The organism is Holtiella tumoricola (assembly GCF_027857615.1).
Classification (GTDB): Bacteria; Bacillota; Clostridia; order Lachnospirales; family Cellulosilyticaceae; genus Holtiella; species Holtiella tumoricola.
The window spans coordinates 1-115343 of record NZ_JAQIFT010000068.1 but is presented as its reverse complement, the minus strand read 5'-3'; the positions used below and the strand labels follow the sequence as shown (position 1 = coordinate 115343).

The window sequence follows — 115343 nt, the reverse complement described above, 5'->3', positions numbered from 1 at the left end:
TGCCACCTTGAGCTTCCATAAGTTTATAAGTTCCATCCATTGTAACAGGAACAATAAGTGCTTTTGGTTTTGTTGCAAGTTTAAAACTTCCTGATTTGAATTCACCAAGTGGGCCGCCTTTACTACGTGTACCTTCAGGGAAGATAACAAGAGAATGGCCTTCTTTAATGAGTTTAACTCCTTCTACAATAGCAGAAGCAGCACCTTTTAGTGTAGAACGATCCATAAAGACACAGTGAATGAGACGCATCCAGTCACGTACAATATAAATTTTATCTGTTTCAACTTTGGCAATATAACCTTTTGGTTTGTCAATAAAACTCATAAAAAGAGCTGTATCAAAGTTGCTTTGGTGATTGCTAATAAAGACAACAGCTTGGTCTTTTGGAATATTATCAAGTCCATGAACTTGAACATTAGCGCCACTATTTTTTACTTGTGCCATTGCCCATTTCATTGTGATTTGGTTGATATAAGCTTCAGCATTCTCCGTATCTCCGCTTGCAACTAATTTTTTTGCTTTTCTAAGAGCAGGTAAAGTGAAGAGAAGGCTGATGGCAAAATAGCCATACCAATAAATTGTTCTAAACATATAAACCTCCGTTTGCATATGATGCATAGCATGTATAATTTTTAATTTTATTATACCATGAAATGAAAATAAGACAAATATAGGAAGTTTTAAAGGATAGAAAAATGATATTGACGTAAAGAAAATAGTTTTATAGAATATACATAGATTTAAAGTGCATAGATTTACGAGGTATATGAAGGGAGATAGAAACTTGGCAATTAATAAAGAGTTATTAAAAGGAACGACAACATTATTGATTTTACAATTATTGGATGAAGGAGATAAATATGGGTATCAAATGGTAAAGGAACTTGAAAACCGCTCTCAGTCTCTTTTTACTTTAAAAGAAGGGACTTTGTATCCTATTCTTCACAATTTAGAAGCTGAGAGGATGATTGAGGCTTATTGGGAGGAAACAGAAAAAAGTAGAAAACGTAAATACTATCGTATTACTAAAAATGGAAAGAAACTTTTAGTAGATAAGAAGACAGAATGGCTTGCCTATTCAAAAGGTGTTGCAGGTATTATAGGAGGAGGTGCATATGGTGAACTTGGCAGTTGCTAACTATCTAAAGAATGTTTTAAGTAAAGTAAAATGTAAAAAAATTCATAGTGCCCTTGAAGAAGAATTGATAGATCATATTGAATGTATCAAAGAATCCTACATAGAAGAAGGAATGGATGAAACACTTGCATACAAAAAAGCAGTAGAACAAATGGGGTGTGCCGCTGAAGTAGGCAAGGATTTAAATAAAGCACATGCATATCATATGGAATGGTCTGTACTTGCACTTCTTATTGGTATTGTCACAATAGGTGTTGGCGCTTTTGTATATTGGAACATACAGACAACACAAGGTGAGATAGCTTACTACTTTGGTAGGCAAGTTGTATTTATTGGATTGGGTATTTTAGGTTTTATAGGTGCATACTTCTTTGATTATAGATATTTAAAAAAGTGGTCAGTATGGATTTATGGCATAGCACTTTTGCTATTGGTTTATAATAAGTTCTTTGGAATAGATGTAAATGGTAGTAGAAGTTGGATTAGAATAGGGAGCCTTTCCATAGGTGTTTATACTATGGTTGTACCTACACTGATCGTTGGCTATATAGGACTTATAAAATGTTTTGCAAAAGAAAGGTCAAAAGATTATTTTGTATTAGGTATAGTAGGTATTCTTCCTATTATATTGATCATGGATGAACAGTTTAGATCAGCTTTTCTTTTAGGTATAATCTTTTTACTTATAGTAACAAGTCATATCTTAAGTAAAGATTTTGATGGGAATAGAAAGCAATTTCTAACAATTTTATATAGCCTAACAGGAGGCGTTGGTATATTCGGAGCTTTTTGGTACTTGCAAGCACCTTATAGAAAAGCGCGCATAGATGTATTTTTGAGTCCAGAACAAGATCCTGTAGGTATGGGTTACATTCCTATGCAACTTAAAAATGTAAGAGAACAGGCAAGTTTATTAGGAGATAGTGGATTCCAAGTTGTATCAGCTAATGTCCCAGATCCTTTTGGTGATTATATGCTTACTGTTATTATTGGGTGCTTTGGCTGGTTTATAGCAGCTATACTCATTATTATGGTTGCAATGATGATTATTCGTATGTACAAGGTAGCATGGAAAATACAAGATAGTTATGGCAAGTTACTTTGTATAGGGATAGTAAGCTTATTTACGATACAGTTCTTTTATAATATAGGGATGAACTTAGGATACTTACCACTTATTGGTATATCACTTCCATTTGTTTCCTATGGAGGAACAGGTATGGTTATGAACTTTGTTTTAATGGGATTATTCTTAAATATTTATAGAAAGAAGGATGTAGTATTATTAGATAACTCTGTAGTAGGGTAGTGTTATAGGGTGTAAATGAATGGAATAGGTATTTTAGAGGTTTTATTAAATAAACCAAGGTAGAGTAAGCTTTTGTACATGGATATATAAAGCTCCTTAGTAGGTAGATGTTACTAAGGAGCTTTTTTATATTCTACTAATTAATTATCTACAGATACCGTAATGAAAGTCAGAATTTCTATTGCATCCACAATTATTGCAACCACAGTGATTACAACCACAACCATTGCAGCCTGTATTGGCAGATTTAATGCAACCATTGTCTTCGAGTGCATCAAAGGCATCCTCTAATTCATCAACTTTAGTATTAATTTTGTTAATAAGTTTGGTTACGTCTTTAGCTAATGTTGCACAAGAAGGAGTAGTTGGTCGAGAAGGACAATGATGACAACAGTGATGACAGCAGTTATTACAGCAGTTACATGCCATAGTAAAACCTCCTTAAAAGATTATTATAATTCTATATTATGTTGAGCTGGGAAAAGTGTGACAAGGTTGAGAAATTACATGTACTTTATTTTATATTTGCTATTTTTGTTAACTACCCTCTATAATAAGTGATAAGAAAAGAAACAGGAGAGAAATAGGATGAATAGAACACTAAAAGCGATAAGAAAAGACGGAGTAGCAGTAGAGCTTACTTTGAAAACTTTAGTACTTGATGATATAGATAAAATTTTGGCTTTACAAAATGAGGTACTAGAGATGCTAGAAGATAAACACCTTTATGTTCCATCTGATAGAGAGGAAATAGAGCGTAATATGACAATGGGTGGCATACACTTAGGTTATATGACACCAGAAGATGAACTAGTAGCAGTAGCTATTTACCTTAAGAGAGGTTATGATTTGCATAACTATGGCTATGATTTAGGATTAGAAGGAGATGATTTATTGAAAGTTGGACAAGTAGATACAGTACTTGTTCAAGCAGATTATAGAGGGAATAAACTTCAATATATTATGTGTGAATTGCTAGAAGAAGTGGCGAAAGAGCAAGGTACACCTATTATATGTGCAACAGCATCACCTGACAATACGTTTAGTGTGAACAATTTCTTGAAACTAGGTTATGAAATTAAGGTTGATAAGCTTAAATATGGCGGGCTTAGAAGATACGTTCTTGTAAAACAATTATAATGATAAAAAAAGCATTTTATCTTGTAGGATAAGGTGCTTTTTCTTATTAAATGAAAAAAGGATGCATAAAATAGAACATGATAATCATTATTGGAGGTATCTGATGGAACCTAAATGGTTAATATGGGCTAGAGAAATACAATCTATTGCAAGAGCGGGACTTACCTATTCAAAAGATAAGTATGATTTGGATAGATTTAATCAGTTAGAAAAACTAGCTGCTGAAATTATAAGTGAGTATACCCAGATAGGTGTTAGAAAAGTAGAAGAATTACTCGCACAAGAAACAGGCTATTTAACGCCTAAAGTGGATGTACGAGGGGCCATCATCAAAGACAATCGGATTTTACTTGTTAAAGAAAGTCAGGATGGTTTATGGAGTATGCCTGGTGGATGGGCAGATGTTAATCTATCTGTATCTGAAAATATAATAAAAGAAGCAAAAGAGGAAGCAGGGGTTAGTATTATCCCGAAAAAAATCATTGCCATATTAGAGCGAAATCGCTATAATAAGCCTATTTCCATGCAAAGTATTTATACCATATTTGTATTGTGTGAATTTGTAAATGGTAAGTTTGAAAGAAATATTGAAACAGAAGAAAGTAGATTTTTTGAACAGAACCATTTGCCTGATTTATCTATAACCCGTAATACAAAAGAGCAGGTGGAAATGTGCTTTAAAGCTCATCTAAATTGTCATTTTGAAACTTTATTTGATTGAAGAAAGATAAAAGATTAAAAAATCAAGTCTTATGAAGAACTGATAAATTGGAGAAGAAGATGAATTAAATAAGTTTAGAATATAAGATACAGGGAAGATTAAAAATAATATATTTTAACGGACATCTAGGAGGAAACATGGAAAAAATATTGCAAGAAGCTATTTTACATGGACAAAAGTATACCCACAATGGGAATCCGGCGAGTTATATACCAGAATTACAAAAAGTTAATTCGTCAGATTTAGGCGTTTATATTAGAACATTAGATGGAAAGGAATATGGTGTAGGTTCCTACCAACAGAAATTTACTATTCAAAGTATATCAAAAGTGCTTGTCTTAACATTAGCCCTTATGGATAATGGATTTGATAAAGTATTTGGAAAAGTAGGGGTAGAGGCTACTGGTGATCCTTTTAACTCAATTGTGAGATTAGAACTTAAACATCTTCAAAAGCCTCTTAATCCTATGATTAATGCAGGGGCTATTGCCACAACTTCTCTTATATTAGGCAAGGGTGGAAATGAACAAATTGAAAGAATTTTAGATTTTGCAAAGCTTGTATCAGATAATCCGCATATTTCAATTAATGAAGATGTGTACCATTCAGAGGTTCAAACGGGAGATAGAAATCGCTCATTAGCTTATTTTATGAAGAGTACAGGTGTTATAGAAGAAGATGTAGAAAGTTTGATTCAAGTCTATTTCAAACAATGTTCAATAGAAATGAATTGCCAAGACCTTGCAAGAATAGGTGCATTATATAGTAATAATGGTATTTGCTTAAAAACAGGTAAAGAGATTATTCCTAAATCTATTTGTAGAACGGTTATGGCAATTATGACGACTTGTGGTCTTTACGATGCATCTGGTGAGTTTGCAGTCAATGTAGGTATTCCAGCCAAATCAGGTGTGGGCGGTGGTATTCTTGCAGCAGTGCCGAATAAAATAGGTATAGGTGTATATGGACCAGCTCTTGATGATAAAGGTAATTCCATAGGTGGGATAGAAATTTTATCCTATCTTTCAGATGTATTAGATTTAAGTATTTTTTAAGATTAAAGCCTAGCTAAAAGGGTATTTAGCTAGGCTTTAATCTTTATAATGGTCATGTCTTTGAATAAATCTAATCACAAGAAGAATAAGAAGTATAACAGCAATAATACCAATAATTTTAAGTGTAATTGTAAGAAGGCCGATGAGTATGAGGTCTTCAACAAGGGGCAGAAGCTCCATTATATAGATAACACCACCTTATAATGATGAATATTAAGAATAGACTTAAATGAAGTATAATGTTATTATAACAGAAAAGTTAATATAAGTCACAATTATCAAAATGAATTGAGGTGTTATAGAATGATTTTAGAGGACTTACAAAAGAAAATACCTCAGTATAACATAAAAGAAATTACTGAGGATATCATAGAAGATGTCTTTAAAGTGATGAGGAGCAATGGCTATTACTATTCAAAAATTCAACAACATGATGTCACTAGGGAAGAATGTATTACAGATATCAAAGCGGTACCACCTGGAATAGATTATTCTAAGAAAACTTATATAGCATTTTATGAAGAGAATAAATGTATAGCGTTGGTAGATTTTATTGAAGGCTATCCAAATAAGCAGACAGGATATTTAGGGCTACTTATGTTAGATGAAACATTACATAGGCATGGAATAGGTAAAAAAATCTTAGAGAATTTACTTAGTGTTATCAAAGTAGAAGGTTTTCAATATATGGAACTAGCTTGTTATGAGTGTAATGAGAGGGGTATTACATTCTGGAATAAGATGGGGTTTAAAGAAATAAGAAGATCAAATAGAGAAACGGATGGGAAAATCTATACGCTCATATCTATGCAGCGGGAAGTGTAAAGGGTGAAAATATGGGGAAAATTGTAGCAATTGGTGGCGGTGAACTGTCAAAAGGGGAGACCTATAAGATAGATCAATTTATCATTGAATTTGCAAACCAAGATAAGCCAAAAACTTTATTTGTGCCTACGGCAAGTTATGAACCTGAAGGATATTGTGAGCGTTTTAAAGAGCTCTATCAAAACCAATTAGGCGCAGTAGTAGAGGTGCTCTATCTTTTAGATAACCAATTATCAATTTATGAGATTGAAGAAAAAATTAAGTGGGCAGATATTATCTATGTAGGTGGAGGAGATACCAACCATATGTTGAAAGTATGGAAGGAAAAGCATGTAGATTATTTCCTTAAAGAAGCCTATAAAAGAGGCGTATTGCTTTGTGGATTAAGTGCGGGGTCTATTTGTTGGTTTAGTTATGGACAAAGTGAAGTAGAGTATGAAGACTCTGAAGATGGTTACAAATATATTGAACTTGAAGGACTTGGAATACTAAATGCTTTTCACTGTCCCCACTTTGAAGAAGGCAGACGGAGTGTGGAGTTTAGTAAGATGATAAAAGTAAGCAATAGAGTAGGAATTACTTTAGAAAATAATTGTGCAATAGTGATTGGAGATGGAAAGTATCGTATTATAACTTCTCAAGAAAATAAAAAGGCTTATAAAATTTATTTGCAAGATGGAGAATGCATACAAGAAGAGATACAACAGGTTGATCAATTTAAAAGTATAGAGGAACTTGGCATAACGGAAGGGGAGTTATGATGAAGAAATACATGCCATATTGGCCGATATTTGCACTTATTATCTTTTTGACAGGCGCTTCGATTTGGTATAGGCCATTAAGTTTACATCAAATATTGAGGATTTCAAAGAACGAGGCAATTACAGATTGTAAGTTAATTCTTACACAATGGGGGAAAAATAACGTAACCACCAAAGAGGGTAAACTTACATCGGAAGAAGCGAAGAAGCTAATGAGCGTGCTTGCAGAAAGCGAGTATGTACGATTTTATGGAAATGAAGCGTATACAACTTCAGAAGGTGAATATTATACTATTGATTTAGCTTATACATTAGGAGATGAAGAAGAAATTTATCGTATAAGTATCACAAAGCATGGAGTGTTGACAGATTACACAGATGGTAATAGAAAAGTTTATACCTTTGAGGAAGAGGAGGAAAAAACAAAAATTTTAAATCAAATACTGGATATAATTAATACGAAAGTTTAACTACTACATAGTTACTTAGAACAGAGATTGAAGTTTAAGGAGAAAGACTTGATGAGAATTTTAGAAAGCGAAAGATTATATTTAAGGCAAATGCAGCAAACAGATTTTACAGCATTATGTAAAATCTTGCAAGATAAAGAAGTTATGTATGCCTATGAGCATGCATTTGATGATGGGGAAGTGCAGGAGTGGTTAGATAGACAGATTAAGAGGTATAAGGATTATGGATTTGGGTTATGGGCGGTTGTATTAAAAGAAACAGATGAAATGATTGGTCAGTGTGGCCTTACTTTACAAATGTGTAATGAGAAAGAGGTGATGGAAATTGGATATCTTTTTCAAAAGGCATTTTGGCATCAAGTTTATGCAACAGAGGCGGCTAGAGCATGTAAGCAGTATGCATTTGAAAAGTTATGTGCTAATGAAGTATTCTCCATTATCCGTGATAATAATATAGCTTCACAAAATGTTGCTAAGCGTAATGGAATGAGCATATGTAACCAATTTACTAAGCATTATTATGGAATGGATATGCCACATCTTGTATTTTCGATTAAGCGTGAAAATAATTAGAATTGAAGGTGCTATGCTTAGGTTGAATAGGAGCATTTTGTAAGATGTTAGAAAAATGAAATTATAATCTATGCAGAAAATAGGAACATTTAAGTCTTGCAAACTAGAAGTGTAGCCTTTATGATTAAATGAGATTTGTATAGCCAATACTAACTTACAAGGAGGTGCACGAATGGCAAAGCAAAAATGGAAAGCAGGGAATATGGTTTATCCACTACCAGTTGTTATGATTAGTTGTGGAACAGAAGAAAAACCCAATATTGTAACGGTAGCATGGACAGGTACAATTTGTACTAATCCACCGATGACGTATATTTCACTTAGACCTTCACGCTATTCTTATGATCTCATTGCAGAGAGTGGTTATTTTGTCATTAATTTGACGACACGTGACTTAACTTATGCAACAGACTTTTGTGGTGTTAGGTCAGGACGTGATGTAGATAAGTTTAAAGAAATGAAACTTACCCCCAATTATGATAATGAGGGTAAAGTACCTATGGTTGAGGAAAGTCCAGTCAATATTGTGTGTAAAGTCCGTGAAATTAAACCTCTAGGTTCACATGACTTATTTATTGCAGATGTATTAGAAGTTTATGTGGATGATGCTTTTATGGATGAAAAAGGAAAGTTTCATTTAAATGATACAGATTTAGTTGCGTATTCTCATGGAACGTATTTAACTTTAGGTGATACATTGGGTACTTTTGGATATTCAGTTATGAAGTCTAAAAAAGCTAAGGAAGTATCAAAGTTAATTCCAAAGCAAGAGGATCAATTACAGCTTCGTACAAAGAGTAAATCACAAGGAATGGCTTCAAAAGAGAATAAGCCAAAGTCTTATAAAGATAAATTTCATAAAGACAAAACAAATAAACCAGTACGCAAAAAAGCACCTTCTAGGAAAAAATAATTCCTAGGAGGTGCTTTTTGATTCGAAGTCAATTTTAAGGTACGAATAGCCATCTATACTTAATATTGCTTTATAGGGAAATTGAGCTGTGCCCTCACCAATAAAGAAGATAGAATAGAGCCTTCCTGGTTTGAATTTTTGATTTCTTAAGATTGCCAAGGGGCCGGATGTTTCTGTATCTGACGTAAGCTCCTCTGGGCTTTGTTCTATATTTAAAGTATAGGCATTGGCTTCCCGTACAAGATATGAAGATGCCTGACCGTAGCGAATGCGACGAATAGGAAGAGGAGCTTCAGGTGTAGATAAACACAGCGTACCTTCATGCTGTGAAAAGTGTAAGAGACGTATTCCTAAATGAAGTCCTTCTAACTTTTTGTTGGGTTCTTCCAAACAAAAAATATGAAAATTCTCAGGTTCTTTGTATTTGTGCGCTAAAACACCTGTATAGATTTGATGGCGTTGTAAATTTATTTTTTTTTCATATAAAGGCTCAATCTGGTGATGATAAGTAATTTTAAGAATATGTTTACCAGAAGGAAGAGGATAGTATTTGGTGAAGTCTTCATAAAGTAAATAGCTATAGACTTGCTTATCATCTAAATAAAGGTCGAAGGCATCTTTAGTAGGCCTTGCATTGAATAAACGAAAATAGCAGACTGCGTTATTTTTAGAATTTGCCATATAAGTACCTCACGTAAAAAATCTTATTACTATGTATATGAAGGAGTAGATAAAAGCATAACTTGTAATGGGTAAAAGAAAGGAAGTGATTATGATAATAAATATAAAAGATTAAATTTTCTGTAATATATATAATATAATTTATAAAATTGAATATTATATGGCTGAATTATCTGTTTTTTGTGAATGGGATATGCTAAAATGAAGACAAATAAGACTGAATTTTAGGTGAATAGTATGAATAAGACTAAACTCGCAAACTTGTTGAAGGAAGAAGAAGGCTTTAAATTGGATTTTAAATATAAGCTATCCTTAGAAGTAGATTCAGATAAAAAGGAATTCGTAAAAGACGTTATTGCAATGGCGAATACAGAAGGTGGAAGAGGTTACATTATATTCGGAATAGAAGATAAGACGAAACGTATTGTTGGTCTTCAGGATTTACCTAAAGATATAGAGGAACGTATTCAACAAGTTATTACTTATAGAAGTGTACCACCTGTACCGGTAAAGTTTGAGACACTAGAGTATAAGCAAAAGGTAGTAGGTATTCTAACCATTTATAAGAGTAGGCAGGCACCACATCAAATGAGGCAAAATGGTGCTTTTTATTTAAGAAGAGGCTCAACAACGGATATTGCAACGAGACATGAGATTGCACAAATGTTTCAAGCACAAGGTATACTTAGTTTTGAACAGGTACCATGCCGTCAAGCTACATTAGAAGATTTAGATTTTAGCCAGATTGGTTATGCACTTAAAAACTTTGAAGATCACTCAATACAACAGGTTCATATGCTTAAAGCATTAGGGATTATAAGTAGTTTAGAAGATGAAAAACAACTATATCCTACATATGGAGGCTTACTTTTATTTGGAAAGATGCCACAAATCTTTATTCCACAGGCGTTGCTTGAAGTAAGTTGCAAGGAGGGGACAATAGGCATTACAGGGAATATATCAGATATGCTTAAGCTTTTTGAAGATAAAATACGCCCTTTATTACCAGTTCATTATCCTTTTGAAGCATTACGTGAAGTATTAGCAAATGCGATTATTCATAGAGATTATTGGAATGTCTATTTATATACAAGAGTAGAAATAGGAGAAGAACAAATTCATGTTGTAAATCCTAGGCAGTATCAATATGCTTTTGATGAAAATATGAAAGTACCTACAAATCCTTGGCTCTACTCTAGACTTTTACTCATGCAGCCTAAAGAAGCATTGCATGTAGGAATTGGATTAGGAAAGGTACAAGAGGCATTTTGTGGACAGCATGTGAAAAACTTTGAAATGAATTTAGAAGAAGGCCTATTCCAAGTACAATTACCAGGAACAGCCTATTACCAATAATTATATGTATTTATAGGGAGGATCCTCAATGGAGATTAAAGAAGTTAAGGGAATACTAGAAGCAAAGGTATGTGTAGGGGAAGAACAATTAAATTCAAATGTATATGCAGCTTGCGGTTGTGATTTAATGAGTGATGTTCTAGCTTTTGCCAAAGAAAAAGTACTACTTTTAACTGGGCTTATTAATCCACAAGTCATTCGTACAGCTGAAATGTTAGATATTAAAGCTATTGTATTTGTAAGAGGTAAATCTCCAACAGAAGATATGATAGAACTTGCAAAAGAAAAAAATATTGTGCTTTTATCTACTCATTATCCCCTTTATACGGCTTGTGGGAAGCTTTATGAAAAAGGACTAGGTGGTGGAGGCGAAGTATAGCATGAATCTATTCTATAAAGTTGACGGAGATGATTTTTTGCTAGCAGGTGAAGCTTCAGGGAAAGTCAAGAATATTCTTAAAAAGTTAGGCATAGATAGTACAAAAATTAGAAAAATTGCGGTTGCTATGTATGAAGCAGAAATGAACATGGTTATTCATGCTCATGGTGGTACTATACAGGTAGATGTTTTACCGGAAAAAATAGAAGTTATATTAGAAGATAAGGGACCAGGTATTCCAGATATAGATTTAGCAATGCAGGAAGGGTACTCAACTGCGACACATGAAATTCGAGAGTTAGGGTTTGGAGCAGGTATGGGGCTACCCAATATGAAAAAGTATAGTGATGAACTTAAAATTACATCGATTGTAGGAGAAGGAACAAAAGTACAGCTAACCGTATTTTTAAAATAGGAAGTAGGTGAAGCCTATTATGTACAGCCATTCTGTAACACTAGAGAGCGAGAAGTGTATAGGATGTACGGATTGTATTAAAAGATGTCCGACAGAAGCTATTCGAGTAAGAGATTCTAAAGCAAAGATTATTACTGAGAGATGCATTGACTGTGGAAACTGTATTGCAGTTTGTAGAAATGGTGCTAAGCGTGCTGTAATGGATAATTTTAATATGATCTATAGTTATTCTTATCGTGTTGCATTGCCTGCACCTAGTTTTTATGCACAATTTGCAAAAGGTGAAAGTGTAGAGGAGATTCTTGGAAGCTTGTATGCCATAGGATTTACTGATGTTTTCGAAGTCAGTGAAGCTGCAGAATATATTGCAGAGTACACAAATCAGTATATGAAAGAAGTTAAGGTATTTCCTGTTATTTCATCGGCTTGCCCTGTCATCGTACGCTTAATCCAGCGACGTTTTCCAGCTCTTATAGATCATATTTTGCCTATTATGTCTCCTATGGAACTTGCAGCTAGATATGTTAAGTCAGCCTATATGAGCCATGGTATTAAACAAGAAGAGGTAGGTGTTTTCTTTATATCACCATGTCCAGCTAAAGCTACGGATATCCATAAGCCAAAGGGACTTGAAAAGTCTTATGTAGATGGGGCATTTTCAATGCAAGAGATTTACCTAAAAGTAATTCATGAAATTAAAAATCACCCACACCCTATTAAGCGTAAACCAACCCCGGGGGGGATGAGTTGGGCAACTAGGAATGGAGGTATTAGTAATATAGGTATCGATAACCATATTGCAGTAGATGGTATTGAACGTGTTATTGATATTTTGGAAAAAGTAGAGGATGGTACATTATCAAAAATTCATTATATAGAAGCATTAGCTTGTACAGGTGGGTGCTTAGGTGGTGCACTTACTATAGAAAATCCTTTTGTGAGCCGTCATACACTCAAAAAATTAATAGAACATGAAGAACAAGAAGCAAAGAGAGAACAGGTTACTAAAGCCAACCATTTATTAGAAGCTCTTCCATATAAATATAATGTATCTATTGTACCTAAACCTGTTTTTTCGCTAGATGAAGATATTGGAACAGCTTTGGAAATGATGGAAGAAATAGAACAGCTATATAGTAAGTTGCCGCAAATAGACTGTGGTTCATGTGGTGCACCTACTTGTAGATGTTTTGCTGAGGACGTAGTCAAGGGGCATGCACATGTGGAGGATTGCATCTTTATGTTGAGAAAGCGTATTAAAGAGTTATCTGAAGCCATGTTTGAGCTCACACAAAAAATATTGCCAACAACAAAAGACTAGGGGGGATTTGATGACGGTCAAAGAGCTGGCAAATCAGTACAATTTAAATGTATTATGTGATGAAGGTATAGAGCAAAACATCAAAGGAGGTTATGTAGGTGACCTACTTAGCTTTGTGATGGCTCATGCCAAGGAAGAAATGATTTGGCTAACCATACAAGGACATATTAATACAGTAGCTGTAGCAAGTCTTATTGGTCTATCGGCCATTATTCTAACAGAAAAGAGCATGCCAACGGAAGAAATGTTAGAAAAAGCAAAAGAAAATGGTATCCCAGTACTAAATACACCGCTTACAAGCTTTCAATTAGCTTATAGGTTAGGTCAAGATGGTGTGTTAGGAGGGGTTGGATGATTGTCAGTTATGACTTTCATATTCATACAGTAGCATCGCCTTGTGGAGATGAGCTGATGACTCCTAATAATATTATTAATCTTTGTGAGCTTTTGGAGAAAAAGATTATTGCTATTACAGATCACAATACTTGCTGTAACTGTGCACCTATTATGGCGTTAGGAAAAGAAAAAGATATTTTAGTAATACCCGGAATGGAAATAGAGTGTATGGAGGAATTTCATCTCATTGCTCTATTTCCAAATCTTGAAAATGCTTATGAGGCTGAAAAACAAATACAAGCCTGCATGCCTAAAATCAGAAATAGAGCTTCTATTTTTGGAAATCAGTGGATTATGAATACAGAAGATGAAGTCATAGGTGAGATAGAACGTATGCTTTTAACAGCAACACAGCTATCCGTCTATGAGCTGGTGCCATTAGTCAAAGGATTGAGTGGATGTATTTATCCTGCACACATAGATCGTAATGCTTATAGTATCTTATCAAATTTGGGTGCTATTCCAGATGATTTATATTTTGACGCTTTTGAAGTTTCAAAGAATGCTAAAGATGAACTTTACAAAGGAATATATCCAGGTATGAGGTGTGTGAAGAGTTCGGATGCGCATTACTTAGAACAATTGTGTGAAGGAGAAAGTTTTTTAGAAGTGGAAAAAATAGATAAAAAAAGTGTGTTTGAATGGTTAGAACTTGTATAAAAATTGTATAAAATTAAATAAATAGTTGATAAAAATCATAATAAGTTGACAATACTACAAAATTGTGGTATTTTCATAAATATAATTAAAAAATTTCAGACTACTTGTGAACTTTTTAACGAAACCTTGAAATAATAAAACATCTATTGCTAAATGTAACAAAAGCGTAAGGAGGAAGAACGATGTCATGTGAGAAATGTAACAATCCACTTGCAACAGAAATGTATGCAGAATTAGGAGCTTTTATCGATGCACTACCAGAAAAACGAGGTGCATTAATTTCAGTGCTTCATAGAGCGCAAGCTATTTTTGGATATTTACCAAAAGAAGTACAAGAATACGTAGGTCAAAAACTTAATATACCAACTGCTCAAGTTTATGGTGTTGTAAGTTTCTATTCATTTTTTACAATGGAACCTAAAGGGAAATATCCTATTTCAGTATGTTTAGGAACAGCTTGTTATGTAAGGGGAGCAGATAGGGTTTTAGATGCTTTCAAAAATGAGTTAGGCATTGAAGTAGGTCAAACAACATCTGATGGTAAGTTTTCATTAGATGCATTAAGATGTGTTGGAGCGTGTGGACTTGCTCCTGTTGTAATGATTGGGGATAAAGTATACGGACGTATTAATACAGCTGAGCAAGTTAAAGAAATTATTGCAGAGTACCAAGAATAGATTTCTGATAAATAAGGAGGGTAAAAGCTATGACGAAAATCATGTCACTCGATCAACTTAAAACATTAAGAGATAATGTGAAAAATAAAGTAGATCTTCGTGTAAAAGGTGAAAATGTAGATAATATGGTAGTAGTTCGTGTAGCAATGGCAACCTGTGGGATAGCTTCTGGGGCAAGAGAAGTGATGAATTACTTTGCAGAGCTTGTAAGAGATGAAAAAGTAGATAATGTTGTCATTACACAAAGTGGCTGTATGGGATACTGTTATGCAGAACCTACTATTGAAGTCACATTACCAGGTAAAGAACCTGTTGTGTATGGAAACGTTGACAAAGCAAAAGCTAAGGAAATATTAGAAAAACATATTCTTGGTGGCGAAATGGTAGATGGCATTATACCAACTATCCATAAATCCCTTGATGAGTAATGGAAAGAAGGTGCTAAAATGTCTCAATATACAATGCATATTTTAGTTTGTGGAGGTACAGGGTGTATTTCATCTAGATCTCATGAAATCGTAGAAAATCTTAAGTTACATATCAAGGAAGCTGGGATGAGCGATACTGTTCAAGTTCTTACAACAGGATGTTTCGGTTTCTGTGAGAAAGGGCCAATCGTAAAAATTCTTCCAGACAATACGTTTTATGTTCAAGTAAAACCAGAAGATGCAAAAGAAATTGTTGCAGAGCATGTAGTTAAAGGGCGAAAAGTTGAAAGACTACTTTATGTAGATCCAGCGACAACAGATTGTGTATCAGACTCAAAACATATGGAATTCTATAAAAAACAAATGCGTGTAGCACTTCGTAACTGTGGATTTATTGATCCAGAAAATATTGATGAATACATAGCGAGAGATGGTTATGCAGCACTTGGTACAGTGCTTACAATGACACAACAAGAAGTGATTGATGAAGTGAAAAAAGCAGGACTTCGTGGACGTGGGGGTGGTGGTTTCCCTACAGGTCTAAAGTGGGAGTTTGCTTACAAAAATCAAAGTGATCAAAAATACGTTGTATGTAATGCAGATGAAGGGGATCCAGGTGCCTTTATGGATCGTTCAATTCTTGAAGGGGATCCAAACTCAATTGTAGAAGCGATGGCTATTTGTGGTTATGCAATTGGTGCAAATAAAGGGCTTGTATATATTCGTGCAGAGTATCCTTTAGCTGTTAAACGTCTTGAGATTGCTATTGATCAGGCACGTAATTATGGATTATTAGGTGAAAATATCTTAGGAACAGCGTTTAGTTTTGATATTGAAATTAAGTTTGGAGCGGGTGCTTTTGTATGTGGTGAAGAGACAGCACTTATTCACTCAATGGAAGGTATGCGTGGTGAACCTACAACAAAACCTCCATTTCCAGCTGAAAGTGGTTATTGGAATAAACCAACAAACGTAAATAACGTTGAAACCTTTGCGAACGTTCCAGTTATCTTCTTAAAAGGTGCAGATTGGTTCAGTAAGATTGGTACAGAAAAATCAAAAGGAACAAAAGTATTTGCTCTTGCAGGTAAAATCAATAATGTTGGTCTTATAGAAGTACCAATGGGGATTACATTAAGAGAGGTAATCTATGATATTGGTGGCGGTATTAAAGATGGTAAGAAATTTAAAGCCGTTCAAACTGGTGGTCCATCTGGTGGATGCTTAACAGAAAAAGATCTTGATACACCTATTGATTTTGATAACTTAATTGCAAAAGGTTCTATGATGGGTTCAGGTGGTATGATTGTTATGGATGAAACAGACTGTATGCCTGCTGTAGCAAAATTCTATCTTGAATTTACCGAAGAAGAATCTTGTGGTAAATGCACACCTTGCCGTGTGGGAACAAAGCGTCTTTGCGAAATCCTTACAAAGATTGTAGAGGGCAAAGGTACTATGGAAGATTTAGATACCTTAAAAGAACTTAGTGCAGCAATTAAAGATACAGCACTTTGTGGATTAGGTCAAACAGCACCTAATCCAGTATTATCTACATTAGAAGCGTTTGAAGATGAGTATCTTGCTCATGTTCGTGACCATAAATGTCCAGCAGGTAAATGCAGTGCCTTACTCGAATACAACATTACAGATAAATGTATTGGATGTACTGCATGTTCTAGAATTTGTCCAGTAAGCGCTATTTCAGGTAGTCCAAAACAAAAACATGAAATTGATCATGCTAAGTGTATTAAATGTGGTGCATGTATGACTAAATGTCGTTTTGGCGCTATTGTAAAAGAGTAGGGGGATATTGAAGATGTCAGAACTTAAAATTACGATAGATGGAAAAGAAATCGTTGTAAACCAAGGCGCAACAATCTTAGATGCAGCCAAACAAGTAGGGATAGATATTCCTACACTTTGCTACCTAAACCTTCATGGTACAGATATGGAAAATAAAACAGCTTCTTGTCGTGTATGTGTAGTGGAAGTAGAAGGACGAAAAAATTTAGCACCAGCTTGTGCCACACCTGTTACAAATGGAATGGTTGTAAGAACAAGTACACCACGTGTTATGCAATCACGTCGTATGGTACTTGAACTTTTACTTTCAGATCATCCAAAAGATTGCTTAAGTTGTGAAAAAGCAGGGCATTGTGGGCTTCAAGATATGGCTGTTAAGTTTGGAATAAGAGAAGCTAGATTTGATGTCAATTATGCACAATCTACTTATCCAAAGCAAGCAGGTGTATCCATTATCCGTGATATGGATAAATGTATCATGTGCCGTAGATGTGAAACGATGTGCTCTAAAGTTCAAACTGTAGGAGCACTTTCTGGTGTACATCGTGGATTTCCTTCATTCGTAGGAACTGCATTTGGTGCACCACTTGAAGAAACCGTTTGTACACAATGTGGTCAATGTGTAGCTGTTTGTCCAACAGGTGCATTAGTAGAAAATGAGCAAATTAATGAAGTTTTAGCACAGCTTGCAAATCCAAATAAAACAGTGATTGTTCAAGTAGCACCAGCAGTACGTGCAGCACTTGGTGAAGCGTTTGGTATGGAACCGGGTACTTTGGTGACAGGTAAAATGGCTGCAGCACTTAGAAGATTAGGTTTTAATTATGTATTTGATACAGACTTTGCTGCTGATGTCACCATTATGGAAGAAGGTTCAGAACTTATTGACCGTATTACAAAAGTAATGAGTGGAGACGAATCTGTGAAGTTACCACTTCTTACAAGTTGTTGTCCAGCATGGGTAAACTTCTATGAAACACAATTTGGTGATATGCTAGATTATCCTTCAACAGCAAAATCACCACAACAAATATTTGGTGCTATTGCAAAATCTTATTTTGCAGAAAAAATTGAAGTTCCACGTGAAAAAATGACGGTTGTATCTATTATGCCATGTCTTGCTAAAAAGTATGAAGCAGACAGGCCAGAATTTGAAAAGGATGTAGATATTGCACTTTCAACACGTGAGCTTGCTGCACTTATTAAACAGGCAAACATTGATTTTAATAGTTTACCAGAAGAAGATTTTGATAATCCATTAGGAGAATCTACTGGTGCAGCTGTTATCTTTGGAACAACAGGTGGTGTAATTGAAGCAGCAGTACGTACTGCTTATGAAAAAATTACAGGAGAAAACCTTGAAAAGGTGGAATTTGAATCATTAAGAGGTTTTGATGGAGTGAGAAAGGCAACAGTTAAAGTAGGGGATCTTGAACTTAATATTGGTATTGCACATGGACTTGGCAATGCCAGAAAGTTAATGGAAGAACTTAAGGCAGGAAATCCAAATAACTTCCATGCAATCGAAGTTATGGCATGCCCAGGTGGTTGCGTAGGCGGTGGTGGTCAACCCTATCATGGTGGCAATATCGAAGTCGTTCAAAAACGCCGTGATGCACTCTTTGCAGAAGATGCAGGTAAACCAGTACGTAAATCACATGAAAATCAAGCAGTACTTCAAATGTATGAAGATTATTTTGGACATCCAATGAGTCATAAAGCACATGAGTTATTGCATACACACTATGCAAAGAAAGATAGAATTTAATACCAATGACTAGGGGGCTATTATATAGCTCCCTTTTATTTTTAGAAGCGGTAAGATATATATTTTGATATTAAGGAATAGGTATATAATCAGATAGAATGAATGGTGACATTGGCGATATGCGAATGTGTTTTATGAAAGAGGAAGTTCACTTAGAAAGGGGATCAATTTTATGATTACAATTAAGCCCTTTAGGGCGTGGAGGCCAGATGAAAAACTTGTAAGTGAAGTAGCAGATTTACCTTATGATGTCGTAACGAATGAAGAGGTTAAGGAGAGACTGAAAAAGCATCCATACTCTTTTTTGAAAGTAGATAAACCAGAGGCATGGTGTGAAGAGAGGAATAAGGAAGATATTGCAGATGCAGCAGACTGTGCTTTGCAGGAGCTAATGGATAAGCATATCTTGATTCAAGAGGAATGTGAAAGTTTGTACATCTATGGATTAGAATCTCAGTGGGGAAAGCAATATGGTATTGTAGGATGTTTTTCGTGCCAAGAATATGTTGAGGGGAAAATAAAAAAGCATGAGAAGACTCGAGCAGATAAAGAAGCAGACAGAATAAGGCATGTGGCAAGTTGTATGGCACATACAGGACCTATTTTTCTTACTTGTAAGGAAGAAGAAGCACTTCAAGGTTGGATAAAGGCGTATTGTAAAACGCATCAAGTGCTTTATAAATTCGAAGATGAATATGGAATTAGACAAGTAGCTTATAATATTTCAGATAAGAAAGATATAGAGGTACTAAAGGGGCTATTTGCAAATCTAGAAGCACTTTATGTAGCAGATGGACACCATCGTTTACAAGCTGCTTCTACCTATGCCATATCACGCAGAAAAGAAGAGGAACAAAGTGGACGTAATGGTAATCAAGCACAAGAGGAATACGCCTATTTCTTAGGTGTTGTATTTCCAAAGTCTGAACTTAGTATTTTAGATTATAATCGCATTTTAAAAGATGAGAGTGGCTTGAATAAGGAAGAGCTTATAAAAAGGTTAGAGGTGAATTTTAAGATCACTAAAATAGATGAAGCCTATTTTAAACCAGAAACACCACATGTATTTGGGATGGGTTATAAAAAGTGTTGGTATGCTTTAAGTATAAGAGATGAGGTTCTAGCACATTATAAAAAGGATGTTGTAGGTGCATTAGACACTTCACTTTTGCAAAAGCTTGTTTTAGAACCTATTTTTCATATACAAGATCCAAGAATAGATAAGCGGATAGCGTTTGTTGGAGGCATTAAAGGTTTAGATGTATTAAATACGTTGACAGAGGAAGAATGGGATATTGCATTTACCTTATATCCTACGTCCATAGAGGAATTATTAGCTGTTGCAGATGCAAATGAACTTATGCCACCCAAGTCTACCTGGTTTGAACCTAAGCTTAGGAGTGGGCTTTTTGTACATTGTTTTTGACAAATAGGCTTATCCATTGACAAATTTATCCGAATTTCATATAATCATTATCATAATAAGCATATTAAAAGCTATACTAGGTATATAAATAGAATAAGTAACATGCGATGATAAGGAGTAGTAAATAGATAAGGGTTTTCAGAGAGGGAAACATTGCTGAGAGTTTCCTAATACCTGTTTGTTGAAGCAGCCTTTGAGCATACATCTTGAACCTGAGTAGGGATGTACGGGTGACTGCGTTAGAAGTTGTGAGTGATACCTATTTTTAGGTATAACTAGGGTGGTACCGCGAGCAACCTCGTCCCTATTTGGGAACGAGGTTTTTTTATTTGTCCAAAAAATGGGCCGAGGTGATTCGATGCATAAACTTAGTATAGTGAGTGAACAAAAACCATTAGATGCTCTTTATATTCCTACACCTTTAGTATGTGAGCCAATTATGCATATTTGGCTTATGAAAGAGGCGTATGAAGCGTTTTATAGATTAAGTCGTGATATGCAAGATAGTGGACTCTCACCAGTATTAGGGGCTAGAGGTTATCAGTGTTTTGCTTATCAGAAGAAACTTTATCAAAATGAAGTTCAACGTCTTATAAGGCTTGGGGAAAAGAGTATCAATGCTTATGAAAAAGCTAAAACGCATATTGCGCCACCTGGTTGTAGTGAACATCAGTTAGGACTTTCTATGGATTTTACTTTATATAAGCAAGAAATGCCTAATGATCCGTTAAAGTTTGAAGCAACAAATCAGTTTTTATGGCTTGACAAATATGCTAAGGAATATGGCTTTATATTGAGGTATCCAAAAGAAAAAGAAGAAGTTACAGGGATGTTATATAAACCTTGGCATTATAGGTATGTGGGCATTGGGCATGCTAAGAAAATGGAGAAACTTAATCTTTGTCTAGATGAATACTATGAAGCCTTTTATTCACATTAAAGATGAACAATATAAGGAGGAATACTCATGAAACAATTTAGTTTAAATGAATTAAGAGAAATGTACTTAAGCTTCTTCGAGTCAAAAGGACATTTACGTAAAAAAAGCTTTCCAGTTGTACCACAAAATGATAACAGTTTACTTTTAATCAATGCAGGTATGGCACCACTTAAACCTTACTTTACAGGTCAAGAAGTACCACCAAGCAAACGTATGACAACATGTCAAAAATGTATTCGTACTGGTGATATCGAAAACATTGGTAAAACAGCACGTCACTTAACATGTTTCGAAATGCTTGGGAACTTCTCATTTGGTGACTATTTCAAAGAAGAAGCCATTAGCTGGGCATGGGAGTTTGTAACAAAAGTACTTGAACTTCCAGAAGATCGTCTTTTTGTATCTGTATACGAAGAAGATCAACCAACAGCAAAAATATGGCATGATAAAATGGGCGTACCAGAAGATCATATCGTATTTATGGGTAAAGAAGATAACTTCTGGGAAGTAGGGGTAACAGGTCCATGTGGTCCATGTTCAGAAATCTATTTTGATAGAGGACCAGAATATGGTTGTGATTCTCCAACTTGTAGCGTAGGTTGTGACTGTGATCGTTATATGGAGTTCTGGAATTTAGTATTTACTCAATTTGATAGACAAGAAGATGGTACTTACTTACCACTTCCAAATCCAAATATTGATACAGGTATGGGACTTGAAAGACTTGCAGCAATGATGCAAGGTGTAAGTTCTGTATTCGATGTAGATACATTTAAAGCAATCCGTAATCATGTTTGTGCACTTGCAAATGTAAAATACGGTGAAAGTGATAAAACTGATATGTCTATCCGTGTTATCACAGATCATATCCGTTCAGCAACATTTATGGCATCTGATGGGGTACTTCCATCAAACGAAGGCCGTGGCTATGTTATGAGAAGATTGATTCGTCGTGCTGTAAGACATGGTAAACTTTTAGGCATAGAAGGGTTATTCTTAAAAGAACTTGTGAAAACAGTAGTCGATAATTCAAAACATGAATATACTGAGCTCGAAGATAAGTTTGATTACATTGTAAAACTTCTTACAGTAGAAGAAGAAAACTTTAATAAAACAATTGAACAAGGCCTTAGCATCTTAAATGGTTACATTGAAGAACTTGAAGCAAAAGGTGAAAAAGTACTTGGTGGCGAAGCAAGCTTTAAACTTTATGATACTTATGGTTTCCCTATTGACTTAACAAGTGAAATATTAGAAGAAAAAGGCTTAGGTATTGATGAAGAAGGTTTCAAAGCAGAAATGGAAGCGCAAAGAAAACGTGCACGTGAAGCACGTGGTGAGACAAATTATTCAGGCCGTGACAAAAATGTATACGATGAACTTCCAAACACACTTACAACAGAATTTGTAGGTTACAAAGAGCTTGAAGTTGAAAGTACAATCGATGCTTTAACAACAGATGAGGCAATCGTTAGCGAAGCTACAGAAGGTATGGCTGTAAATATTATATCTAAAGTAACACCATTCTACGCTGAAAGTGGCGGACAAATGGGTGATAGTGGTACAATTACAACAGCAAATGGTACAGTAGAAGTAACGAATACAACAAAAGTAGTAGGTGGTAAATTTGCTCACCATGGTAAAGTTGTAGCAGGTACTGTAAAGCAAGGTGAAACTGCAACATTTAAAGTAAATAGTACCCTACGTCTTGACTCAGCACGTAACCATAGTGCAACACACCTTCTTCAAAAAGCACTTCGTGAAGTAGTTGGTGGACACGTAGAGCAGGCTGGTTCTAATGTAACAAATGAACGCTTAAGATTCGACTACACACACTTTGAAGCCTTAACAGCTGAGCAAATTGAACGTGTAGAAGCAATTGTTAACGAAAAAGTTTTAGAAGCACTTGATATTACAACAATGGAAACTTCTATTGATGAAGCAAGGAAGCTTGGTGCAATGGCACTCTTTGGTGAAAAATACGGCGAAGTTGTACGTGTTGTAGATATGGGACGTTACTCAATCGAACTTTGTGGTGGTACTCACCTTGTAAATACAGCTCAAATTGGTACTTTTAAAATTGTTTCTGAAACAGGTGTAGCGTCAGGTGTTAGACGTATTGAGGCTGTTACAGGACGCGGTGCAATTCATTATTATCAAGCAATTGAAAAAGAATTGAATGAAGTTGCAAAACTTACAAAAACTAAAAAAGATGCTGTTGCTAAAAAAGTAGAACATATCTTAGCTGAAAGTAAAGAAATTCAAAGAGAAAACGAACGTATTAAAGCTGAAATGGCTAAAGCAGAAGCTGAAAACATTTTAGATGAAATAGGGGAAGTGGCAGGGTTTAAAGTATTAGTAGCTGAACTTCCTGCTATGGATATGAATGGCTTACGTAATATGGGTGACACTTTTAAAGATAAATTAGGTGAAGGTGTTGTTGTTCTTGCAAGTTGTATGGATGAAAAGGTTAGCTTAGTAGGTATGGCTACAAATGGAGCGGTAAATGCTGGTATCCATTGTGGAAATATTATCAAAACTTCAGTAGCAGTTGTAGGCGGTGGCGGTGGTGGCCGCCCTAATATGGCTCAAGCTGGTGGAAAAGATGTAACAAAGGTAAAAGAAGCACTTGAAACAGCAAAAGAAATCATAAATCAACAATTAAATAAGTAAAAGTTATCGACAACCTATTGACGTAATCCTAGAAGTCAATTATAATTTATGGTAGTGCTTTAATCTTTTCTCCGTACAAATGCATAAAGCACGATACTGCAGCCCGGAGGGAGGGAAAGAAATGTCAGAGGTTACTGTTCGCGAAAATGAATCTTTAGATAGCGCTCTTCGTCGTTTTAAAAGAAATTGTGCTAAAGCAGGTATCATGCAAGAAATTCGTAAAAGAGAACATTACGAAAAACCAAGTGTGAAACGTAAAAAGAAATCAGAAGCAGCACGCAAAAAAAATAGACAATACTAATAACTAGTGATGTCTGCCTGAGATCTCTTTAGAGGTCTAGGAGGCGACTAAGCTGTGCTATAATCAAGGGCTACCTTGAGCAAAGATATAAATCCTAGAAATGCTATGCATTTCTAGGATTTTTTGTTATTCTCATCTTTCTTTTTGATACAAGTTATACCTGTCCTTATTCGTGCATAAATATAATAATGATAAGGAGGGGAACACCATGAAAAAAGATATGAAAGATAAAAAGAAAGAGTGGGTACTAGGTGTAATGAGTAGCTTGGAGGTACCTCAAGAAACGGTATTAGATATTCCAATTATTTCATTCATTGGTAATCGTGAAATAGCAATAGAAAACTTTATTAGTATTGTCCAGTATGAAGAAGATATTATCAGACTGAACACAACGTGTGGAGAACTTGCTATTGAAGGGAAGAACTTAGAAGCAAAGAGTATGGATAGTGAACAAATACATATTAAAGGTAAAATCCAATCTGTGAGCTATGGACAGAAAGGGTGAGTGATTTGTTTTTAACGATATGGAATTATTTGAGAGGTTATGTTATAGTAGAAGTAAGTGGATATGCACTTGAAAAATTTATGAATTTAGCCCTAAAAGACAGTCAATATTTTTGGAATATTATACGTAAGAATAATAAAATGTATTTGTATACAACTACAAAAGGTTTTAAAAAGCTTAAACCTTATGCAAAAAAGTCAAAATGTCATATACGTATTGTAGAAAAAAGAGGATTACCATTCCTCCAATTTCGCTATCGCAAAAGATGGATGTTAGCATATGGGAGTTTAATCTTTATAGGTCTTATGTATCTATTATGTTCTTTTGTTTGGCTAGTTGAAGTTGATGGCTGCAAACGCCTTAATGAGACAGAAGTCATTGAAACATTAGAGCAGAATGGATATGAAGTAGGTAGGTTTAAAGGACGTCTTGATTTAAGAAAGGCTGAGCAAGTCTTAATTGATGCTTATCCAGAAATTATTTGGACAGGTGTGAAGTACGAAGGGACAAAGCTGGTTGTACAAATTAGTGAATCTGTACCAAAGCCAAAGTTAGTAGAAGAAACAGAACCATGTAATTTAGTTGCAAAAAGAGATGCACTGATTACTTATATCGCAACAGATAAAGGAATGCCACAAGTTAAAAAAGGAGATACTGTTAAAAAAGGAGACCTTTTAGTTTCCGGTAGTATTCCCTATAATGATGAATCTGGTGCATTCTATCTCGCACATTCAAAAGCGCAGATTTTGGCAAAGACAGGTTATGCACTTACAGCAAGTATGCCTCTTGAAAGTGTAAAAAAGGATTATACAGAACGCGTGAGTTCACGCTATAACTTAAGATTATTTAATTTCAAAATGCCTATTTGGAAAAGTCATTCAAAAGATGTCTATAATCATTTTGATGAAATTGTAACCGTTAAGCAATTTAAGTTAACAGATAAGTTTCCACTTCCATTTTATTATGAATGTACACAAAAGGTAGAGTATGTTCCAAAGCAACAAGTGGTAGAGGAAGAGACTGCAAAAGAAAAGTTATATGGTGCGCTTTATGACGCTCTTTTAGAAAAATTAGGTGAAGGATCCAATGTACTTTATCATGAGGTAAGCTATAAACAAGAAGAAGGAAAGCTTGTAGCAACTTTACAGGCAATAGTCGAAGAGGATGTAAGCGAGCATGTAGGCTTGTCTTTAGAAGAAATAATGCCCCAGAATAAAGTAGAAGGAGAAAATGAATAATGGGTTTAGATGAAAAGAAAATTCAAATACCAACATGTTATATAGCAGGGATCTTCGGTAAATTTGATGAGCATATTAAATTACTGGAAAAACTCTTTAATATTAAAGTTGTACTTAGAAATGAAGATATTAAAATTTCAGGTGAACCAGCTCAAATAGATCTAGCGGTAAAAACTTTCAAAGAGCTTTTGAGTATTGCTGAAAAAGGTGAAGTTATTGATACACAGATGGTAGAATATACCGTAGATCTCATCAAGAAAAATCAAGAAAAAGAATTCTCACTTGCAAGCCAAGATTTAATTACTATGACTCAAGCAGGTAAGCCAATTAAAGCAAAGACAATGGGACAAAAAAAATATATTGAAAATATTAGGAAAAATATGATTGTCTTTGGTGTGGGACCAGCAGGTACAGGGAAAACATACCTGGCTATGGCAATGGCTGTCAATGCATTCAGAAAAAATGAAGTCAGCAAGATTATTTTAACACGCCCTGCTATTGAAGCGGGAGAGAAGTTAGGATTTTTACCGGGCGATCTTCAAAGTAAAGTAGACCCATACCTACGTCCACTTTATGATGCACTCTTTGAGATTATGGGACCAGAACAATTTGAAAAAAATATGGAAAAAGGACTTATTGAAGTCGCACCACTTGCATATATGAGAGGGCGTACTTTGAATAATGCTTTTGTCGTATTAGATGAGGCACAAAATACAACACCACCTCAAATGAAAATGTTCTTAACAAGACTTGGTTTTAACTGTAAAGCAATCATTACAGGTGACTTAACACAAATTGACCTACAAGCAGATCAAAAGAGTGGCTTAAAAGAAGCAGGTAAAGTACTTGCTAATGTAGATGGCATTGCATTTAGTTATTTAGATCGTAATGATGTTGTGCGTCATCCATTAGTTCAAAAGATTGTAGATGCTTACGATGATTATGAAAAAAAAATACAAAAGCATTCAAAAAATGACCGCTAATTCTAGCGGCATTTTTTGAAAGATGGAGGTAGGGGATGAAAAAATTTCGGTGGGAAGTACTATACTGTATCATTGCAATTATACTAACCTGCTTAGTGGTTACTTCGGGCGATTGCTTTAGTAAAAAAATTAAAATAGAAGTAGGTCAAATAGCTCAACAGACAATTGAAGCACCTTTTCAAGTGGAAAATGAACTGGCTACAGAACGTAAAAGGATATTAGCTGAAAATACAACACCTGATGTCTATAAAATGGACGATAAAGTACTACAAAAGGGTATTGCTAATATTGAACTTCTTTTTAACTATGTTGAGGCATTAAAAACATCAGGAATACCAGAAGAGTTTGGGACCTCACCTGTACAAATTTTACAAAGTAAATCACCTATTCCTCTGTATGAAGATGAATATAAAAATTTACTAGGTACAAGTTTAAATGAGTTAGATAGTTTAGAACAAATTTGTATTAATTTATTAACTAATATTATGGATGCAGGCGTAAAGGAAAATGAAAATAAATCTTTAGATATACGGACTAAATTAGAACGTACAGATTTAAGCACACTCCAGCAAAAAATTGCCTACGAAATAATTTATACTCAAATTAAGGCAAATTTCGTAATAGATAAAGAGGCAACAGCACTAGCCAAAGAAGAAGCGAGAAACCATGTAGAGCCTATATATATTTTGCAAGGTGAACGTGTATTGGAGCAGGGAACACGGGTAACAGAAGAAGCCTATGCTATTTTAAATACAATCGGTTATTTAAGTACAGATGACTCTCAAAACTATAGCCAATTTATAGGCTTATTTGTACTTATATTTCTAATCTTGCTATTTTTATATCGTACAATTCGCATAGATAAGAGTATTATGGCTTTAACAAGAGGACAAGCCAGTTTGATCTTTATTTTATATGTGATTTCTTTAGGATTGATAAGAGTGATGATAACAGGAGATTATATTTATATACCCCTTGCTGTAGCACCATTACTCATATCGATCTTAATTAGTAAAGATATTGCTATTGTAATGCATCTTATTTTACTTGTTGTGGCAGGGGTTTCGCACAAAGCGGATTTAGTGTTTATGATCTATCATCTGCTTAGTGGATTGTTAAGTATTTCTATTATTACATCCATGCAAGAACGTAAGCAGACCATGCGCAATGCACTTTTTATTGGTGGGATCCAAGCGGCACTATTTGTAAGTCTCAACTTACTTGTTGGTATGAATATATCTAGTAAGCTACTATTTAAGGGGGCAGAAGCATTCTTGGTTGGACTTATAATTGTTATTTTAGTTGTGGGAAGTTTGCCACTATGGGAAGCTGCGTTTGGATTTATTACACCTATTCAACTTTTAGAGTTGACCAATCCAGATCAACCTGTTTTAAAACGTCTTTTAATAGAAGCGACAGGTACATATTATCATAGTTTACTTGTAGCTAATCTTGCTGAGACGGCAGCAGATGAGATTGGAGCCAATGCTTTAATGGCGAGGGTAGGTGGATACTATCATGATATAGGTAAACTAACGTGTAGTAATTATTTTAAAGAAAATCAAGTATTAGATAACCCACATGATTATCTTGATCCAAAGTCTAGTGCAGATATTATTTTATCACATGTAACATCAGGGCTTGAACTTGCAGAAGCCTATAAGCTTCCAAAGTGTGTAAAAGATATGATTGTGGAACATCATGGGACAAGCATGGCTGGATATTTTTACGTAAAAGCAAAAAATATAGAAGGTGATGAAGTAGATCCTATGGACTACTCTTATAAAGGTCCCAAACCACAAAGTCGTGAAGCAGCACTTATTATGCTAGCAGATGTGGTAGAAGCCACTGTACGCTCTATGCAAAACAAGATAGGAAAAGAGTTAAGCGTAGAAGATATCGTAAGAAAAATGGTAAGGCAAAAGTTTGATGAAGGCCAGTTAGATGAATGTCCTTTGTATATATCAGATCTTGAAAAAATTATTGAGTCCTTTACACGCATGCTAAAAGGGATGTATCATGAACGTATTGAATACCCAGATAGAAAGGTTAAATGACATGAATTTATACTTAGAAGATGACTATGATTTTTTTGAACAACAAGAGGGCTTATTAGAAACAGTAAAGGCTGTTATTAATCAATGCTTAGAAATTGAGAAGGTGCCTTATGAAGCAGAAATCAGTTTAACTGTTGTTGATAAAGAAGAAATACAAGAGATTAACCGTGAACATAGAGAGATAGATAAGCCGACAGATGTTTTATCTTTCCCACAAATTGACCCGATTTCAAATGGTGTCATTGATTGGAAGAATCTTGACGAAGCGTCAATCATGAATTATGATACTAAAGACATTCTACTTGGAGATATAGTATTATGCTATGAAGTAGCGAAAGAACAAGCTGAAGAATATGGACATACATTAAAAAGAGAAGTTTGCTTTTTAGTAGCACATAGTATGTTCCATTTATTGGGTTATGATCATATGAATGATAGTGATGAGAAACTTATGATTTCAAAGCAAGAAGAAGTTCTAACTGCTTTAAATATAGGAAGATAGGAGATGTCTTTATGGAAAAGTACAAAGAGTTAGTGGCAAAAGCGAGAGAAGCAATGGAATATGCCTATGTACCTTACTCAAAATTTAAGGTAGGTGCAGCCTTACTTACTGAAGACGATAAAATTTATACAGGATGTAATGTGGAAAATGCTTCTTTTGGAGCAACAAACTGTGCAGAGCGTACAGCTATTTTCAAAGCAGTTTCTGAAGGTGTAACACATTTTAAAGCAATTGCAATTGTAAGCAGTAGCACAGATTTTACGTATCCATGTGGAATTTGCCGCCAAGTTATTGGTGAATTTATGAAGCAAGGTGAAATTATCCTTGAAAATGCTGAAGGTGAAATAAAAGTTTATGCTTTTAATGATTTATTACCTCACCATTTTGGACAAGAAGAATTGAACAAATAAGGAGATTATTATGAAAGATACATTTAAATCAGGGTTCGTTTCAATTATTGGAAGAACCAATGTAGGGAAATCTACACTTATGAATCGTTTAATCGGAGAAAAGATTGCGATTATGTCTAACAAACCTCAAACAACACGTAATCGTATTAAAACTGTTTTAACAACAGATGATTTCCAAGCGATTTTTATCGATACACCAGGTATTCATACCCCTCAAAATAAATTAGGTGAAATGATGGTTAAAACTGCCAATACAACACTTAATGAAGTAGATATTATTTTCTATCTAATTGAGCCACATCCAGTAATTGGGAAAAATGATGCCATCATTCTTGAAAAGCTTAAAACAGTAAAAACACCAATTTTCCTTTGTATTAATAAAATTGATAGTGTATCTAAAGAAGAGGTAGCTGAAACAATCGATAAGTTTAAAAAAGAGGTAGAGTTTGCAGAGATTATTCCGATCTCAGCCTACGAAGGTAACAATGTTGATGCTCTTTTAAAATGTATTGAGAAATATTTACCAGAAGGACCACAGTTCTTCCCAGGTGATATGTTAACAGATCAACCAGAAAGACAAATTGTTGCAGAAATGATTCGTGAGAAAGCCCTTCATCTTTTAGATAAAGAAATTCCTCATGGTATTGCAGTTGAAATTGATACAATGAAAGCACGTCCAAAAGGTAATGTAGTGGACATAGAAGCAACGATTGTATGTGAACGCGATTCACATAAACGTATTATCATTGGTAAAAATGGTACAATGATTAAAGACATTGGTAGTAAATCACGTTATGATATGGAAAGACTTTTAGGCTCCAAAGTTTATCTAACACTTTGGGTGAAAGTTAAGAAAAACTGGAGAGATAGCCAATTTTTACTTAAAAACTTCGGATTTAATAACGACGAATATTAATAAGTCAAGGGTTTAAGAGGTGGAAGTTTTTTTGTAGTATTGTAAATCTAAACTTGTATATGCTAATAGTATTAAGCTTAAAGGGGGCATTCATATGTTAAATCATTTATGGAAATGTTTTGAGACTACAGGAGATATTGCAACCTATCTAGAGTTTAAGGAGTATGAAAAAACCAGATCAAGCTTATTAGAGAAGAGAGTGGATGAGACATAGAAAATTATGATAATTAAAGCAACAGGAATTATTCTTAAAGAGTATGTAGTTGGAGAGAGTGATAAATTTATCACTCTCTTTACAAAAGAATTAGGTAAGATTCAAGTAGGTGCACCACGAGCTAAAAAGTTTGATAAAGGTTTAGCTTCAGGAACAGAGATGTTTGTATATGGTGAATTTACAATGACATGTTATAAACATACCTATAAGCTTGTTGGTGTAGAGCCTATCTTCACTTTTCATCATTTAAGAGAAGATTTATTTACCTTAAGCTATGCTTCCTATATTGCTGAATTTATAAGTGAAGTAGCAGTGGAAGGTAGTGGTAATGAACACCTTTTGACGCTAATGCTATATACTTTACATAGTTTAGAGAAAATGGGAAGTGAGGCATGTGAGCGTATTAGACGAACGTTTGAAATGCGTGCCTTAGGTGTACTTGGATTTATGCCAGAACTTGACCATTGTGTGAATTGCACAACAGAAATTGTACAAGATCCTAACAAACGTTATACCTTTGTAATAAGAGAAGGTGGTATTGTTTGTGATAAGTGTAAAGGTGTAGGATTTGGTATAACCTTAAGTTATACGAGTTGGTATGTTTTGCATTATATACTAGGAAGTCCAATAAAGGTACTTTATCACTTTGAAATTAAACCTTACGTATTAAAAGAAATAGGTTTAGTCTGTGATGCACTGGTTGCTTATTACATAGAGAAACCTTTTAAAACCCTTGAGTTTATTAAGAGCTTAGAAAATTTATCTTAGATTTTCTAAGCTCTTTCTTCGCTTATAAAACAAACTATGCTATAATAAATAGGAATATTTTAGGGTATCCTTAAAACTAGGAGGTGTAGAATGAATAAAAAGATACTGTTATTCGACGGTTTAAGTATTGCTAATAGAGCCTTTTATGGTATACCACTACTAACTAATAAAGAAGGTCGCTATACCAATGCGGTTTATGGATTCTTAAATATAATGTTAAGCATTATTGAAAAGGAAAAACCAGATTTAGTAGGTGTTGCATTTGATGTCAGTGCGCCTACTTTTAGACATATTCAGTGTGAAGATTACAAAGGCACAAGAAAAGGTATGCCACAGGAGTTACGTGAGCAAATTCCACTACTCAAAACGGTGTTACGTGCTATGAATATTCATATGATGGAGAAGGAAGGGTTTGAAGCAGATGATCTACTTGGGACATTAGCTAAGAGTGGAGAACGAGATGGTTATCGCATGGTTGTTGTATCAGGAGACCGCGATTTGCTTCAAATTACAAGTGAGACGATTGAACTTAAAATTCCAAAGACTAAACAACAAGGAACTGAAATAGAAAGTTACTATGCCAAAGATGTAGAAGCTAAGTATGAAGTGACGCCATTAGAGTTTATTGATGTCAAAGGTCTTATGGGAGATGCTTCAGATAATATTAAAGGTGTACCTGGAGTAGGTGAAAAGACTGCTGTTAAGCTTATTAAAACTTATGGTTCTATTGAAAATCTATATGAGCATATTGATGAGATTACTCAAAAGAAATTAAAAGAGAATCTTGTAACTTATAAAGATCAAGCACTAGAAAGTAAAATGCTTGCAACCATTGTATGTGATGTACCACTTGAGTATACATGGGATGAGTTTAACTTAGATCTTACACTTACAGAAGAAGCAGAAGAACTTATGAAAAACTTAGAATTTAAGAAGATTATTGCAAGGCTTCCAAGAGCTTCAGCCAATAAGCCAGTAGAGCAAGTAGAAGTGCATACATTTAACGGCTTAGAAGAAGTAACAGGCGGACAAGTTTGTGCCATGACTTATGCCTATGAAGCAGATACATTAGAGCTTGGACTGGCTTTTAATAGTAAAGTAGGTCGTTTAAGCTTTAACTTAACAAATACAGAAGAGGTACAAACCTTACAAAACTTCTTTGGTAATGAAGAAGGGCTTAAGGTTATTCATGATAGCAAACAGCTTAGACATATTCTTTATCCTTATCACATAGAGATAAAAGGACAGGTATTTGATACATTTATTGCTGCGTATTTAATCGAGCCTACTAATGAAACTTATGAAATAAGTGAAATAGCAGATCGTTTCTTAGGGGTACAAAATGTAGAAAGTACGGAAGGGCTTCTAGGAAAAGGCAAGAGCATGAAGGCATGGCTTACCCTTGAAGATGAAGTACGTATAAAGTTTTTAACTGAACGTGCTCATGTTTTAGATGCAGCTTATGCTGTACTCAAAAAAGAAATTGAAGACAACCAGATGGAAGAACTGTTTTACAATATTGAAATGCCACTTGTAAAGGTGCTTTTCGATATGGAAGTAGAAGGCATTAAGGTTGACGTAGAAAAGCTTAAAGCCTATGGTAAAGAATTAGATGCGTTGATTGAAAATGTTGCAGAGAAAGTATATGCAGCAGCAGGAGAAGCATTTAATATTAATTCACCAAAGCAATTAGGTGTGATTCTATTTGAGAAAATGGATATTCCAGCTGTTAAAAAGACTAAGACAGGCTATTCAACAGCTGCAGAAGTCCTTGAAAAACTTAAAGATGGTTATCCAATCGTAGAAGATATTTTAGCGTATAGACAATATACTAAATTAAAATCTACTTATGTAGATGGATTACTTTCAGTTATGACGGATGAACATAAAATTCATTCTAGCTTTAATCAAACCATTACAGCGACAGGGCGTATTAGTTCAACAGAACCCAATCTACAAAATATTCCAATCAAACTTGAGATGGGTAAACGTATTCGTGAGTTATTCATACCATCATCCGAAGATTATATCTTCTTAGATGCCGATTACTCACAGATTGAGTTGCGTGTTCTTGCTTCATTAGCAGATGATCAAAAGTTAATCAATGCATTTAATCAAAATATTGATATTCATACATTAACTGCTTCAGAAGTATTCCATGTACCATTTGAAGAGGTTACACCGCTTGAAAGAAGTAATGCAAAGGCTGTTAACTTTGGGATTGTTTATGGTATTGGGGCATTTTCACTTTCAGAAGACTTAAAGATTACACAAAAAGAAGCAGCAGCTTACATTGAAGGGTATTTTGAAAAATATCCAAAAATTAAAGATTACCTAGATGGATGTGTGTCTTTTGCACGTGATCATGGTTATGTTCAAACCATCTTTAATCGTAAACGTGATATTCCAGAAATTAACGCAAAGAACTTTAATTTGAGGGAGTTTGGTAAGCGTAAAGCGATGAATACACCAATTCAAGGAACAGCAGCAGATATTATTAAACTTGCAATGGTTAATGTGCACCGTGCGCTACAAGAAGAAGGTTTACGTTCAAAAGTTATATTAACTGTACATGATGAACTTTTATTAGAAGTATATAAGCCAGAACAAGAACAAGTAGCCAAACTACTTAAAGAAAAAATGGAACAAGCAGTGGACTTAAAAGTTACGCTATCTGTAGATGTACACAGCGGCTCTAACTGGTTAGCTGCAAAATAGGAGAAAGTGATGCGAACAATAGGAATTGTAGGTGGAATTGGGGCAGGGAAAAGCACAGTTGTTTCTTTGCTAACAGAGTTGAAAAAGTGCTTCGTTATTGGAGCAGATGAGATGGGACATAGAATTCTTTTAAAGGGCGACTTAGCTTATGATAAAGTGATAGAAACCTTTGGAAGAGAAATCTTAGATGAAGAAGGCAACATTGTACGTAGAAAGTTAGGTGCAATTGTTTTTGGCGATCAAGAGAAGCTTAAAGCCCTTAATGCAATTACACATCCTATTATCTTTAATGAGATTAAAACATTGCTAGAACAATGTAAAGAACAGAAGAAGTGGGATATTGTCATTATTGATGCAGCACTTTTAATAGAAATTGGATTAATTGAACTTACCGATTACGTCATAGCTGTTTATGCAGATGAAAAAACACGTGTAGAAAGATTGATGAAACGTGATGAATTTACTAAAGAACAAGTGTTAGAACGGATTAATAAGCAAAAAAAATGGGAAGAATTAGAAAAAGTCGCTGACTTTGTCATTGATAACCGTTATACACGTCAACATACAAAAGAACAAATGGTCAAAATGCTAGAACAATTATAAAGGGGTATTGGCGTGAAGGTAAAAAGATATTTAAAGATATTAATATGTGGGTTATTAATGGTTTGTATATTATGTATAAGTCCTTTTGTGCTGTATCGTAGACCTTATAAAGAGGTTGTAGATACTTATAGTACACGATATGGTGTGGATCCACTCTTTGTTTATTCTGTCATGAAGGCAGAGAGTGGGTTTGAACCCAAAGCACTTTCAAGAAGTGGTGCAAAGGGACTTATGCAAATTATGAATAAGACAGGCAGTTGGGGCGCTACAGAGTGCGAGATCCCCTATTATTCTAATGATAAATTATTTGATCCAGAGATTAATATCCAAATCGGGTGTTGGTATTTGGCAAAGCTAATGAATCAATATGAGGGGGATCAAAACTTAGTATTAGCAGCTTACAATGCTGGTTCAGGCAATGTAGCAAAGTGGCGTGAAAATACCCTTTATAGCAAAGATGGTAGAGTACTACATACTATTCCCTTCAAGGAAACAGATCGCTATGTTAAAAAGGTAAGTTTTCATTATGCCATTTATAAGTTGCTTTACAATCACTAAGGAGGAAAAGAATGATTCATAAGTTCGGTAAAATACTTGCACTCATGATGTGTATCGTTTTACTAGTAGGTTGCGGTACGGTAACGGGTTCAAATGAGAGTGAGCAAGGAGAAAAGCCGCCTACAAAAGAAGAGGTAACAACTGACCAAAACACAGATGTTTCATCTGTTCTTACTATAGGAATGCAAAACCCTACTACACTCCATCCTATTTACAATATGGACAAAAGTGTACAACAAAATCTTTATCTTATGTTTGATACACTTGTAAATCTTAATGAAGATGGAAGTGTAAGCTCCAATTTAGCTCAAAATTATGTTTATAGTGAAGCAGAAAAATGCATGCGTATTGACTTAAGACAAGATGTGAAGTGGCATGATGGTACAAACTTAACAGCAGATGATGTGGCTTATACTTTAGAACTTATACAAAAGGCTAGTGAGTCACCTTATAAACTTACAACTAAAAATATAGCCAATATACAAGTTGTAGACCGGTATACTTTAAAGATTTATTATAGACAAGCATTTAGTGGTGTTTATCAAACCTTATTTTTCCCTGTTGTTCCAAAACATATTTATACAGGAACTGAGACAGAGCAAAAAGCTATTTTACCGGTAGGTTCTGGAGCTTTTAAATATGCTGAAAGTATTTCTCATAAGGAGGCAACTTTAGTTGCCAATGAATCTTACTTTATGGGTGCACCAAGCATCAAAGAAATTAAAGTTATGATTATTCCAGATGAAGAAAGTTTACTTTATGCATTTGAACAAGGCCTGATTGATGTGATTTATACAGATGTAATGGACTGGGGTAAATATGCTAAAGATAAGTCTGCTAATATTTACGAACTAGGTACTAATTGTTATGAATTTATGGGTATTAACCATAACAAACCTATTTTTCAAAATGCAAATATTCGCAATGCTCTTGTGTATGCTATTGATAGACAAAAGATGTCAGAAATTTATTATTTAGGACATTCTGTTATTACAGATACACTTATAGCACCTCATTCTTATTTATTTGATCCAACGCTACAAATTAAAGGATATGATGTTGAAAAAGCAAAATTACTTCTAGTAGGAGAAGGTTATACTTACGATGAAAAAACAAAGCTTTTTATGAAGAATAATATTCCATTAAGCTTTACATTACTTGTAAATGAAGAAAATAATGAACGTGTACGTGTAGCAGAAAGTATCAAAAAGATGTATCAAGAAGTAGGGATTGAGGTAACTATTGAGAAGACAGATGCAACTACTTTTAAAGAGCGTATCTATAATAAACAATTTGAAGCTTTCTTAGGTGGATGGAAGTTATCTTACGTCCCAGATGTAACGTTTGCACTTCATTCTAGTCAAATTACAGGTGGAGATAATTTTGTAAGTTATAATAATCCAACAATGGATCAATATATTCAAGCAGCCTTTAGTAGTCATCCTGATAAAATTGTAGAGGCATATAGTAAGTTACAACAATATATTGCGGAACAAAACCCTTATATCAGTTTATATTTTAAAAATGGGGCATTAATTACGAAGAAAAAGGTTGGAGGAAATATACAACCAAGTCCTATTAATATTTATTCAAATGTAGAAGAATGGCAAATTGTGGACTAGTTCTTAAGAACTAGTCTTTTTTTATTGTCTAGATGTCTCTTTAATTTTAGAAAAGGATATAGTACAATAAAACCTAAGATGAATACGAGGTGAATGATGGGATGATGTATAATGATGAAGTACTAGGTATAAGTAGCATTTTGTCAGAAAATAGAAGAACTAGACCTAATCAATTTTTAGGGGCCTCATTATGTCCTTTCTGTCTGGAAAATGCATCAGAGATAGAAATTGTAAGAAATGCAATAGTGACAGAAGAAGGGGATAAGATTCAAATAGTAAATAATAAATATCCAGCTTGTTCTGAAGAAGGGATAGTTTATGGAATACATGATGTGATTATCGAAACACAAGATCACCATAAAAAGCCCGAACACTTTACGAAAGTACATTGGAAAGTTTTATTGCAAGTGATAAGAGATAGGTGGATAACATTATCTAAAATGCCCAGAATTCACTTTGTCCAAGTTTTTAAAAATGAAGGTGAACGGGCTGGGGCAAGTATAGGGCATCCACATTCTCAGATTATTGCATTAGAAGAGGTGCCTTGTACAATAGAAGAACATTATAAAAAAATGGAAGCATACTTCAGACAAACGAATAAATGTAGAATATGTAAAGAAATAGAAGATAAAGATTTAAGTGTATTGGAACAAGATGGATGGCAACTATGTGTACCAGAAGGTGCTAGTGTACCATATGAAACGTGGATTATTCCTAAGAAGCATATTTCCAATATTGGACAAATGGATGAAGCAGATTTGGAAGCTTTGGCTTATATCACAGAGCAAGCCATAAAGATGAATAGGCAGATGTTAGGAGAAATAAGTTATAATATGTGTTTTATGAATGGTAGATATGAGCAGGATGAGCATTATCATTTCTTCATCAAGATTTTGCCAAGGACAGGTCAGTTTGCAGGATTTGAACTGGCAACTGGATGTACAATTAATGTGGTCAATCCCAAAACACAAAAAGATATAATGAAAAAGTATTTATTAGACTTAAAAGGGGGACTATAGGCAGAATGAGTGATTTAATATTTGGACTAGATATTGGTACGCGTACTGTAATAGGAACGCTAGGCTATATCAAAGAGAAGAAGTGGCATGTTAAGCATCATATATGTATGGAGCACGAAGAACGTGCCATGTTAGATGGGCAAGTGCATGATATTGAAAAGGTTGCCAATATTGTAAGGCGTATTAAAGAAAAATTAGAAGAAGAAGTTGGTTATGCATTAAAAGAAGTAAATATTGCAGCTGCTGGTCGTGTTCTCAATACGCAAATGACTTATGTAACTAAAAGCTTTGATGAAGTACATGAAATAGGGCCGTTAGATATGCAAAATCTCCAGGTAGAGGGGATTGATCTTGCTAAAGAAATGTTAGAACGTGAACGTAAAATAAAGGCGACGGAATATTTTTGTGTAGGCCATACGGTAATTAACTATTTTGTAGATGACTATGTCATATCCAATCCAGAGGGCCATAAAGGTGAAGTATTAAGTGCTAAAATTTTAGCAACATTTTTGCCTAAAAGTGTAGTAGATAGTTTATATGCAGTAACCAATAGAGTTGATTTACATGTTTCTCATTTGACTCTAGAGCCTATCGCAGCTATTAATGCGGTGATCCCTGAAAATTTACGTCTTCTTAACTTAGCACTTGTAGACATTGGTGCTGGGACTTCAGATATTGCTATTACAAGAGAAGGTAGTGTTGTAGCTTATGGCATGATTCCTATGGCGGGTGATGAAGTAACTGAGGCAATTGTACACAAGTATTTAGTAGATTTTAATACTGCAGAAAAAATGAAGCAGGCAATGAATTATCAGGAGATCATTACCTATGAAGATATTATTGGATTTACAAATGAGATCAGTAGTACTGAATTAAAAGCATGTATAGAACCTATTATGGGGCAACTAGCTAAGCAAATAGGTAAGAAGATTTTAGAACTTAATGGCAAGAAGTCAACGAATGCAGTGTTTTGTATAGGTGGTGGGAGCCAGATGCCAGGGCTTATTGAAAATCTTTCAAGTGAGCTCAAACTTCCAGAAGCACGTGTGGCAGTACGCCTTGCAGATCAAATTCCTGATGTTGTATATGAGTGTGAGATGACAAAAGGACCAGAAATGATTACCCCATTAGGGATTGCAATGACAGCAGCTAAGAGTATACAGCAACAATTTTTAAATGTGAACTTCAATGGTGAGAAAATTACACTAATGAATACAAAAAAAATGACTATCTTGGATGTACTCATGCATGCTGGTATTGCACATACTGAGATTTTTCCCACTAAAGGTAGAACTTTAATGTTTAAATGTAATGGAGAACGAATAAGGATAAAGGGTGGAAGTGGAGAAGCTGCTGTTATTTTCTTAAATGATCAAATAGCTAGCCTAGAAGATGCCATTAGTGAAGGTGATCGTATTCATATGATTTTTGCTAAGCCAGGAGTAGATGGCACAGGCTACGTGAAAGATTATATCCATTTACTTAAAGAGCCAATAACCCTTTATGTCAATGGAGAACCAATATATCTTCCTATGATACTCGTTAATGGAGATATGCGTTCACAAGAAGAAATCATTCAAGATGGAGATGAAATAGAAGTTAAAACGATTCATACCCTTTTAGAATTGTGTCAACTGTTACAGATGAAAATAGAAGAAAAATTGATAGTAGTAAATGGAAATGAAGTAAATGGTGAATACCTTTTACAACCCTTTGACCATATAGATATTTCAAATAAAGTAGAAGAACAAAAAAATAATCATATGGAATTACTTGAACAACTCTTACAACAGCAAAATGATTCAGCTATACGCTTATATGTTAATGGAGAACTTATAGAATTACCTTATAAAGAAGCAGGGTATGTATTTGTTAACATATTTGATTATATAGATTTTGACCTCAGTCAGCCTAAAGGTACGATTCAACTGATACTTAACGGTATGAAGGCTGCAGTGACCGACCCAATTAAAGAAAACGATAAAATAGAAATTTATTGGAAAAAATAAGGAGGCTCACAATGAAAGGGATTATTACAGTAGTAGGAAAAGATAAAGTAGGGATTATAGGCAAAGTTTGTACACTTTTGAGTGAAAAACAAGTGAATATCTTAGATATTTCACAAACTATTTTACATGGTTATTTTAATATGATGATGATTGTAGACCTTACAAATTGTACTGTTTCGTTTAATGAAGTTGTAGATGCGCTTACTGAACTTGGTAAAGCCATAGAAGTTGATATTCGTTTACAACATGAAGATATTTTTGACTCTATGCACCGTATTTAAGCTCAGGAAGGGGAAAAACAATGATTTCAAGATTAGAAGTATTAGAAACGAATAAGATGATTCAAGAGGCCAATTTAGACATTCGTACGATTACAATGGGGATTAGTCTTTTAGACTGTATCTCAGATGATATGGATAAACTTTGTGAAAATATTTATAACAAAATTACAACTTGTGCCAAAGATTTAGTAGAAACAGGCGAACAAATTTCTAAGAAATATGGTATTCCAATTGTTAATAAACGTATTTCAGTAACACCTATTGCTCTTATTGGTGGTGCAACAAAAGCAGATTCTTATGTACCTATTGCCAAAGCGTTAGATCGTGCAGCAAAAGCTGTTGGTGTAAACTTTATTGGTGGTTTTTCTGCACTTGTACAAAAGGGGATGTCACCATCAGATAAAGTACTTATTGAATCCATTCCAGAGGCTTTAAGTGTAACAGAACATGTGTGTGCATCTGTTAATGTAGGTTGTACGAAGTCAGGGATTAATATGGATGCAGTTAAACGTATGGGTGAGATTATTAAACTATCTGCAGAGTATACAGCAGAGAGAGAAAGTATTGGTTGTGCGAAGCTTGTAATCTTCTGTAATGCACCAGAAGATAATCCATTTATGGCAGGTGCATTTCACGGTGTTGGAGAACATGATACAGTTATCAATGTGGGCGTAAGTGGACCAGGTGTTGTAAAGAAAGCTTTAGAGCATGTAAGACAAGCAGATTTTGAAACAATGTGTGAAACGATTAAACGTACAGCGTTCAAAATTACACGTGCAGGCCAGATGGTAGCCAAAGAAGCTGCTGATACACTAGGTGTACCATTTGGTATTATCGACTTATCTTTAGCGCCTACACCAGCAATTGGAGATAGTATAGGTGAAATATTTGAAGAGATGGGACTTGAAATGGCAGGTGCTCCAGGAACAACAGCAGCCCTTGCCATTTTAAATGACTGTGTTAAAAAAGGTGGTGTTATGGCTTCTTCTTATGTAGGTGGGTTAAGTGGTGCTTTTATTCCTGTAAGTGAAGACCATGCCATGATTAAAGCAGCAGAAGTAGGTGCGTTAACACTTGAAAAATTAGAAGCAATGACATGTGTATGCTCGGTAGGACTTGATATGGTAGCTGTACCAGGAAGTACAAGTGCAGCTACATTGAGTGGTATTTTGGCAGATGAAATGGCTATTGGTATGATCAATGCTAAGACAACAGCTGTACGTATTATTCCTGTATGTGGTAAAGATGTAGGTGAAAATGTAGAATTCGGTGGACTATTAGGTCGTGCACCCATTATGCCAGTGAATCGCTATAGTTGTGAACGCTTTATTGCAAGAGGGGGTAGAGTGCCAGCACCTATCCATAGCTTTAAAAACTAAAGGAATTTATTGGGGGCAAAATATAAAATTTGCCCCCAATTTTATAGACTAACACCATTCTGATTTCTGCAATAATGAGAACAATAGGAACGTGATTTATCTATTTTCTTACATTTACTTAAAAAAGTAGTAAAAGAGAATGGATAAATTTAGAATAATTAAGTACAATAATAAATAAAGAAGACTAAGGAGGGTTTTAACATGACTAGAGTATTAGAAAACCTAAAGCCAGAAAAGGTAATGTATTATTTTGAAGAAATTAGCCGTATTCCACGAGGTTCTGGTAATGAAAAAGCAATTAGTGATTATATGGTGGCATTTGCAAAAAGCCTTAATTTAGATGTTAAGCAAGATGAAGCGAATAATATTTATATTAAGAAACCAGCAACAAAAGGTTATGAAAATGCACCAACTGTTATTTTACAAGGACATTTAGATATGGTATGTGAAAAAAACAAAGATACGAACCATGACTTTTTAACTGAAGGCATTAAACTTGTTGTAGATGGTGACTTTATTCGTGCAGATGGTACAACATTAGGAGCTGATAATGGTATTGCTATTGCTTATCAAATGGCAGTACTTGCAGATGATACAATCGAACATCCAGCTATTGAAGCACTTATGACAACAGCAGAAGAAACAGGTATGGATGGTGTTGCAAATCTTCATCCAGAATACTTAGAAGGTACAGTCTTATTAAACCTTGATACAGACATTGAAGGAGAATTTCTTGTAAGCTGTGCAGGGGGGGCAAAAGCACATGTAGATTTACCAGTATCTTATGAAGCTACACCAGCAGAGTCTGCACTTTTCAATGTAAATATTAAAGGGTTAACAGGTGGGCATTCAGGAGCAGATATTCACCAAGAACGTGCCAATGCAAACGTACTTGTAGGACGTGTATTAGACCGTGTGCGCCAAACAATGCCTATACGTCTTGCAACATTTGTGGGTGGTAGCAAGGATAATGTTATAACACGTGAAGCAGAAGCTTCTTTCTATGTACCAGTGGATAAAAAATCAGAAGTAGAAAGCATCCTTCAAACAATGGAGCAAGCTTTTAAGACAGAATATGAAAAGCAAGATCCAGAGCTTAAGATGTTTACTCATGTAGAAACTGAAGCAAAAGCATGTATTACAGAAGGACAAACTCAACAAATTATTGATTTATTAATGACACTTCCACATGGAATTATGGCTTATAGTATGCAGATTCCAGGACTTGTAGAAAGTTCATTAAATATTGGTGTAGTACAATTAGAACAAGATGCAATGCATATTGTATTAGCTGTAAGAAGTTCTGTACCAACTAAGAAAGAAAATATTATTCGTAAGATTGAACGTGTATCAGCAAACATTGGGGCAAAATGTACGGTAGCAGGCGATTACCCAGCATGGGTATATGCACCAAATTCTAGAATCCGTGAATTAGCAACACAAGTATTTGAACAAAAATATGATAAAAAACCTGAAATTAAAGCGATTCATGCAGGGCTTGAATGTGGTTTCTTACTTGAGAAGATGCCAGGTGTAGATATGATTGCTTTTGGACCAAATGCTTATGATATTCACTCACCAGAAGAACGTGCAAGTATTAGTTCTATGGAACGTGTTTTTGAGTTCCTTTTAGACCTTCTTAAAGAAATGAAAAATTACTAAGAAGGAGTAACCCGATGAAATTTGAAAAAAATAATAAGTATTTTACAATTAGTGTTTATATTGTTGTAAGTATACTTGTCACCATCTTAGGTGCTTTCTTGCTTATTAATTTCAAACTCATGGGGGGATATATAGCGACTTTTGTAAAGTGGTTGTTTGACTTATTTAAACCGCTTATATTTGGTATAATTATAGCCTATCTTTTAGATCCACTTACAGATTTCTTTGAAAGATGGATTAAAAGAATTTTTCACAAAGAGTCTGTGAATCGTAGTTGGCCAACGCTATTTACCTTACTTACTTTTATCCTTATTGTTTTACTATTTACTTTAGTCATTGTGATGAATGTAAGAAAGGTTATAGGGGGAGGGGCAATTCAGAATTTACAAGATAGTTTGACTGGATATGCACAGTATTTTACAAGTATGATTCAAAATATGGATTTTGCAACATCAAAGTTACCATTCTTACAAAATGGGGGAGACTTGATTGGACGTGTTTATGAAGGCATTAATAGTTTTGTAAATTGGCTTAGTAGCAAGGGGGTAGATACCCTTACAAATTTAGGGGGCAACTTGCTTAACCTTGGCCTTGGCTTTGTCATTGCCTTCTATACCCTTAAAGATAAAACTAAATTGCTTCGTATATATAATCGCTTTTTAAGTTTGATTGTGCCAGATAAAATGGAAAGTGAAGTAAGAGATATAGGACGTGATATAGACTATGTTTTTTCTGGATATATTAGAGGGCAATTAATTGATGCAGTTATTATGGCAACGTTGATTAGTGTGACATTAATGGTAATAGGCATAGATTTTGCGATTATCATCGGTGTTATCTCAGGAATATTTAATCTTATTCCATACTTTGGACCAGTTATAGGCTTTATTTTAGCAGGTCTTATTGGTTTTATAGGTCCACATCCTATTAGAGGTGTCTATGCGGTAATTGCAGTAATGATCTTGCAGCAAATAGATGGCTGGTTCATTGTGCCGAAGGTAATGGGTAAAACTGTCAAGCTTCATCCTATAGCAGTCCTTTTAGCAATTGTTATAGGGGGGAAACTTTTTGGTTTGGTTGGTATTCTATTAGGTGTCCCAACGGTGGCATTTATCAGGTTATTGATTATGCGATATATGGGGGATCTATTTAATGGAGAAGAGTGCTAAAAGATACTAAGCAAAAAAGGATCGATCACTTGTGAAAGTGTAATCGATCCTTTTTTGCTATTTTAAAGCTTACCTTTAGCATGAGTATCCTTAACATATAATAAAGCTTCTTTATTTGGTTTATTAGGTTTAACTAAGAAGTTTGCCCAACTTCTCTGGTGCTCAAATACCTCAATGTTTTCTTGCCACCATAGTAAGCGATTCATATAGTACTGTATTTTTTTAGTAACCTCATATTGATAGTTCTGATAGTTATTTTTGATGACAATAGCAGTGAGCTCATAAAAAACAAGACCTAAGGCATGGGTTTCTACATGGACAGTTGCACATCCTTGACCAACAGCATGGTAGAGTGCAATAAAGTAATCATTATCTATAGATTTTGCAACAGCATGACAATCTAAGATAGCTCTTTTAGCAACAGGCATTTTGACTTCACCTCTTGCCCATAAATCGGATAGCATAAAAGCCGCTTGTGATTCAGATTCGTTTGGATAGGCTGTCTTTATTTCATCTAGAGGGATTTGTAGACAGTCAAATATCCACATGATGAGCGTGGTATGTTTTTGGAGGCAGATAAGTTTTCGAAGTTCTTGTAAACAGTCACTATCTCGTGTAAAAAGTATTTTATTATGTTTTTTTATTTTTAAATCTACATCATTAAATATAATTATCACCTCATTCTTTAAATAGAGATATAAAATAACTCATTTGAAGAAGCTTCCTAGAATAAAGTTATTGAATAAAATAAAGTAGGGCCACCAGTTGGGTAGCCCTCTTATTATCTATAGATTAAGATTAAACAAGATTTACTTGATGGAATACTTTTTTACCTTTTTGAATCATTAAAGCACCATCGTTGAATAAATCAGTAGTTACTTTGAAGTCAATGGCTTCAACAGGTTTTCCTTCAATTTTAATACCGTTTTGTGTAAGGAGACGACGTGCTTCAGAACGTGTTGCAACAATTCCTGTATGGTCTACAAGAAGGCTAATGATATCTAGACCTTCAGCAAAAAGGTCAGCACTTAAATTTGTAGTTGGTAGGGAACCACTTGCTCCTTTACCAGCAAAAGCAGCTTGAGCAGCTTCTTGTGCTTTTGCAGCCTCTTCTTCACCATGAACAATTTTTGTAATTTCAAAAGCAAGTTTAGCTTTTGCTTTATTAATTTCGGCACCTTCTACGCTGCAAAGTGCATCGATTTCATCCATTGGAAGGAAGGTAAGAAGACATAGACATTTTCTAACGTCAGCATCAGCTACGTTTCTCCAATACTGGTAGAAGTCGTAAGGAGATGTTTTTTCAGCATCTAGCCATACAGCACCATTTTCTGTTTTACCCATTTTCTTACCTTCACTGTTTGTGAGAAGAGAGAAAGTCATACCAAATGCAGTATCGCCATGAAGACGTCTTACAAGTTCAACACCACCAAGGATATTTGACCATTGGTCGTTACCGCCAAGTTCTAATTTACAGTTATATTTTCTGTAAAGCTCTAGGAAGTCATAAGATTGCATAAGCATGTAGTTAAATTCTAAGAAAGAAAGACCTTTTTCAAGACGTTGTTTGAAACATTCAGCTGTAAGCATACGGTTTACAGAGAAATGTACACCAACTTCGCGAAGGAATTCGATATAGTTTAAATTAAGAAGCCAATCTCCATTGTCAACAATCATTGCTTGTTCATTATCAAAAGAAATAAAACGAGAAAGTTGTTTTTTAAAACAAGCTACGTTATGTTTAATAATTTCAGGAGTAAGCATTTTACGCATATCTGTCTTACCAGTTGGGTCACCAACCATACCTGTACCGCCACCTAAAAGGGCGATTGGACGATGTCCGGCTTGTTGCATGTGAGCCATAGCCATAACTGTTACGAAATGACCTACGTGTAAACTATCAGCAGTAGGGTCAAAACCAATATAGAAAGTTACCTTTTCTTTTTCTAACAGTTCTCTAATTTCTTTTTCATGTGTTGTTTGTTGGATAAATCCACGTTCCATTAAGGTATCAAATACGTTCATTCTTAAAATCCTCCTAATAAGTTGTCTAGAGTAATTAAAAAAGTTAATAAAAAAAGGGTGCCTCGCCTTATAAAAAGGACGAGATCACCCGTGGTACCACCTTTGTTCGCAAAATACATTGCCTCTAACATGATAACGGTATGTAACCGGCACATATGTGCAATTCAAAAGGTGTAATTCATAATAGATTCCTGCATACTTGCACCAACCGTATGCTCTCTGAAAAGGCAAGTCTATTACTACTCAATCTTTATCAACATTTTTAGACTATATAATTGGTTATTATTATAACATAGCGAAAGAAATTTGCAAGACTTGAATTTTATCTGTATAAAATTACCAGAATATGGTAGACTATATAATGATTTATATTTTCTAAACACACAAGTAGGGAGGGAGCTTATGTTTGAAATAGAGAAGGGTTTTCCCTTGTTGGGGTGTAAGCTAATTAGAGATCGGTGCAATTTTGGAATCTACGCAACAACTGCACGTTGTATGATCCTTAAAATTTATAGATTTGTTTACGAAGAAGTACCACTAGTAGAAGTAATTCTTGATCGTGAGACTTCTTGCATGGGGGATGTTTTTTGTATAAGTATCAAAGGTGTAGAAGAGGGATTTGCTTACACCTGGCAGACAGTTACAGAAAAAGGAGAGATGAGTATACCTCTTATTGATCCCTATGCTAGAAGTTTGTCAGCTTTTCCTAAAGGGAGTAATCATTATAAGAATATCGTTGTCAATGATAAAGTATATAAAGGAGAACGTCCTTTTATTCCATGGGAAGAAACAATCATTTATGAGATGCATGTAGGTGCTTTTACAAAAAGTCCTACAAGTCAAATTGAAAATAGGGAAAGAGGAACTTTTGAAGGCTTATTAAAAAAATTACCCTATTTAAAAGAGTTGGGTGTTACTAGTTTAGAATTAATGCCAATTTTTAAATGGAATAAGCATACACTTTCTAATAAACATCCTATTACTCAAGAAACTTTACAAGATGAATGGGGGTATAATAGTATTTCCTTTTTTGCCCTTCAAGAAGTCTATGCAATGGATAGAGGGGCCCTTGGAGAAGTTAAAGAATTTAGGAAATTTGTAGAGGCTATTCATCAAAATGGTATGGAAGTTATTTTAGATGTAGTATATAACCATACAGGTGAAGGGGGACAAGACGGGAAAGTCTTTAATTTTAAGGCATTAGCTCCAGAAGTATATTATAAATGGAATGGGAGCTATCATCGTAATGATGCTGGTACAGGTAATACACTCAATAATAAGCATATTGTGACAAAGCAACTTATTCTAGATAGTCTGCGCTATTGGGTTGTGTGTATGGGGATTGATGGCTTTAGATTTGATCTGGCATCTATTTTAATGCAAAATGAAGTTGGTAATTGGTATGCGGGTTCGATTATGGAGGATATTGCCAATGATCCTATCTTATCACATGTAAAGCTTATTGCTGAATGTTGGGATGCAAAAGGTGCCTATGATGTAGGGCGTATGCCATACCCTATAGCAGAATGGAGTGATTGTTATAGAGATACTATGCGTCGATTTGTAAGAGGCGACCAAGGTATGACTAATGCAGTTGCAAAGTGTTTAACAGGGAGTGAAATACAATTTCAAGATACTAGGAAAAATAAGACGCATACGATACAATTTATTACTGCACATGATGGCTTTACAATGTGGGATCTTGTTTCTTATCAATATAAACAAAATAGGTTAAACGGTGAAGGAAACAGAGATGGCAATAATAATAACTATAGCTACAATTGTGGAGAAGAGGGCGAAACACAGAATGAGAAAATTATCTCGATAAGAAAAAAACGTATAAAAAATTATTTTGCTTTATTGTTACTCTCACAAGGAATACCTATGCTTTTGATGGGAGATGAGTTGGGAAGATCGCAAAAAGGTAATAATAATGCTTTTTGTCAAGATAATGAAGTCACATGGGTAGATTGGAGCTTAACGGAGAAAAATAAAGAAATTCTAGAATTTGTAAAATCAATGATTAAATTTAGGAAAGAAAGTAATTGTTTTAAAGCAATAAATAAAGAACAACTAAAAATTACTTTTCATGGGGTCAATTATAACGAACCAGATTGGTCGTATTATTCTTGTAGCTTAGCTGAGCAAATAGAAGTAGGTTCAGAAAAACTGTATATTATGATGAATAATTATATTGAGCCTCTTGTATTTGATTTACCAAAACAAGAACAAGGTTGGCAACTGATTATTGATACATCACAATCCCAAAGTTTTATAGGATGTCACCTTAAAGTTCAAGAAACAAGATATTGTATGAATCCATTTACAATATGTGTTTTTAGATGTTGTACAAAATAGTAGGGTCGTCATTATAAAGTATTATAATGACGACCCTACTATTTTTATAATGAGCGTATTAAGCTACTAGATATGGTGAAAGTGCAGCAGGAATTTCTTTGCTTGAGCAAGAAGCACCAACGACGAAATTAACATCATATTTATCAGATAACTTATTAAGTTTTTCAATGAAACATGCTAATTCATCGATACCGAATTGGGTGATTTGAATAAGTTCATCAATAAAGACAAGTTCAATATCATGATTACTAGATAAGATACCACATAGAAAACCGAAGAAATCATGGGCATTAATAGGAAAAGACGTTGTTTCGATAAGACGAATGTGATGAGAAAGTGCGAAACGATGCTGGGTTGTACTATCAATATAAACAATATGACCATCTAATGATCGACATCTTTCGTTTGCTAAATCAATCATTTGTTTTGTTTTACCTTCACCTGTTTGACCTGTAATAATCTGTATCATGGTTATCACCCCTAATATGATTTATTAATATACATATTCAACATATTGCCTAAAATATCCTTTAAATTTAAAAAAAGTTTTATAAAAATTTCAATAAAAATTGGTATAAAAATAACTAGATAGATATTCTATCTAGTTATCTAAAAATTAACTATTCATACGACTATTAGATATTTTTCCAAACATAGTGAGTGCGTAAAGACCAGCAATACCCACTGCTGCATAAATCACACGACTAATCCATGATGCCATTCCGCCAAACAACATAGCAACTAAATCAAATTGGAAAAATCCAATAAGACCCCAGTTAATAGCACCGATAATAACTAAAGTAAGTGCAATATAATCTAAAGCTTTTGTATCCATGACTTCCACCTCTTTTAGAGAATTGATAAAATCTATGTTTAATAGTATAGATAAAAAATTTTTTTTTATACAAAATAAGCTAACATGGAATATATAACCAATTTGTATCTATATATATAATGTAAGGCTTGTTTGACAAACAAGGTGAGTCGTTTTACCATAAAAGGAAAAACGAAGGAGCTAGAATGTTATGGCTTATAGACGTTATGCAGATACATTAAAAGAAAAATATGGTGAAAAGGTATATAAAATACCTGTAAACTTACCTGTAACGTGTCCGAATCGTGATGGTAACTGTGGCACAGGAGGGTGTACATTTTGTAGTGAAGTAGGGATAGGTTATGAACTTCTTGATACAAAGATACACATACAGGACCAACTCAAGCAAAATATTGACTATATAGGGAAGCGTTATAAAGCACATAAGTTTATTGCTTATTTACAAAATTTTAGTAATACTTATATGCCTCTCGAGCAATTTAAAGGGGTACTCGACCAAATTAAATATGATGGGTTAGTTGGAATTAGTATTTCAACAAGACCAGATTGTATCCATGAAGATTACCTAGTGGCAATCAAAGAATGGCAAGATGAAACAGGCTATGATGTATGTATTGAATTAGGTTTGCAAACAATGAATTATCATACATTAAAGCAGATTAATAGAGGACATGGTTTAAGTGAGTACCTAGATGCTGTTTTACGTATTAAACGTTATGGATTTGAAATCTGTACCCATCTCATTTTAAACTTGCCGTGGGATAATATGGATGATGTTATTGAAAATGCAAAGCTTATGAGTGTTTTAGAGATAGATTATATTAAGTTACATGCTTTATACATTACCAAGAATACGAAGATGGGACGCCAGTATGAAGCAGGTGAATTTGAAATGATTTCAAAAGAAGAATATGAAGAGCGTGTTATAACTTTCTTACGTTATTTATCAGATAAGGTTGTAGTGCAACGTATTATTGGTAGAGCACCAGAAGAATATACTTTATTTGCTAACTGGAATACAAGTTGGTGGAAAATTCATGATGAAATTATCGCCAAGATGGGTGAGGAAGGCTTTGTGCAAGGAGACTTATGCCATTATCAAAATGGAAGGGCTTTGCAACGTTTTATGACTAAAGAAGAAGCATAGTATTTATGCTTCTTTATTTTTTTATAAATAGAGAGAGGGGAGATTATATGAATAAATTTGAACGGGTTATAGGGCAAATGACTTATGATATGGGGAGAAAAAGGCAAGTTTCTAAGAATAGACGTGAAAGATCTTATGGGACACCAGTGAGATCTGCTACAAAAGTTAATAGACCATCTATGATGAGATCGGCATCTAAGTCAACAACAAATACTAGACAAAGTAGAACGCAGTTTGCAGTGATAGAGGGAACAGAGAGCTTAAAGAAGTTTATAGGTATTTTATTGATTGCAGTAGGAATCCTATTAATCCTAACGAAATGTGCAGGAAGCTTTGGGGGGGGGAGTAAAAAGGCAGAAGTAGATAGTAAAACGCCAGCGACTATACAAGTAACATCAGCTTATACTGAACATATTCAAGATTTCGAAATAGGTGGAGACACGTTAAAGCGATTGATGGAACTTTCTATTCAATACAAAAAGGACTATGCCCATACACTTGCTGTATGGGCAGTAGAGTCTTATAAGGAGACACCTTTAGCTGAAATAGAACAATCTATCAAAGAAAAAGATACAACGAATTTCTTAGATGAATTTGGAATGTATGACAATGCTACAGATGTGTACAAGCAATTTATCTATGATATTAAATCTTTTCCAATTAGGGAGAAAAATGTGTATACCTATGAAAATGGATGGAAAGACTCTAGAACTTATAATGGAAATAGGTTACATTATGGTATTGATATTATGTCTAAAGCCAATGAATCTGGACAAATTAAAATAAGAAGTATGACGGATGGTACTGTTGAAAATATAGGATGGAATCAGACAGGAGGATACAGGGTAGGTATTCGGAGTGAAAGTGGTGCCTATTTTTACTATGCACATCTTCATTCCTATGCGAAGGATTTAAAGCAAGGTGACCGGGTACAAGCAGGAGAAGTAATTGGTCTTATGGGAGATAGTGGCTATGGTGAAGAAGGAACTACTGGCCAATTTCCAGTTCATCTTCATATAGGGATTGCAGTGAAGACACCTGATAATGTAGAATTTTGGATTAATCCTTATAGTATTTTGCAATATTTAGAACAAAAATCCTAGAGGGATGGATTGTGAGGGACATTGGAATAGATAAAGACTTATGTTATAATAGCTCAAGATACTTTTTAAGAAGGCGATCATATAAAGGAGTAAAAAAATGAAAATCTATGCAATCGGAGATTTGCATTTAGCATTGAGTACAGATAAGCCTATGGAAGTCTTTGGACCTAAATGGGAAAATCATGTGACTAGGTTAACGGCGTGCTGGAAACAGCTCATAACGGATAAAGACATTGTTATTCTTTGTGGAGATCTGTCTTGGGCTATGAAACTAAATGAGGCAAAGGTAGACCTGGATTTTATTGATCAGTTACCAGGCAAAAAGATATGTATCAAAGGTAATCATGATTATTGGTGGGAGAAAATAGGTGTTTTAAATACACTCTATGATTCCATCTATTTTATTCAAAATACCGCCTATAAAGTAGGTAGATATGCTATATGTGGTACAAGAGGATGGATGCACTTTGATGATGCTTCGCAGGAAGATAAAAAGATTTATTTAAGAGAGCAAGAACGCTTAAAACTTTCATTGCAAGATGGAATTAAAAAAGGTGCAGAAGAAATAATAGTGGCACTTCATTATCCTCCTACCAATGACAAAAGAGAAGATTCACCCTTTACTGCGCTTATTGAGCAGTATCCAGTGCGACAAGTAATGTATGGTCATCTTCATGATGAAACAGGATGGGAAAAAGCCTTAAAAGGAAGCTACAATGAACGAATGTACCACTTAGTTGCTGCAGATTACTTGGAGTTTTGCCCTAAATTAATATTAGAAATTACAGAATAAGATAAAGAGGACATAAAATGGAATTACCAGTTAAGTTTAAAGAAAAGATACAAGGACTTCTACAAGATGAGTTTGAAGCGTATTTAGACAGTTATAGCTTCCCAGAATATCAAGGCATTCGCATAAACACATTAAAGTTAGGGAAAGAAGCATGGGATAACATTTGTCCTTTTGAAGGGCTAGAAGCTGTATCTTGGTGTAAGGAAGGTTACTATTATCAAGAAGGGGATAGACCAGGGAAGCATCCATACTATCATGCAGGGCTTTATTATATGCAAGAACCAAGTGCGATGGCACCAGGTGCTTATATTCCAATTGAAGAAGGAGATAAAGTACTAGACCTTTGTGCTGCTCCTGGAGGTAAATCTACACAAGTAGGTGCTAGGTTAGGTCAAACAGGACTACTTGTAAGTAATGATATTAGTGCGACGCGTGCTATGGCTTTGATGAAAAATATTGAGAACTTTGGTATACGTAATAGCATGATTACAGCAGAAACCTCTGAACGTTTAGCAACCAAGTTCAAAGGTTATTTTAATAAAATTTTAATAGATGCGCCCTGTTCAGGTGAAGGAATGTTTAGAAAAAATGAAAATGCAGTAAAGAGTTGGGAGACTCATGGTATTGAACATTGTTGCACCCTTCAACGTATCATATTAGAAGATGCTTACACAATGCTTAAAACTGATGGGATGATGCTGTATTCAACCTGTACCTTTTCACCAGAAGAAAATGAAGGAATGATAGAAGCATTTTTAGAAAAACATCCTGATTGTCAGATTATACCTTTAACAGGTGTTGGTGGCATTAAACAAGGCAGACCAGAATGGAGTGATTCTAAAAAAGATACTCTAAGTGGAGCGTTAAGATTGTGGCCACATCATTTAAAGGGTGAAGGGCATTTTGTATGTCTTATTCAAAAATTAGGTGAGGCTTTTGACGAAACTAAGCGTCTATCTATTAAAAAGCGTATTAAAGATATTCCTATTTTAAAAGAGTTTATTGAAACAAATACACATCTAGATATTAATACACCGATTATTGAACTTAAAAATAAAATTTACTTACAAACAGAAGATGCACCGGATTTAGAAGGGCTTCGTGTGATACGCAGTGGGATGTATTTAGGTGAGGTTAAAAATAAACGTTTTGATCCTTCACAAGTATTAGCTTTAGCCTATCCAAAAGAAATGTTTAAAAATTATATCGACTTACAAATAGAAGATGCAAATGTGATAAAATACTTAAAAGGTGAGACTCTACTTATAGAAGCACCAAAAGGTTTTAATGTAATAGGTGTAATGGGACATCCTTTAGGATGGGTAAAAAGTCAAAATGGAACACTTAAAAACTTATATGCTACGAATTGGCGTATGATGTGATAGATGCTTTACATGAGACAAATATAATAAGAAATGATGGTAGATATAAAATGATAGAAAAGAAAATGCGACTTGATAAATATTTAGTGCATACAGGATATGGTTCTCGCTCAGAAGTCCAACAACTTATAAAAAAGAAAAAGGTCAAAGTGAATGGGGAAGTTGAAAAACGTCCAGAATGTAGTATTAGCCCTAGTGAAGCAGTTGTTACACTAGGTGAGGAAGTAGTAGACTATAAGCCTTTTTATTACTATATTTTAAATAAACCAGCAGGCTATATTACTGCAACCGAAGATCCAAGACAAGAAACGGTGATGGATCTTTTAGACCCTGTAACAAAAGGGAGAAGTTTAGCACCTGTTGGAAGGTTAGATAAAGATACAGAAGGGTTACTTCTCTTAACCAATGATGGAAAAATGGCACATAGTCTTTTATCACCTAAGAAGCATGTAGATAAATGTTACTATGCTGAGGTAAATGGTAAGGTAGTAGAAGCTGATATTGAAGCTTTTGAGTCAGGTGTAGAGATTGGTGAAGCAAAACCTTGTATGCCAGCAGGACTTGAAATTATAGAGGCAAATGAAGAAACCTCTAAGGTTTATATTACAATTAGAGAAGGTAAGTTCCATCAAGTGAAGCGTATGATGAAAGCTGTAGGTAAGGAAGTAACCTATTTAAAACGTGTAAGTATGGGGGATTTTAAATTACCAGAGGCATTAGCAATTGGTGAATATCGTCAATTAACAGATGAAGAACTTGGTCAGTTAACAATGAATAACTAGATAAAAAATATTAGCTTGAGGGGGAATGGTATGAAACGTACATTTGATGCAGTGATTTTTGATTTAGATGGAACATTAGTAGATTCTATGTGGGTATGGTCTAAAATTGATGAAGATTATTTAGGTCGTTATGGTATAGAAGTAGATGAGATGCTTGAATCAGAACTTGAAGGTATGAGTTTTACAGAGACGGCTGAATATGTTAAAAACCGTTTTCAGCTTGAAGATAGTGTAGAAAAGATTAAAGCAGATTGGAATCAGATGGCATCTGACTTCTATAGAGCACAAGTGCCACTAAAAAAACATGTGCGTGAGTTCTTGGAATATCTAGAATCACAAGATATTAAGATGGGCATTGCAACAAGTAATTCTCATGAATTAGTGGAGATTGTACTTGAGGCACATGGTATGCGTCAAAAGTTTGCAAGTATTCGTACCTCTTGTGAAGTAGAAAAAGGAAAACCTTATCCCTATGTATATCAGCAAGTTGCAAAGGATTTAGACGTTGAACCTACACGCTGTCTAGCTTTTGAAGACGTACCTAATGGCGTACTTGCGGCAAAAAGAGCAGGGATGACTATCTGTGCAATTCGTGACCGTCAAGTAGCGGAAATGGAAGAAGTTCTTAGGCAGGAAGCAGATTATTTTGTTGAAGACTACAAACAAATTATAGAGTATTATGAATCAGAACATAAAAAATCCTATGCATAAAATTTGCATGGGATTTTTTTATAAAACTATTGATTTAAATAAATATTGAAGTATAATATTTATAAAAATACAAATTATTAAATAAATATAAATTAGGAGTGATGATATGTTTGGATTAAAAGGTAAATCGTTTTTAACTTTACATGATTTTTCAAGTGAGCAAATAGGAGAGTTATTAGAACTAGCAGCAGTACTTAAAGCAAAGAAAAAGATGGGAATTAAAGGAGAGACTTTAAACGGAAAAAATGTAGCTCTTATTTTTGAAAAACCTTCCACACGTACACGTTGTGCTTTTACAATAGCATGTACGGATGAAGGTGCACACCCAGAGTATTTAGGTAAAAATGATATCCAACTAGGTTATAAAGAAAGTGTTAAAGACACAGCGCGTGTACTTGGCCGTATGTTTGATGCTATTGAATTCCGAGGTTTTTCTCAAAAAACAGTAGAAGAGTTAGCAGAGTATAGTGGTGTACCTGTTTACAATGGATTGACAGATATGTATCATCCTACACAGATTTTAGCAGACCTCCTTACTGTCAAGGAGCACTTAGGGAGCTTAAAAAGAAAGAAATTTATCTATATTGGAGATGGGCGTAATAACATGGCCAATAGTCTTATGATTGGGTGTTGTAAAATGGGTATGCATATGGTTATTATTGCACCAGAAAGTTTATGGCCTGAGTCAGGTCTAGTTACAACTTGTACAGCATATGCTAAGAAGAGTGGGGGGAGTTTAACTATAACAGAAGATCTTAATAGTGTAAAAGGGGCAGATGTACTTTATACAGATGTATGGTGCTCAATGGGTGAAGAAGAAAAAGCGTCAGAACGTATTAAAATGTTAAAGCCTTACCAAATTAATATGGATCTTATTACTAAGACTGAAAATGAAAATGTGATTTTTATGCACTGCTTGCCTGCAGTTAAAGAAAATGAAGTGACAGAGGAAGTATTTGAGTCTAAGTATTCTGTTGTATTTGATGAAGCTGAAAATCGTATGCATACTATAAAAGCTGTTATGGTAGCAACATTAAGCTAAAATGAAAAAATAATACAACTTGGCATCATTATTCTAAAAGTTTCAGAAAATTATTGACTAATTAATAGAAATTATCTATAATTTAACATTATACTACACTAAAGTGTAAAAGAATCTAAGAGGAGGATGTCAAGATGAGAGTATATAACTTTTCAGCAGGACCTGCTGTATTACCACTTGAAGTATTAGAAAAAGCACAAAGAGAACTTGTATGCTTTGAAGATGCAGGAATGAGTGTAATGGAGATGAGCCATAGGTCCAAAGCGTATATGAAGATTATTGAAGAAGCAGAGGCAAAGCTTCGTAGTCTGATGAATATACCGGATCATTATAAAGTGCTTTTTTTACAAGGTGGTGCTTCACTTCAATTTGCAATGGTACCTATGAATTTGATGGTGGGTTCAAAAAAAGCAGATTTTATTGATAGTGGTGTTTGGTCATCAAAAGCCATTAAAGAAGCTAAAAAATTTGGGAAGGTTAATGTGATTGCATCCTCCAAATCTGATACTTATAGCCATATACCAACTTATAAGAAGAGTCAATTTGACAAAGATGCTGACTATGTTTACATTTGTGAAAATAATACCATTTATGGTACGAAATTTAAAACATTACCTGAAACGGGTGATGTACCATTAGTAGCGGATCTATCTTCTTGCATCATGTCTGAAGTTATCGATGTCACAAAATATGGTGTAATCTTTGCAGGTGCTCAAAAGAATTTAGGGCCAGCAGGTGTTACAGTTGTCATTATACGTGAGGATTTGGTAGGAAAAGCAGATGAGATTATACCAACTATGTTGAACTACCAAACACATGTAGATAATGATTCTATGTTTAATACACCACCAACTTATGCTATTTATATGCTTAAACTTGTATTTGAATGGGTAGAAGCACAAGGAGGTGTTGCTGCTATTGAAGCACGTAACAAAGAAAAAGCAGCACTTCTTTACGACTTCTTAGACCAATCTGAACTTTTTAAAGGAACAGCAGCAATAGAAGATCGTTCCTTAATGAATGTACCATTTGTAACAGGAGATGAAGTACTTGACGCAGCCTTTGTTAAATCCGCTACAGCTTGTGGACTTGTCAACTTGAAGGGACATAGGAGTGTAGGTGGTATGCGTGCAAGCATTTATAATGCAATGCCTATAGAAGGTGTAAAAGCATTAGTCGACTTTATGAAAGCATTTGAGATTGAGCATAAGGAGGCGATGAAATGAATAAAATCTATACTTTAAATAAAATTTCTTCTAAGGGGATAAAGTTATTTGGAGAAAATTATCTTGTTCAAGATTCATTAGAAGAGGCAGATGCAATTTTAGTAAGAAGTGCCAAGATGCATGATATGGAACTACCAGTCCATGTTAAAGCTATTGCAAGAGCCGGTGCTGGTGTGAATAACATTCCCGTTGAAAGTTGTGCAGAAAAAGGAATCGTTGTCTTTAACACACCAGGTGCTAATGCAAATGCGGTTAAAGAAATTGTCATTGCAGGCCTTCTGCTTTCCTCTAGAAAAATAGTAGAAGGCATTAACTGGGCAGGGACATTAACAGAAAATGTAGCTAAGGAAGTAGAAGCAGGTAAAAGTGCTTTTATAGGACCAGAAATTCTAGGTAAAAAGTTAGGGGTTATAGGACTTGGTGCAATAGGTGTTATGGTTGCTAATGCAGCACAAGCGCTTGGGATGGATGTTATAGGTTATGATCCATATATATCTGTTGATGCAGCGTGGGGGATTTCACGTCATATTCATCATGCACTTTCACTTGAAGAAATTTTAACAGAGGCAGATTATATTACGATACATGTCCCCCTTACACCAACGACTAAGAATATGTTTAATGATGAAGCTTTTGCAAAAATGAAAAAAGGTGTGCGTATTCTTAATTTTTCACGTGATACTTTAGTAGATAACGAAGCCATACTAAGAGCAATTCAAGAGGGAATTGTTGAAAAATATGTAACAGATTTCCCGGTAGATGGACTTATTGGTCATCCTAATATTTTAATCATTCCACATTTAGGAGCCTCAACACCTGAATCAGAAGAAAACTGTGCAGTGATGGCTGTTAAACAGGTGAAAGATTACTTAGAAAATGGTAATATTGTAAACTCAGTAAATTTCCCGCAATGTGAGATGTCATGGAATGCTGCATTTAGACTAACAATTATACATAAAAATATACCTGCTATGATTGGAAAGATTACAAATATTATTGCAGAAGAAGGCATTAATATTTCAGATATGCTTAACAAGAGTAAAGGAGAATGGGCATACACAATGATTGATACGGATACAAAAGTAACCGATCAAAATGTTCAAAATATCTTAGATATTGATGACATTATTAATGTGAGAGTCCTTTCAAAATAGATAGGTGAAAAGAGGGACTGTTACAGGACAGTCTCTTTTTTTGTAGCTATATCATTATTTGGAATAATAAAAGAGATGAAATAGGAATGAGGTTCTGATATTATAGAGAGAATAGTTGAAAAAGTATAAACTAATTAGGGAGAAAGGGTGCTTAAGATGAAGGAGTTATCACTACATATTTTAGATATTGTACAAAATAGTATTAGGGCAGAGGCAAATTGGATTAAGGTTATTGTAGATGAAGATCCTGAGAGTAATTGGTTGACTATTTCGATTGAGGATAATGGTAAAGGGATACCAGAAGGTATTAAGGCTACTGTGACCAATCCATTTACGACAACAAGAACATTGAGGAAGGTAGGGCTAGGTCTTCCTTTATTTAGTCAATTATGTGTAGAGTGTGAAGGAGAGCTAAAGGTTACAAGTGAAGAAGGGAAGGGAACTTGTATTATTGGAAAACTACGCTACGATCATATTGATCGTTTACCTATAGGGGATGTGGCAAGTACAATGAAAACACTGATTCTGGCTAAATCAGATATTCACTATGTTTATGAGCATCATTATAGGAAGCAAATTTTTATATGTGATACTGAAGAAATTAAAGGAATGCTAGAGGGAGTGCCTATACAGGATTTAGAAATTCTAGAGTGGGTCGAGAACTTTATTAAAAATAATGTAGAGGCATTGTATGAATGTTGGAAGAATAATGTAAACATTGATAAATAATAAACTTATCCCAAATTGGTTGAGAAAACGGATTATTAAGTTTATAATTTTTATAGGATAGGTCAAAAATTGTCTTATTCTTATAGTTATTATACTCACATTTTACTAAAAGTAAGACAGAGAAAGGGAGGAGTACAATGAAGCACTTAAGTTTTAAAAAGGGTATACACCCTAAGTATCACAAAGAACTTACTAATGCCAAACCAATTGAGCTTTTATTGCCTAAGGAAGAATTAGTATATCCAATGCAACAACACATTGGTAGCCCATGTAAGCCACTTGTGAAAAAAGGAGATCGGGTGTTAGTTGGACAAAAAATTGGTGAGCCAACAGGTTTTGTGGGTGCCCCTATTCACAGTAGTGTATCAGGAACCGTTAAAGTGGTAGAAGAGAGAGTGAACCATCAAGGGCATCTTGTAATGTGCGTTGTTGTAACAAATGATTTTACATATGAAGAGATATTAGAGTTAAAAGATGGTGGAGTAGAGGACTATACAAAACTTACCAATGAAGAGATTGTAGCTATTATTAAAGAAGCTGGTTTAGTTGGGATGGGTGGTGCAACTTTCCCGACGTTCATTAAGTTATCACCACCAAAAGATAAGGTAATTAAACATATTATAGTAAACGGTGCTGAGTGTGAACCCTATCTCACTTCTGACCACAGGGTAATGTTAGAAGAAGGTGAGCGCATTATAGCAGGACTGAAAATTTTATTGCATATGTTCAAAGATGCAACAGCATTTGTTGGTATTGAAGACAATAAGATGGATGCAGTAGAAAATATGAGTAGGTTATGTGAAAAAGAATCAAAAATAGCAGTAAAAGTCCTTGAGACCAAATATCCTCAAGGTTCAGAAAAACATCTGATTTATGCGACAACAGGTTTAGAAGTACCTAGTGGGAAGTTGCCAGCAGATGTGGGAGCTATTGTTCTTAATGTAGATTCCATTGTAGCCATTTGGAGAGCTGTTACAAAGGGTAGACCGATTATGAGACGAATCGTTACTGTAACAGGAAATGGTGTTAAAAATCCAACAAACTTTAAAATAAGATTGGGTATGAGTTTTAGAGATGTACTAGAAGCAGCAGGGTGGGATGAACAAGCAACTGTGAAAGTCATTTCAGGAGGGCCAATGATGGGTGCAGCACTTAGTTCAGTAGATGTACCTATTGGTAAAGGAACTTCAGCTATTTTATGTTTAACGGAAGATGAAGTGGATACAACACCAACATCTAATTGTATACGCTGTGGCAAATGCATACAGGCATGTCCAATGCGTCTTGTACCTAATGCCTTACATCATTCCGCCTTACATCATGAGGATGATGAGTTTAAGGCGTATTATGGAATGGATTGTATAGAATGTGGTAGTTGTTCTTATGTGTGTCCTGCAAAAAGACAATTGGTACAATCAATACGTACAGCAAAAAATAGAGTGAGACAAAAATAGCCAGGGGGAGAAATAGACATGGATAAATTACTAAGTGTATCCTCATCACCACATCAACGCCAAGCCCATAGTGTTTCTAGTATTATGCGCGATGTTATTATTGCTTTAATACCGGCACTCTTGGTAGGTACATATTTATTTGGGATGAGAGCATTATTACTTACGGTTGTATCAGTTGCATCTTGTGTGGCATTTGAGGCTATATGGCAACACTTTACCCATCAACCATTAACCATTAAAGATTTAAGCGCAGTTGTAACAGGTATACTTATAGCTTTCAACTTACCAGCTACTGCACCTATTTATGTGCCTATTGTAGGTGCTTTTGTAGCAATTATTTTAGCTAAACAATGTTTTGGTGGTATTGGACAAAACTTCATTAACCCAGCATTAGCTGCACGTGCGTTCTTACTTGCAGCCTATCCACAAGCTATGACAAGTTTTGAAATACCAGAACATTTTATTGGAACTGTAGCGCCTGTATCCGATGTAGTAGGTGCGGCCACAGCAGTTGATGCCTTAGCAGGTGCAACACCTCTAGTAGCTTTGAAAACACAAAATGTATTAGCCATGCCAACTATGTTAGATGCTTTTGTGGGAAATATTGGAGGTTGTCTAGGTGAAGTATCAGCACTTGCTATTTTATTAGGAGGTCTATACCTCATTTATAAAAAAGTAATTACTTGGCATATTCCTGTATGCTATTTAGGTACAATGTTTGTAATGACATTGCTCTTTGGAGGAGTAGGGGTACAAGCAAGCTTTACTTCTTTATTTTTAGGGGGGGCAATGCTTGGTGCATTCTTTATGGCAACAGACTACACAACAAATCCTATGACATTAAAAGGTCAGATCATCTTTGCGGTATGTGCAGGTATTATTGCTTCTGTTATTAGACTCTTTGGTGGTTATCCAGAAGGTGTAAGCTACAGTATCTTAATTATGAATTTAGTTGTACCTATTATTGATAAATTTGTTAAGCCAGTACGCTTTGGAGGTGGTAAAGCATGAGAGAACCATTAAAACTTGGAGCAGTTTTGCTTATTATCACGACTATTTGTGGTGGTTTACTTGGATTTATTAATGCAAAAACATCACCTATTATTGCACAGGGTAAAGAAAAGTCACAGCAAGAAGCTGTACAACAACTTTTACCTAGTGCAAAAGAAATGGAAGAAGTAATAGTTACAGATACACCAAGCCTTGAAACGGTTTTTGTAACATATGACAATGGTACGTATACAGGTGCAGTAGCAAAAGTGTATCCTGATGGGTTTGGTGGAAGTATTGAACTTTTAGTAGGTATGCAAGCAGATGGAAATCTAGCAGGTATTCAAGTTCTAAGTCATGCTGAAACACCAGGTCTTGGCGCAAATATGACTCTTGATAGCTTTAAAGAGCAATTTCCAGGGCAAGTAACGCCTCTTGAAGTAAGTAAGACTTCTAGTGGTCAAGGAGAAATTATGGCAATTACAGGCGCAACGATTACAACACGTGCAGTTGTAGATGGCGTTAATGTGGCAACTGAATATATGAAAGCGCATCAAGCTAACTGGGAAAAGGGGGAATATTAAGATGAAAACGCTTATCGAACGCTTAAAAGCGGGGATTATTACAGATAATCCAGCATTTATGCAAGTATTAGGTATGTGTCCAACACTTGCTGTTACAACAAGTGCCAATAACGCTATAGGTATGGGACTTGCAACAACTGCTGTTTTACTTTGTTCTAATACAGTTATTTCTTTACTTAGAAAATGTATTCCTTCTAAGGTGCGTATACCAGCCTTTATTGTAATCATTGCAAGTTTTGTTACAATGATTGATTTACTTTTACAGGCTTATATTCCAGCATTACATGCACAACTTGGATTATTCCTTCCTCTAATCGTTGTAAACTGTTTAATTTTAGGAAGAGCAGAAGCTTATGCTTCTAAAAATAAAGTTCTACCTTCTCTTTGGGATGGCTTAGGTATGGGACTTGGATTTACCATTGCTCTTACGATGATTGGTGTTGTAAGAGAAATATTAGGAGCGGGAACGATCTTAGGGTTACAAGTCATGCCTGCAAGTTATGACCCAGCTATTATTATGATTTTGGCACCAGGTGCATTCTTTACTTTAGCGATTATTATGGCTATTTTAAATGCACTGAGAGCAAAGAAGAAGTAGGGGGCGGAATATGGAACTATTACTATTATTTTTAAGTGCTGCACTAGTAAATAACTTTGTACTTTCAAGATTCTTAGGGATTTGTCCTTTCTTGGGTGTATCTAAAAAAATTGAAACCGCATTAGGAATGGGAATGGCAGTAACCTTTGTTATGGGGCTTGCGTCATTAATTTCGTATGTTGTGTTTGAATTTATTCTTGTACCACTCAAGTTAGAGTATATGTATACAGTAGCATTTATTTTAGTTATTGCTTCACTTGTACAGTTTGTAGAGATGGTTATTCAAAAAACAAGCCCATCTTTATATTCAGCATTAGGGGTATACTTACCACTTATTACGACCAACTGTGCTGTACTTGGGGTAGCCATTATCAATATGCAAAAATCTTATTCACTTGTTCAGTCTGTTGTTAATGGTGTAGGTGGAGCTGCTGGTTTCACTATTAGTATTGTACTTCTTGCGGGAATTCGTGAACGTATTGAAAAAAACAATATATTACCTTGTTTAAAAGGTTTCCCTATTACACTTATTTCAGCAGGTTTTATGGCTATAGCATTTTTAGGTTTTCAAAACCTTATTAAATAGAAGGGGGAAACAAGATGAATATCATGGAAATAGTCAATCCTATTCTTGCAATAGGAAGTATGGGATTATTATTTGGTGTAGGACTTGGTATTGCTTCGAAGAAATTTGCAGTACCAGTAGATGAACGTGTAAGTGCAATACGTGATCAACTTCCAGGGGCTAACTGTGGTGGTTGTGGCTTTGCAGGTTGTGACGCTTTTTCTAAAGCAGTTGCAAATGGAGAAGCAAAAACAAATGGTTGCCCTGTAAGTAGTGATGAACAAAAAGCTGCTATTGCAGAAATTATGGGAGCTACAAATGAAGTTGGTGCAAAACAAGTTGCCATTGTAAGATGCCAAGGCACAATGGATAAAGCTAAGCTTAAATATAACTATGAAGGTATTGAAAGTTGTGAAGATGCACATTTAGTAGGCAATGGACCAAAAGGTTGTGCATATGGTTGTCTAGGATTTGGAAGTTGTGTAAAGGCATGTCCTTTTGATGCACTTACTATAGAAAATGGCTTAGCAACTGTGGATGAGGCAAAATGTAAAGCATGTAGTGCATGTGTTGCAGCTTGCCCAAGACATCTTATATACATAGGTCAGAGCGAAACAAAGTATCAAGTCAAATGTATGTCTCATGATAAAGGGAAGAATGTAAAGACTGTATGTGAGGTAGGTTGTATTGGTTGTGGACTTTGTCTTAAACAATGTGAAGTAGGCGCCATCAAACTTGAAAATGCACTTGCAACCATTGATGCAGACTTATGTATTGGATGTGGAAAATGTGTAAGTAAATGTCCAACACATGCATTAGTTGTTCATAATTTATAATGTTAAGTCAAAAGAGATTGTTTGTTTAAACAATCTCTTTTTTATTGTAGATAATCTTCTAGAATCTTATTTTTAGTACCTATGTATAAGAATTAAAATATGGTACAATAAAGAAGATTTTTGAATGAACAAAAGATAAAAGTGAGGGGGGCACTAAATGAAAACAAAAAGCTTTTGGGTTTTATTACTTTGTATGTTAGCAGGGTTAACAGTGGGGTATTTTATAGGAGATTTATGTGCAAGAGTTCCGTTTTTAGATTTCCTTAACTATAGTCAAGTATTTGGCTTAGAGCAACCTGTTAGTGTGGATTTTGGTATTTTAGCAGCAGTTATTAAAGTGCAAATTAAAATCAGCTTAGCAGGTGTGTTAGGAATGATTGGTGGTATAGTTATTTATAAAAAGATTTGATTAAGGAGAGTCATATGTGTAAATTGATTTTAGCTTCTTCATCGCCGAGAAGAAAGGAATTAATGGGACTTATTCCTGTTGATTTTAAAATAGAAACAAAAGAAGTAGAAGAAAGTATAGATGCCCGTTTAACACCTGAAGAAAATGTTAAGACTTTAGCGAGTAAAAAAGCATATGCAGTAGCCGAAAGTTTTAAAGAAGAATGGGTACTTGGATGTGATACAGTTGTTGTATATCAAAATAAGATATTAGGAAAACCTAAAGATGCCTCAAATGCTAAAGAGATGCTTGCTGCTCTTAGCGGTGACAAGCATGAGGTCTATACTGGAATAAGTCTTTATCACATCAACAAAAATATTCATATTCAGTGTGCAGTGTGTAGTAGTGTCTATATGCGAAATATCGAAGAAGCTGAAATGAATTGGTATATAGCAACAGGTGAACCACTTGACAAAGCGGGTGCATATGGTATACAAGGATATGCAAGTAACTTTATAGAAAAAATAGAAGGTGATTATTTTAATATAGTTGGCTTGCCTATATCTACAGTGTATAAAATATTAAGAAGTCAAGGTATTATTAACCTATAAAAAGTAAGGTCTTCTGAAATAAAATCTTAAAAATTAGTATAAATCTGAAAATAATCGGTAATCATTTAATAGGTTATAAAAGGAGTTACCATTATGAAGATTGAAGATTTTCCATTAGAAGAAAGACCATATGAAAAATTTTTGAAATATGGCGAGCAAAGCTTAAGTGATCTAGAACTTTTGACTATTCTTATACGTACAGGTACTCAAACAAAAAGCAGTATGGATATAGCTCGAGAGCTGTTAGTCGATGAAAAAGGACGTACTAACTTGCTTAGACTTTATGAAAATAATCTAGAACGTTTAATGTGTATTAAAGGTATAGGAAAAGTTAAAGCAATCCAGATTTTAACTTTATTAGAAATGAGTAAAAGACTATCACAAACAACGTATAGCCATAAAATGAAGTGGCAATCACCAAAAGATGTAGCCAATTATTTTATGGAAGACTTAAGGCATAAAAAGATAGAGCAATTTTTAGTTGTCTATTTAGATACCAAATGTAAGTGTTTGGGGTATGAAGCGATATCTAAAGGAAGTTTAAATGCTTCAATTGTTCATCCAAGAGAAGTATTTAAAGGTGCTATTTTAAAATCTGCATATAGTATCATAGCTTTGCATAACCATCCGAGTGGTGATCCAACACCAAGTAGAGAAGACATTCAAATTACAAATAAGTTAAAATCTTCTGGAGAAATGTTAGGAATAGGGTTGCTAGATCACATTATTATTGGAGATGGCTTATTTATTAGTTTTAAAGAGCAGGGCTATCTCTAAAATATTTATAAAGTAAATGCAGTTTTTATGTTGAAAAACAACGAAAAAGACTGTATCATGTTAACAGTGGGATTTTATGCAAATTCTATAGGATGATGAATAAATTAGATGAATTAATTGAATTCAAATAGGATCAGAAGATGAAATTGACATGGTAGGAGGAACTAATTATGTTCGGAAGAGATATGGGAATTGACTTAGGTACAGCAAATACACTTGTATTTGTAAAAGGTAAAGGTATCGTAGTCAACGAACCTTCAGTAGTAGCAATAAAAGAAAAAACAAACCAAATTTTAGCTGTAGGTGATGAAGCTAAAAAAATGATCGGTAGAACACCAGGTAACATTGTAGCAATTCGTCCACTTAGAGATGGGGTTATTGCAGACTTTGGAACAACAGAAGCAATGATTCGTTACTTTATTGGTAAAGCTTACAAGCAATCATTATTTTCACCAAAACCACGTGTGATTATCTGTGTACCATCAGGTGTTACATCAGTTGAAAAACGTGCAGTAGAGGAAGCAACAATTAAAGCAGGTGCAAAACAAGCACTTATTATGGAAGAACCAATGGCTGCTGCAATTGGGGCTAATCTTAGAGTAGGAGAGCCAACAGGTAATATGGTTGTAGACATCGGTGGTGGTACAACTGACGTTGCAGTTATTTCATTAGGTGGTATTGTAGCAAGTAAATCTCTTCGTATTGCAGGAGATGAATTTGATGAATATATTGTATCTTACATTAAAAAAGAATATAACCTTATGATAGGTGAACGTACAGCAGAACAAATTAAACTTACAATTGGTGCAGCTTATCCAACAGGTGAAAACAATACAATGGAAATTAGAGGTCGTGACCTTGTAACAGGACTTCCAAAAATCTTAACAATCACTTCTCAAGAGGTAACAGAGGCAATTAAAGAGCCTGTTAATGCCATTGTAGAAGCAATTAAGTTTACTTTAGAAAAAACACCACCAGAATTATCAGCAGATATTATGGAAAGTGGTATTATGCTTACAGGTGGTGGTGCACTTCTTACAGGTTTAGATACACTAATCAGTTTAGAAACAGGTATGCCTGTTAATATTGCGGAAAATCCATTAGACTGTGTAGCGCAAGGTACTGGCTTAGCGCTTGAAAATATTGAAAAGTGGGCAGGACTATTTGCCGACGATAAATAGACAAGGAGAGAGGGGCCTTGAAATTATCTCAAAAAGCTAAAAAGAAAATGATTATAGTGGGTATAAGTGTTGTAGCGGCTCTCTCTGTCACTGTAGTATTAGGTGTTAAATATAATATCTCTATATTGAGCAGTATAGCAGACGTTGTAACGTACCCATTTAAACAAGGTATTCATTTTATATCAAATCAAGTGAAAGAAGTTGGCGATTATTTTGTAAATGTTGAAAACCTTATTAAGGAAAATGAAGAACTTAAGTTGCAAAATGATCGTCTTGTTTACCAAAATACAATGCTTACTCAGTATAAAGGTGAAAATGAAAGTCTTAAAGAACTTCTTTCATTAAAGCAACGATATGAAGAATATCCAACACTTGGCGCAAATGTAATCGCCAAAGATACAAGTAATTGGTATAAGTCCTTTAATATTGATAAAGGGCTTATACAAAATATTAAAGAAGATGATGTACTTTTAGCAGATGGTGGACTAGTTGGGCATGTAACGAAAGTAAATCCACTTACTTCAGTTGCTCTTTCCATTATCGATGATAGAAGTTCCATTAGTGTAAAAGTCGTAAGAACAGGGGATACAGGCATACTAAGAGGTGATGTTGAACTTGGTAATGATGGCTTATGCAAGTTAGAAATAGATGTAGAATCTGAGGTTGTAAAAGGAGACCAAATTATAACGTCTCATCTAAGTGATATTTATCCACCAGGTATTCCTATTGGAACAGTGGAAGAAGTGACAACAGGTAAAAATGGATTGACCCAATATGCCTACATTAAACCTTTTGTAGACTTCAAGCATTTAGAAAGTGTACTCATTATTTCTACAGATGATGAAGAATAGAGGGTAGACAAATGCGAATAGTCGTAATTGGAATGTTACTCATTCTAACACATATTTTAGAAATGACACTTTTTGATACCATTCGTATTGGAGCAGTAGCACCTAACTTTATGGTTATGATTATTGTCTCCTTTGCACTTCTTAGAGGAAGTAAAGAAGGAGCTATTATTGGGGCAGGTGCTGGTCTCCTTTATGATGTAACATTTGGTATGTTTTTAGGTCAACAAGCCATTCCTTACTTTCTAGTAGGTTATATTTGTGGCAAGTTTAATAAGAATTTTTATCGAGAAAATTTTATTATGCCATTTTTTTGTACACTTTTTAGCAGCTTCTTTGTAAGCCTTGTATCAGTTCTCATCTATATCATGAGGGGAAAGGTCAATCTTTTCTTTTTCCTTAAGACACTTGCTATTCCAGAAGTGATTTATACCGTTACTTTATCTCTAGTCTTTTATCAACTGATTTATTTAATTAATGAAAAACTTGAAATAAGAGAAAAGAAAACAAGGAATATATTTTAATTAGGAGGGTGACATGAAGAAGAAAGTAAACAGTATCCTCCACATTTTTTCAGATAGACTTTTTTTATTGTTTGCAGGGATATGTGTATTATTCATTGTTATAACAGGAAAGTTTTATCAGCTTCAAATTATTGAACATGATAAATACGCCAATAACTTACGAGCGAGTGTAGAGCGTAGTATACAGGTTGAGGCACCAAGAGGGTTAATCTATGACCGCTATGGCAGACCACTAGCGGTAAATAAACCTAATAATGTGATCAGTATTGATCAACAGGTACAGATGAAAAAGTCAGAGCTCAATCGCATTCTTTTAGATGTTGTAAATTTGCTTGAGAAGAATGGAGACACTTACCTTGATGAAATTCCTATTACAAAAGATGCACCTTTTGAGTATACAGAAGGTAAAACAGGGATTAACCAATTCATGTATTCCATTCCTTATAATAACGAAGAACATAGACAACAGCTATTACAAATGTCAGCTGGTGAAGTCATTGAGTATTTACGAGGTAAATACGATATCGATGAAACTATGACAGATGAAGAAGCTAGAAAGGTTATTGCACTACGTACGGAGATTTATAAAGTTGCGTATAGTAAGTACAAAACAGTTAAAGTAGCAAAAGGCGTGTCAAATGAAACGATAGCTTACTTAGAAGAACATCATGATGATTTTCCTGGTGTGATTGTAGATGTAGAGGCAGTTCGTTATTATAATGAGCCTGAGATTTTAGGAAACTTAATTGGATATACACGTACAATTACTGAAGCTCAATATGAGGAAATGAAAGAACAAGGTTATGACAAAGATGATATTGTAGGTCATGAGGGCGTAGAAAAAACAATGGAAAGCGAACTACGTGGACAAAAAGGTCTAGAACGTGTAGAAGTAGATAACGTAGGAAGACGTGTCCATACCATTGAAAAAGAAGAAGCTATTCCAGGAAATGATGTTTTTCTTACTATTGACCTAGATTTACAACGTGTAGCTTATGAAAGTACTGAAAAGAACTTAAGTGAAGCAATTGTAGAAAAATTAAAAGGAACCAATCCAAAAGCTTTTTCTTTAACAAGCAAGGAAGTTATCATCTCTATGCTAAACAGTAGCCAACTTGATATGAGAAAACTGGAGAAAGCAGAAGAAGGTACTATTCAATATGAAATTTATCAAAAACTTATGGGTAAATATAACAACTTAGATGCTGTTGTAAAAGAAACCCTAACACCTTTACAGCTTCTTACTCAATTATTAGAAGAAAATACAGGAGAATTTACTGAAAAGGATATGTTACTTGTTTTTGATGAACAAGGTGCAATAGATTTATCCCAAGATGTTGTACAGGCATTTAAGACCAATAGAAATGGAACAACAGAGTATACGTTAATTGATCAGTTTGAAAAAGGGACACTTAAGCCAAATCAAATGTCTGTGACACCATCAAGTGCATCAACAGTTGTCATTGATGTAGCAACAGGAGAAGTATTAGCGTTAGTAGGTTATCCATCTTATAATAGTAATGAGATGACTACAAACTTTAATAGATACTATAATACGTTATTTGATAATCGTAGCATGTTATGGAATAGAGCATTAATGACTGCAAAAGCACCTGGGTCAACCTTTAAGATGATTAGTGCTATTGCTGGATTAGAAGAAGGTGTTATTACTCCAGATACATTGATTTATGACTCTGGGATATTTGAAAAGGCAGGTAATCCTGCACCACGTTGTTGGATTTATACAAACAATGGACATGGACATGGTAACGTAAACTTATCAAAAGCAATCGAAGTATCATGTAACTACTATTTCTATGAACTTGCATATCGATTAGGTTTAAAAGGTGGCGCACCATATGGAGGCATTGATATGCTGACTAAATATGTTGAAATGCTTGGTTTAGATCAAAAAACAGGTATTGAATTAGCAGAATCACCACCTAATATTTCTACGCCATATAATTTGGTTAAAAATCAAATTGCAGAGCAATTTTCAGCTATTCGTAAGTTAGATGAAGATAAACTTAAAAAGTATATTGAAGAAATTGTAGAGGTTATGGAAAAGGGAATCTACCCTATTGAAAGTTCTGCAGGAGAATCAGTTGATGAGCAGATTAGTTATTTAGCACAGTATGAACTAAAGCGTAATCTTGAGCCAGTATTCCAAGAAGCTTTTGATGATGACTTATCAAAAGTAATTGAAGGTGCTTATAAACAGATGCAACTTGCATTACAATCAGATTCAAAAATTTATTTAGAACAAATTCTTGAAGGTACAATGCATGATACTAAAGAACGCTCATTACGTAATAAGGCAAAATCCCAATTAAGTATTGCACTTAATAATATGATAGGTGAGCATTTAGATGAACAGATTAGTACTGTAATCAACGAAATTGATATTTATGAAATATTGGATGCTTATGAACATGCTTATAATACTTTATACAATAGACAAATCAAGCAAGCACCAGATTCAGAAGTTGTTACAGAGCTTAAGAAGCGGTTAGAAACCCTTGATGAAAGTCAAGAATTTTATAAACAAGATATGCTCAAAAAATTCAAGACAAGTTTAATCAATAATATTGCAAATGAAATACTATCCGGTTTAAGATTAGAGTGGACAGATGGTACGACAGTACGTACAGCTATTGGACAAGGAGATAATGCATTTACACCTATTCAAATGGGAAGATATATTGCTGCACTTGCTAATGGAGAGTATGTTTATAATTTACGTATTATTGATGGTATTAATCATACTAAAACGAATCAAGGCTATGTAGCAACTGAACCAAGTATCTATAATGAACTTAATATTAAAGAATCTACATTAAAAAGCGTTTATGAAGGAATGTATCAAGTAACACATGGTACATTAGGTTCCGCAAGAAATGTTTTTAAAACTTTTGAGGTTCCTGTAGCTGGTAAAACAGGTACAGCGCAAGAAAATAATGATGAGCACAGTTGGTTTGTGGGCTTTGCACCATATGAAAATCCTGAAATTGCAGTTGTTACAACGGTATATAATGCTTACGGCCAAGGTACTTATGGTCAAGAAATTACTAAAGACATTTTATCCGAGTACTTTAATTTAGGAAAAGAAGCACCTAAAACAACACTGGATAATATGTTTGTTGAATAGTGGGGGAGGCTGAATATGGATAATCTTGTTGTATTTAAAGGTTCTGTAGATGGAATAACAGTTGTTTTAGATGAAATTGCACCTTTTGAGGCAGTCATTAATAATTTTGTTGAAAAATTAGAAAGCTCGAAGAAGTTTTTTAGTGGTGCAAAAGTTAATATGCGTTTTAAAGGGCGTAAGCTTTCTAAAGAGCAGCAAGATGAATTGATGTGCCTCTTAGCACATCAAAATATCCTTAATGTTGCATTTATTCATGACTTTGAGCAAAATGCAAGTGCGAAATCTGATGATCAAGTGAAAGCAATATTAGAAGAAATGAAAAAACCCAATGTTTCACTTACCAAATATCACTATGGAATTGTTCGTTCAGGACAACACATCGATTTTAGGGGGAGTGTTGTTGTTATAGGAGATATTAATCCTGGTGGAGTCATTACAGCAGATGGCAATATTATTGTAATGGGTACATTAAATGGCAAAGTTCATGCAGGACTTGATGAACAGTTTAAAAATCCATTTATTTTAGCCACCAATATGCATCCTATGCAAATTGGTATCCGTAATGTTATTGCACAACCGCCAGAAGATGAAGTGGTAAGTCGTAATAAAATACACATGCCACAAATTGCATATGTGAATAATGATCAAATCTATGTTGAAGAAATAGATTTTAAAACACTCAATCATATGATAGAATAATTAGAACAAAAGATATAAGGGGGATAAGTATGAGTCAAGTAATTGTCGTTACATCAGGCAAAGGTGGTGTAGGAAAAACAACAACTTCAGCAAATATTGGTACTGCATTAAATTTATTAGGTAAAAAAGTCGTATTATTAGATGCAGATATCGGTCTTAGAAACTTAGATGTTGTTATGGGACTAGAAAATCGTATTGTATATGATTTAGTTGATGTTGTTGAAGGTAGATGCCGTATTAAACAAGCTTTAATTAAGGACAAGCGTTTTGAAGGGCTTTTCTTATTACCAGCAGCACAAACACGTGATAAAGATGCAGTAAGTCCTGAGCAAATGAAAAAGCTTTGTGATAGTTTAAAAGAAGACTTTGACTATGTTATTGTAGACTGTCCTGCAGGGATTGAACAAGGATTTAAGAATGCAGTTGCAGGTGCTGACCGTGCACTCGTTGTAACTACTCCAGAAGTATCAGCAGTACGTGATGCAGACCGTATTATTGGATTACTTGAAGCAAACGGTATCTCAAATACACAACTTATTATCAATCGTGTACGTATGAACATGGTTAAACGTGGTGATATGATGGCGATGGATGATGTAGTAGAAATTTTAGCGATTGATCTTCTTGGTGTTGTACCAGATGATGAACATATTGTTATTACAACAAATAAAGGTGAGCCTGCAGTAGCAGATAAAAGTGCACTAGCAGGGAAAGCTTTTAGAAACATTGCAGATCGTATTGAAGGAAATGAAGTACCTTTCTTAGATCTCGAAATGGGGAATGGCTTTATTGATAAAATAAAGAGAATGTTTGGTTTTAATAATTAATAGCTAAAGAGGGTGAGAGGGATGCTAGATTTTAGTCAATTGTTTGGTAGAAAAAATTCGTCAAGTAACGTAGCAAAAGATAGGTTAAAACTTGTTTTAATTCATGACCGTATGAACTGTTCTACAGAATTACTAGAAATGATGCGTTCTGACATTATAGAAGTCATTTCTAAATATGTAGATATCGATACAGACGATTTTAATATTGAAGTTTCTTCGATGGAATGTGATAAAAGTGGAAACAAAGCACCAGTTTTATCAGCTAACATTCCCATCAAAAATTTAAAAAAAGTAAGTAGAGGCTAATTACTTTTTAGAAGCAGGAAAGGGAAATTTAATATATGTTCAGTTTAAAGAAAGAACATCTAAAGAATATTGATTATTGGATGGTTTTATGTATGTGTGCTCTAATAGGTATAGGTATTCTTGCTATTAGTAGTGCTACAACTTATTCTGGTGATACAGAAGTATTAAAGATGCAACTCCTCTTTTTTGCAACAGGTATTGTACTTATGCTATTTGTAATGGCTATAGATTATCATTTTTTAGGTGAATGGTATATTCCTATATATATCGCCTTTAATCTATTGCTGATAGCTGTATTTTTTCTAGGGAAAAATGTAAATGGTGCAACAAGATGGATTCAGATTGGTCCGATGACTATCCAACCATCAGAGTTTGCTAAAATTGGAGTTATCCTATGTACAGCTAAATTACTAGATAAATATAATGATAAAATTAATTCTTTCAAATCTCTTATGATTGTAGGACTGTTTCATTTTATTCCTTTCATACTTGTAAATAGACAGCCGAATTTATCGACTAGCCTTGTCATTTTGGGCATATTAGTGATACAATTATTTGTAAGCAAATTGGATATGAAAGTTATGATTTCTACAGCAGCAATAGCAGTTGCTACTGCAGGTATTATACTAGTCTATATTATTACCAATCCTTATCAAAAGATTATTCCGGATTATCAACGTAATCGTATTGTTACTAAAGTACATGGTGGAGATAATTTAGATGAAAACTATCAGACCAATCAGTCAGTTCATGCGATTGGTTCAGGTGGTTTAGAAGGAAAGGGACTTTATCAAGGTGCCATTAGCCAATTAAACTATTTACCAGAATCACATAATGACTTTATTGTAGCCATTATTGCTGAAGAGTTTGGCTTTGTTGGGATTTTAATAGTACTAGGAATTATTCTTTTTATGATTGCAAGGGGGTTATGGATAGCCCATTCCGCCCCTGATGACTTTGGCCGGTTTATTATAGCTGGCTATATGGGTATGATAGCGATGCAAACCTTCGTAAATATGGGGGTTGTAACAAGTTTATTACCTAATACAGGCCTTCCGCTTCCGTTTATTAGTTATGGAGGAAGTTCATTATGGGCAAACATGATGGGATTAGGACTTGTATTAAATGTTGGGATGAGAAAAGAAAATACGATGTTTTAGGAGGTAAGTGATGAATATAGGACTTATAGCGCATGATGCTAAAAAGAAACTCATGGAAAATTTTACAATTGCCTATAGACACATACTAGCAAAACATACTTTGTATGCTACAGGTACAACTGGAAGACTAGTAGAGGAAGCAACAAATTTAAATATTTATAAATATTTAGCAGGACACTTAGGGGGGGCGCAACAACTTGGTGCACAAATTGCACATAACCAATTAGACATGGTTATTTTCCTAAGAGATCCTGTAACACAAAAACAGCATGAGCCAGATGTAGGCGCATTAGAAAGATTATGTGATATCCACAATATCCCTATTGCAACAAATCTTGCAACAGCTGAACTTTTAGTAAAAGCCTTAGAAAGAGGCGACTTAAGTTGGAGAGAAGTAATCCGTTAAAAAAAGACTTTCATAAGTCTTTTTTTTATGGATATTTATCCAAGACATTGAAAAGGCTAATATAAAAACACTCCCATTAAGGGTGAAGAATAAATTTGGAGGACTATAATGACCATTTTATCAGAGCAGATTTTAAAACAGGTAGATAAGCCAGCACGTTATATTGGTGGTGAAATGAATACTTATGAAAAGGATTTAAGCAGCATTGATGTGCGTTTTGCTTTTGCTTTCCCTGACGTTTATGAGGTAGCAATGAGCCATTTAGGTATGCAAATCCTTTATCACTTTTTAAATAGAAGAGAAGATACTTATTGTGAACGCGTATTTTCACCATGGATTGATATGGAGAAAATTATGCGTGAAAAGAATATACCACTTTTTTCATTAGAAACACATACACCACTTAAAGAATTTGATTTCTTAGGTTTTACACTTCAGTATGAAATGAGTTATACAAATATCCTAAATATGATGGATTTATCAGGTATTCCACTTCTCAGCAAAGACCGTACAGAAGAGGATCCGATTATTGTAGCTGGAGGACCTTGTGCCTATAACCCAGAACCTTTAGCACCATTTATTGATTTCTTCTATATTGGTGAAGGTGAATTTGCTTATGACGAAATTCTAGACTTATACAAGGCCTATAAAAAAGAAGGGCGTACAAGAGCTGAATTTTTAGAAGCACTTCTTGATATTGAAGGTATGTATGTACCAAGTTTCTATGAAGAGATTTATAAAGAAGATGGAACAATTTTAGAAAAGCGACCATTACATCCAAAAGCTAAAACAAAGATACGTAAAGTTATTATGACAGATATGGATGAAGTCTACTATCCAACAACACAAGTTATTCCTTGGATTCAAGCAGTACATGACCGTGTAACACTTGAAATGTTTAGAGGATGTTTAAGAGGATGTAGATTCTGTCAAGCAGGTATGATTTATCGTCCAGTACGTGAAAAATCAAAAGATGTACTTATTAATTATGCAGAAAAACTTTTAGCTTCTACAGGCTACGAAGAAATTAGTTTAGCTTCATTAAGCACAAGTGACTATAAAGATTTAGAGCCATTTGCTAATGAACTTCTGGAATTATGTGAAAAAGAGTGTGTAAATATCTCATTACCATCTCTTCGTATTGATGCATTCTCTGTTGACTTAATGCAAAAAGTACAAGAAGTACGTAAAAGTAGTTTAACTTTTGCTCCAGAAGCAGGTACACAACGTATGCGTGATGTGATTAATAAAAATATTACAGAAGAAGAAATCCTTAGAGGATGTAATCTTGCTTTCAATGGTGGGTGGAACCGTGTTAAACTTTACTTTATGCTAGGTTTACCGGGTGAAATGCAAGAGGACGTAGAAGGCATTGCAGCATTAGCTGAAAATATTGTACATGAATATTACCAAATTGATAAATCTAAACGTCAAGGTGGGGTACAACTTGTTGTAAGTACATCTTGTTTTGTTCCAAAAGCCTTTACGCCTTTCCAATGGGAACCACAAGATACATGTGAAAGTTTTATTGAAAAGCATATGATGTTAAAACATGCAATTAAAAGTAGACAAATTAAATATAATCACCATGATGCAAAAACAAGCGTATTAGAAGCTGTTATTGCAAGAGGGGATAGACGTGTTGCAAACTTAATTTTAGAAGCATATAAATTAGGTGCTACATTTGATAGTTGGAGCGAACACTTTGATGAAGAGAAATGGGCAAAAGCGAGTGAAATTTCAGGCGTAGACTATGCATTCTATGCAAATAGAAGACGTGACTATGATGAAGTTTTACCATGGGATCATATCGATATTGGCGTAACAAAGAACTTCTTAATTCGTGAAAGTAAAAAAGCACATGAAGCTGTTACAACCCCTCAATGCCGTGTGAAATGTTCTGGATGTGGAGCAAATACTTTCAATAAAGGAGTTTGTTATGAGAATTAGATGTAAATTTACAAAGTTAGGCTATGTAAAGTTTGTAGGTCATTTAGATACAGTAAGAATGTTCCAAAGGGCAATACGTGTTGCACGTATTCCAATTGCTTACTCTCAAGGTTTTAATCCTCATGCTAAAGTATACTTTGCTATGCCACTTTCAGTTGGTGTAGGAAGTACAGGAGAATATATTGATATTATTACTAAGGAAGATGTTGATGTTACAAAAGCTAAGGAGGTACTTAATACAATTTTACCAGAAGGTATTCGTGTCTTAGAAGCTACAGCTATTACAGAAGGTACGCCATCTTTAATGAGTTTAGTAACAACTGCAGATTATAAAGTTGTGTTTACACAAGGTGCATTAACAAGTGAAGATATGGCACATATTCAAGAAAGAATAAACGCAGAGTCTTTAGTTGTTCTTAAAAAGGGCAAAAAGAAAACTTCAGAAGTGGATATTAAGCCACTTGTTAAAGCTTTTGAAATTGTAGAACAAGAGGGTACAGTAGAAATCCATATGCAAGTAGCTGCAGGTAGTGCAAGTAACTTAAGCGTTGATTTACTACTAAAAGCTTTAATAGAGAAAGAACTTGAAACATTAGATTATAGTGTTGAAAGACTAGAACTTTATGCAGGAGAAGAAAACGCTATAGTGCCTCTTATTCAAGTAGGGGCTTCTCATGCTTAAGCAAGTTATTATTGATGAAGGCTGTGCATTAACAAGGATTGCCTTGTTAGAAGACGGAAAGCTTATTCATCTTTATATTCAAGATCATGTTGAAGAGACCTTGCAAAACTATGTTTTGCAAGGTCAAGTTCAACAAGTAGTAAAAAATCTTAAAGGTGCTTTTATAGACTTTGGAAAAGAAAAGAATGGTTTACTACATTTTAAAAATATACCAAGCGCTTATGAGAACAAAATACAACTAGGTATGCGTATCCCTGTACAAATTCAAAAAGAAAATACAGGTGAAAAAGGCAATCGTCTAACTAGTTTTGTAAATATTCCAGGTTATTACCTTGTTGCCTTACCTTATGAACCAGGTATACAAATTTCTAAGAAAATTAAAAGTAGCCAAAGAAGAGATGAGCTCAAAACATTACTTATGCCTTTTGTAAATGAGGCATTAGGCTTTATTGTACGTACTAATGGTAAAGAAGCAACAGATACGGAAATTTTCAATGAAGCAACCTATTTAGCTGAAAAAGTGAAGCAATTTCATGAAATGAAAGCTAATGTACAAAAAGGGACGATTCTTTTAAAAGCAGAACCCCTTTATTGGGAAGTGGTAAAAGAGCATATCAAAGAAGATGAAGAAATTATATTTTTATGTAATAATGAAGAAACAAGTCAGCAACTACAAGAAAAAGTAGAACTTTTCTTGCCACGTTTACAAGCCAAGTATAAGAATTATCCATGTTATGAAAATTTATTTAGATTAATGAGTATAGAAAAAGATTTTTTGGAAACACTCAAAAGGAAGGTTTGGTTAAAAAATGGTGGGAACATTGTCATAGACTATACGGAAGCGATGACCATTATTGATGTAAATAGTGCCAAAGCTATTCTTGGTAAGCAAATAGGTAAAACAATTAAAGAACTTAATAAGTTAGCGATAGAAGAAAGTATTTATCAAATTGTTAGACGTAATTTATCAGGAATTATTATTATTGACTTAGTCGACTTTATATCTAAGGAAGATAGGCAGAGTGTCTATGAATGGGCACGTCAGTTTATTGCAAGTATAGATGGTACAAGGTCAAAGGTTTTTCCACCAACTGAACTTGATCTTTTACAAATAACAAGAACGAAGAAGTACTTACCTATTTATCAAAGATTATTTGGAAAAGAAAATGAATATACTTGTCAGTTTACTGTACCTAGTATAAGCTATCTTGCTTTTAAAGTAGAAAATGAAATCAAACAAATAGTAGCAACAACAGATATGAAACAAGTATTTGTATACTGTGGAAAGACGTTTTATACGGAGTTAATAAAAAGTTCTATACCAGCAAAATTAGAAGAAATTTACGATATTAAACTTAATCTCTATGAAGATGAAAAGCAAAACCAAACAAGTTTTGACATAAGGTTCCATAAACAATAAATAGAGTTGACATGTGTTATGGAGTATGATATATTAATGAAGTGTTTTAGCCGCACGAAGAGGTTTTTAAACTATTTGATAGTACCGAATTCGGCGAGTTTACGGTTTAAGGAGGTGTACACATGTACGCAATTATCGAAACAGGTGGCAAACAATACAAAGTTGAAGTTGGCACAACACTTTACGTTGAAAAATTAAACGTAGCAGCTGGTGAAACAGTAAGCTTTGACAAAGTATTAGTTGTATCTAAAGATGACAAAATGGTAGTTGGTAGCCCAGTAGTAGCTGGCGCAACTGTAAAAGCTGATGTTGTTGAAGAAGGTAAAGGACCAAAAGTTATTATCTACAAATACAAATCAAAAAAATCTTACCATAAAAAACAAGGTCATCGTCAACCTTTCACAAAAGTGAAAATTACTGCTATTGAAGCATAATTATTATGATTCGAGTAGACCTTTATTATAACAAAGATGTTTTATATCGCTTCAAATTATCTGGACATGCTGGCTATGCTGACCATGGTGAAGATATTGTTTGCAGTGCTGTAAGTATTTTAGTTATTAATACCATTAATGCTCTAGAGGCGTTAACGGAAGAAGAATTTTCTCTTGATGAGATTAATTCTAAAAAAGGTGTTATTGATTGTACTTTTAACAAGCGCAAACAAGGAATGCCAAATCAAGAAGCAACGCTTCTTTTAGAAGCAATGCAGATAGGCCTTGAGTCTGTCAAACAAATGTACGGAGAATACATTGAAATAAAAAATAAATCATTCTAAAACTTAGGAGGTGGATTAAATGATGCGTTTAGACCTTCAGTTTTTTGCTCATAAAAAAGGGGTAGGATCTACAAAAAATGGTCGTGACTCTGAATCAAAACGCTTAGGCGCTAAAAGAGCAGATGGACAAATCGTAAAAGCTGGTAACATCTTATATCGTCAAAGAGGTACAAAAATTCATCCAGGTAACAATGTTGGCCGTGGTGGAGATGATACTTTATTTGCATTAGTAGATGGTAGAGTTAAATTCGAACGTAAAGGCAGAGACAAAAAACAAGTTTCTGTATATCCAGTAGCACAAGAAGCGTAATCGATATACTTGGAAGGTTTCAACATCTGTTGAAACCTTCTTTTTATTAATGAGACAAGTTGCGATAGAAAAAAACAAAATGACATACACTATAAGATGAAAGGAGTGAGAATATGTTCGTCGATAAAGTGAAGATTTTCGTTAAGTCTGGTAAAGGTGGCGATGGCCATGTTTCTTTTAGACGCGAGAAGTACGTACCAAATGGAGGTCCAGATGGTGGAGATGGAGGTCGTGGAGGACATATCATTTTCCAAGTTGACCCAGGAATGAATACCTTAATGAACTTTAGACATAAAAGACACTATAAGGCAGAAGATGGAGAAAACGGTAGTAAGAAAAAATGCCATGGTAAAGATGGATTAGACTTAACTATAAAAGTTCCACAGGGAACAATTATCCGTGAAGCGGAAACAGGCAAAGTAATTGCTGACCTTCATAAGCCAGATGACAAACAAGTAATCTTTAGAGGCGGTCATGGAGGTCGTGGTAATCAACATTTTGCTACACCTACAAGACAAGCTCCCAAATATGCAGAAAAAGGACGTCTAGCAAAAGAATATTGGGTTATTCTAGAACTTAAGATGATTGCAGACGTAGGATTAGTAGGTTATCCAAACGTTGGAAAATCAACTTTGCTTTCAATGGTAAGTAATGCACAACCTAAAATTGCTAACTACCACTTTACAACTTTATCTCCAAACCTAGGTGTTGTTTCTAACCAATACGGTAAACAATTTGTAATGGCAGATATTCCAGGACTTATTGAAGGGGCAGCAGAGGGCGTAGGACTTGGACATGATTTCTTAAGACATGTTGAGCGTACAAAAGTGCTTGTACATGTTGTAGATACAGCAGGTAGTGAAGGTAGAAATCCTGTAGAGGATATTTATGCAATTCAAAAAGAATTAGATCAATATAACCCAGAAATTTTAGAGACTAAACCTCAAATTATAGCAGCTAATAAAATGGATATTGAAGGTGCCAAAGAGAACTTAGAAGCACTTAAAAAAGCCTTTGAACCACAAGGAATCAAAGTTATTCCAATTTCGGCTGCTGCAAATGATAATTTACAGGTTTTACTTGAGGATATTTCAGCGCTTCTTGCAACAGTACCAGATGAGGTTATTGTTTTTGAACCAGAGTTTGAAGAAGAACAAAAAATTGACCATGAAGCTTATACGATTACAAATGATGAAGAAGGTTACTTCGTTGTTGAAGGTGTAGGCGTTGAGAAGATGATGGGTTATACTTCATTAGATACAGAAAAAGGTTTCGCATTCTTCCAGAAATATTTACGTGAACGTGGTATTATTGAAGCACTTGAAGATGCAGGTATTGCAGAAGGTGATACTGTACGTATTTATGATTTAGAATTTGAATACTATAAATAGAGGAGAATGTCTATGAACATTACAAGTAAACAACGTGCTTATTTAAAGTCTTTAGCACAAACAATTGATCCTATTTTCCAAATAGGTAAAAATGGATTAACACCTGAAGTAACAGAAGCAATTCTACTTGCACTTGATGCAAGAGAGATTGTTAAAATTAGTGTACTCAATAACTGTTTAGAAGACCCAAAAGAAATGTGTCAAGTTTTAAGTGAACGTACACATTCTATTCCAGTTCAAGTTATTGGTAAAAAAATTATACTTTATAAACCAGCTAAGAAAAATTCAAAAATTACATTACCATCTTAATGCATGCGCTACTTCGGTAGCGCTTCATTACAAATTGGACAATTTTTAAAGGAGATGTACACATGAAGATTGCTATTATGGGTGGAACTTTTGATCCTATACATATGGGACATTTAGTAACAGCAGAAGCTGTAAGACATGAATTTGATATTGATGAAGTACTTTTTGTACCCACAGGTAACCCACCTCATAAAGCGAGCATGGGAATTACATCAGCAGAGCATCGTTATTTGATGACGGTGTTAGCGACAGCAGCAAATGCTCACTTTAACGTTTCTAGAATAGAAATAGACAGAGAAGGTACTACTTATACTGTAGATACAATTAAAGAGCTTAGTAGGATGTATGGACCTGATACACAACTATACTTTATTACAGGTGCTGATGCTGTACATGAAATTTTGAATTGGAAAAACTCAGAAGAACTTTTACAACTTTGTACTTTTGTAGCAGTAACAAGACCTGGATATCAAAAGCAACAGCTCTTAAATCATATTGAAAATTTACGTGCACAGTTTCATTCAAGTATTAAATTTCTTGAAGTGCCAGCTCTTGCCATATCCTCATCAGATATTAGAAAACGTGTAAAGGAAGATTCACCTATTAAATATTTAGTGACAAGTGCTGTAGAAAATTATATTTCTAAGCATAACCTTTATAGACATCCAGTTTCTTTTAATCAGGAACTTGTGAGCAAAATGAGTCATTATGTAAAAGAACGTTTATCTCAGGGACGTTATGAACATACAAAAGGTGTAGTAGAAATGGCTATAGAACTTGCAAACTGCTATAATGTAGATACGGATAAAGTTTTTATTGCAGCACTTTTTCATGATTTAGCCAAAGAGATTCCTGTAGAGGAAAGCCTAAAATTATGTAAGGAATACGGTGTAGAAATCGATCAATTTGAAAGGGAACATCCTCATTTAATACATGGTAAGTTAGGCGCTTGCTTGTTAGAAAGGGATTGGGGTGTAACGGATTCTACTATTCTTAATAGTGTACGTTATCATACAGTAGGACGTACACATATGACAGATATTGAGAAGATTATCTATTTAGCTGATATGGTTGAAAGAGGAAGAAAGCCATATCCAGCATTAGAACAAATTAGACGCTTAGCCAAACATGACCTTAATAAGGCTATGTATACTGCATTAAGTAAATCGAAAGAATATGTTAAGTCGAGAGGACAGGAAATGCATCCAATTACAGATGTATTGTTAGAAGAATATAAGACTTACGATATATAGATGAAATTTTCGGATATTTTAGACAGGGATAATCACTAGGTAAGTATGCATACTATAATAGTATAAGGAAGCTTATTTTAGAGATAGAGAAAAGGCATAGACGAAAGGGGTTTTTTTATATTGAATAATGAATCCATTTTACTAGCACAAAAGGTAGCTAGCATTTTGAAAAAGAAGAAGTTTGAGAGTCTACAGGTGTTAGATGTGCATAATATTACATCACTAGCAGATATTTTTGTTATTGTGGTAGGGAATAATACAAAGCAGACGAAGGCTTTAGCCGATGATATTGAAGATGCTTTAAGTGAAGAAGATATTAAAGTTATACAAAAAGAAGGCTACCAAACTGCGAATTGGATTTTAATGGACTATGGACGTGTGATTATTCATGTACTCTATAAAGAAGATGCTGAGTTTTATGGATTAGATCGTCTTTGGCAAGATGGAACAACATTATTATTTTAAAAAAATAGAGGCATATAGCAAACTATAGGTTTGCTATATGCCTATTTTATGGTTTTAGAAAATTTAAGTTTCTTATGTTTAAATTTACGTTTGCGCTTACGTTTGATAAAGAGAGTTAATAAGATTAAAATAACGAGTAGGAGAATGAGCAAAATAAGGAAAGATGAAATAGGAAAAGTTAATGTAGGTTTTTCGGGTTGATTAGCCGTATAAGGAGAAGAAATATAATTGATGTTAGAGATTTTTAAATCACTTTTAGCTAATACCTTGTTATTGTGTAAATATTCAATTGAACCTACTATAGCATCTGAAGCGATGCCCATTTCTAAATACTCAGGAACATTTATATTTGTAACAATATCACGTGTCTTAATATTTTTACTTACAAGTACAGATTCATTACTAGAAGCTACAATATCACAAGTTGCAAATTCAATAAGTTTACCACTTTTAACAGAGTAAATAGGAAGCTTAGTAATGACTTCATTTTCTTTGAGAAGATCAAAAGTTTGATAAGCATTAAATCCATAATCGAGCAACTTCGTTGTATCTGTATACATACCAGATTTTGTATCACTTTTCATAATAACAGCAATCAGTTCAATATCTCCTTGTTTTGCCATTGTAACAAGGGTATGGCGTGCAATATCTGTATAACCTGTTTTACCCCCAATAACATCTGAGCGATAAAGCTTGCTGTCACTAAACTGATTCATTAATTTATGTTGTTGTGAAAGATAACGTATTTCATTTACCTTATTTGTAGGAGGTATCTGATAGGTTACATCTTTCATGATTTCTAAAAAGTACTCATTATGAAAGAGTTCTTTAGCAATAAGAGCCATATCATAAGCAGTTGTATAATGTTGCTCATCATCTAAACCATGAGGATTTTTGAAGCTTGTACCTTTTGCACCTAATGCTTCAGCTTTTTTTGTCATTGCAACAGCAAAGTTATCCATAGAACCACTCACTTTTTCAGCAAGGCCATTGGCAACCTCATTTGCGGACATAAGGAGCAAACAACGTAAAGCTTGGTCTACAGAAATTTGTTCACCTACACGCATTCCCATATGACTACTGCCACGTTCTATACCATAGATGGCATCTTCGGAAAAAGTAATCATATCTGTTGGTTTTAAATTTTCAATGACGAGTAAAGCTGTCATGAGTTTTGTAATACTTGCAGGAAAGTGACGATCTTGACTATTTTTTTCAAATAGGATTTCTCCCGTTTTTGCATCTATTAAAATAGCGGCTTCAGCACCAATGGTAGGTACAGATGTGCCAGGATCCCCTTCAGTTGCGTACAGTGGTAAACAACTGAACAATAATGATAAAATTAAAATTATATGAACTGATTGTTTCAATATACGTTTTTTCATAAGTAAAAAAATTCTCCTTTCAACAGTACTAGTATATTAAAAATAAAGCTTTTAGTAAAGGCAAACCTGTCTAAGATGTGCAAAATTTGTTAAAACTTTGTACTAGAGGTGATTATGTGATAAAATTATTAAGTAAGTATAAAATTATATTTGTGCTTATATTACTAAGTGTAACAGGTTTGCTTCTTATGAATCAACAAAGTAATCAAGAAACCATTCAGATTATAGATCAAGTAGATTCTGCTAGTGTTGTAAGTCAAGAAGAGTCTATAAAGGACGGAACACAGCTTGTGGATGAAGAAGTCAGTGTCCCTATTTATTTGTGTGGTGCTGTCATAAATCCTGGTGTCTATTATATAGAAAAAACTGCTATTTTAAAGGATGTTTTAGAAATAGCAGGAGGATTAATAGATGAAGCAGATTTAAATCAACTGAATTTAGCAGAACCCATTTATGCTCATCAAAAAATATATATACCTAAAATTGGAGAAGAAATTGACAAAATGCTAAGTTCATATGAAAATGAAGAAAGGACTCAAAAATCTTCTCTTATAAATATTAATAGAGCGAATGAGAGTGAACTTATAACGTTGCCTGGAATTGGAGAGGTAAAGGCTCAGCAAATTATTTTATATAGGGAGCAAAGTGGATTTTTTACATCGAAAGAATCGATAAAGAATGTACCTGGAATAGGCGATAAAGTTTATGAGGGGTTACAAGAATTAATTACAATAGAGTAGGAGGAAATAGGATGAATAGTAGAGTGTTAGTTGTCGATGATGAAAAACTTATCGTTAAAGGAATAAAGTTTAGCCTAGAGCAAGAAGGATGGGAAGTAGATGTGGCCTATGATGGTGAGGAAGCACTGAATTTAGTCAAAAATGGTCATTATGATGTGATGATTTTAGACGTTATGCTTCCTAAGTATGATGGTTTACAAGTATGTCAAATTGTACGTGAATTTTCTAATATTCCTATTGTGATGCTTACTGCTAAAGGTGAGGATATGGATAAGATTATGGGCCTTGAATATGGGGCAGATGACTATGTAACAAAACCATTTAATATCCTTGAGTTAAAAGCACGTATTAAAGCTATTTTGAGACGTGCTGTACAAGGTGAAAAAGAGCAAAATAAAAAGCTTTTAGAAGTAGGAAGCTTAAGACTAGAATTAAGTAGTAAGCGTGTTTTCTTAAATAATCATGAAATTAATTTAACTGCAAAAGAATTTGATATGCTTGAACTGTTTGCAACACATCCAGGTAAAGTATATAGTAGGGATCAACTGCTTGATACCATTTGGGGAAGAGATTATCCAGGTGATGTACGTACGGTAGATGTTCATGTAAGACGTTTACGTGAGAAGATTGAGCCAAATCCAGGACAACCTGAATATATTCATACTAAATGGGGGGTAGGTTATTATTTTAAAGATTAAGATGAAGTGGTTTCACAGCTTGAGATGGCGATTATTTGTCTTATTCTTCTTAGTTAGCTTTATACCATTTATGCTCTTTGCGCCTATTGTAATGGATCGTATTGAGACTTCATATATCGAACAAAGCAAAGCAGAATGGCTAAGACAGGCAAATCGTATTTCAACACAAATATCTGAGGGAAACTACTTAAAGGATTATACAAGTTATACCTATTTTGAGTCCTATATTAGAGGGCTTGGAAAAGAAAAAGGATTTAATGGCAATGGACGTATTGTTGTTGTAGATAAATTAGGCTATATTATTGCAGATTCTGCAGCAGCCGATAAAGGACATACCATTATGAGTAAGCAAGTCTTTGATGCCTTACGTAAAATAGATAGTGCAGAGCCTTATAGTCGTGAAGATCAAAAGGTTATGAGTGCAGCTGTTCCTATTACAGATAAGGATAATAAAGATGAAGTTTTAGGGGCAGTTATTGTAACAGCTAAAATAGATGATATTTATCGTTCACTGGATGAAATGCAAAATCAAGTGTACTTATTGTCGTTATTTACCAGTTTATTAATAGGTCTATTAAGCTTCTTTACATCTTCGTTTATATCAAGACCTTTGAAGGTTCTTATGAAATTTGTTCAAAAAATTACTAATGGGCAGCTTGATCAAAAGGTAGATGTGAAAGGAAAAGATGAGATTGCAGAACTAGGAAACGCCTTTAACCACATGGCAGAGCAACTTCAACGTGTGGAACATTCTAGACAAGAATTTGTATCGAATGTGTCCCATGAACTGAAAACACCACTGTCATCTATTAAGGTGCTTACAGAATCACTACTTTTTCAGGAGAATGTTCCTGTTGAAATGTATAAAGAGTTCTTTATGGATATCAACTCAGAAGTAGATCGCCTTAATAATATCATTAGTGATTTATTGACACTTGTAAGATTAGATCAAACAGAAGTACCTATGAATATTCAAACAACTAATTTGAATGATATGACACAGGCTATTTTAAAACGTTTGATTCCACTTGCTAAGAAAAAAGATATTAAGCTTATTTATCAAAGTCACAAAGAAATTTTTGTAGATATTGATGAAGTAAAATTAACACTGGCTATTTCTAATTTAATAGAGAATGCTATTAAATATACACCAGAGGGTGGAGAAGTACGTGTTGTTTTACAAAGTGACCTTCAAGATGCTCAGATTTCTGTAGAAGACACAGGGATTGGTATTGCAAAAGATGAACAGTCTAAAATATTTGAACGCTTTTATCGTACTGATAAGACTAGAAATCGTGAGACTGGTGGTACAGGATTAGGATTATCTATTACTTATCGTACTGTGATTATGCATAATGGTTCTATTCAGGTAGAAAGTGAAGAAGGTAAAGGTTCTATCTTCACCGTTCAAATTCCAATTAGGCATTTATAGGATGGAGGTAGACAAATGAAACAAACTATACGGTTATTAGGAATTAGTCTCTTAGCGTTATGCATGCTTGTTTTGACAGGATGTGAATTAAATATAAAGCAATCATCATCTTCTCAAAAAATAAAATTATACTTTTATGATGAGCATCAAAGTACGCTTATTATGGAAGAACGCGCTATTGACTTACCAAAAGATGCTTCTAAAGAAAAGACGATGCTTGCGGTATTAGATGCATTGGCTAAAGGACCACAGGTAAACAATCAAGGGACAAGACCTATTTTATTTAATATTGACCAAGCTATTTTAAAAGAACGCACCGCTTATATTAATTTTAGCACTGCCTATAATACTTTAGATGTGCCTACTCAAATTACACATCGTGCAATGCTTGTCTATACTTTAACAGAATTAGATTTTATTGATAAAGTGGAGTTTCAAGCCAATGATATACCACTTGTAAATAGTAATGGAGATAAGATGGATGCAGTGGAGCGTAAAGATATTTTAATTAATGTATTAAATCCTACACCACCAACAAGCAGCCAAATTGTAACACTTTATTTCCCAAGTAATACGGATGGGTTATTGCACAAAGAACAAAGAGAAATTAGAGTGAATAACAATACACCTCTTGAAGAGTATGTGATTGCAGAATTGATAAAAGGACCAATGACAGAAGGTTTGTCAAGTATATTACCAGCTGATACAAAGGTTAATGATATTAAAACACAAGATGGTGTATGCCAAATCGATTTATCTTATGATTTACAAATACCGCAGGTGGGGAATACAGTAAGAGAAGAGCTTATCATTTATTCGATGGTTGACTCTTTAACAGAAATTTCAAAAATACAAAAAGTAAATTTCTTAAAAGATGGAAAAAAACAAACAGAATTTAATATTCCTAATCAATCAGGTGGTGTATTTGAGAGAAATGAAGAACTTATTTTACAAACTCCATAGGCCTTTGGTTTGGGCTATTGGAGCATATTGTATAGGAGTAATAGGGGGAACGATGTGGACTAGAGGTTCATATCGTTCCTTTTTTGTTGTTATCTTGCTAGTAGTACTTGGGCTAGGCATTTTATACACATTCACAAAGACTGACAAGATGGGTATATTAGTGGGGCTGGTACTTATAGGACTTATTAGAGTCTTAAGCCATCCTGTATTAGTTGAAGAAGAAAAATTACAAGGTGTTCTTACTTTACAAGGTACAATTGAAAGTTTAGATGAGGGGCGTTTTAATTCTAGAATGGTAATAAAAGATGTCAGTTACGAACAAGAAGGAAAACAGATAGGACTAAAAAGTAAAGTGCAAGTCCTCTATGATCAAGTCTACCCCATAGTTTGTGGCAATCAAGTAGAGCTTATAGGTAAAGTAAAGCCATCTACAAAGCCTTATAATCCTTCAGATATGGATTATGGGATGTATTTAAAAGGACAAGGGATTGTCGCTCAAATCGAACTTATCCAATTAAAAGAAGTGATACCAAGGACAACGATCATTCATCAAGTACGTACGAGTTTAAAAGCACAAATAGAGGAGATTTTTAATCATAAGGACAAGGGATTAGTAGAAGCACTTCTATTAGGTAATCAGAAAAATATCGAAGAAGACGTTAAAACCCTTTATCAAACATTAGGTATTGCACATGTCTTAGCTTTATCTGGCCTTCATTTAACAGTTATTAGCATGGTCATATGGAAGCTATTAGGGCGGTTAGGGCTAGAATATAGTAAACGTAATCAATTCTCGGTGATAGGAATATGGTTGTATTGCATTATAACAGGAATGGGACTAAGCACTGTACGTGCTTCTATTATGCTTACAGCAATGCTCTTGGTACGCAGTATATGGGAAGAAGATGATTTATTAAGTAGTTTAGCACTGGCAGCCTTTATTATTTTAGGAATGAATCCTTTTGCATTATTTCAAATAGGTTTTCAACTTTCCTTTGGTGCGATAGTCGGTGTGGCCTACCAAGAGGTCATTTATAGCTATATAAAACATGTGCTGAAGTGGTCTAAGAAGCGATTACGAGCCTGCAGAGTGGTTTTGCCCTCTATTGTGCTAACCCTTATACTAAGCCCTATTTTAGCGTATCATTTTTACGAAGTTCCTGTATTAGGTGTCTTTCTTAATATTTTAGTTATTCCGCTATTTTCTTTAATGATCCCCATTTTATTTTTAATTATAGGAATAAGTTTTATAGTACCAGCTATTAGTCAGATAATGGGGATGGGAATAGTTGCTCTATTAGGATGTATAGAGTGCATGGGCAGTTATCTTACTCAGTTACCTTATGCAACCTATATAAGTGGACAACCTACACCGTGGTGTTTAGTTTTATATTATAGTAGCTTAGGCTTTTTGTGGATAGGAGTATACTTAGGCAAACAATTAGTAATTAAAAAGAGACAACTTGGAAACTATAAACCAGAAAAGTACTTTGTTATAGCAAGCGTATTCAGCTTAGTATTAATATGGGGAATTGCACAAATCCCTAGTCAACTTGAGCTGATGCATTTATATGTAGGCCAAGGTGATTGCTGTGTGATTACAACGCCCAAAGGTCAGACTATTTTAATAGATGCTGGAACAGAAAAAAGTGCGACAACACTCCAGCGTTATTTAAAGTATAAAGGAGCAAAAAGGATAGATTTAGCCATACTCTCACATCCTCATGAAGATCATATAGGGGGACTATTAGAATTAATAAAAGAAGGAGTATCTATTGGGCAAGTGGCATGGGCAGATACAAAGGCGGAAGACGAATATAGAACGAAGCTCATCAATCTTTGTGAGAAAAATGCTATTCCGCTTATTAACCTTTATAAAGGGGGAAAAATTCAAGTAGAAGGATTACAATTTGATATCTTATGGCCTGATCAAGGAAGATTAACTTCTGATCCGAACGAAAACTCTTTAGTCTGCCTGTTGACGTATAACAACGTAACAGAACTCTTTACAGGTGATATTGGTATACAAACAGAAATGCAGCTATTAAAAGAGCTTCCGGATGTGGATTTACTAAAAGTTGCCCATCATGGTTCAAAAAATAGTACTTCTTTAAAATTTATAGAGAAACTTAATCCAGAGTATGGTATGATAAGTTCTGGTATTAAGAACAGGTACGGGCATCCTCATATATTTACACTAGAACGATTAGAGGAGCAGGAGATTAAAATATGTACCACAAGTGATCAAGGTGCCATAAAAGTCGTAACAGATGGCTTAACGTATACAGTAGAAAACAATTTGCAGGAGGATAAATGACGTGGAGAAACAGGGGATTACGCTTATTTATGGAGAAGATGAATGGGTAAAAAACGAAGCCTTAAAAGCCATAAAAGCTAAGACAGTAGATGAGAGTGATTTAATGAATTATAGCTACTTTGAAGGCAAAGATATAGAAGTTGCAAATATTATTGATATTGGTGAAACTATGCCATTCTTTGCAGAGCAAAAATTAATTGTTGTTAAAAATAGTGGTTATTTTAAAGTAGGAAAAAAGGATGATACACAAAAATTACTGGATTGGCTGAAGGTTAAACCTGAATATTCTCTTATTGTCTTTGTAGAGCAAGATGTAGATAAACGTAATAGCCTTTATAAATATATACAAAAGGATTTTACAGCAATAGAAGGGAATACACCTAATGATGAGGCACTAGTTAAAATTATAGGGAATGCATGTAAAGAGCGTGGGCTTAATATTGACAGTGGGCTTATTAAATATTTAGCTATGAATTTACCTAAGCAGGTTAGTCACATTTTAGTGGAATTAGATAAACTTGCAAGCTATGTAGGTGATGGAAAGGTTACGAGAGAAGCAATAGATAATGTATGTATTTTTTCTCTAGAACAAAGAGTATTTGAGCTTTTAAAAGCAGTAAGCCAAAATCAGACACAAATGGCACTGGGGATTTATAATAAGCTTATTGAAAGTAAAGAATCACCAATAGGTGTACTTGTTTTAATAGGAAGACAATATCGTCAGCTTTTACAGGTAAAGTATCTTCAAAGGAATAATGCCAATCCAAAAAGTATTGCACAAACATTAGGAATTCCTTATTATGTTGCACAGGATTTATGTATGCAGGCACAGCGCTTTACCTTTAAAAATCTTCAAGATATTTTAGAACTATGCCTTGAGAGTGATGAAGCTATTAAAACAGGGAAGATGGAACAAGTGAAGTGTGTAGAATTTTTAATTATTAAGTGTATCACTTTAAACCATCAATAAGAGAATAAATAAAAAAAACTACTAGCCGTAGGCTAGTAGTTTTTGCGTATCAAGAATTACGCCATTTTGTTAACTAAACGAGCTAAAGTTGATTTTTTACGACCAGCTGTTTTTGCATGGTATAAACCTTTTGCAGCAGCTTTGTCGATAGCTTTTACAGCTACTTTTAAGTTAGCTTCAGCTAAAGTTTTGTCGTTAGCGTTTACTGCAGCTACAACTTTTTTCATGTAAGTTTTAACTGCTGAATTAAGTGCACGATTACGTGCTGTTTTAGTTGCGATTACTTTGATACGTTTTTTTGCTGATTTAATGTTTGCCATGGTATGGCACCTCCATTCATATTCTATGGACACGGTTTGGGGAATTATGAACGGTTAATCATATTACATTATATAGTATGTCCAAGGACAAGTCAATGTATAGTCTTTAAATTTATGGTAAAAATAGTTTTCAGTAACTATGGAAGGATGATAGGTAATGATAAAAACAGAAACCACATGGACACCACGTACCGACTTAGCCTTGGAAATTGGGGCAACTTTGCAAGCACAGAGTCAAACTCAAACAATAGAAGGTATCGATATTCAAACAGAAAAAAACCAAGAATATCCAATTACAACAACCTCTATTGAAATCATAAATGAACAAGGTGTTAAAGCAATGGGAAAACCTATAGGACATTATATCACAATAGAATCCCCTATGATGAAAGAGAATGATCCAGATGCGCATCGTGAAATTATTAATGTAGTATCTACACAACTTCAAAAATTATTACCTAAAAAAGAAAAATTAAATGTGTTGGTTGTAGGGCTTGGGAACCGCTATGCGACTCCTGACAGATTAGGCCCAGATGTATCTGGTAAAGTACTTGTAACAAGACACTTAAAAGAGCATGCACCAGATGCAATAGATGAATCAATTAATGTAGTAAGTAGTTTAACACCAGGAGTTATGGGACTTACAGGCATTGAGACAAGCGAAATTATACAAGGTGTTGTAGAAAATACAAAGCCAGATTGTATTATTGCTATAGATGCGCTTGCAGCAAGAAGTCCAGAGCGTATTAATGCAACCATTCAAATGAGTGATACAGGCATTTCTCCAGGAGCAGGTATTGGTAATAGACGTAAACAACTTAATGAAGAAACAATGGGATGTCCTGTTATTGCCATTGGTGTACCAACAGTGATTGATACAGCAACACTTGTTAATGATACATTTGAACATCTTATTGAATCTATGCTTGAGAATGCACCCAATCATGCTTTTTATCAAATGTTACAACAAGTAAGTGAAGAAGAAAAATACGTTATGATTAAGGAGATTTTAGAACCAAAGCTGGGAAATCTTTTTGTTACAGCAAAAGATATCGATGAGATTATGGTTTATTTAAGTGAAATTATTTTTAATAGTATCAACATTGCGGTACATCCAGGTATTGGATTAGATGACATTAATAAATACTCAAATTAGTCATAAACAAGGGGGGTATTTAATACAATAGTGAGAGACAGGCTGTAAAGGGGGAGAAGCATGCAAAAGTTAAAACCCTTAACCAAGCAAATGAAAATTTATTTGGTATTAGTAGGGATAGGACTTGTTGTGAGTTATAATATTTATCAGCATTTTAATAAAATGCCTGGTCATCAAACACCCTTTTTGATTACGTGTTTAACGATGCCCTTTGCATATAGTACAACTGAGGGAAGTGAATGGTATGAAAAGCCGAGTTTTCAGTTTGACTGGGAACCTTTAAGGTTACTTACTCAAACACTTCCCTATAGTGAATTTATAGATCATTTTACGGAAGTATCAGAGCTTACTGGATATTTTAAAATACCAGAAGAAGAGGAAATGATATCTTTAGAAAAAGATAATGTTTATCAGCCAAATTTACCAACACCTGTTAAGGCTGAAATTGATTTAAACAAATTAAATGATCCAAACTACTTACTCAGTAAAATTTATACAGGAGATCATGATGAATTAACTATTGATGCCAACATGTTATCAGAATGGGATTTTGAAGCACTTGCTAAAAAGGAATTTAGATTAGATGAGTCTATAGAAGGGCCAAAGGTACTTATTTTCCATACCCATGCGAAAGAGCGTTTCGCAGATGAAGATAAGAGTGATCCTGGTATTTTAGCAGTAGGTAGTGAAATAGAAAATATTTTAGAAAATAAATATGGTATTGAAACACTTCATGTGACAGACCATTTTTATATCAATGATACAAGTGAGGACACAAATGGGTGTTATGAAAGAATGGAGACAGTTATACAAGGCATTTTAGATGAAAACCCATCTATACAGGTATGTATTGACTTGCATCGTGATGGTGTGGCAGGTACAGGCAAAGTTGTAGGAGATCTCAATGGTGAAGAGGCTTGTAAAATTATGTTTGTTAATGGGCTTACAATGCTCAAGAACCAAGACGGTGAAAATATTCCTATGAAAACCCTTACTAATCCTAATCTTGAAGATAACTTAGCATTCTCTTTACAAGCGCAGATTGAAGGGATGAAATACTATCCAGAACTTATGCGGAAAGTCTATTTAAAGGCTTATCGTTACAGCTTACATATGAAACCTATGTCACTTCTTGTTGAAATTGGTTCACAAAATGATACCAGTGAAGAAGCGGTAAGAACAGCAGAACCTATTGCAACCATATTAGCAAAGGTACTTGAAAAAGATTGATAGACCTAAATAGGGTATGCTATAATAAAACGAATCAATACTAGAGAAAATAATAAGGAGGAGCAATATGTCTCTTTCAAGACAAGAAAAAATTAGAAATTTTTGTATTATAGCACATATTGACCATGGTAAGAGTACTCTTGCCGACAGAATTATACAAATGACAGGAACCCTTACAGAAAGGGAAATGCAAGCACAAGTTCTAGATAACATGGATCTTGAACGTGAACGTGGGATTACAATTAAGTCTCAAGCAGTAAGACTTGTTTATAAAGCTAACGATGGTGAAGAATATATCTTCAACCTTATAGATACTCCAGGACACGTTGACTTTAATTATGAAGTTTCAAGAAGTTTAGCAGCATGTGAAGGTGCAGTACTTATTGTGGATGCAGCCCAAGGGATAGAAGCTCAAACATTGGCTAATGTTTATTTAGCACTTGATCATAACCTTGAAATTATGCCTGTTATTAATAAAATTGATTTACCAAGTGCAGATCCAGACGCAGTTAAACACCAAATTGAAGATATTATTGGATTAGAAGCACACGATGCACCACTTATTTCAGCTAAAAATGGTATTAATATTGAAGATGTACTTGAACAAATCGTTGCCAAGGTACCACATCCAGTAGGTGATCCAGAAGCACCATTACAAGCACTTATCTTTGATTCATTATATGACCCATACAAAGGGGTTATTATCTTCTGTAGAGTTAAAGAAGGCACTGTGAAAAAAGGCATGAAAATTCGTATGATGGCAACAAAAGCGGAGTTTGATGTTGTAGAAGTAGGTACATTTGGAGCAGGTGTTTTCCGTCCTATGGATGATTTAAAACCAGGTGAAGTAGGATATATTACAGCAAGTATTAAAAATGTAACAGATACAAGCGTAGGAGATACAGTAACAGATGCGCTTCATCCAGCAACTGAAGCATTACCAGGATACAAAAAAGTTAATCCAATGGTATACTGTGGTCTTTATCCAGCAGATGGTGCAAAATACGGTGACCTTCGTGATAGTTTAGAAAAGCTTCAACTTAATGATGCAGCACTTGTATTTGAACCTGAAACTTCAATTGCTTTAGGATTTGGATTTAGATGTGGTTTCTTAGGATTACTCCATATGGAGATTATTCAAGAGCGTCTTGAACGTGAATATAACTTAGATCTTGTTACAACAGCGCCTAACGTTATTTATCACGTTTACAAAACAAATGGTGAAAAGCTTGAGCTTTCTAATCCATCTAACTTACCAGACCCATCTAACATTAAGCATATGGAAGAACCGATGGTAAAAGCACAAGTTATTGTACCTTCAGATTATGTAGGGGCTGTTATGGACCTTTGCCAAGAAAGACGTGGTATTTACCATGGTATGGAATATTTAGAAGCAACGCGCGCAGTACTCACTTATGAGCTCCCGCTTAATGAAATTATTTATGACTTCTTTGATGCACTTAAATCAAGAACACGCGGTTATGCATCATTTGATTATGAACTCTCAGGTTATACAGAATCTAAGCTTGTAAAACTTGATATTCTTGTAAATAAAGAAATGGTGGATGCCCTTTCTCTTATTGTGCATGAATCTAATGCCGTTGAAAAAGGGAGAAAGATTGTAGAAAAACTTAAAAAAGAAATTCCAAAACATTTATTTGAAATTCCTATCCAAGCTGCAATTGGAAATAAAGTTATTGCCAGAGAAACAATTAGTGCGATGCGTAAAGACGTACTTGCTAAATGTTATGGTGGAGATATTTCACGTAAACGTAAACTACTAGAGAAACAAAAAGAAGGTAAGAAACGTATGCGCCAAGTTGGTAACGTAGAAGTACCACAAGCAGCGTTCATGAGCGTTTTAAAATTAGACGAATAGAGGACGACTATGAAAATAGGATTGTATGTACACATACCTTTTTGCCATTCTAAATGCTATTACTGTGACTTTTTATCTTTCCCAAAACGTGAGAAAGAAGAAGAGTATATTACAGCGTTGATAGCAGAGATTGCAAATTACGGTAAAGATTTTGCGGGTGTACACACAATAAAAAGTCTATTTATAGGTGGAGGTACCCCAACGGTACTTTCACCTTTTTTATTAGACAAATTGTGTGAAGCCCTACGTAAGCATTTTATATTAGAAGAAGATGTTGAGTGGACAATAGAGGCTAATCCAGGAACTATATTAGAAGAGCATGCTCATGTATTTAAAAAGCATGGTGTGAATCGTGTAAGCTTAGGACTACAAGCTGCACAAAATAACTTATTAAAGAGTATAGGGCGTATTCATACTTATGAAGAGTGGGAGCAAAGTATTGAAAGGTTGAAAAAGGTAGGGATTACTAATCTGAATACAGATATTATGTTTAGCTTACCAGATCAAACATTAGAAAATTGGAAAGAAACCCTACAAAAAGTGGTTAATCTTGGATTACCACATTTATCAGCCTATTCACTTATCATAGAAGACGGAACTGTATTTGGTGATCGTTATGAACAAGGTACTTTAAAAGAAGTAGAAGAAGAATTAGACAGAAGCTTCTATGAATATGTAAAAGGTTATTTAAAAGAGAAGGGGTATCATCAATACGAACTTTCAAACTGGTCAAAAGCTGGTTATGAATGTGAGCATAATAAAGTTTATTGGAATTGTGAACCCTATTTAGGTATTGGACTAGGTGCCCATAGTTATATGATGCACGAGAGATTTAGTAATACAACAGACTTTAAAGATTATCTAGCTGCACAAGGTGACACAAATAAAATTATTGTTGCAAGAGAAAAGATTACAAAAAAAATGGCTATGGAAGAATTTATGTTTTTAGGATTAAGACTATGTGTAGGAATAAGTACACAAGAATTCCAGCAACGCTTTAAGTATTCAATTTTTGATATCTATGGGAAACAGCTGGATGAATGGATGAAGAAAGGACTATTGGTTCATAATAACGATAGACTTTATTTAACAGAACAAGGTAAAGATATATCCAATCAAATCTTCGCCTCATTCCTATTAGATGAAGAAGTAGAGTAGTGCATATTATATACAAAAAACGTTATCAAATTGTTCAAAATATGTTTAAAGAATCTTATTGACATATCACCTAAAGAGTGATATCTTAAATCTATAGTTAGCACTCAAGTTTAGTGAGTGCTAACAATGCAAAAGGAAGTGATATCATGGATATAAATGAAAGAAAGCGAAAGATTCTTGAAGCCATTGTTCATGATTATATACAAACAGGGGATCCAGTAGGTTCTAGAACCATATCTAAGAAATATGACTTAGGTGTAAGTTCTGCAACGATTCGTAATGATATGGCCGATCTTGAAGATTTAGGCTTAATCATGCAACCACATACTTCCGCTGGGCGTATACCTTCAGACAAGGGCTACAGACTTTATGTAGATAATTTAATGCAGTGTCCTGATATTGCACCTGATGTACAACAATTTATTGCAGAGGTGATCAATAATAAGTTTGACAAGATAGACAAATTATTAGAGGAAACTGCGAAGCTTATTTCGGCAGTTACACACTATGCAACTATTGCTTCCCCACCAACGATTAACCAAACAAAGATTAAACATCTGCAGTTGGTACCCGTAGATGACAGAAGTGTTGCACTCGTTGTTGTAACCGACACAAACATTGTTAGACATTATGTTATTCGTACTAAGAAGTTAATAGATTATTCACTTTGCGGTATCTTAACAAATATTATTAATGAGAGCTTAATTGGTACTTCACTAGATGAACTAAGTGTTGATAAACTACGCATCCTAGAAGAGCGTATGTTTGGCTATAAAGATATCTCAGTTGATTTAATGAATGCCATTATTGATACATTAGAAATGGAAGATGTACCAAACATTTTTACAAGAGGTATGACGAATATTTTAAGCTTCCAAGAGTTTAATGACATTGAAAAGGCTAAAAAACTTCTAGAAGTGCTTGAACAAAAACCATATCTTGTAAAGATGTTAAAAGCTAAACCAACAAAAGAAGTCAGTATTAGTATTGGTGAGGAAAATGGCCTAGAACCTATGAGTGAATGTAGTGTTATTACAACAAGCTATGATATAGGTGAGTATAACTTAGGAACAATAGGTATTATTGGTCCAAAGCGTATGAACTATGGGCAGGTTGTATCATTACTTGATCATATTTCTTACCATATTCAAAATATGCTCATTGAAGCAAAAGAGTAGAGAGAGAAAGGATGCTGATTCATGGAAGATAAAGAAATGCAAACATCCACTATGCAAGATGAAACAGTAGAAACAACAAACGAAGAAAATGTAGTTGAAGAAACTACTGGCACTTGTGAAGGGGAAGTTGTAGAAGAAACAGAAGAAAAACCAAAAGCGGATGAAAACTTAGAAAGACTCCAAAGACTAATGGCAGAGTTTGATAACTACCGCAAACGTACAGAAAAAGAAAAACAAAATATTTATGACTTAGCAGTAAGCTCTACACTTACAGAACTTTTAGGTACAGTTGATAATTTAGAACGTGCGCTTAAACAAGAAAGTGAAGATAAATCTTTCTATGAGGGCGTATCTATGATTTATAAACAACTTATAAGTTCACTTGAAAAGTTACATGTAACACCAATTGAAGCAGCAGGTGAAACATTTAATCCAGATTATCATAATGCAGTTTTACACATAGAAGATGATAGTTTAGGTGAAAATATCGTTGCTGAAGAACTTCAAAAAGGTTATTTATATAAAGAAAAAGTTATTCGCTACAGTATGGTAAAAGTAGCTAATTAATCGTAAATAGAAATTAGGAGGAAAGTAAAATGGGTAAAATTATTGGTATTGACTTAGGAACAACAAACTCTTGTGTGGCAGTAATGGAAGGTGGAAAACCAGTTGTTATTGTAAATGCAGACGGAAATAGAACAACACCTTCAGTTGTAGGTTTCACAAAAACAGGTGAAAGACTTGTAGGGGATGTAGCAAAACGTCAAGCAATTACAAATCATGATCGTACAGTAGCATCTATTAAACGCCATATGGGTACTAACCATAGAGTAACAATCGATGGTAAAGATTACTCACCACAAGAAATTTCAGCAATTACACTTCAAAAACTTAAATCAGATGCAGAAAGCTATTTAGGTGAAGCAGTAACAGAAGCTGTTATTACAGTTCCTGCATACTTCTCAGATAGCCAAAGACAAGCAACAAAAGATGCTGGTCGTATTGCAGGTCTTGATGTAAAACGTATCATCAATGAACCAACAGCAGCAGCTTTAGCATATGGTCTTGAAAATGAACAAGAACAAAAAATTATGGTATATGACCTTGGTGGTGGTACATTCGACGTATCTATCATCGAAATCGGTGACGGTGTTATCGAAGTATTAGCAACAAGTGGAGATAACCACTTAGGTGGAGATGACTTCGACCAACGTATTATCAACTACTTAGTAGAAGAATTCAAAAAACAAGAAGGCGAAGACTTATCAGCTGATAAAATGGCTATGCAACGTTTAAAAGAAGCAGCTGAAACAGCTAAAAAAGAACTTTCTTCAAAATCAACAGCGAATATCTTAATTCCATTCATCTGTGCAGCAGGTAAAAACTTAGATGTAACACTTACACGTGCTAAATTTGATGAACTTACAAGTGATCTTGTAGAACGTACAATGGGACCAGTAAGAACAGCACTTAACGATGCAGGTCTTAATGCATCTGAACTTGATAAAGTATTATTAGTAGGTGGTTCAACACGTATTCCAGCTGTTCAAGAAGCTGTTAAACGTATTACAGGAAAAGAACCATTCAAAGGTATTAACCCAGATGAATGTGTTGCAGTTGGAGCAGGTATTCAAGGTGGTAAACTTTCAGGTGAAGCAGGGGTAGGCGATATCCTTCTTCTTGACGTAACACCACTTTCATTAGGTATTGAAACATTAGGTGGGGTAGCGACAGTTCTTATTCCAAGAAATACAACAATCCCAACAAAGAAAAGCCAAGTATTCTCAACAGCAGCAGATAACCAACCAGCAGTTGATATCCATGTTGTTCAAGGTGAAAGACCAATGGCTAACCAAAACAAAACTTTAGGTAACTTCAAATTAGATGGTATTATGCCAGCTCCACGTGGTATTCCACAAATCGAAGTTGGATTTGATATCGATGCTAATGGTATTGTTAAAGTTTCTGCTAAAGACCTTGGTACTGGTAAAGAACAACACATCACAATCACTGCAAGTACAAACTTAAGTGATGATGAAATCAACAAAGCAGTTGCTGAAGCTGAACAATATGCAGCTGAAGATAAAAAACGTAAAGAAGCAATCGATGTGAAAAACGAAGCAGATAGCATGGTATTCCAAACAGAAAAAATGATGAAAGACATGGAAGATAAATTAGAAGCAGCAGATAAAGCAGATGTTGAGGCTAAACTTAATGCATTAAAAGAAATCAACAACCGTGTAAATATCGAAACAATCACAGATGCTGAAGTAAATGAACTTAAAGAAGCTAAAGAAGCTTTAACACAAGCGTTCTACGCAATTTCTGAGAAAATGTACGCACAAGCAGCACCACAAGGTGAACCAGGAATGGATGGAGCAGGTGCTACAAACAATGCAAACGATGATGTAATCGATGCAGACTTCAAAGAAGAATAATAAAAAGTGAACAACCAAGTAGAACGGTCAAAGAGATTTCTCTTTGACTGTTTCTACGTTATGCTTGTATAGAGGCACAACAGTCAGTATAATGGAATATGTTAATGAGATGGGATGGTGATAACCGTGGCAAAAAGAGATTATTATGAAGTGCTTGGTGTACAAAAAGGTGCATCGGACGCAGAAATTAAAAAAGCCTATAGAAAATTAGCAAAGCAATATCATCCGGATACAAATGAAGGAGATAAAGAAGCTGAGGCTAAATTTAAAGAAGCAAGTGAAGCTTATGAAATATTAAGTGACCAAGAAAAAAGAAGTGCCTATGATAGATTTGGACATAGTGCATTTGAACAAGGTGGTGCTGGTGGAGCAGGTGGCTTTGGCGGCGGTTTCGACTTTGATATGGATGATATCTTTGGCAGTGTATTTGGTGATATGTTTGGTGGAGGCGGTAGACGTCGTCCTCGTGGTCCAAGACCAGGTAACGATATCAAACAAACCATTCAAGTTGATTTTGCAGAAGCTGCTTTTGGCGTAGAAAAAGAAATTAAAATTCAAACATCAGAAACTTGTGAAACATGTCATGGGACAAAAGCTAAACCAGGAACAAGTGCTACAACATGTACAAAATGTAATGGTACAGGTCAAGTGCGTGTAACACAACGTACGATTTTAGGTGCGATGCAAAGTGTTCAAACATGTGATGCCTGTCATGGAGAAGGAAAAGTTGTAAGTGACCCTTGCCCAAATTGTCATGGACAGGGTAAAGTAAGAGTAAGTAAAAATATTACAGTAAGCATTCCAGCAGGTATTGACCATGGTCAAACTTTACGTATTCAAGGTAAAGGTGAAGCAGGAGATGTGGGTGCACCAAACGGTGACTTACTTTTAACTGTATATATTAAATCACATGAGCTTTTTGAACGTCGTGGAATGGATGTTTATATGCGTATGCCAATCAGCTTTGCTCAAGCTGCATTAGGGGCAGAACTTTCTATCCCAACATTAGATGGAAACGTGAAGTTTAATATTAGTGAAGGTACACAAACAGGTACAACATTTAGATTACAAGGTAAAGGTATTCCAAGCTTACGTAATAAGAAACAACGTGGTGACCAATATGTTGAAGTCTATGTAGAAGTACCTAAAAATCTTACAACTAAACAAAAAGAGTTATTGAAAGAATTTGCAGATGGTACTGTTGACCATCAGCCTGAACAAATGAATTTTAAGAAAAAACTAGAGAAGTTCTTTGGTAAAAACTAAAGAAGAACAAGTAGGAGGATTACCCAGTGGATTATATTCAAATAGCTATTGAAACAACAAGAGAAGCAGTAGAGGCCATCAGTTATTTTTTAGTAGAGGAAATGTCAGGTGGAGTGGAGATTTGTGATCCACAAGATGTATTAACACAAGATCGTAGCCAAGTACTTTTTGATTTAATTGATGACAGCCTTATCAGTGAGGATATGGACACTGTGGTAGTGAAAGCTTATTTTTCAACTGAAATTAATATAGAAGAAAAAGTAGAAGCGATTAAAGGACATTTAAAACATATTAGTGAGTTTTTAAATGTCGGAACAGGTAAAATGACGTTATTAGATATCCCAGAAGAAAAATGGGCAAATGAATGGAAAAAATACTATAAACCAGTTAAACTGGGTGATCATATTGTTATTAAACCAAAATGGGAAGCATACGATGCACAAGCACAAGATTTAGTAATCGAAATGGATCCAGGTATGGCATTTGGAACAGGAACACATGAAACAACAGCTATGTGTGCAGAGCTTGTGGAAAAATATATGCAACCAAATCAAACAATCGTTGATATTGGAACAGGTAGTGGGATTTTAGGCATCATTGCAGCGAAAATGGGTGCAGAACGTGTTATTGGTGTAGACATCGACCCAGTAGCTGTAAAAGTTGCAAAAGAAAACGTGGAATATAACCACGTAGAAGATAAAATGGAAGTACATGCAGGTAATTTAATAGATGTTGTTAAGCAAAAAGGTAATATTGTTGTATCAAATATTATTGCAGATGTAATTATTATGCTTGCAGAAGAAGTAAATGAAGTAATGGAAGATGATGGACTTTGGATTGCTTCTGGAATCATTGAAATGAGAAAAGAAGATGTTATTGCTGCAATTGAGAAGAACCATTTTGAGATTGTCGAAATCAAACAACAAAGAGAATGGTTAGCGATTGTAAGTAAAAGGAGCAAGTAAAATGCCAAAGTTCTTTGTAAAACCTGCAAATATATTCGAAAAAGAAATTATTATTGATGACGAAAATGTTAATCATATGAAAAATGTGCTCAGATTACAAATGGGCGATGAAATTATAATAAATGATAGACAAGGTCATGACTATAAGTGTATAATAAGTGCAATAGAAAGTAGTAAAATTATAGCTTGTATCAATAGTGTAGTGGATTCATCTAGTGAACCTTCTACTGAAGTCACTCTTTTTCAATCTCTTATTAAAGGGGAAAAGATGGAATGGGTGATTCAAAAGGCTGTTGAAATAGGAGTGACTAGGATTGTACCTCTTTGTACAACACGATGTGTCGTAAAATTAGATAGTCCTAAAAAAATGGCCTCTAAGATTGAAAGATGGAATAAGATAGCAGAATCAGCAGCTAAACAAAGTGGTAGGGGAATTGTACCAGAAGTCATTGCCCCTATGAACTTTAAAGAAGCACTTGCATTTGCTGCTAATAATAAATTATTTACCATCATTCCTTATGAAAAGGAGCATGAAAAGGGTATCAGACAAGTTTTACAAAATACATCATCTACGAGTTTTGGGCTTTATATTGGTCCAGAAGGTGGATTTACAGAAGAGGAAGTTGAAGAAGCAATTCGTAATCATGTTCACTCAGTTAGCTTAGGTAATCGTATTTTACGTAGTGAAACGGCAAGTTTAGTAACACTTACCAATATAATGTACGAAATGGGAGAGATGGGATAATGAGTGAACTCACGTTTTTGGTAGTAGATGATGCTGTATTTATGCGCACAGTACTAAAAAAGATGTTAGTTGAGGCATCTTATACGGTTGTAGGAGAAGCGGGAAATGGTTTAGAGGCCATTGAACTAGCTAAAAAACTTCAACCAGACATGATGACTTTAGATATTACGATGCCTGAGATGGATGGGCTTCAAGCAATTGAAGCTATATTACAAGTAAGTCCAAATACTAAGATTATTATGTGCTCTGCCATGGGACAACAGTCTAGAGTAGTTGAAGCCATTAAAAGAGGTGCTAAGGACTTTATTGTGAAGCCTTTTGAAAAAGCACGAGTTCTTCAAGCGATTGAAAATGTAAAAAATCTTTAAATGGGGGAATACTTCCCCCATTTTTTATGGAATAAAAATGATTTTAACGGAATAAGAGGGAAAAAGGATGAAAGAAGTATACTTAGATAATGCAGCAACAACTAAGCCGTTAGACTTAACCATAGAAGCTGTGTCTACTGTTATGCGTGATTATTATGGAAATCCATCTTCTTTGCATAAAAAGGGCATTGAAGCGGAAAATAAGATAAAAGAATGTACAACTTATTTTGCAAATGTATTAGGTTGTACAGAAGATGAAATATACTATACGTCTGGTGGTACAGAAAGTAATAATTTAGCCATATTAGGAACAGCTTGGGCTTATCATAAAGTAGGTAAAAGAATTCTAACAACAGCAATCGAACATCCTTCTGTTGGAGATGTTTTTAAACATTTAGAAACACAAGGATTTGAAGTATTAGTAATTCCAGTAGATGAAAAAGGCTACATTGGTGAGAAGTTTTTAGAAGAAGCAATTAATGAAGACACGACTTTAGTAAGCATTATGCATGTGAACAATGAGATTGGTACGATACAAGATATTGAACGTATTGGAAAGCTCATTAAAACAAAAAATCCAAAGACATTCTTTCATGTAGATGCTGTACAATCATTTACCAAAGTTCCAATTTCTGTACGCAAAGCTCAAATTGATTTACTTTCTATAAGTGGTCATAAGTTTTATGGCCCTAGAGGTGTAGGCCTTTTCTATAAAAGTAAGAAGGTACGTGTACTCAATCAATTACATGGAGGTGGCCAACAAAAGAACTTACGTTCAGGAACTGAAAATGTTCCAGCTATTTATGGGATGTATGTGGCCGCACGCTATGCAATGGAAAATCAACAAACCCTTCTTGCAAGTTATTTAGAGGCAAAAACTTATTTAGCAGAACATATTCTAGGTGAAATCGAAGAAACTTATTTAAATGGAGATACAATTGATAAAAGTGCACCACATATCTTAAATATTGGTTTTAAGGATGTACGTGCAGAAGTGCTTTTACATGCACTTGAGCAACATCAAATCTATGTATCATCAGGTTCAGCATGTGCTTCAAATAAAGTAGCTAAAAGCGGTACGCTAGCAGCTTTAGGTCTTAAGGATCAAGCATTAGATAGTGCCATTCGTTTTTCCTTTAGTAAGGATATTACAAAAGAAGACCTAGATTATTGTATAGATATACTTAAGAAACAAGTAGCTTTACTTAGAAAATTTACTTTAGGAGGAAAGAAAAGATGACAAATGTTTTCTTAGTCAAATACGGAGAACTTGCCATTAAAGGTAAGAACCGATTTATTTTTGAAAATAGATTAGTAGCAACAATTAGAAAAAATCTTAAACCGATTGGGAAATTTGAGGTTAGAAAAGAACAAGGGCGTATTACAGTAGAACCTGCGGATAATAGTATTGAACCAGAAGTAATTATGGAAAGATTAAGCCGTATCTTTGGTATTATTGGTATTTCATATGGGATTAAAATGAATGAACGTTCTATGGAAGCTATTCAAACTTTAGCAGTAGCGCATATGAAAAAAGAGTTTGAAACAAAAGAACGTTTAACTTTTAAAGTAAATACAAAACGAGCAGATAAACGTTTCCCAGTATCATCTATGGAGGTAAATGCTGAACTTGGTGGCTATTTATTAGATACATTTCCTGAGCAATTAACCGTAGATGTACACAATCCAGATGTACTTTTAAATGTTGAAATTAGAAATGAAACTTATGTTTATGCGGGAACTTACAAAGGTGCAGGTGGTATGCCTTATGGTACAAATGGTCGTGCCACACTTCTTCTTTCAGGTGGTATCGATAGTCCGGTAGCAGGTTGGATGATTGCAAAACGTGGTGTAGAAATTGATGCAGTTTACTTCCATAGCCCACCATACACAAGTGAACGTGCAACACAAAAAGTTATTGACTTAGCAAAAAAAGTAGCGCTTTATACTGGTCAAATGAAAGTACATGTTGTACCGTTTACAGATATCCAAATGGCAATCTATGAAAAATGTCCACATGAACAACTTACAATTATTATGCGTCGTATTATGATGGAAATTGCACAACGCATTGGACGTGAAGGTGGCAGTCAAGCGCTTATTACAGGTGAAAGTATTGGGCAAGTAGCAAGTCAAACAATGCATAGTTTGGTTGTAACAGATGATTCTAGTAGTATGCCAGTATTTAGACCACTTATTGGTTTTGACAAAGAAGAGATTGTTCAAATTGCTAAAAGGATTGATACTTATGAAACTTCTATTTTACCATATGAAGACTGTTGTACAATCTTTGTACCAAAGCATCCTGAGACAAAACCAAAACTTGAGATTATTCAACACTCAGAACTTCAGCTTGCAGATTGTATCGAAGAAATGATTCAAAAAGCAATTGACGATACAGAAGTTGTTACTGTATAAGCAGGTTTCTAAAGATTTTGAGCAAAAAATTAAAAGTCTACTTGAAAAAGTAGACTTTTAATGTATAGTTATCTTTTTTAGATTAAACCACAAATTCTTTTAGGTGCATCATAAGCACACTCGCTGTTTGATCGCTATAAATATCAAGCTTAAGAGGTTTGCTTAAGTCAAGACTGAAAATACCCATTATAGATTTTGCATCAATGACGTACCTACCAGAGGTTAAATCAAAGTCCCCATCATATTTACTGATTAGATTAACAAATTGTTTTACTTTTTCTATTGAGTTTAAACTAATGGTTACAGATGTCATGCTTATTCCTCCTTACAATGTTAATTGTATCATATATGGAATATGGTAGAGTGTCAATATGTAATGAGTGAATCGTAGAATAAGTTTTAAGAGGAGAAAAAAATGAATCAAAATACTGAAAATAAATATATAGCGACGTATACATTAGGGTGACATAAAGTGAAAGTACATATGATGTCGTCTATTCATTGGTATATAATGGATAGACGACTTTTTATTTTATAGTATTTCTCTAGGAAGATCCTTATTTTCTACTAAAGTATAGTAAGTAGCAGTAGAAGCACCACAGCGTACAATAATGCCACGTTCAATAAATTCATTGATAAGCTTTCCAATGGTTACACGACCAAGTGGAACAGCTTCCTCGACATCTTTTCTTGTTACTTGAATTTTTGTCTTTAACAGTTCTAATAGTGTATCTTCATATTTTCTATAGAGTAAATGTTCTCTGGTAGGAATTTGTGTATGTTCTTTGTAAGCAAATTTGTAGGTAATGCCATTAGAAAGTTTTAGAGACATTACTTTTTTATCTTGTACGTGGATTTCTTCCACGATCTTACTAATAAATTCTTTTAACACTTCTATATCAATAAGGTTTAATATTTCACGATAATCAATGCCTATAGTATTTTGTATCTTATCCATAAGGATAAAGTACTGAATATCATCTAACCAGGATAGATCTGCAAGATTATCTTTTGCCTGAGGGATATTAAGAGCTGCTAATTTGGCATTGACTTGTTCAAGATGTTGTTTTAAATCTCTTTGTTTAAAGATAAAGTCTTTTTGGCTCATGCTATCCTCAGAGAAGAGGTATAAGGATTCTAAACGTTCTAATGCTTTCTCATATTTTTTCTTTTCTTTTTCCAGTGATTCCATTTCATCTGTTTGGATAACTTTTGATTCTGTAGCAGTGTCACTATTTAGTTCTAGCTCATCATGTAAACCAGTAGCCATACGTTTAAAGGTGCTTTCAAGTGCAAAGTGATCAATTCCTATAACATCCACAAATGCTTTACCTCTTAAGAGTGTTTTTTCAATGCTCTTTAGAGATAGATTGTTTAAAGTAGAGTGATTAAGTCTAATAAAATTAGCAATGAAGTTAAGGATAAAAGGTAAGAGTGTTACATCACTTATAATATTTTGGCAGCCATTATTATTTTTATAGCATACATATCGGCTAGGTCTATAGCCGTCTTTTTTTCGAGGGCTATCTAATCCAGCCCAAAAGCGAGTGCCACATTTACTACAGTAAACAAGACTAGAGAAGATGTGGGTATGTATGTTTTCTCTTTGATATTGGCTATTCCCATTATAATTATCTTCTAAGATACGTTGAACCTGTTTGAAGGTAGGTTTATCAATAATGCCCTCATGGTTATCTTCAATGATAATCCATTCATCTTCTTTTTTGAGTCTACGTTTTTGATCTTTCATATTATAGCGATAGGTTCCAATGTAAAAAGGATTACGCAAAATATCATTAACCGTTTTTGCTACCCATGTTCCATTACGCTTAGTAGGAATATGATTGGTATTCAGATGCTGAGCAATTTTAGTAGTAGAACGTAGCTTAAGATAGAGGTCATAAATTAATCGCACTGTAGAAGCTTCATTTTCATCTATTACAGGGAATTTAATCTCATCTGACCATTTGTAGCCTAAAGGTACAGTGGCACCATTCCAGAGGCCTTTTTCTGCACGTGAAAGCATAATAGAAGTTACACGTTCAGCAGTAAGCTTTCTTTCAAGCTCTGCAAAGACCAAAATGATTTTAAGCATGGCTTCGCCCATAGCAGAAGAAGTGTCAAATTGCTCATTTTTACTAATAAATGTTACATTGTACTTTTTAAGTTCTTCGTACATGCTAGAGAAATCTAAAAGATTACGAGATACCCTATCTATTTTCCATACAATAAGATGTGTGAACTCACCAGATCTAATTCTAGACATCATAGCTTGATAGGAAGGTCTATCTGTGTTTTTAGCAGAGTACCCAGCATCTTCAAAGATTTGATAGTTGTCATTACCAAGAACGTACTTGCTGTAGTTAATTAATTCTTGGCGCTGAAATGGCAAAGAATCCTTATCTATTTGAAAGTGTGTAGATACACGGATGTATAATGCAGCTTTCATGTTATAACTCCTTTCTAAAATAAAAGAGCCCTATAGGCTCTATCTATACATTAAATATTTTTTGTAAGTTTGAATCATCTTCTAATTCGGTGTGTTGCATATCAATACCTATTATGTAGTTATGCTTTGGACAATCCTCAACAATATGTTTAACTTCATGCACAAAGGTTCTGACCTGTGTTTCGTAATTGATATTCCCATTTAGTATAATATAATAATTTGAATTTTTGCTTAGGAAAACAAACCCATATACACTGGGAGGGAGTACAAAGGCGACCTGTGTTTGTATATTGTAAGCATTCATTACTTCATAAAAAGATATGGTTTCATCTAATAATGAGCGTATCAGTGGCTCATCTAGTAATTGTATTTTATCCATTATTAGCAACTCCTTGCTTATTCTTTTGTACGATTTCGTTTAGTTCGTTTTATCTTCTATAATATCAATAAATTTAATTATTTTCTCTATATCTGAATCTGATAGTGACTTAACACGCTTAAATAGAGTTCTTAGGTTTTTACACTCACCAAGCCTATATGCAAATTGTAGAAGTTCAATATTTTCTATCTGATATCCTGATGGGGGAGTACCTATATACTCTCCATCTCTACCAAGTAAATAATCTATTGATACATTAAAATAATCAGCAATTTTTTGCTTAACATCATCACCAGGTATTCGACTATTTGATTCATACATAGATAAAGTTGAATTACCTATGTTTAATATCTTGGATAGTTCAGACTGAGACAATCCATGATAAAGTCTTAATTCTTTTACTCTAGTGCCTAAAGTCTTACATTGCATGACTATTCAACCCCGGTTTGTTTATCTTCTTCATCTTCAATAGCTTTGATAATTTTAATAATTTTATTGATATCAGAGTCTGAAAGATTTTTAGATTGTTTGAATAGTAATTGCATGCTTTCACGTTCCATAAGTTCTTTTGTAAAATCAGCTAATACTTTATCGTCAGATACAGAATTCAGGATTCTATCAGCATTACGAACATCAGATAAACCTAATAAATAATCAACGCTGCAATTAAAAAACTCACTCATTTTAATCAGCATTGTCTTATTTGGCTCAAGAGCACCACGCTCATACTTAGAGATTGCAGATTTTTGTATGTTTAAAAAATTACCTAGTTCTTCTTGAGATAACCCTTTTTCATTTCTTAGTTCTTTTATCCTAATCATCGGAATTCACCTCTTTCATCTCTATTTTATAGTATCTATTTTAGAAACTATAGTGTAGTTTCCAAAATAGAAATATTTTATTATAAGTTTCTTGACAGGACACATGATGTGATGTAGAATGAAAGTGTCTTAAATGGACACTAGGAGGTGGGAAATGTTTAAGAACTTAAAAAAAACGAGAATTTCTAATGGAATATCGTGCGAAAAAATGGCACAAATTCTTGGGTTAAGTACTAAGTCAGCCTATAGTAAAAAAGAAAATGGGTTTGTAAAGTTTACACTGTTGGAAGCAAAAGAAATTGCTAACTATTTCAATGATACAATTGAACATCTTTTTTTTGAATAAAGGTGTCCAAAATGGAATAAAGAGGTGGAGTAATGAAAAATAAACAAGTAGATTTTGTAAAACGTGAGGCTAGGCGTCAAGAATTAGCTAAAATGGGTATCTACACAGAAGAGCAAGCAAGACAAGCTGTTAAAGAAGCCAGAGAAAGAGGACTCTTTAGAATAGGCTTCTTAACCACACCTCTTAGTGAGGATGTAGATGTAGAAGTACCTAATGATTAGTACATATTTAAACGTATATCAAAAGAAGTTAGGACTAGTATAACTGGAAGTAACTGATAAAAGAAGAGCTGATAGAGTCACATTTTTATTTAGAATGTGACTGGATCAATTACATATAAGGAGGCAAGTAGATGAACAAGGAGTATGGCAATATTTTTAGGCTGGCACGTAAAGAGACTGGGTTAACACAGGAAGTCGCAACAGGGTTATTACTCATTAAGGACAGAACAACACTTGGGAGATATGAAAATGACCAAGTAGTACCAAATGATGATATGGTGTTCCAAATGATGCACGTCTATGGGGCAAAGTGGCTAGGTTATGAATACTTAAGAACTTATACAAAGATAGGTAAAGCAATCTTGCCACCAATCTATAGGCGTAAGGTAGGGCATTTAACTTTGATGTTCAAGAAGGAGTGTGATGATCTAGAAGATATACAACGTGATTTAGTACGTATGGCATATGATGATGAAATCACAGAAGATGAGGAAGAAGATTGGAGGAGTTCAACGAAGGAAATAGAAGAAGTTGTAGGAGCAGGTATGTCCTTGTTACTCACAGAAATAAAAAAGCCCTCACAAGATTGCAGTCTTGTAAGAGCAAATGCTTAGTAAAACTAAATTGGTGACACCAGTATAGCACGTTTTTATATTGGTGTCAAAGGGAGTGAATTAAATAATGACAGTCAGAGAAAAAAGAGCACTTAAAAATAACCTCAACAGATGGTTTGACCAAGCAATGAAAGGGGCTTTAGACGTTTCGGTAGTAGTTGTACTTGGTACAGGCTTTATGATAGGACTTTGGTGCTGTATTTAATAAATATTAAAAGGAGGCTTTGATATGAGGGGGTATATACAATGTCTAAAATGAAGAATTACATACTTGCAAAAGTATCGAATGTAATCCCTTATTACCCAGGCTTAAATGAAATTACAGGTTCTGTAACGGCTAGCATTTTGATGATGCAGCTAGAATATTGGTTTGCAAAGCAAGAAGGTGGGATGTTCTTCAAATTTACAGAGCCTTGTGAACATGACTTATACCGTGAAGGTGATAGTTGGTTAGAAGAACTTAACTTTGGTAAGGAAGAATTTAAAGGTGCATTCAATAGGATTGGCAAGTGCTATAAGAGCAAGAGCCAATTTGTAAATCAAAAGGATGGCAACTTATTTGAAGGTAAATTATATGCATCTTACTATGATCGTCAGAAGCGACTTACATATTATTTTAGAAATAATGACTTTGTAGACAAAATATTAGAAGAGTGGATTTCTAATAAAGAGAGTATTCCCATTTCTAAGAAACGTGAAAAAGCTATTTCTAAGAAACAGGAAATTCCGATTTCTAGCAAACAGGAAAATACAATCTGTGTAGAGGGTAAAAACCAACCTCTGGAAACAGGAAATTCTGATTTACAGAAACAAGAAAACCCGATTTCCACAGATGGGAATTTCCCGTTTCCTCATATATCAGTAGATTACTACAGTAGATTACAACAGAAGACTACAACAAATAAAAATAAACCTGCACAGGTGCAGGAATACATTTTAAATCTTTTTGGTACATATGCAGGACAAGATGTAGAACTTCTTGAAACATTAATTGCTTTTAACGATATGCGTAATGAATTAAAGAATGGGAAGATGACACAAAGAGCAGCTGAGCTCATGTTAAAAGAATTAGATAAGTTAGGTACAGATAGAGTTACTAAGATAGCCATTCTAAATCGTAGCATTCAAAACAACTGGAAAGGAATATTTGAACTTCCACAAGGTTACGCATTACCAGCAATGCAATCCATTCAACTAGATGATGGCACTGTTGTAGAAACTGGACAAGTTGAAAGCAAAAGTGCTTTTGACAAATTACGAGAAAAGTATGGAGAGTAGGTGCAACAATGACAGTTGGAACATTTGAGAGATTAATCAATATACTTGAAAAAGCTTTTATGAACTTTAAGTTTAACATCGAGGACGAAGATCTTGTAGAGGTTTGGTTCAATGAGTTAGCTTACATGGATGATGCTAAAGCAGTTCTTGCAGTAAAAAAAGTGATTGGTACATGTGACTTTGTAACCATAAAGAATATTAAACAAGCTTATGCAGAACTAGACATGCCAGTTCAAATTGACAATGAAGAAGGCTGGGGGCTAGTAGAAAAAGCGATAAGGCTCTATGGGTACATGCGTTCAGATGAAGCAATGAACAGTTTGCCAGTACAAGTACAAAAAGCTATTACATACATGGGAGGGTTCCAATCCATATGTGAGGCAGAGAAAAAAGAAGTCATACGAGGACAGTTTAACAAGGCAATGGCATCTGTGAATATACGTACAAGGTCAGAAGCTACTCTTGGGAATACATTATTTGAACAGATATCATTGTACCAAAACAAGGTAGAACTAGAATCTAAGAATATATTGCAGCTTGAAGAAAATAGACAGATGGCAGAATTAAATGATGAAAAGATTGCTAACAACAAAGAGCATATAGCAAATCTTAGAGATATATTTGCAAAGAGCATAAGCAATAAGACTAGCAGCGTAGGTGTAGGCGCATGAATATGAAATTGGGATGCAGAGAAGAAATAAACAAAGCGTGGTTTTATTACCTCATGGATGGCACTAAGCTAACCAAAGAAGAATGGACAAGCATTGTTAAAAGGCATATCAAAGAGCATGGGAACGAACAGGCTCTAAATAAGATTATGAACACCATCAAGTTATGGAATAAAAAAGATTCCATTGAGGATGTAGCATTGCATGTTTATGCTGCTAAATATTGTGCAGATGTACAGCAAGTAGCAAAGAGAGAACGAGTAAAACCTAAGTTTAAACATGAACTTACAAGAAAAGAAAGTGGGCAATTGATGCTGGGAGGTATCAGCTAATGGGTAAAATCAGAGAGTTTGAACAACTAGATTATGAGACAGGTGAAGTGATTAAGAGATATAGAACTGTCAAAGAGGCATTAGAAGAGCACGGAATAGATAGGGCAAAAATGAGA

At 34.5% G+C, this 115343-nt stretch carries 123 protein-coding genes and 2 other annotated features (1 of these 125 running past the window's edge); of the genes, 108 read left to right on the top strand and 15 right to left on the bottom strand.

The genetic code is table 11. The features are described 5' to 3' along the window. On the bottom strand, positions 1–592 hold the 5' portion of the coding sequence (locus PBV87_RS19840; protein WP_053985378.1) for a lysophospholipid acyltransferase family protein. 152 nt of this gene lie to the left of the window's left edge; the window shows 592 of its 744 coding nt (coding positions 1–592); the start codon lies at positions 590–592; its stop codon lies off the left edge, out of view. 193 nt (positions 593–785) lie between these two features. On the opposite strand from PBV87_RS19840, the gene PBV87_RS19835 reads away from it, so the two are divergent. Next, positions 786–1139, top strand: coding sequence for a PadR family transcriptional regulator (locus PBV87_RS19835; RefSeq protein WP_053985377.1), 354 nt, complete (start codon positions 786–788; stop codon positions 1137–1139). Next, positions 1120–2448 (top strand): FtsW/RodA/SpoVE family cell cycle protein, encoded by a 1329-nt coding sequence (locus PBV87_RS19830; RefSeq protein ID WP_271013468.1) that lies wholly within the window; start codon positions 1120–1122, stop codon positions 2446–2448. Before PBV87_RS19835 ends, PBV87_RS19830 begins: the two co-directional genes overlap by 20 nt. A 144-nt stretch (positions 2449–2592) precedes the next feature. Here the strand turns inward: PBV87_RS19830 and PBV87_RS19825 are convergent, their stop codons facing one another. Further along, positions 2593–2877, bottom strand: coding sequence for a hypothetical protein (locus tag PBV87_RS19825; RefSeq protein ID WP_271013467.1), 285 nt, complete (start codon positions 2875–2877; stop codon positions 2593–2595). Positions 2878–3036: 159 nt separating this feature from the next. Here PBV87_RS19825 and PBV87_RS19820 point away from each other — a divergent pair, with 159 nt between their 5' ends. The 3 genes from PBV87_RS19820 to glsA all read left to right on the top strand — a co-directional run bounded on the left by PBV87_RS19820 (position 3037) and on the right by glsA (position 5364). Beyond that, the gene (locus PBV87_RS19820; RefSeq protein ID WP_053985374.1) at positions 3037–3588 is read left to right on the top strand and encodes a GNAT family N-acetyltransferase; all 552 of its coding nucleotides are present in this window, start codon (positions 3037–3039) and stop codon (positions 3586–3588) included. Positions 3589–3691: 103 nt separating this feature from the next. Then, positions 3692–4309: an NUDIX hydrolase N-terminal domain-containing protein gene (locus tag PBV87_RS19815; RefSeq protein ID WP_271013466.1), complete on the top strand. Its 618-nt coding sequence runs from the start codon at positions 3692–3694 to the stop codon at positions 4307–4309. A gap of 137 nt (positions 4310–4446) precedes the next feature. Next, entirely contained in the window at positions 4447–5364 is a 918-nt protein-coding gene (glsA, locus tag PBV87_RS19810) for a glutaminase A (protein ID WP_271013465.1), read from the top strand. Positions 5365–5400: 36 nt separating this feature from the next. Here glsA and PBV87_RS19805 read toward each other — a convergent pair whose 3' ends face one another. Beyond that, complete coding sequence (locus PBV87_RS19805; protein ID WP_154668843.1) at positions 5401–5544, bottom strand: hypothetical protein; 144 nt, start codon at positions 5542–5544, stop codon at positions 5401–5403. 123 nt (positions 5545–5667) lie between these two features. On the opposite strand from PBV87_RS19805, the gene PBV87_RS19800 reads away from it, so the two are divergent. The 5 genes from PBV87_RS19800 to PBV87_RS19780 all read left to right on the top strand — a co-directional run bounded on the left by PBV87_RS19800 (position 5668) and on the right by PBV87_RS19780 (position 8906). Beyond that, positions 5668–6189, top strand: coding sequence for a GNAT family N-acetyltransferase (locus tag PBV87_RS19800; RefSeq protein WP_053985371.1), 522 nt, complete (start codon positions 5668–5670; stop codon positions 6187–6189). 11 nt (positions 6190–6200) lie between these two features. Beyond that, the gene (locus PBV87_RS19795; RefSeq protein ID WP_053985370.1) at positions 6201–6950 is read left to right on the top strand and encodes a Type 1 glutamine amidotransferase-like domain-containing protein; all 750 of its coding nucleotides are present in this window, start codon (positions 6201–6203) and stop codon (positions 6948–6950) included. Further along, positions 6950–7420 carry a hypothetical protein gene (locus PBV87_RS19790; protein WP_053985369.1) on the top strand — a complete coding sequence of 157 codons (471 nt, stop codon included), beginning with the start codon at positions 6950–6952 and terminating at the stop codon, positions 7418–7420. Before PBV87_RS19795 ends, PBV87_RS19790 begins: the two co-directional genes overlap by 1 nt. Before the next feature lie 51 nt (positions 7421–7471). Next, positions 7472–7993, top strand: a complete 522-nt coding sequence (locus PBV87_RS19785; protein WP_271013464.1) for a GNAT family N-acetyltransferase — start codon at positions 7472–7474, stop codon at positions 7991–7993. A 172-nt stretch (positions 7994–8165) separates the two neighbouring features. Further along, a complete protein-coding gene (locus tag PBV87_RS19780) occupies positions 8166–8906 on the top strand; it encodes a flavin reductase family protein (protein ID WP_082238830.1) in 741 nt (246 codons plus the stop codon). A 3-nt stretch (positions 8907–8909) separates the two neighbouring features. Here the strand turns inward: PBV87_RS19780 and PBV87_RS19775 are convergent, their stop codons facing one another. Continuing rightward, positions 8910–9587 carry a DUF4397 domain-containing protein gene (locus PBV87_RS19775; RefSeq protein ID WP_053985367.1) on the bottom strand — a complete coding sequence of 226 codons (678 nt, stop codon included), beginning with the start codon at positions 9585–9587 and terminating at the stop codon, positions 8910–8912. A 237-nt stretch (positions 9588–9824) separates the two neighbouring features. On the opposite strand from PBV87_RS19775, the gene PBV87_RS19770 reads away from it, so the two are divergent. The 33 genes from PBV87_RS19770 to PBV87_RS19610 all read left to right on the top strand — a co-directional run bounded on the left by PBV87_RS19770 (position 9825) and on the right by PBV87_RS19610 (position 44746). Next, the gene (locus tag PBV87_RS19770; protein ID WP_271013463.1) at positions 9825–10943 is read left to right on the top strand and encodes an AlbA family DNA-binding domain-containing protein; all 1119 of its coding nucleotides are present in this window, start codon (positions 9825–9827) and stop codon (positions 10941–10943) included. Between the two features lie 28 nt (positions 10944–10971). After that, on the top strand, positions 10972–11322 hold the full coding sequence (locus PBV87_RS19765) for a DRTGG domain-containing protein (protein WP_053985365.1): 351 nt from the start codon (positions 10972–10974) through the stop codon (positions 11320–11322). A gap of 1 nt (position 11323) precedes the next feature. After that, complete coding sequence (locus PBV87_RS19760) at positions 11324–11737, top strand: ATP-binding protein (RefSeq protein WP_053985364.1); 414 nt, start codon at positions 11324–11326, stop codon at positions 11735–11737. A gap of 19 nt (positions 11738–11756) precedes the next feature. Then, a complete protein-coding gene (locus PBV87_RS19755; RefSeq protein ID WP_271013462.1) occupies positions 11757–13058 on the top strand; it encodes a [Fe-Fe] hydrogenase large subunit C-terminal domain-containing protein in 1302 nt (433 codons plus the stop codon). Positions 13059–13068: 10 nt separating this feature from the next. Further along, positions 13069–13413 carry a DRTGG domain-containing protein gene (locus PBV87_RS19750; protein ID WP_053985362.1) on the top strand — a complete coding sequence of 115 codons (345 nt, stop codon included), beginning with the start codon at positions 13069–13071 and terminating at the stop codon, positions 13411–13413. Beyond that, on the top strand, positions 13410–14114 hold the full coding sequence (locus PBV87_RS19745) for a PHP domain-containing protein (protein ID WP_271013461.1): 705 nt from the start codon (positions 13410–13412) through the stop codon (positions 14112–14114). The genes PBV87_RS19750 and PBV87_RS19745 overlap by 4 nt, the downstream gene beginning before the upstream one ends. A 182-nt stretch (positions 14115–14296) precedes the next feature. Continuing rightward, positions 14297–14791 carry an NADH-quinone oxidoreductase subunit NuoE family protein gene (locus PBV87_RS19740; protein WP_053985360.1) on the top strand — a complete coding sequence of 165 codons (495 nt, stop codon included), beginning with the start codon at positions 14297–14299 and terminating at the stop codon, positions 14789–14791. Positions 14792–14820: 29 nt separating this feature from the next. Next, a complete protein-coding gene (locus PBV87_RS19735) occupies positions 14821–15219 on the top strand; it encodes a (2Fe-2S) ferredoxin domain-containing protein (RefSeq protein WP_271013460.1) in 399 nt (132 codons plus the stop codon). 18 nt (positions 15220–15237) lie between these two features. Continuing rightward, positions 15238–17025 (top strand): NADH-quinone oxidoreductase subunit NuoF, encoded by a 1788-nt coding sequence (nuoF, locus tag PBV87_RS19730; protein WP_053985358.1) that lies wholly within the window; start codon positions 15238–15240, stop codon positions 17023–17025. Between the two features lie 13 nt (positions 17026–17038). Beyond that, entirely contained in the window at positions 17039–18793 is a 1755-nt protein-coding gene (locus tag PBV87_RS19725) for an NADH-dependent [FeFe] hydrogenase, group A6 (protein ID WP_271013459.1), read from the top strand. Positions 18794–18965: 172 nt separating this feature from the next. After that, positions 18966–20219, top strand: coding sequence for a DUF1015 domain-containing protein (locus tag PBV87_RS19720; protein ID WP_053985356.1), 1254 nt, complete (start codon positions 18966–18968; stop codon positions 20217–20219). 98 nt (positions 20220–20317) lie between these two features. Further along, positions 20318–20528 (top strand) — a binding site (T-box leader). 49 nt (positions 20529–20577) lie between these two features. Continuing rightward, a complete protein-coding gene (locus tag PBV87_RS19715; RefSeq protein ID WP_271013458.1) occupies positions 20578–21159 on the top strand; it encodes a M15 family metallopeptidase in 582 nt (193 codons plus the stop codon). Positions 21160–21186: 27 nt separating this feature from the next. Next, a complete protein-coding gene (alaS, locus tag PBV87_RS19710) occupies positions 21187–23832 on the top strand; it encodes an alanine--tRNA ligase (protein WP_271013457.1) in 2646 nt (881 codons plus the stop codon). 121 nt (positions 23833–23953) lie between these two features. Then, positions 23954–24133, top strand: coding sequence for a 30S ribosomal protein S21 (rpsU, locus tag PBV87_RS19705; protein ID WP_053985353.1), 180 nt, complete (start codon positions 23954–23956; stop codon positions 24131–24133). 208 nt (positions 24134–24341) lie between these two features. Then, on the top strand, positions 24342–24638 hold the full coding sequence (gene yqfC, locus PBV87_RS19700) for a sporulation protein YqfC (protein WP_053985352.1): 297 nt from the start codon (positions 24342–24344) through the stop codon (positions 24636–24638). A gap of 29 nt (positions 24639–24667) precedes the next feature. After that, entirely contained in the window at positions 24668–25876 is a 1209-nt protein-coding gene (gene yqfD, locus PBV87_RS19695; protein WP_271013456.1) for a sporulation protein YqfD, read from the top strand. Continuing rightward, positions 25876–26859, top strand: a complete 984-nt coding sequence (locus PBV87_RS19690; RefSeq protein WP_053985350.1) for a PhoH family protein — start codon at positions 25876–25878, stop codon at positions 26857–26859. The genes yqfD and PBV87_RS19690 overlap by 1 nt, the downstream gene beginning before the upstream one ends. Positions 26860–26894: 35 nt before the next feature. Beyond that, positions 26895–28916 (top strand): HD family phosphohydrolase, encoded by a 2022-nt coding sequence (locus tag PBV87_RS19685; protein WP_271013455.1) that lies wholly within the window; start codon positions 26895–26897, stop codon positions 28914–28916. Further along, positions 28879–29418, top strand: a complete 540-nt coding sequence (gene ybeY / locus PBV87_RS19680) for an rRNA maturation RNase YbeY (protein ID WP_271013454.1) — start codon at positions 28879–28881, stop codon at positions 29416–29418. The genes PBV87_RS19685 and ybeY overlap by 38 nt, the downstream gene beginning before the upstream one ends. Positions 29419–29429: 11 nt before the next feature. Continuing rightward, the gene (locus PBV87_RS19675; RefSeq protein WP_271013453.1) at positions 29430–29828 is read left to right on the top strand and encodes a cytidine deaminase; all 399 of its coding nucleotides are present in this window, start codon (positions 29430–29432) and stop codon (positions 29826–29828) included. A 10-nt stretch (positions 29829–29838) separates the two neighbouring features. After that, positions 29839–30744, top strand: coding sequence for a GTPase Era (gene era, locus PBV87_RS19670; protein ID WP_271013452.1), 906 nt, complete (start codon positions 29839–29841; stop codon positions 30742–30744). A 94-nt stretch (positions 30745–30838) separates the two neighbouring features. Next, positions 30839–30958: a YqzL family protein gene (locus PBV87_RS19665; protein ID WP_082238827.1), complete on the top strand. Its 120-nt coding sequence runs from the start codon at positions 30839–30841 to the stop codon at positions 30956–30958. Between the two features lie 6 nt (positions 30959–30964). After that, on the top strand, positions 30965–31726 hold the full coding sequence (recO, locus tag PBV87_RS19660; protein ID WP_053985346.1) for a DNA repair protein RecO: 762 nt from the start codon (positions 30965–30967) through the stop codon (positions 31724–31726). A gap of 90 nt (positions 31727–31816) precedes the next feature. Continuing rightward, a complete protein-coding gene (polA, locus tag PBV87_RS19655; RefSeq protein ID WP_271013451.1) occupies positions 31817–34444 on the top strand; it encodes a DNA polymerase I in 2628 nt (875 codons plus the stop codon). Between the two features lie 9 nt (positions 34445–34453). Continuing rightward, positions 34454–35047 carry a dephospho-CoA kinase gene (coaE, locus tag PBV87_RS19650; RefSeq protein ID WP_053985344.1) on the top strand — a complete coding sequence of 198 codons (594 nt, stop codon included), beginning with the start codon at positions 34454–34456 and terminating at the stop codon, positions 35045–35047. A gap of 12 nt (positions 35048–35059) precedes the next feature. Continuing rightward, positions 35060–35605, top strand: a complete 546-nt coding sequence (locus PBV87_RS19645; RefSeq protein ID WP_242847685.1) for a lytic transglycosylase domain-containing protein — start codon at positions 35060–35062, stop codon at positions 35603–35605. Between the two features lie 11 nt (positions 35606–35616). Then, positions 35617–37227: a peptide ABC transporter substrate-binding protein gene (locus tag PBV87_RS19640; protein WP_053985343.1), complete on the top strand. Its 1611-nt coding sequence runs from the start codon at positions 35617–35619 to the stop codon at positions 37225–37227. A gap of 101 nt (positions 37228–37328) precedes the next feature. Beyond that, entirely contained in the window at positions 37329–38246 is a 918-nt protein-coding gene (locus PBV87_RS19635) for a galactose-1-phosphate uridylyltransferase (protein WP_271013450.1), read from the top strand. A 5-nt stretch (positions 38247–38251) separates the two neighbouring features. Beyond that, positions 38252–40255, top strand: coding sequence for a cell division protein FtsA (locus PBV87_RS19630; protein WP_271013449.1), 2004 nt, complete (start codon positions 38252–38254; stop codon positions 40253–40255). Positions 40256–40266: 11 nt separating this feature from the next. Next, a complete protein-coding gene (locus PBV87_RS19625; protein WP_053985340.1) occupies positions 40267–40536 on the top strand; it encodes an ACT domain-containing protein in 270 nt (89 codons plus the stop codon). Positions 40537–40556: 20 nt separating this feature from the next. After that, positions 40557–41915 carry a PFL family protein gene (locus PBV87_RS19620; RefSeq protein ID WP_271013448.1) on the top strand — a complete coding sequence of 453 codons (1359 nt, stop codon included), beginning with the start codon at positions 40557–40559 and terminating at the stop codon, positions 41913–41915. A 201-nt stretch (positions 41916–42116) separates the two neighbouring features. Further along, positions 42117–43577 carry an aminoacyl-histidine dipeptidase gene (locus tag PBV87_RS19615; protein ID WP_271013447.1) on the top strand — a complete coding sequence of 487 codons (1461 nt, stop codon included), beginning with the start codon at positions 42117–42119 and terminating at the stop codon, positions 43575–43577. Positions 43578–43591: 14 nt separating this feature from the next. Then, entirely contained in the window at positions 43592–44746 is a 1155-nt protein-coding gene (locus PBV87_RS19610; protein ID WP_271013446.1) for an AI-2E family transporter, read from the top strand. 62 nt (positions 44747–44808) lie between these two features. Here PBV87_RS19610 and PBV87_RS19605 read toward each other — a convergent pair whose 3' ends face one another. Next, positions 44809–45423, bottom strand: coding sequence for a putative immunity protein (locus PBV87_RS19605; RefSeq protein WP_330373807.1), 615 nt, complete (start codon positions 45421–45423; stop codon positions 44809–44811). A gap of 121 nt (positions 45424–45544) precedes the next feature. Further along, positions 45545–46771: a tyrosine--tRNA ligase gene (gene tyrS / locus PBV87_RS19600; RefSeq protein ID WP_271013445.1), complete on the bottom strand. Its 1227-nt coding sequence runs from the start codon at positions 46769–46771 to the stop codon at positions 45545–45547. 71 nt (positions 46772–46842) lie between these two features. Beyond that, positions 46843–47037 (bottom strand) — a binding site (T-box leader). A 136-nt stretch (positions 47038–47173) separates the two neighbouring features. On the opposite strand from tyrS, the gene PBV87_RS19595 reads away from it, so the two are divergent. Beyond that, a complete protein-coding gene (locus PBV87_RS19595; protein WP_053985335.1) occupies positions 47174–49129 on the top strand; it encodes a glycogen debranching protein in 1956 nt (651 codons plus the stop codon). A gap of 58 nt (positions 49130–49187) precedes the next feature. Here the strand turns inward: PBV87_RS19595 and PBV87_RS19590 are convergent, their stop codons facing one another. Both PBV87_RS19590 and PBV87_RS19585 read right to left on the bottom strand, forming a co-directional pair. After that, positions 49188–49598 (bottom strand): hypothetical protein, encoded by a 411-nt coding sequence (locus tag PBV87_RS19590; protein ID WP_053985334.1) that lies wholly within the window; start codon positions 49596–49598, stop codon positions 49188–49190. 147 nt (positions 49599–49745) lie between these two features. Beyond that, positions 49746–49964 (bottom strand): DUF378 domain-containing protein, encoded by a 219-nt coding sequence (locus PBV87_RS19585; protein WP_053985333.1) that lies wholly within the window; start codon positions 49962–49964, stop codon positions 49746–49748. A gap of 190 nt (positions 49965–50154) precedes the next feature. Here PBV87_RS19585 and mnmL point away from each other — a divergent pair, with 190 nt between their 5' ends. The 38 genes from mnmL (at position 50155) to rsfS (ending at position 84493) form a co-directional block, all read left to right on the top strand. Then, entirely contained in the window at positions 50155–51111 is a 957-nt protein-coding gene (gene mnmL / locus PBV87_RS19580) for a tRNA modification radical SAM protein MnmL/YtqA (protein ID WP_271013444.1), read from the top strand. A 47-nt stretch (positions 51112–51158) separates the two neighbouring features. Further along, positions 51159–52214 carry a M23 family metallopeptidase gene (locus PBV87_RS19575; RefSeq protein ID WP_271013443.1) on the top strand — a complete coding sequence of 352 codons (1056 nt, stop codon included), beginning with the start codon at positions 51159–51161 and terminating at the stop codon, positions 52212–52214. 97 nt (positions 52215–52311) lie between these two features. Beyond that, complete coding sequence (locus tag PBV87_RS19570; protein WP_271013442.1) at positions 52312–53007, top strand: metallophosphoesterase; 696 nt, start codon at positions 52312–52314, stop codon at positions 53005–53007. 17 nt (positions 53008–53024) lie between these two features. Beyond that, entirely contained in the window at positions 53025–54389 is a 1365-nt protein-coding gene (locus tag PBV87_RS19565) for an RsmF rRNA methyltransferase first C-terminal domain-containing protein (RefSeq protein WP_271013441.1), read from the top strand. 50 nt (positions 54390–54439) lie between these two features. After that, positions 54440–55171, top strand: coding sequence for a pseudouridine synthase (locus PBV87_RS19560; protein WP_053986349.1), 732 nt, complete (start codon positions 54440–54442; stop codon positions 55169–55171). 30 nt (positions 55172–55201) lie between these two features. Then, the gene (locus PBV87_RS19555; RefSeq protein WP_053985328.1) at positions 55202–55882 is read left to right on the top strand and encodes an HAD family hydrolase; all 681 of its coding nucleotides are present in this window, start codon (positions 55202–55204) and stop codon (positions 55880–55882) included. 106 nt (positions 55883–55988) lie between these two features. Next, complete coding sequence (gene argF / locus PBV87_RS19550) at positions 55989–56924, top strand: ornithine carbamoyltransferase (RefSeq protein WP_053985327.1); 936 nt, start codon at positions 55989–55991, stop codon at positions 56922–56924. A gap of 134 nt (positions 56925–57058) precedes the next feature. Further along, positions 57059–58150 carry a 3-phosphoserine/phosphohydroxythreonine transaminase gene (gene serC, locus PBV87_RS19545; RefSeq protein ID WP_053985326.1) on the top strand — a complete coding sequence of 364 codons (1092 nt, stop codon included), beginning with the start codon at positions 57059–57061 and terminating at the stop codon, positions 58148–58150. After that, positions 58147–59304 carry a phosphoglycerate dehydrogenase gene (locus PBV87_RS19540; protein WP_271013440.1) on the top strand — a complete coding sequence of 386 codons (1158 nt, stop codon included), beginning with the start codon at positions 58147–58149 and terminating at the stop codon, positions 59302–59304. The genes serC and PBV87_RS19540 overlap by 4 nt, the downstream gene beginning before the upstream one ends. Before the next feature lie 156 nt (positions 59305–59460). Further along, positions 59461–60033 carry an ATP-binding protein gene (locus PBV87_RS19535; protein ID WP_271013439.1) on the top strand — a complete coding sequence of 191 codons (573 nt, stop codon included), beginning with the start codon at positions 59461–59463 and terminating at the stop codon, positions 60031–60033. A 137-nt stretch (positions 60034–60170) separates the two neighbouring features. Next, positions 60171–61487: an electron transport complex subunit RsxC gene (rsxC, locus tag PBV87_RS19530; RefSeq protein ID WP_271013438.1), complete on the top strand. Its 1317-nt coding sequence runs from the start codon at positions 60171–60173 to the stop codon at positions 61485–61487. An 18-nt stretch (positions 61488–61505) separates the two neighbouring features. Continuing rightward, a complete protein-coding gene (locus tag PBV87_RS19525) occupies positions 61506–62498 on the top strand; it encodes an RnfABCDGE type electron transport complex subunit D (protein ID WP_271013437.1) in 993 nt (330 codons plus the stop codon). Then, positions 62495–63061: an RnfABCDGE type electron transport complex subunit G gene (locus PBV87_RS19520; protein ID WP_053985321.1), complete on the top strand. Its 567-nt coding sequence runs from the start codon at positions 62495–62497 to the stop codon at positions 63059–63061. The genes PBV87_RS19525 and PBV87_RS19520 overlap by 4 nt, the downstream gene beginning before the upstream one ends. Before the next feature lies 1 nt (position 63062). Then, positions 63063–63659, top strand: coding sequence for an electron transport complex subunit RsxE (gene rsxE, locus PBV87_RS19515; RefSeq protein ID WP_053985320.1), 597 nt, complete (start codon positions 63063–63065; stop codon positions 63657–63659). A gap of 10 nt (positions 63660–63669) precedes the next feature. Then, complete coding sequence (rsxA, locus tag PBV87_RS19510; RefSeq protein WP_053985319.1) at positions 63670–64245, top strand: electron transport complex subunit RsxA; 576 nt, start codon at positions 63670–63672, stop codon at positions 64243–64245. 14 nt (positions 64246–64259) lie between these two features. After that, on the top strand, positions 64260–65060 hold the full coding sequence (locus PBV87_RS19505) for an RnfABCDGE type electron transport complex subunit B (protein WP_082238825.1): 801 nt from the start codon (positions 64260–64262) through the stop codon (positions 65058–65060). 157 nt (positions 65061–65217) lie between these two features. Beyond that, the gene (locus tag PBV87_RS19500) at positions 65218–65469 is read left to right on the top strand and encodes a DUF4321 domain-containing protein (RefSeq protein ID WP_053985318.1); all 252 of its coding nucleotides are present in this window, start codon (positions 65218–65220) and stop codon (positions 65467–65469) included. Positions 65470–65483: 14 nt separating this feature from the next. After that, positions 65484–66059, top strand: coding sequence for a Maf family protein (locus tag PBV87_RS19495; RefSeq protein WP_271013436.1), 576 nt, complete (start codon positions 65484–65486; stop codon positions 66057–66059). Between the two features lie 93 nt (positions 66060–66152). Further along, a complete protein-coding gene (radC, locus tag PBV87_RS19490) occupies positions 66153–66836 on the top strand; it encodes a RadC family protein (protein WP_271013435.1) in 684 nt (227 codons plus the stop codon). Between the two features lie 170 nt (positions 66837–67006). Further along, on the top strand, positions 67007–68017 hold the full coding sequence (locus tag PBV87_RS19485; RefSeq protein ID WP_053985315.1) for a rod shape-determining protein: 1011 nt from the start codon (positions 67007–67009) through the stop codon (positions 68015–68017). Positions 68018–68034: 17 nt separating this feature from the next. Then, positions 68035–68868: a rod shape-determining protein MreC gene (gene mreC, locus PBV87_RS19480; RefSeq protein ID WP_053985314.1), complete on the top strand. Its 834-nt coding sequence runs from the start codon at positions 68035–68037 to the stop codon at positions 68866–68868. 11 nt (positions 68869–68879) lie between these two features. Beyond that, positions 68880–69389: a rod shape-determining protein MreD gene (gene mreD, locus PBV87_RS19475; protein WP_053985313.1), complete on the top strand. Its 510-nt coding sequence runs from the start codon at positions 68880–68882 to the stop codon at positions 69387–69389. Between the two features lie 13 nt (positions 69390–69402). After that, the gene (locus PBV87_RS19470; protein ID WP_271013434.1) at positions 69403–72537 is read left to right on the top strand and encodes a penicillin-binding transpeptidase domain-containing protein; all 3135 of its coding nucleotides are present in this window, start codon (positions 69403–69405) and stop codon (positions 72535–72537) included. 15 nt (positions 72538–72552) lie between these two features. Continuing rightward, positions 72553–73236 carry a septum site-determining protein MinC gene (locus PBV87_RS19465; protein ID WP_053985311.1) on the top strand — a complete coding sequence of 228 codons (684 nt, stop codon included), beginning with the start codon at positions 72553–72555 and terminating at the stop codon, positions 73234–73236. A gap of 29 nt (positions 73237–73265) precedes the next feature. Beyond that, positions 73266–74063, top strand: a complete 798-nt coding sequence (minD, locus tag PBV87_RS19460; RefSeq protein ID WP_053985310.1) for a septum site-determining protein MinD — start codon at positions 73266–73268, stop codon at positions 74061–74063. A gap of 21 nt (positions 74064–74084) precedes the next feature. Continuing rightward, on the top strand, positions 74085–74369 hold the full coding sequence (gene minE, locus PBV87_RS19455) for a cell division topological specificity factor MinE (protein WP_053985309.1): 285 nt from the start codon (positions 74085–74087) through the stop codon (positions 74367–74369). A 35-nt stretch (positions 74370–74404) separates the two neighbouring features. Next, complete coding sequence (rodA, locus tag PBV87_RS19450) at positions 74405–75529, top strand: rod shape-determining protein RodA (RefSeq protein ID WP_053985308.1); 1125 nt, start codon at positions 74405–74407, stop codon at positions 75527–75529. 10 nt (positions 75530–75539) lie between these two features. Next, positions 75540–75935, top strand: a complete 396-nt coding sequence (gene mgsA / locus PBV87_RS19445; RefSeq protein WP_053985307.1) for a methylglyoxal synthase — start codon at positions 75540–75542, stop codon at positions 75933–75935. A 108-nt stretch (positions 75936–76043) separates the two neighbouring features. After that, complete coding sequence (locus PBV87_RS19440) at positions 76044–77885, top strand: TIGR03960 family B12-binding radical SAM protein (RefSeq protein WP_271013433.1); 1842 nt, start codon at positions 76044–76046, stop codon at positions 77883–77885. Next, positions 77875–78567, top strand: coding sequence for a TIGR03936 family radical SAM-associated protein (locus tag PBV87_RS19435; protein ID WP_053985305.1), 693 nt, complete (start codon positions 77875–77877; stop codon positions 78565–78567). Before PBV87_RS19440 ends, PBV87_RS19435 begins: the two co-directional genes overlap by 11 nt. Continuing rightward, positions 78560–79987 (top strand): ribonuclease E/G, encoded by a 1428-nt coding sequence (locus PBV87_RS19430; RefSeq protein WP_271013432.1) that lies wholly within the window; start codon positions 78560–78562, stop codon positions 79985–79987. Before PBV87_RS19435 ends, PBV87_RS19430 begins: the two co-directional genes overlap by 8 nt. A gap of 122 nt (positions 79988–80109) precedes the next feature. Next, a complete protein-coding gene (gene rplU / locus PBV87_RS19425) occupies positions 80110–80421 on the top strand; it encodes a 50S ribosomal protein L21 (RefSeq protein WP_053985303.1) in 312 nt (103 codons plus the stop codon). Between the two features lie 5 nt (positions 80422–80426). After that, complete coding sequence (locus PBV87_RS19420) at positions 80427–80765, top strand: ribosomal-processing cysteine protease Prp (RefSeq protein WP_053985302.1); 339 nt, start codon at positions 80427–80429, stop codon at positions 80763–80765. Between the two features lie 19 nt (positions 80766–80784). Next, a complete protein-coding gene (gene rpmA, locus PBV87_RS19415; RefSeq protein ID WP_053985301.1) occupies positions 80785–81075 on the top strand; it encodes a 50S ribosomal protein L27 in 291 nt (96 codons plus the stop codon). 113 nt (positions 81076–81188) lie between these two features. Beyond that, on the top strand, positions 81189–82466 hold the full coding sequence (obgE, locus tag PBV87_RS19410; RefSeq protein WP_271013431.1) for a GTPase ObgE: 1278 nt from the start codon (positions 81189–81191) through the stop codon (positions 82464–82466). An 18-nt stretch (positions 82467–82484) separates the two neighbouring features. After that, positions 82485–82775 carry a ribosome assembly RNA-binding protein YhbY gene (yhbY, locus tag PBV87_RS19405; RefSeq protein ID WP_082238931.1) on the top strand — a complete coding sequence of 97 codons (291 nt, stop codon included), beginning with the start codon at positions 82485–82487 and terminating at the stop codon, positions 82773–82775. 62 nt (positions 82776–82837) lie between these two features. Further along, on the top strand, positions 82838–84028 hold the full coding sequence (gene nadD / locus PBV87_RS22960; RefSeq protein WP_330680481.1) for a nicotinate-nucleotide adenylyltransferase: 1191 nt from the start codon (positions 82838–82840) through the stop codon (positions 84026–84028). A 120-nt stretch (positions 84029–84148) separates the two neighbouring features. Next, positions 84149–84493, top strand: coding sequence for a ribosome silencing factor (gene rsfS, locus PBV87_RS19390; RefSeq protein ID WP_271013430.1), 345 nt, complete (start codon positions 84149–84151; stop codon positions 84491–84493). A gap of 41 nt (positions 84494–84534) precedes the next feature. Here the strand turns inward: rsfS and PBV87_RS19385 are convergent, their stop codons facing one another. Continuing rightward, on the bottom strand, positions 84535–85878 hold the full coding sequence (locus PBV87_RS19385) for a D-alanyl-D-alanine carboxypeptidase family protein (RefSeq protein ID WP_271013429.1): 1344 nt from the start codon (positions 85876–85878) through the stop codon (positions 84535–84537). 116 nt (positions 85879–85994) lie between these two features. Between PBV87_RS19385 and PBV87_RS19380 the strand changes: the two genes are divergently transcribed. The 6 genes from PBV87_RS19380 to holA are packed head-to-tail and all read left to right on the top strand — an operon-like array spanning position 85995 to position 92998. Further along, positions 85995–86618, top strand: a complete 624-nt coding sequence (locus PBV87_RS19380; protein ID WP_053985296.1) for a helix-hairpin-helix domain-containing protein — start codon at positions 85995–85997, stop codon at positions 86616–86618. A gap of 11 nt (positions 86619–86629) precedes the next feature. After that, complete coding sequence (locus PBV87_RS19375; RefSeq protein ID WP_053985295.1) at positions 86630–87316, top strand: response regulator transcription factor; 687 nt, start codon at positions 86630–86632, stop codon at positions 87314–87316. Between the two features lie 19 nt (positions 87317–87335). Continuing rightward, the gene (locus PBV87_RS19370; RefSeq protein ID WP_242847684.1) at positions 87336–88748 is read left to right on the top strand and encodes a sensor histidine kinase; all 1413 of its coding nucleotides are present in this window, start codon (positions 87336–87338) and stop codon (positions 88746–88748) included. Between the two features lie 15 nt (positions 88749–88763). Then, entirely contained in the window at positions 88764–89711 is a 948-nt protein-coding gene (locus PBV87_RS19365; RefSeq protein ID WP_053985293.1) for a GerMN domain-containing protein, read from the top strand. 52 nt (positions 89712–89763) lie between these two features. Further along, the gene (locus tag PBV87_RS19360; RefSeq protein ID WP_271013428.1) at positions 89764–92028 is read left to right on the top strand and encodes a DNA internalization-related competence protein ComEC/Rec2; all 2265 of its coding nucleotides are present in this window, start codon (positions 89764–89766) and stop codon (positions 92026–92028) included. 1 nt (position 92029) lies between these two features. Then, entirely contained in the window at positions 92030–92998 is a 969-nt protein-coding gene (gene holA / locus PBV87_RS19355) for a DNA polymerase III subunit delta (RefSeq protein WP_271013427.1), read from the top strand. A gap of 56 nt (positions 92999–93054) precedes the next feature. On the opposite strand, the gene rpsT is transcribed toward holA, so the two are convergent. After that, on the bottom strand, positions 93055–93318 hold the full coding sequence (gene rpsT / locus PBV87_RS19350; protein WP_271013585.1) for a 30S ribosomal protein S20: 264 nt from the start codon (positions 93316–93318) through the stop codon (positions 93055–93057). Between the two features lie 157 nt (positions 93319–93475). Between rpsT and gpr the strand changes: the two genes are divergently transcribed. The 13 genes from gpr (at position 93476) to thiI (ending at position 108119) form a co-directional block, all read left to right on the top strand. Beyond that, positions 93476–94474, top strand: coding sequence for a GPR endopeptidase (gene gpr, locus PBV87_RS19345; protein ID WP_053985289.1), 999 nt, complete (start codon positions 93476–93478; stop codon positions 94472–94474). Between the two features lie 60 nt (positions 94475–94534). After that, positions 94535–95704, top strand: a complete 1170-nt coding sequence (locus PBV87_RS19340; protein WP_271013426.1) for a stage II sporulation protein P — start codon at positions 94535–94537, stop codon at positions 95702–95704. A gap of 67 nt (positions 95705–95771) precedes the next feature. Continuing rightward, on the top strand, positions 95772–97583 hold the full coding sequence (gene lepA / locus PBV87_RS19335) for a translation elongation factor 4 (protein ID WP_053985287.1): 1812 nt from the start codon (positions 95772–95774) through the stop codon (positions 97581–97583). 9 nt (positions 97584–97592) lie between these two features. Then, positions 97593–98741 (top strand): radical SAM family heme chaperone HemW, encoded by a 1149-nt coding sequence (gene hemW, locus PBV87_RS19330; RefSeq protein ID WP_271013425.1) that lies wholly within the window; start codon positions 97593–97595, stop codon positions 98739–98741. Between the two features lie 146 nt (positions 98742–98887). Then, entirely contained in the window at positions 98888–99919 is a 1032-nt protein-coding gene (hrcA, locus tag PBV87_RS19325) for a heat-inducible transcriptional repressor HrcA (RefSeq protein WP_053985285.1), read from the top strand. Between the two features lie 21 nt (positions 99920–99940). Next, the gene (grpE, locus tag PBV87_RS19320) at positions 99941–100486 is read left to right on the top strand and encodes a nucleotide exchange factor GrpE (RefSeq protein WP_053985284.1); all 546 of its coding nucleotides are present in this window, start codon (positions 99941–99943) and stop codon (positions 100484–100486) included. 29 nt (positions 100487–100515) lie between these two features. Continuing rightward, entirely contained in the window at positions 100516–102357 is a 1842-nt protein-coding gene (gene dnaK / locus PBV87_RS19315; RefSeq protein WP_053985283.1) for a molecular chaperone DnaK, read from the top strand. A gap of 114 nt (positions 102358–102471) precedes the next feature. Further along, entirely contained in the window at positions 102472–103623 is a 1152-nt protein-coding gene (gene dnaJ / locus PBV87_RS19310) for a molecular chaperone DnaJ (RefSeq protein ID WP_408633720.1), read from the top strand. A gap of 26 nt (positions 103624–103649) precedes the next feature. Then, entirely contained in the window at positions 103650–104588 is a 939-nt protein-coding gene (prmA, locus tag PBV87_RS19305) for a 50S ribosomal protein L11 methyltransferase (RefSeq protein WP_271013424.1), read from the top strand. A 1-nt stretch (position 104589) separates the two neighbouring features. Next, a complete protein-coding gene (locus PBV87_RS19300) occupies positions 104590–105333 on the top strand; it encodes a 16S rRNA (uracil(1498)-N(3))-methyltransferase (RefSeq protein WP_271013423.1) in 744 nt (247 codons plus the stop codon). Next, a complete protein-coding gene (locus PBV87_RS19295; RefSeq protein WP_053985279.1) occupies positions 105333–105701 on the top strand; it encodes a response regulator in 369 nt (122 codons plus the stop codon). The genes PBV87_RS19300 and PBV87_RS19295 overlap by 1 nt, the downstream gene beginning before the upstream one ends. A 67-nt stretch (positions 105702–105768) precedes the next feature. Next, positions 105769–106941, top strand: a complete 1173-nt coding sequence (locus PBV87_RS19290; protein WP_271013422.1) for a cysteine desulfurase family protein — start codon at positions 105769–105771, stop codon at positions 106939–106941. Next, complete coding sequence (gene thiI, locus PBV87_RS19285) at positions 106938–108119, top strand: tRNA uracil 4-sulfurtransferase ThiI (RefSeq protein ID WP_271013421.1); 1182 nt, start codon at positions 106938–106940, stop codon at positions 108117–108119. The genes PBV87_RS19290 and thiI overlap by 4 nt, the downstream gene beginning before the upstream one ends. Positions 108120–108201: 82 nt before the next feature. Here thiI and PBV87_RS19280 read toward each other — a convergent pair whose 3' ends face one another. The 5 genes from PBV87_RS19280 to PBV87_RS19260 all read right to left on the bottom strand — a co-directional run bounded on the left by PBV87_RS19280 (position 108202) and on the right by PBV87_RS19260 (position 111768). After that, positions 108202–108432 (bottom strand): HPr family phosphocarrier protein, encoded by a 231-nt coding sequence (locus PBV87_RS19280; protein WP_053985276.1) that lies wholly within the window; start codon positions 108430–108432, stop codon positions 108202–108204. A gap of 219 nt (positions 108433–108651) precedes the next feature. Next, positions 108652–110568 carry a recombinase family protein gene (locus PBV87_RS19275; protein WP_271013420.1) on the bottom strand — a complete coding sequence of 639 codons (1917 nt, stop codon included), beginning with the start codon at positions 110566–110568 and terminating at the stop codon, positions 108652–108654. A 43-nt stretch (positions 110569–110611) separates the two neighbouring features. Then, positions 110612–110947 (bottom strand): hypothetical protein, encoded by a 336-nt coding sequence (locus tag PBV87_RS19270; protein WP_271013419.1) that lies wholly within the window; start codon positions 110945–110947, stop codon positions 110612–110614. A 39-nt stretch (positions 110948–110986) separates the two neighbouring features. Continuing rightward, on the bottom strand, positions 110987–111376 hold the full coding sequence (locus PBV87_RS19265; protein WP_271013418.1) for a helix-turn-helix domain-containing protein: 390 nt from the start codon (positions 111374–111376) through the stop codon (positions 110987–110989). A gap of 2 nt (positions 111377–111378) precedes the next feature. Next, positions 111379–111768 (bottom strand): helix-turn-helix domain-containing protein, encoded by a 390-nt coding sequence (locus tag PBV87_RS19260; RefSeq protein WP_271013417.1) that lies wholly within the window; start codon positions 111766–111768, stop codon positions 111379–111381. A gap of 154 nt (positions 111769–111922) precedes the next feature. Here PBV87_RS19260 and PBV87_RS19255 point away from each other — a divergent pair, with 154 nt between their 5' ends. The 7 genes from PBV87_RS19255 (at position 111923) to PBV87_RS19225 (ending at position 115227) form a co-directional block, all read left to right on the top strand. Then, on the top strand, positions 111923–112114 hold the full coding sequence (locus tag PBV87_RS19255; RefSeq protein ID WP_271013416.1) for a helix-turn-helix transcriptional regulator: 192 nt from the start codon (positions 111923–111925) through the stop codon (positions 112112–112114). A 32-nt stretch (positions 112115–112146) separates the two neighbouring features. Next, positions 112147–112335, top strand: a complete 189-nt coding sequence (locus PBV87_RS19250; RefSeq protein ID WP_271013415.1) for a hypothetical protein — start codon at positions 112147–112149, stop codon at positions 112333–112335. Positions 112336–112466: 131 nt separating this feature from the next. Beyond that, positions 112467–112949, top strand: coding sequence for a helix-turn-helix domain-containing protein (locus tag PBV87_RS19245; RefSeq protein ID WP_271013414.1), 483 nt, complete (start codon positions 112467–112469; stop codon positions 112947–112949). Between the two features lie 67 nt (positions 112950–113016). Continuing rightward, positions 113017–113154, top strand: coding sequence for a hypothetical protein (locus PBV87_RS19240; RefSeq protein WP_271013413.1), 138 nt, complete (start codon positions 113017–113019; stop codon positions 113152–113154). Between the two features lie 41 nt (positions 113155–113195). Further along, positions 113196–114227 carry a hypothetical protein gene (locus tag PBV87_RS19235; RefSeq protein ID WP_271013412.1) on the top strand — a complete coding sequence of 344 codons (1032 nt, stop codon included), beginning with the start codon at positions 113196–113198 and terminating at the stop codon, positions 114225–114227. Positions 114228–114235: 8 nt separating this feature from the next. Beyond that, entirely contained in the window at positions 114236–114898 is a 663-nt protein-coding gene (locus PBV87_RS19230; protein ID WP_271013411.1) for a hypothetical protein, read from the top strand. Between the two features lie 2 nt (positions 114899–114900). Then, positions 114901–115227 (top strand): hypothetical protein, encoded by a 327-nt coding sequence (locus tag PBV87_RS19225; RefSeq protein ID WP_271013410.1) that lies wholly within the window; start codon positions 114901–114903, stop codon positions 115225–115227. Positions 115228–115343: the final 116 nt, after the last annotated feature.

Bases quoted from the DNA above. Each gene is read 5' to 3' on its own strand.
- PBV87_RS19690 (WP_053985350.1), top strand. From the start codon at position 25,876: ATGGGTTTAGATGAAAAGAAAATTCAAATACCAACATGTTATATAGCA.
- PBV87_RS19625 (WP_053985340.1), top strand. From the start codon at position 40,267: ATGAAAGGGATTATTACAGTAGTAGGAAAAGATAAAGTAGGGATTATA.
- nuoF (WP_053985358.1), top strand. From the start codon at position 15,238: ATGTCTCAATATACAATGCATATTTTAGTTTGTGGAGGTACAGGGTGT.
- PBV87_RS19435 (WP_053985305.1), top strand. From the start codon at position 77,875: ATGAGAATTAGATGTAAATTTACAAAGTTAGGCTATGTAAAGTTTGTA.
- PBV87_RS19465 (WP_053985311.1), top strand. From the start codon at position 72,553: ATGGATAATCTTGTTGTATTTAAAGGTTCTGTAGATGGAATAACAGTT.
- thiI (WP_271013421.1), top strand. From the start codon at position 106,938: ATGACAAATGTTTTCTTAGTCAAATACGGAGAACTTGCCATTAAAGGT.
- PBV87_RS19750 (WP_053985362.1), top strand. From the start codon at position 13,069: ATGACGGTCAAAGAGCTGGCAAATCAGTACAATTTAAATGTATTATGT.
- PBV87_RS19230 (WP_271013411.1), top strand. From the start codon at position 114,236: ATGACAGTTGGAACATTTGAGAGATTAATCAATATACTTGAAAAAGCT.
- PBV87_RS19555 (WP_053985328.1), top strand. From the start codon at position 55,202: ATGAAACGTACATTTGATGCAGTGATTTTTGATTTAGATGGAACATTA.
- PBV87_RS19525 (WP_271013437.1), top strand. From the start codon at position 61,506: ATGGATAAATTACTAAGTGTATCCTCATCACCACATCAACGCCAAGCC.
- PBV87_RS19640 (WP_053985343.1), top strand. From the start codon at position 35,617: ATGATTCATAAGTTCGGTAAAATACTTGCACTCATGATGTGTATCGTT.
- minD (WP_053985310.1), top strand. From the start codon at position 73,266: ATGAGTCAAGTAATTGTCGTTACATCAGGCAAAGGTGGTGTAGGAAAA.
- hemW (WP_271013425.1), top strand. From the start codon at position 97,593: ATGAAAATAGGATTGTATGTACACATACCTTTTTGCCATTCTAAATGC.
- mgsA (WP_053985307.1), top strand. From the start codon at position 75,540: ATGAATATAGGACTTATAGCGCATGATGCTAAAAAGAAACTCATGGAA.
- PBV87_RS19500 (WP_053985318.1), top strand. From the start codon at position 65,218: ATGAAAACAAAAAGCTTTTGGGTTTTATTACTTTGTATGTTAGCAGGG.
- PBV87_RS19440 (WP_271013433.1), top strand. From the start codon at position 76,044: ATGACCATTTTATCAGAGCAGATTTTAAAACAGGTAGATAAGCCAGCA.
- obgE (WP_271013431.1), top strand. From the start codon at position 81,189: ATGTTCGTCGATAAAGTGAAGATTTTCGTTAAGTCTGGTAAAGGTGGC.
- nadD (WP_330680481.1), top strand. From the start codon at position 82,838: ATGAAGATTGCTATTATGGGTGGAACTTTTGATCCTATACATATGGGA.
- PBV87_RS19245 (WP_271013414.1), top strand. From the start codon at position 112,467: ATGAACAAGGAGTATGGCAATATTTTTAGGCTGGCACGTAAAGAGACT.
- ybeY (WP_271013454.1), top strand. From the start codon at position 28,879: ATGAACGTATTGAATACCCAGATAGAAAGGTTAAATGACATGAATTTA.
- PBV87_RS19295 (WP_053985279.1), top strand. From the start codon at position 105,333: ATGAGTGAACTCACGTTTTTGGTAGTAGATGATGCTGTATTTATGCGC.
- PBV87_RS19570 (WP_271013442.1), top strand. From the start codon at position 52,312: ATGAAAATCTATGCAATCGGAGATTTGCATTTAGCATTGAGTACAGAT.
- dnaJ (WP_408633720.1), top strand. From the start codon at position 102,472: ATGGTGATAACCGTGGCAAAAAGAGATTATTATGAAGTGCTTGGTGTA.
- PBV87_RS19385 (WP_271013429.1), bottom strand. From the start codon at position 85,878: ATGAAAAAACGTATATTGAAACAATCAGTTCATATAATTTTAATTTTA.
- rplU (WP_053985303.1), top strand. From the start codon at position 80,110: ATGTACGCAATTATCGAAACAGGTGGCAAACAATACAAAGTTGAAGTT.
- rsxA (WP_053985319.1), top strand. From the start codon at position 63,670: ATGGAACTATTACTATTATTTTTAAGTGCTGCACTAGTAAATAACTTT.
- PBV87_RS19495 (WP_271013436.1), top strand. From the start codon at position 65,484: ATGTGTAAATTGATTTTAGCTTCTTCATCGCCGAGAAGAAAGGAATTA.
- PBV87_RS19615 (WP_271013447.1), top strand. From the start codon at position 42,117: ATGACTAGAGTATTAGAAAACCTAAAGCCAGAAAAGGTAATGTATTAT.
- mnmL (WP_271013444.1), top strand. From the start codon at position 50,155: ATGGCTTATAGACGTTATGCAGATACATTAAAAGAAAAATATGGTGAA.
- PBV87_RS19755 (WP_271013462.1), top strand. From the start codon at position 11,757: ATGTACAGCCATTCTGTAACACTAGAGAGCGAGAAGTGTATAGGATGT.
- PBV87_RS19785 (WP_271013464.1), top strand. From the start codon at position 7,472: ATGAGAATTTTAGAAAGCGAAAGATTATATTTAAGGCAAATGCAGCAA.
- PBV87_RS19740 (WP_053985360.1), top strand. From the start codon at position 14,297: ATGTCATGTGAGAAATGTAACAATCCACTTGCAACAGAAATGTATGCA.
- PBV87_RS19430 (WP_271013432.1), top strand. From the start codon at position 78,560: ATGCTTAAGCAAGTTATTATTGATGAAGGCTGTGCATTAACAAGGATT.
- PBV87_RS19585 (WP_053985333.1), bottom strand. From the start codon at position 49,964: ATGGATACAAAAGCTTTAGATTATATTGCACTTACTTTAGTTATTATC.
- yqfC (WP_053985352.1), top strand. From the start codon at position 24,342: ATGAAAAAAGATATGAAAGATAAAAAGAAAGAGTGGGTACTAGGTGTA.
- PBV87_RS19270 (WP_271013419.1), bottom strand. From the start codon at position 110,947: ATGGATAAAATACAATTACTAGATGAGCCACTGATACGCTCATTATTA.
- lepA (WP_053985287.1), top strand. From the start codon at position 95,772: ATGTCTCTTTCAAGACAAGAAAAAATTAGAAATTTTTGTATTATAGCA.
- PBV87_RS19255 (WP_271013416.1), top strand. From the start codon at position 111,923: ATGTTTAAGAACTTAAAAAAAACGAGAATTTCTAATGGAATATCGTGC.
- PBV87_RS19280 (WP_053985276.1), bottom strand. From the start codon at position 108,432: ATGACATCTGTAACCATTAGTTTAAACTCAATAGAAAAAGTAAAACAA.
- rsxC (WP_271013438.1), top strand. From the start codon at position 60,171: ATGAAGCACTTAAGTTTTAAAAAGGGTATACACCCTAAGTATCACAAA.
- PBV87_RS19745 (WP_271013461.1), top strand. From the start codon at position 13,410: ATGATTGTCAGTTATGACTTTCATATTCATACAGTAGCATCGCCTTGT.
- PBV87_RS19340 (WP_271013426.1), top strand. From the start codon at position 94,535: ATGCAAAAGTTAAAACCCTTAACCAAGCAAATGAAAATTTATTTGGTA.
- PBV87_RS19505 (WP_082238825.1), top strand. From the start codon at position 64,260: ATGAATATCATGGAAATAGTCAATCCTATTCTTGCAATAGGAAGTATG.
- PBV87_RS19265 (WP_271013418.1), bottom strand. From the start codon at position 111,376: ATGCAATGTAAGACTTTAGGCACTAGAGTAAAAGAATTAAGACTTTAT.
- PBV87_RS19535 (WP_271013439.1), top strand. From the start codon at position 59,461: ATGAAGGAGTTATCACTACATATTTTAGATATTGTACAAAATAGTATT.
- glsA (WP_271013465.1), top strand. From the start codon at position 4,447: ATGGAAAAAATATTGCAAGAAGCTATTTTACATGGACAAAAGTATACC.
- PBV87_RS19790 (WP_053985369.1), top strand. From the start codon at position 6,950: ATGAAGAAATACATGCCATATTGGCCGATATTTGCACTTATTATCTTT.
- PBV87_RS19470 (WP_271013434.1), top strand. From the start codon at position 69,403: ATGAAGAAGAAAGTAAACAGTATCCTCCACATTTTTTCAGATAGACTT.
- PBV87_RS19800 (WP_053985371.1), top strand. From the start codon at position 5,668: ATGATTTTAGAGGACTTACAAAAGAAAATACCTCAGTATAACATAAAA.
- PBV87_RS19675 (WP_271013453.1), top strand. From the start codon at position 29,430: ATGGAAAAGTACAAAGAGTTAGTGGCAAAAGCGAGAGAAGCAATGGAA.
- PBV87_RS19560 (WP_053986349.1), top strand. From the start codon at position 54,440: ATGATAGAAAAGAAAATGCGACTTGATAAATATTTAGTGCATACAGGA.
- PBV87_RS19765 (WP_053985365.1), top strand. From the start codon at position 10,972: ATGGAGATTAAAGAAGTTAAGGGAATACTAGAAGCAAAGGTATGTGTA.
- PBV87_RS19365 (WP_053985293.1), top strand. From the start codon at position 88,764: ATGAAACAAACTATACGGTTATTAGGAATTAGTCTCTTAGCGTTATGC.
- PBV87_RS19795 (WP_053985370.1), top strand. From the start codon at position 6,201: ATGGGGAAAATTGTAGCAATTGGTGGCGGTGAACTGTCAAAAGGGGAG.
- PBV87_RS19620 (WP_271013448.1), top strand. From the start codon at position 40,557: ATGATTTCAAGATTAGAAGTATTAGAAACGAATAAGATGATTCAAGAG.
- PBV87_RS19770 (WP_271013463.1), top strand. From the start codon at position 9,825: ATGAATAAGACTAAACTCGCAAACTTGTTGAAGGAAGAAGAAGGCTTT.
- PBV87_RS19225 (WP_271013410.1), top strand. From the start codon at position 114,901: ATGAAATTGGGATGCAGAGAAGAAATAAACAAAGCGTGGTTTTATTAC.
- PBV87_RS19235 (WP_271013412.1), top strand. From the start codon at position 113,196: ATGTCTAAAATGAAGAATTACATACTTGCAAAAGTATCGAATGTAATC.
- minE (WP_053985309.1), top strand. From the start codon at position 74,085: ATGCTAGATTTTAGTCAATTGTTTGGTAGAAAAAATTCGTCAAGTAAC.
- argF (WP_053985327.1), top strand. From the start codon at position 55,989: ATGTTTGGATTAAAAGGTAAATCGTTTTTAACTTTACATGATTTTTCA.
- PBV87_RS19290 (WP_271013422.1), top strand. From the start codon at position 105,769: ATGAAAGAAGTATACTTAGATAATGCAGCAACAACTAAGCCGTTAGAC.
- era (WP_271013452.1), top strand. From the start codon at position 29,839: ATGAAAGATACATTTAAATCAGGGTTCGTTTCAATTATTGGAAGAACC.
- PBV87_RS19815 (WP_271013466.1), top strand. From the start codon at position 3,692: ATGGAACCTAAATGGTTAATATGGGCTAGAGAAATACAATCTATTGCA.
- PBV87_RS19685 (WP_271013455.1), top strand. From the start codon at position 26,895: ATGAAAAAATTTCGGTGGGAAGTACTATACTGTATCATTGCAATTATA.
- tyrS (WP_271013445.1), bottom strand. From the start codon at position 46,771: ATGAACGTATTTGATACCTTAATGGAACGTGGATTTATCCAACAAACA.
- PBV87_RS19300 (WP_271013423.1), top strand. From the start codon at position 104,590: ATGCCAAAGTTCTTTGTAAAACCTGCAAATATATTCGAAAAAGAAATT.
- PBV87_RS19240 (WP_271013413.1), top strand. From the start codon at position 113,017: ATGACAGTCAGAGAAAAAAGAGCACTTAAAAATAACCTCAACAGATGG.
- PBV87_RS19590 (WP_053985334.1), bottom strand. From the start codon at position 49,598: ATGATACAGATTATTACAGGTCAAACAGGTGAAGGTAAAACAAAACAA.
- PBV87_RS19715 (WP_271013458.1), top strand. From the start codon at position 20,578: ATGCATAAACTTAGTATAGTGAGTGAACAAAAACCATTAGATGCTCTT.
- rpmA (WP_053985301.1), top strand. From the start codon at position 80,785: ATGATGCGTTTAGACCTTCAGTTTTTTGCTCATAAAAAAGGGGTAGGA.
- PBV87_RS19575 (WP_271013443.1), top strand. From the start codon at position 51,159: ATGAATAAATTTGAACGGGTTATAGGGCAAATGACTTATGATATGGGG.
- PBV87_RS19260 (WP_271013417.1), bottom strand. From the start codon at position 111,768: ATGATTAGGATAAAAGAACTAAGAAATGAAAAAGGGTTATCTCAAGAA.
- dnaK (WP_053985283.1), top strand. From the start codon at position 100,516: ATGGGTAAAATTATTGGTATTGACTTAGGAACAACAAACTCTTGTGTG.
- PBV87_RS19635 (WP_271013450.1), top strand. From the start codon at position 37,329: ATGATGTATAATGATGAAGTACTAGGTATAAGTAGCATTTTGTCAGAA.
- PBV87_RS19420 (WP_053985302.1), top strand. From the start codon at position 80,427: ATGATTCGAGTAGACCTTTATTATAACAAAGATGTTTTATATCGCTTC.
- rodA (WP_053985308.1), top strand. From the start codon at position 74,405: ATGTTCAGTTTAAAGAAAGAACATCTAAAGAATATTGATTATTGGATG.
- radC (WP_271013435.1), top strand. From the start codon at position 66,153: ATGAAGATTGAAGATTTTCCATTAGAAGAAAGACCATATGAAAAATTT.
- rsxE (WP_053985320.1), top strand. From the start codon at position 63,063: ATGAAAACGCTTATCGAACGCTTAAAAGCGGGGATTATTACAGATAAT.
- PBV87_RS19610 (WP_271013446.1), top strand. From the start codon at position 43,592: ATGAAATTTGAAAAAAATAATAAGTATTTTACAATTAGTGTTTATATT.
- PBV87_RS19825 (WP_271013467.1), bottom strand. From the start codon at position 2,877: ATGGCATGTAACTGCTGTAATAACTGCTGTCATCACTGTTGTCATCAT.
- PBV87_RS19520 (WP_053985321.1), top strand. From the start codon at position 62,495: ATGAGAGAACCATTAAAACTTGGAGCAGTTTTGCTTATTATCACGACT.
- polA (WP_271013451.1), top strand. From the start codon at position 31,817: ATGAATAAAAAGATACTGTTATTCGACGGTTTAAGTATTGCTAATAGA.
- hrcA (WP_053985285.1), top strand. From the start codon at position 98,888: ATGGATATAAATGAAAGAAAGCGAAAGATTCTTGAAGCCATTGTTCAT.
- PBV87_RS19630 (WP_271013449.1), top strand. From the start codon at position 38,252: ATGAGTGATTTAATATTTGGACTAGATATTGGTACGCGTACTGTAATA.
- PBV87_RS19595 (WP_053985335.1), top strand. From the start codon at position 47,174: ATGTTTGAAATAGAGAAGGGTTTTCCCTTGTTGGGGTGTAAGCTAATT.
- PBV87_RS19720 (WP_053985356.1), top strand. From the start codon at position 18,966: ATGATTACAATTAAGCCCTTTAGGGCGTGGAGGCCAGATGAAAAACTT.
- PBV87_RS19760 (WP_053985364.1), top strand. From the start codon at position 11,324: ATGAATCTATTCTATAAAGTTGACGGAGATGATTTTTTGCTAGCAGGT.
- PBV87_RS19375 (WP_053985295.1), top strand. From the start codon at position 86,630: ATGAATAGTAGAGTGTTAGTTGTCGATGATGAAAAACTTATCGTTAAA.
- PBV87_RS19725 (WP_271013459.1), top strand. From the start codon at position 17,039: ATGTCAGAACTTAAAATTACGATAGATGGAAAAGAAATCGTTGTAAAC.
- serC (WP_053985326.1), top strand. From the start codon at position 57,059: ATGAGAGTATATAACTTTTCAGCAGGACCTGCTGTATTACCACTTGAA.
- PBV87_RS19805 (WP_154668843.1), bottom strand. From the start codon at position 5,544: ATGGAGCTTCTGCCCCTTGTTGAAGACCTCATACTCATCGGCCTTCTT.
- PBV87_RS19775 (WP_053985367.1), bottom strand. From the start codon at position 9,587: ATGGCAAATTCTAAAAATAACGCAGTCTGCTATTTTCGTTTATTCAAT.
- grpE (WP_053985284.1), top strand. From the start codon at position 99,941: ATGGAAGATAAAGAAATGCAAACATCCACTATGCAAGATGAAACAGTA.
- alaS (WP_271013457.1), top strand. From the start codon at position 21,187: ATGAAACAATTTAGTTTAAATGAATTAAGAGAAATGTACTTAAGCTTC.
- coaE (WP_053985344.1), top strand. From the start codon at position 34,454: ATGCGAACAATAGGAATTGTAGGTGGAATTGGGGCAGGGAAAAGCACA.
- PBV87_RS19540 (WP_271013440.1), top strand. From the start codon at position 58,147: ATGAATAAAATCTATACTTTAAATAAAATTTCTTCTAAGGGGATAAAG.
- PBV87_RS19665 (WP_082238827.1), top strand. From the start codon at position 30,839: ATGTTAAATCATTTATGGAAATGTTTTGAGACTACAGGAGATATTGCA.
- PBV87_RS19780 (WP_082238830.1), top strand. From the start codon at position 8,166: ATGGCAAAGCAAAAATGGAAAGCAGGGAATATGGTTTATCCACTACCA.
- mreD (WP_053985313.1), top strand. From the start codon at position 68,880: ATGCGAATAGTCGTAATTGGAATGTTACTCATTCTAACACATATTTTA.
- PBV87_RS19360 (WP_271013428.1), top strand. From the start codon at position 89,764: ATGTGGACTAGAGGTTCATATCGTTCCTTTTTTGTTGTTATCTTGCTA.
- PBV87_RS19250 (WP_271013415.1), top strand. From the start codon at position 112,147: ATGAAAAATAAACAAGTAGATTTTGTAAAACGTGAGGCTAGGCGTCAA.
- PBV87_RS19565 (WP_271013441.1), top strand. From the start codon at position 53,025: ATGGAATTACCAGTTAAGTTTAAAGAAAAGATACAAGGACTTCTACAA.
- rpsT (WP_271013585.1), bottom strand. From the start codon at position 93,318: ATGGCAAACATTAAATCAGCAAAAAAACGTATCAAAGTAATCGCAACT.
- PBV87_RS19485 (WP_053985315.1), top strand. From the start codon at position 67,007: ATGTTCGGAAGAGATATGGGAATTGACTTAGGTACAGCAAATACACTT.
- rpsU (WP_053985353.1), top strand. From the start codon at position 23,954: ATGTCAGAGGTTACTGTTCGCGAAAATGAATCTTTAGATAGCGCTCTT.
- recO (WP_053985346.1), top strand. From the start codon at position 30,965: ATGATAATTAAAGCAACAGGAATTATTCTTAAAGAGTATGTAGTTGGA.
- PBV87_RS19820 (WP_053985374.1), top strand. From the start codon at position 3,037: ATGAATAGAACACTAAAAGCGATAAGAAAAGACGGAGTAGCAGTAGAG.
- PBV87_RS19735 (WP_271013460.1), top strand. From the start codon at position 14,821: ATGACGAAAATCATGTCACTCGATCAACTTAAAACATTAAGAGATAAT.
- gpr (WP_053985289.1), top strand. From the start codon at position 93,476: ATGATAAAAACAGAAACCACATGGACACCACGTACCGACTTAGCCTTG.
- PBV87_RS19275 (WP_271013420.1), bottom strand. From the start codon at position 110,568: ATGAAAGCTGCATTATACATCCGTGTATCTACACACTTTCAAATAGAT.